This window comes from Alteromonas sp. I10 (assembly GCF_003201515.1).
Lineage (GTDB): Bacteria > Pseudomonadota > Gammaproteobacteria > Enterobacterales > Alteromonadaceae > Alteromonas > Alteromonas macleodii.
In genome coordinates this window covers 173,015-288,357 of the sequence record NZ_QJJN01000005.1, presented here as the reverse complement: position 1 = coordinate 288,357, position 115,343 = coordinate 173,015, and the positions used below count along the sequence as shown (strand labels likewise).

General features: G+C 45.2%; 96 protein-coding genes (2 of these 96 running past the window's edge). 55 read left to right on the top strand and 41 right to left on the bottom strand.

The features are described from left to right. A protein-coding gene (prmA, locus tag BZA03_RS12260) for a 50S ribosomal protein L11 methyltransferase (RefSeq protein WP_014977763.1) crosses the window boundary here: on the bottom strand, positions 1–281 show its start. It extends 598 nt beyond the left edge of the window; only the first 281 of its 879 coding nucleotides appear in the window; the start codon lies at positions 279–281; its stop codon lies beyond the left edge, outside the window. Between the two features lie 291 nt (positions 282–572). Here prmA and BZA03_RS12255 point away from each other — a divergent pair, with 291 nt between their 5' ends. Both BZA03_RS12255 and BZA03_RS12250 read left to right on the top strand, forming a co-directional pair. Continuing rightward, positions 573–1,334, top strand: coding sequence for an ABC transporter substrate-binding protein (locus BZA03_RS12255; RefSeq protein ID WP_110288932.1), 762 nt, complete (start codon positions 573–575; stop codon positions 1,332–1,334). 129 nt (positions 1,335–1,463) lie between these two features. Continuing rightward, the gene (locus BZA03_RS12250) at positions 1,464–3,083 is read left to right on the top strand and encodes an amidase (RefSeq protein ID WP_110288931.1); all 1,620 of its coding nucleotides are present in this window, start codon (positions 1,464–1,466) and stop codon (positions 3,081–3,083) included. A gap of 98 nt (positions 3,084–3,181) precedes the next feature. On the opposite strand, the gene BZA03_RS12245 is transcribed toward BZA03_RS12250, so the two are convergent. From BZA03_RS12245 to BZA03_RS12235, 3 genes are all read right to left on the bottom strand, one after another. Next, positions 3,182–3,475: a high-potential iron-sulfur protein gene (locus BZA03_RS12245; RefSeq protein ID WP_014951285.1), complete on the bottom strand. Its 294-nt coding sequence runs from the start codon at positions 3,473–3,475 to the stop codon at positions 3,182–3,184. 222 nt (positions 3,476–3,697) lie between these two features. Continuing rightward, complete coding sequence (locus tag BZA03_RS12240) at positions 3,698–4,327, bottom strand: flavin reductase family protein (protein ID WP_110288930.1); 630 nt, start codon at positions 4,325–4,327, stop codon at positions 3,698–3,700. Beyond that, complete coding sequence (locus BZA03_RS12235; protein WP_014951283.1) at positions 4,320–4,511, bottom strand: CPXCG motif-containing cysteine-rich protein; 192 nt, start codon at positions 4,509–4,511, stop codon at positions 4,320–4,322. Before BZA03_RS12235 ends, BZA03_RS12240 begins: the two co-directional genes overlap by 8 nt. Before the next feature lie 186 nt (positions 4,512–4,697). On the opposite strand from BZA03_RS12235, the gene BZA03_RS12230 reads away from it, so the two are divergent. From BZA03_RS12230 to BZA03_RS12220, 3 genes are all read left to right on the top strand, one after another. Then, complete coding sequence (locus BZA03_RS12230) at positions 4,698–4,985, top strand: hypothetical protein (RefSeq protein ID WP_230598863.1); 288 nt, start codon at positions 4,698–4,700, stop codon at positions 4,983–4,985. A 117-nt stretch (positions 4,986–5,102) separates the two neighbouring features. Next, positions 5,103–7,238 carry an exonuclease domain-containing protein gene (locus tag BZA03_RS12225; protein WP_110288929.1) on the top strand — a complete coding sequence of 712 codons (2,136 nt, stop codon included), beginning with the start codon at positions 5,103–5,105 and terminating at the stop codon, positions 7,236–7,238. Positions 7,239–7,340: 102 nt separating this feature from the next. Continuing rightward, on the top strand, positions 7,341–7,604 hold the full coding sequence (locus BZA03_RS12220) for a TIGR03643 family protein (RefSeq protein ID WP_110288928.1): 264 nt from the start codon (positions 7,341–7,343) through the stop codon (positions 7,602–7,604). A 52-nt stretch (positions 7,605–7,656) separates the two neighbouring features. Here BZA03_RS12220 and BZA03_RS12215 read toward each other — a convergent pair whose 3' ends face one another. The 8 genes from BZA03_RS12215 to cutA all read right to left on the bottom strand — a co-directional run bounded on the left by BZA03_RS12215 (position 7,657) and on the right by cutA (position 15,451). Continuing rightward, complete coding sequence (locus BZA03_RS12215; protein WP_110288927.1) at positions 7,657–8,097, bottom strand: hypothetical protein; 441 nt, start codon at positions 8,095–8,097, stop codon at positions 7,657–7,659. Positions 8,098–8,347: 250 nt separating this feature from the next. Further along, positions 8,348–9,292 (bottom strand): hypothetical protein, encoded by a 945-nt coding sequence (locus BZA03_RS12210; protein WP_110288953.1) that lies wholly within the window; start codon positions 9,290–9,292, stop codon positions 8,348–8,350. A gap of 388 nt (positions 9,293–9,680) precedes the next feature. Next, complete coding sequence (accC, locus tag BZA03_RS12205) at positions 9,681–11,024, bottom strand: acetyl-CoA carboxylase biotin carboxylase subunit (protein ID WP_039228980.1); 1,344 nt, start codon at positions 11,022–11,024, stop codon at positions 9,681–9,683. Between the two features lie 14 nt (positions 11,025–11,038). Next, the gene (gene accB, locus BZA03_RS12200; RefSeq protein ID WP_014951276.1) at positions 11,039–11,503 is read right to left on the bottom strand and encodes an acetyl-CoA carboxylase biotin carboxyl carrier protein; all 465 of its coding nucleotides are present in this window, start codon (positions 11,501–11,503) and stop codon (positions 11,039–11,041) included. A gap of 14 nt (positions 11,504–11,517) precedes the next feature. Then, the gene (aroQ, locus tag BZA03_RS12195; protein ID WP_014951275.1) at positions 11,518–11,958 is read right to left on the bottom strand and encodes a type II 3-dehydroquinate dehydratase; all 441 of its coding nucleotides are present in this window, start codon (positions 11,956–11,958) and stop codon (positions 11,518–11,520) included. 303 nt (positions 11,959–12,261) lie between these two features. Continuing rightward, positions 12,262–13,071: a M23 family metallopeptidase gene (locus BZA03_RS12190; RefSeq protein ID WP_110288926.1), complete on the bottom strand. Its 810-nt coding sequence runs from the start codon at positions 13,069–13,071 to the stop codon at positions 12,262–12,264. Between the two features lie 115 nt (positions 13,072–13,186). Further along, on the bottom strand, positions 13,187–15,073 hold the full coding sequence (locus BZA03_RS12185; RefSeq protein WP_110288952.1) for a protein-disulfide reductase DsbD: 1,887 nt from the start codon (positions 15,071–15,073) through the stop codon (positions 13,187–13,189). A gap of 63 nt (positions 15,074–15,136) precedes the next feature. Further along, positions 15,137–15,451 (bottom strand): divalent-cation tolerance protein CutA, encoded by a 315-nt coding sequence (gene cutA / locus BZA03_RS12180; RefSeq protein WP_110288925.1) that lies wholly within the window; start codon positions 15,449–15,451, stop codon positions 15,137–15,139. 214 nt (positions 15,452–15,665) lie between these two features. Between cutA and BZA03_RS12175 the strand changes: the two genes are divergently transcribed. The 3 genes from BZA03_RS12175 to groL all read left to right on the top strand — a co-directional run bounded on the left by BZA03_RS12175 (position 15,666) and on the right by groL (position 18,436). Continuing rightward, positions 15,666–16,190: an FxsA family protein gene (locus BZA03_RS12175; RefSeq protein ID WP_110288924.1), complete on the top strand. Its 525-nt coding sequence runs from the start codon at positions 15,666–15,668 to the stop codon at positions 16,188–16,190. A 277-nt stretch (positions 16,191–16,467) separates the two neighbouring features. Then, positions 16,468–16,758 (top strand): co-chaperone GroES, encoded by a 291-nt coding sequence (locus BZA03_RS12170; RefSeq protein WP_012520088.1) that lies wholly within the window; start codon positions 16,468–16,470, stop codon positions 16,756–16,758. 40 nt (positions 16,759–16,798) lie between these two features. Further along, positions 16,799–18,436 carry a chaperonin GroEL gene (gene groL, locus BZA03_RS12165; protein ID WP_014951270.1) on the top strand — a complete coding sequence of 546 codons (1,638 nt, stop codon included), beginning with the start codon at positions 16,799–16,801 and terminating at the stop codon, positions 18,434–18,436. Between the two features lie 89 nt (positions 18,437–18,525). Here the strand turns inward: groL and BZA03_RS12160 are convergent, their stop codons facing one another. The 5 genes from BZA03_RS12160 to BZA03_RS12140 all read right to left on the bottom strand — a co-directional run bounded on the left by BZA03_RS12160 (position 18,526) and on the right by BZA03_RS12140 (position 31,876). Further along, the gene (locus BZA03_RS12160) at positions 18,526–20,349 is read right to left on the bottom strand and encodes a DUF885 family protein (protein ID WP_110288923.1); all 1,824 of its coding nucleotides are present in this window, start codon (positions 20,347–20,349) and stop codon (positions 18,526–18,528) included. A 144-nt stretch (positions 20,350–20,493) separates the two neighbouring features. Next, on the bottom strand, positions 20,494–26,631 hold the full coding sequence (locus BZA03_RS12155; RefSeq protein ID WP_110288922.1) for a pectinesterase family protein: 6,138 nt from the start codon (positions 26,629–26,631) through the stop codon (positions 20,494–20,496). 98 nt (positions 26,632–26,729) lie between these two features. Then, complete coding sequence (locus tag BZA03_RS12150) at positions 26,730–29,663, bottom strand: TonB-dependent receptor (protein ID WP_039229007.1); 2,934 nt, start codon at positions 29,661–29,663, stop codon at positions 26,730–26,732. Between the two features lie 147 nt (positions 29,664–29,810). Beyond that, positions 29,811–31,133 carry a polysaccharide lyase family 1 protein gene (locus tag BZA03_RS12145; RefSeq protein WP_110288921.1) on the bottom strand — a complete coding sequence of 441 codons (1,323 nt, stop codon included), beginning with the start codon at positions 31,131–31,133 and terminating at the stop codon, positions 29,811–29,813. Further along, entirely contained in the window at positions 31,133–31,876 is a 744-nt protein-coding gene (locus BZA03_RS12140) for an IclR family transcriptional regulator (protein ID WP_258364634.1), read from the bottom strand. Before BZA03_RS12140 ends, BZA03_RS12145 begins: the two co-directional genes overlap by 1 nt. Positions 31,877–32,392: 516 nt before the next feature. On the opposite strand from BZA03_RS12140, the gene BZA03_RS12135 reads away from it, so the two are divergent. The 6 genes from BZA03_RS12135 (at position 32,393) to cyoE (ending at position 37,962) form a co-directional block, all read left to right on the top strand. Beyond that, positions 32,393–32,800 carry a hypothetical protein gene (locus BZA03_RS12135; RefSeq protein ID WP_014951265.1) on the top strand — a complete coding sequence of 136 codons (408 nt, stop codon included), beginning with the start codon at positions 32,393–32,395 and terminating at the stop codon, positions 32,798–32,800. A 150-nt stretch (positions 32,801–32,950) separates the two neighbouring features. Next, positions 32,951–33,892 carry a ubiquinol oxidase subunit II gene (gene cyoA, locus BZA03_RS12130; protein WP_014951264.1) on the top strand — a complete coding sequence of 314 codons (942 nt, stop codon included), beginning with the start codon at positions 32,951–32,953 and terminating at the stop codon, positions 33,890–33,892. Between the two features lie 2 nt (positions 33,893–33,894). Further along, the gene (gene cyoB, locus BZA03_RS12125; RefSeq protein ID WP_075177206.1) at positions 33,895–35,883 is read left to right on the top strand and encodes a cytochrome o ubiquinol oxidase subunit I; all 1,989 of its coding nucleotides are present in this window, start codon (positions 33,895–33,897) and stop codon (positions 35,881–35,883) included. Beyond that, complete coding sequence (gene cyoC, locus BZA03_RS12120) at positions 35,880–36,497, top strand: cytochrome o ubiquinol oxidase subunit III (RefSeq protein WP_014977735.1); 618 nt, start codon at positions 35,880–35,882, stop codon at positions 36,495–36,497. The genes cyoB and cyoC overlap by 4 nt, the downstream gene beginning before the upstream one ends. Then, the gene (gene cyoD, locus BZA03_RS12115) at positions 36,497–36,868 is read left to right on the top strand and encodes a cytochrome o ubiquinol oxidase subunit IV (protein ID WP_012520077.1); all 372 of its coding nucleotides are present in this window, start codon (positions 36,497–36,499) and stop codon (positions 36,866–36,868) included. The genes cyoC and cyoD overlap by 1 nt, the downstream gene beginning before the upstream one ends. 197 nt (positions 36,869–37,065) lie before the next feature. Beyond that, positions 37,066–37,962, top strand: a complete 897-nt coding sequence (gene cyoE / locus BZA03_RS12110; RefSeq protein WP_110288919.1) for a heme o synthase — start codon at positions 37,066–37,068, stop codon at positions 37,960–37,962. Between the two features lie 84 nt (positions 37,963–38,046). Here cyoE and BZA03_RS12105 read toward each other — a convergent pair whose 3' ends face one another. Next, positions 38,047–38,559 carry a YgjV family protein gene (locus BZA03_RS12105; protein WP_110288918.1) on the bottom strand — a complete coding sequence of 171 codons (513 nt, stop codon included), beginning with the start codon at positions 38,557–38,559 and terminating at the stop codon, positions 38,047–38,049. Between the two features lie 185 nt (positions 38,560–38,744). On the opposite strand from BZA03_RS12105, the gene ppiC reads away from it, so the two are divergent. Continuing rightward, positions 38,745–39,026 (top strand): peptidylprolyl isomerase PpiC, encoded by a 282-nt coding sequence (ppiC, locus tag BZA03_RS12100; protein WP_012520075.1) that lies wholly within the window; start codon positions 38,745–38,747, stop codon positions 39,024–39,026. A 92-nt stretch (positions 39,027–39,118) separates the two neighbouring features. Here ppiC and BZA03_RS12095 read toward each other — a convergent pair whose 3' ends face one another. From BZA03_RS12095 to BZA03_RS12085, 3 genes are all read right to left on the bottom strand, one after another. Beyond that, positions 39,119–39,865, bottom strand: a complete 747-nt coding sequence (locus tag BZA03_RS12095; RefSeq protein ID WP_110288917.1) for a hypothetical protein — start codon at positions 39,863–39,865, stop codon at positions 39,119–39,121. A gap of 176 nt (positions 39,866–40,041) precedes the next feature. Further along, positions 40,042–41,148 (bottom strand): FecR family protein, encoded by a 1,107-nt coding sequence (locus tag BZA03_RS12090; RefSeq protein WP_110288916.1) that lies wholly within the window; start codon positions 41,146–41,148, stop codon positions 40,042–40,044. After that, positions 41,141–41,731, bottom strand: coding sequence for a sigma-70 family RNA polymerase sigma factor (locus BZA03_RS12085; RefSeq protein WP_039229032.1), 591 nt, complete (start codon positions 41,729–41,731; stop codon positions 41,141–41,143). Before BZA03_RS12085 ends, BZA03_RS12090 begins: the two co-directional genes overlap by 8 nt. Before the next feature lie 210 nt (positions 41,732–41,941). On the opposite strand from BZA03_RS12085, the gene BZA03_RS12080 reads away from it, so the two are divergent. Continuing rightward, positions 41,942–45,106: a TonB-dependent receptor gene (locus BZA03_RS12080; RefSeq protein ID WP_258364633.1), complete on the top strand. Its 3,165-nt coding sequence runs from the start codon at positions 41,942–41,944 to the stop codon at positions 45,104–45,106. Positions 45,107–45,141: 35 nt separating this feature from the next. On the opposite strand, the gene BZA03_RS12075 is transcribed toward BZA03_RS12080, so the two are convergent. After that, positions 45,142–45,324 carry a DUF6435 family protein gene (locus tag BZA03_RS12075; RefSeq protein ID WP_039229326.1) on the bottom strand — a complete coding sequence of 61 codons (183 nt, stop codon included), beginning with the start codon at positions 45,322–45,324 and terminating at the stop codon, positions 45,142–45,144. Positions 45,325–45,488: 164 nt separating this feature from the next. After that, complete coding sequence (locus tag BZA03_RS12070) at positions 45,489–47,816, bottom strand: TonB-dependent hemoglobin/transferrin/lactoferrin family receptor (RefSeq protein WP_110288914.1); 2,328 nt, start codon at positions 47,814–47,816, stop codon at positions 45,489–45,491. A gap of 225 nt (positions 47,817–48,041) precedes the next feature. Here BZA03_RS12070 and BZA03_RS12065 point away from each other — a divergent pair, with 225 nt between their 5' ends. Genes BZA03_RS12065 through BZA03_RS12055 form a run of 3 tightly spaced genes read left to right on the top strand, consistent with a single transcriptional unit; the run spans position 48,042 to position 51,200 of the window. Continuing rightward, complete coding sequence (locus BZA03_RS12065; protein WP_110288913.1) at positions 48,042–48,836, top strand: DUF4198 domain-containing protein; 795 nt, start codon at positions 48,042–48,044, stop codon at positions 48,834–48,836. Between the two features lie 25 nt (positions 48,837–48,861). After that, the gene (locus tag BZA03_RS12060) at positions 48,862–49,761 is read left to right on the top strand and encodes a calcium-binding protein (protein ID WP_110288912.1); all 900 of its coding nucleotides are present in this window, start codon (positions 48,862–48,864) and stop codon (positions 49,759–49,761) included. Beyond that, on the top strand, positions 49,761–51,200 hold the full coding sequence (locus tag BZA03_RS12055; RefSeq protein ID WP_110288911.1) for a DUF2271 domain-containing protein: 1,440 nt from the start codon (positions 49,761–49,763) through the stop codon (positions 51,198–51,200). Before BZA03_RS12060 ends, BZA03_RS12055 begins: the two co-directional genes overlap by 1 nt. A 104-nt stretch (positions 51,201–51,304) precedes the next feature. Here the strand turns inward: BZA03_RS12055 and BZA03_RS12050 are convergent, their stop codons facing one another. The 4 genes from BZA03_RS12050 to BZA03_RS12035 all read right to left on the bottom strand — a co-directional run bounded on the left by BZA03_RS12050 (position 51,305) and on the right by BZA03_RS12035 (position 57,320). Continuing rightward, a complete protein-coding gene (locus tag BZA03_RS12050) occupies positions 51,305–52,012 on the bottom strand; it encodes a DUF6445 family protein (RefSeq protein ID WP_110288910.1) in 708 nt (235 codons plus the stop codon). Continuing rightward, positions 51,991–52,734 (bottom strand): SapC family protein, encoded by a 744-nt coding sequence (locus BZA03_RS12045; RefSeq protein WP_110288909.1) that lies wholly within the window; start codon positions 52,732–52,734, stop codon positions 51,991–51,993. The genes BZA03_RS12050 and BZA03_RS12045 overlap by 22 nt, the downstream gene beginning before the upstream one ends. Before the next feature lie 26 nt (positions 52,735–52,760). Further along, positions 52,761–54,329, bottom strand: a complete 1,569-nt coding sequence (locus BZA03_RS12040; protein WP_110288908.1) for a tryptophan halogenase family protein — start codon at positions 54,327–54,329, stop codon at positions 52,761–52,763. 84 nt (positions 54,330–54,413) lie between these two features. Then, entirely contained in the window at positions 54,414–57,320 is a 2,907-nt protein-coding gene (locus BZA03_RS12035) for a TonB-dependent receptor (RefSeq protein ID WP_014951247.1), read from the bottom strand. 541 nt (positions 57,321–57,861) lie between these two features. Here BZA03_RS12035 and BZA03_RS12030 point away from each other — a divergent pair. The 5 genes from BZA03_RS12030 to speA all read left to right on the top strand — a co-directional run bounded on the left by BZA03_RS12030 (position 57,862) and on the right by speA (position 63,381). Continuing rightward, complete coding sequence (locus tag BZA03_RS12030) at positions 57,862–59,019, top strand: NAD(P) transhydrogenase subunit alpha (RefSeq protein WP_110288907.1); 1,158 nt, start codon at positions 57,862–57,864, stop codon at positions 59,017–59,019. Between the two features lie 2 nt (positions 59,020–59,021). Beyond that, positions 59,022–59,303 carry an NAD(P) transhydrogenase subunit alpha gene (locus BZA03_RS12025; RefSeq protein ID WP_014951245.1) on the top strand — a complete coding sequence of 94 codons (282 nt, stop codon included), beginning with the start codon at positions 59,022–59,024 and terminating at the stop codon, positions 59,301–59,303. 11 nt (positions 59,304–59,314) lie between these two features. Beyond that, positions 59,315–60,703: an NAD(P)(+) transhydrogenase (Re/Si-specific) subunit beta gene (locus BZA03_RS12020; protein ID WP_014951244.1), complete on the top strand. Its 1,389-nt coding sequence runs from the start codon at positions 59,315–59,317 to the stop codon at positions 60,701–60,703. A gap of 186 nt (positions 60,704–60,889) precedes the next feature. Next, entirely contained in the window at positions 60,890–61,312 is a 423-nt protein-coding gene (locus tag BZA03_RS12015) for a hypothetical protein (protein ID WP_014951243.1), read from the top strand. Positions 61,313–61,470: 158 nt separating this feature from the next. Next, positions 61,471–63,381: a biosynthetic arginine decarboxylase gene (gene speA, locus BZA03_RS12010; RefSeq protein WP_014951242.1), complete on the top strand. Its 1,911-nt coding sequence runs from the start codon at positions 61,471–61,473 to the stop codon at positions 63,379–63,381. Between the two features lie 43 nt (positions 63,382–63,424). Here the strand turns inward: speA and BZA03_RS12005 are convergent, their stop codons facing one another. After that, positions 63,425–64,573, bottom strand: coding sequence for a serine hydrolase (locus BZA03_RS12005; protein ID WP_039229068.1), 1,149 nt, complete (start codon positions 64,571–64,573; stop codon positions 63,425–63,427). Positions 64,574–64,872: 299 nt separating this feature from the next. Here BZA03_RS12005 and BZA03_RS12000 point away from each other — a divergent pair, with 299 nt between their 5' ends. The 3 genes from BZA03_RS12000 to BZA03_RS11990 are packed head-to-tail and all read left to right on the top strand — an operon-like array spanning position 64,873 to position 67,796. Next, on the top strand, positions 64,873–66,315 hold the full coding sequence (locus tag BZA03_RS12000; protein ID WP_110288906.1) for a DNA-3-methyladenine glycosylase 2 family protein: 1,443 nt from the start codon (positions 64,873–64,875) through the stop codon (positions 66,313–66,315). Positions 66,316–66,329: 14 nt separating this feature from the next. Beyond that, positions 66,330–66,878 (top strand): methylated-DNA--[protein]-cysteine S-methyltransferase, encoded by a 549-nt coding sequence (locus BZA03_RS11995; RefSeq protein WP_110288905.1) that lies wholly within the window; start codon positions 66,330–66,332, stop codon positions 66,876–66,878. Positions 66,879–66,911: 33 nt separating this feature from the next. Beyond that, complete coding sequence (locus BZA03_RS11990; RefSeq protein ID WP_110288904.1) at positions 66,912–67,796, top strand: DMT family transporter; 885 nt, start codon at positions 66,912–66,914, stop codon at positions 67,794–67,796. Positions 67,797–67,813: 17 nt separating this feature from the next. On the opposite strand, the gene BZA03_RS11985 is transcribed toward BZA03_RS11990, so the two are convergent. Continuing rightward, positions 67,814–69,235 (bottom strand): sensor domain-containing diguanylate cyclase, encoded by a 1,422-nt coding sequence (locus BZA03_RS11985; RefSeq protein ID WP_110288903.1) that lies wholly within the window; start codon positions 69,233–69,235, stop codon positions 67,814–67,816. A 237-nt stretch (positions 69,236–69,472) separates the two neighbouring features. Between BZA03_RS11985 and glmU the strand changes: the two genes are divergently transcribed. The 5 genes from glmU to BZA03_RS11960 all read left to right on the top strand — a co-directional run bounded on the left by glmU (position 69,473) and on the right by BZA03_RS11960 (position 76,124). Next, on the top strand, positions 69,473–70,831 hold the full coding sequence (gene glmU / locus BZA03_RS11980; RefSeq protein WP_110288902.1) for a bifunctional UDP-N-acetylglucosamine diphosphorylase/glucosamine-1-phosphate N-acetyltransferase GlmU: 1,359 nt from the start codon (positions 69,473–69,475) through the stop codon (positions 70,829–70,831). 289 nt (positions 70,832–71,120) lie between these two features. Next, complete coding sequence (locus BZA03_RS11975; protein ID WP_110288901.1) at positions 71,121–72,161, top strand: Gfo/Idh/MocA family oxidoreductase; 1,041 nt, start codon at positions 71,121–71,123, stop codon at positions 72,159–72,161. Between the two features lie 197 nt (positions 72,162–72,358). Next, entirely contained in the window at positions 72,359–73,171 is an 813-nt protein-coding gene (locus BZA03_RS11970) for a DeoR/GlpR family DNA-binding transcription regulator (RefSeq protein WP_110288951.1), read from the top strand. A 2-nt stretch (positions 73,172–73,173) separates the two neighbouring features. Further along, complete coding sequence (gene glmS, locus BZA03_RS11965) at positions 73,174–75,006, top strand: glutamine--fructose-6-phosphate transaminase (isomerizing) (RefSeq protein ID WP_014951234.1); 1,833 nt, start codon at positions 73,174–73,176, stop codon at positions 75,004–75,006. 158 nt (positions 75,007–75,164) lie between these two features. Beyond that, the gene (locus tag BZA03_RS11960; protein WP_110288900.1) at positions 75,165–76,124 is read left to right on the top strand and encodes a bacteriophage abortive infection AbiH family protein; all 960 of its coding nucleotides are present in this window, start codon (positions 75,165–75,167) and stop codon (positions 76,122–76,124) included. A 19-nt stretch (positions 76,125–76,143) separates the two neighbouring features. On the opposite strand, the gene BZA03_RS20595 is transcribed toward BZA03_RS11960, so the two are convergent. Together BZA03_RS20595 and BZA03_RS11950 are read right to left on the bottom strand one after the other, a co-directional pair. After that, complete coding sequence (locus tag BZA03_RS20595; protein ID WP_110288899.1) at positions 76,144–78,945, bottom strand: dsDNA nuclease domain-containing protein; 2,802 nt, start codon at positions 78,943–78,945, stop codon at positions 76,144–76,146. Positions 78,946–78,980: 35 nt separating this feature from the next. After that, positions 78,981–79,484: a DUF3732 domain-containing protein gene (locus BZA03_RS11950; protein ID WP_341462761.1), complete on the bottom strand. Its 504-nt coding sequence runs from the start codon at positions 79,482–79,484 to the stop codon at positions 78,981–78,983. A 46-nt stretch (positions 79,485–79,530) separates the two neighbouring features. On the opposite strand from BZA03_RS11950, the gene BZA03_RS11945 reads away from it, so the two are divergent. The 7 genes from BZA03_RS11945 (at position 79,531) to BZA03_RS11910 (ending at position 87,236) form a co-directional block, all read left to right on the top strand. Further along, positions 79,531–80,034, top strand: coding sequence for a hypothetical protein (locus BZA03_RS11945; RefSeq protein ID WP_110288898.1), 504 nt, complete (start codon positions 79,531–79,533; stop codon positions 80,032–80,034). A gap of 405 nt (positions 80,035–80,439) precedes the next feature. Continuing rightward, on the top strand, positions 80,440–80,892 hold the full coding sequence (locus BZA03_RS11940) for a Panacea domain-containing protein (protein WP_110288897.1): 453 nt from the start codon (positions 80,440–80,442) through the stop codon (positions 80,890–80,892). Between the two features lie 5 nt (positions 80,893–80,897). Further along, entirely contained in the window at positions 80,898–81,344 is a 447-nt protein-coding gene (locus tag BZA03_RS20500) for a hypothetical protein (RefSeq protein WP_220018913.1), read from the top strand. A gap of 632 nt (positions 81,345–81,976) precedes the next feature. Further along, entirely contained in the window at positions 81,977–82,963 is a 987-nt protein-coding gene (locus tag BZA03_RS11925) for an LLM class flavin-dependent oxidoreductase (RefSeq protein WP_110288895.1), read from the top strand. 124 nt (positions 82,964–83,087) lie between these two features. After that, entirely contained in the window at positions 83,088–84,110 is a 1,023-nt protein-coding gene (locus BZA03_RS11920; protein WP_014951202.1) for an ABC transporter substrate-binding protein, read from the top strand. 19 nt (positions 84,111–84,129) lie between these two features. Continuing rightward, entirely contained in the window at positions 84,130–86,055 is a 1,926-nt protein-coding gene (locus BZA03_RS11915; protein ID WP_110288894.1) for an ATP-binding protein, read from the top strand. A 104-nt stretch (positions 86,056–86,159) separates the two neighbouring features. Further along, the gene (locus tag BZA03_RS11910; RefSeq protein WP_110288893.1) at positions 86,160–87,236 is read left to right on the top strand and encodes a diguanylate cyclase; all 1,077 of its coding nucleotides are present in this window, start codon (positions 86,160–86,162) and stop codon (positions 87,234–87,236) included. A gap of 23 nt (positions 87,237–87,259) precedes the next feature. Here BZA03_RS11910 and BZA03_RS11905 read toward each other — a convergent pair whose 3' ends face one another. Continuing rightward, complete coding sequence (locus tag BZA03_RS11905) at positions 87,260–88,258, bottom strand: NADP-dependent oxidoreductase (protein WP_039221630.1); 999 nt, start codon at positions 88,256–88,258, stop codon at positions 87,260–87,262. A 387-nt stretch (positions 88,259–88,645) separates the two neighbouring features. Between BZA03_RS11905 and BZA03_RS11900 the strand changes: the two genes are divergently transcribed. After that, a complete protein-coding gene (locus BZA03_RS11900; RefSeq protein WP_110288949.1) occupies positions 88,646–90,004 on the top strand; it encodes an OmpP1/FadL family transporter in 1,359 nt (452 codons plus the stop codon). Between the two features lie 127 nt (positions 90,005–90,131). On the opposite strand, the gene BZA03_RS11895 is transcribed toward BZA03_RS11900, so the two are convergent. Next, positions 90,132–91,016: a LysR family transcriptional regulator gene (locus tag BZA03_RS11895; protein WP_014951197.1), complete on the bottom strand. Its 885-nt coding sequence runs from the start codon at positions 91,014–91,016 to the stop codon at positions 90,132–90,134. A 314-nt stretch (positions 91,017–91,330) separates the two neighbouring features. Between BZA03_RS11895 and BZA03_RS11890 the strand changes: the two genes are divergently transcribed. Further along, positions 91,331–92,341, top strand: coding sequence for a 5'-methylthioadenosine/S-adenosylhomocysteine nucleosidase (locus BZA03_RS11890; RefSeq protein ID WP_110288892.1), 1,011 nt, complete (start codon positions 91,331–91,333; stop codon positions 92,339–92,341). A 194-nt stretch (positions 92,342–92,535) separates the two neighbouring features. On the opposite strand, the gene BZA03_RS11885 is transcribed toward BZA03_RS11890, so the two are convergent. Continuing rightward, positions 92,536–92,979, bottom strand: coding sequence for a DUF2721 domain-containing protein (locus tag BZA03_RS11885; RefSeq protein ID WP_014951195.1), 444 nt, complete (start codon positions 92,977–92,979; stop codon positions 92,536–92,538). Positions 92,980–93,297: 318 nt separating this feature from the next. Between BZA03_RS11885 and BZA03_RS11880 the strand changes: the two genes are divergently transcribed. Both BZA03_RS11880 and BZA03_RS11875 read left to right on the top strand, forming a co-directional pair. Then, positions 93,298–95,367 (top strand): TonB-dependent receptor, encoded by a 2,070-nt coding sequence (locus BZA03_RS11880; protein WP_110288891.1) that lies wholly within the window; start codon positions 93,298–93,300, stop codon positions 95,365–95,367. A gap of 185 nt (positions 95,368–95,552) precedes the next feature. Further along, positions 95,553–96,845 carry an NAD(P)/FAD-dependent oxidoreductase gene (locus BZA03_RS11875; protein WP_014951193.1) on the top strand — a complete coding sequence of 431 codons (1,293 nt, stop codon included), beginning with the start codon at positions 95,553–95,555 and terminating at the stop codon, positions 96,843–96,845. A gap of 76 nt (positions 96,846–96,921) precedes the next feature. On the opposite strand, the gene BZA03_RS11870 is transcribed toward BZA03_RS11875, so the two are convergent. Next, entirely contained in the window at positions 96,922–97,488 is a 567-nt protein-coding gene (locus tag BZA03_RS11870; RefSeq protein ID WP_014951192.1) for a YceI family protein, read from the bottom strand. Between the two features lie 22 nt (positions 97,489–97,510). Next, entirely contained in the window at positions 97,511–98,038 is a 528-nt protein-coding gene (locus BZA03_RS11865) for a cytochrome b (protein WP_110288890.1), read from the bottom strand. 460 nt (positions 98,039–98,498) lie between these two features. On the opposite strand from BZA03_RS11865, the gene BZA03_RS11860 reads away from it, so the two are divergent. The 4 genes from BZA03_RS11860 (at position 98,499) to BZA03_RS11845 (ending at position 100,424) form a co-directional block, all read left to right on the top strand. Then, entirely contained in the window at positions 98,499–98,732 is a 234-nt protein-coding gene (locus tag BZA03_RS11860; RefSeq protein WP_014977718.1) for a hypothetical protein, read from the top strand. Positions 98,733–98,775: 43 nt separating this feature from the next. After that, positions 98,776–99,339, top strand: coding sequence for a CBS domain-containing protein (locus BZA03_RS11855; RefSeq protein WP_014951189.1), 564 nt, complete (start codon positions 98,776–98,778; stop codon positions 99,337–99,339). Between the two features lie 130 nt (positions 99,340–99,469). After that, the gene (locus BZA03_RS11850; RefSeq protein ID WP_110288889.1) at positions 99,470–99,916 is read left to right on the top strand and encodes a hypothetical protein; all 447 of its coding nucleotides are present in this window, start codon (positions 99,470–99,472) and stop codon (positions 99,914–99,916) included. Between the two features lie 73 nt (positions 99,917–99,989). Then, a complete protein-coding gene (locus BZA03_RS11845; protein ID WP_101566306.1) occupies positions 99,990–100,424 on the top strand; it encodes a hypothetical protein in 435 nt (144 codons plus the stop codon). 9 nt (positions 100,425–100,433) lie between these two features. Here BZA03_RS11845 and BZA03_RS11840 read toward each other — a convergent pair whose 3' ends face one another. Further along, a complete protein-coding gene (locus BZA03_RS11840) occupies positions 100,434–101,363 on the bottom strand; it encodes an alpha/beta fold hydrolase (protein ID WP_110288888.1) in 930 nt (309 codons plus the stop codon). 146 nt (positions 101,364–101,509) lie between these two features. Here BZA03_RS11840 and arfB point away from each other — a divergent pair, with 146 nt between their 5' ends. From arfB to BZA03_RS11820, 4 genes are all read left to right on the top strand, one after another. Further along, complete coding sequence (arfB, locus tag BZA03_RS11835) at positions 101,510–101,926, top strand: alternative ribosome rescue aminoacyl-tRNA hydrolase ArfB (RefSeq protein ID WP_110288887.1); 417 nt, start codon at positions 101,510–101,512, stop codon at positions 101,924–101,926. Positions 101,927–102,052: 126 nt separating this feature from the next. After that, a complete protein-coding gene (locus BZA03_RS11830; RefSeq protein ID WP_039229119.1) occupies positions 102,053–102,730 on the top strand; it encodes a hypothetical protein in 678 nt (225 codons plus the stop codon). A 123-nt stretch (positions 102,731–102,853) separates the two neighbouring features. After that, positions 102,854–103,855 carry a hypothetical protein gene (locus BZA03_RS11825; protein WP_110288886.1) on the top strand — a complete coding sequence of 334 codons (1,002 nt, stop codon included), beginning with the start codon at positions 102,854–102,856 and terminating at the stop codon, positions 103,853–103,855. Between the two features lie 249 nt (positions 103,856–104,104). Then, complete coding sequence (locus BZA03_RS11820) at positions 104,105–105,124, top strand: outer membrane beta-barrel protein (RefSeq protein ID WP_110288885.1); 1,020 nt, start codon at positions 104,105–104,107, stop codon at positions 105,122–105,124. Positions 105,125–105,165: 41 nt separating this feature from the next. Here BZA03_RS11820 and BZA03_RS11815 read toward each other — a convergent pair whose 3' ends face one another. Next, entirely contained in the window at positions 105,166–106,542 is a 1,377-nt protein-coding gene (locus BZA03_RS11815) for a S8 family serine peptidase (protein ID WP_075177241.1), read from the bottom strand. A 351-nt stretch (positions 106,543–106,893) separates the two neighbouring features. On the opposite strand from BZA03_RS11815, the gene BZA03_RS11810 reads away from it, so the two are divergent. Genes BZA03_RS11810 through BZA03_RS11800 form a run of 3 tightly spaced genes read left to right on the top strand, consistent with a single transcriptional unit; the run spans position 106,894 to position 108,753 of the window. After that, complete coding sequence (locus BZA03_RS11810) at positions 106,894–107,391, top strand: RNA polymerase sigma factor (RefSeq protein ID WP_039229337.1); 498 nt, start codon at positions 106,894–106,896, stop codon at positions 107,389–107,391. Beyond that, entirely contained in the window at positions 107,388–108,242 is an 855-nt protein-coding gene (locus BZA03_RS11805; protein WP_110288884.1) for a DVU3141 family protein, read from the top strand. Before BZA03_RS11810 ends, BZA03_RS11805 begins: the two co-directional genes overlap by 4 nt. Then, positions 108,232–108,753: a hypothetical protein gene (locus BZA03_RS11800; RefSeq protein WP_014977712.1), complete on the top strand. Its 522-nt coding sequence runs from the start codon at positions 108,232–108,234 to the stop codon at positions 108,751–108,753. Before BZA03_RS11805 ends, BZA03_RS11800 begins: the two co-directional genes overlap by 11 nt. A gap of 157 nt (positions 108,754–108,910) precedes the next feature. On the opposite strand, the gene BZA03_RS11795 is transcribed toward BZA03_RS11800, so the two are convergent. From BZA03_RS11795 to BZA03_RS11785, 3 genes are all read right to left on the bottom strand, one after another. Beyond that, on the bottom strand, positions 108,911–109,102 hold the full coding sequence (locus BZA03_RS11795; RefSeq protein ID WP_014951177.1) for a CsbD family protein: 192 nt from the start codon (positions 109,100–109,102) through the stop codon (positions 108,911–108,913). Positions 109,103–109,303: 201 nt separating this feature from the next. Beyond that, the gene (locus BZA03_RS11790; protein ID WP_110288883.1) at positions 109,304–110,077 is read right to left on the bottom strand and encodes a siderophore-interacting protein; all 774 of its coding nucleotides are present in this window, start codon (positions 110,075–110,077) and stop codon (positions 109,304–109,306) included. 489 nt (positions 110,078–110,566) lie between these two features. Beyond that, entirely contained in the window at positions 110,567–111,730 is a 1,164-nt protein-coding gene (locus BZA03_RS11785) for an MFS transporter (RefSeq protein WP_207198635.1), read from the bottom strand. A 1,089-nt stretch (positions 111,731–112,819) separates the two neighbouring features. Between BZA03_RS11785 and BZA03_RS11780 the strand changes: the two genes are divergently transcribed. After that, positions 112,820–115,343 carry the 5' portion of an RND family transporter gene (locus BZA03_RS11780; RefSeq protein WP_110288882.1) on the top strand. Its footprint extends 80 nt past the window's final position, so the window shows 2,524 of its 2,604 coding nt (coding positions 1–2,524); the start codon lies at positions 112,820–112,822; the stop codon falls past the right edge of the window.

Genomic DNA, 115,343 nt, shown 5'->3' with positions numbered 1-115,343 from the left:
TCTTTGTCTTCAAGTGGCTCAAGCTTATATTTAAAATCAGGGCCTAAGACTTTGGCTTTACCCAAGCGCTGAAGGATGCCTTTCATATCGGCATCAGCTTCAAATAAGCCGACGACTTGTGTATCGGGCCACAGTAACACTTCACCCGGCTTGGGCTCGTACATAGGGGTGTCTTTCGCATCCACATAGGTCACTGCTTGTGAGCCGTTGGCCGTCAGCATGTCGCCTATTGATTCTGCATGTTCAGAGGAGGTATTAATTCGAAGTTGTAGCCAAGCCATAGTTATCGTTCATTGAGACCTTTGCGCATTATTGTACCTTTGCTTGGCAGTAAACAAAATGCAGGCAAGCGAAAAGCTTTCAGTAAATGAGAACGCGATGCTTACAGAGGCATGATCAAATCTAACCACTTTGGTTTTCAACAGGCTCTCAAGTACCCAATAAAACTTGGCTGCTCAATTGATTACGTAAGCCTCGAGAAAAACTAACCTTTTGTCGACTGGTGAAATTCTAATATAAGTTTATATTATGAGAAGGGTATCGTTTAATTTATAGTCTGGTTCATCTGTTGTATGCGCGCACTTTTATCTGCTGTTTGTTTACTGTGTTTTATCATACCGCTTAGCGCGAAAGAGCTAGATGTGGTTGTAGGCTGGAACAAGCCTCCATACGTTATTTCACAAGAACACACCGGCTTTGAAGTTGACTTGGTGCGGGCGATCCTTGCTGAAATGGGATATGGATTGTCGCCTATTTATGTTCCTTTCGGGCGTACGGCAAGGTTATTAAAAGATGACGCCGTTGACATTGGACTTACCCTTAATCCTGCACACACGGTCGATCAAAGCATTTTATCTGAGCCATATATTATCTATCAGAACGTCGTGGTAACACGGGCAGACAGAGAACTGACGATAGACAGTATCGACGATTTGAAAGGTAAAAGCGTCATTGCTTTTCAAACCGCTCAATCGGTATTAGGTGAGGACTTTGGGCGAACTCTCGCATCGCAAACTACCTATATAGAAATGGCACGACAAGATCGTCAAGTGGACATGCTGATGCGCGGCAGCGTCGATGTTGCCATTCTCGATAGAAATATTTTCAACTACTTCAAATCTGCAAACAGTGCTTATGCCGAAGACGCAACCGTCTTTCATGAGCTTTTTCCTATATCGCCTTACAGTGCTGCAATCCCCAACCCAGCGCTAAGAGCCAAGTTCAACGCCACCCTTCGGTTATTTATTGAAGATGGGCGGTATCAGTTACTGCTTGATGAATATAAGCTCGATAACCTCCTTCATAAGCTTCCCGTAGCGGAAACGGCAAAATAATTCTTAGACAGTGAACTATTTCTGATTCAACGTATAAGAAACTAACATTACGTTACCTTCTATTGCCGTTAAACGCTGCATAATAAGAAGGAGTAACAGGCGCTAGGATCATACGTTAAGGAAAGGTTTATGTTGAAACAGGTTTTTTTGCTGGCCGTAGTCGTGCTATGCACTGCATGCGTGTCTCAAGCAAATCATACAGATAAGATTGAGCAATGGTTAGATAAGCCTGCTCACGTTCAGGCGCAAGCTATTGCGAGTGGCGACACGACATCTGCTGAGCTCGTTAGCGGTTATCTTGCGCGAATCGAACGACTAGATGAAAAGGTAAATAGCGTCTTAGCGTTGAATCCTAACGCGCTGACCGAAGCGAAGGCCATCGATAAACGACTAGCGAATGGCGAGACGCTTGGCCCTCTGGCAGGTATTCCCGTGCTGCTTAAAGATAATATAGAAAGTAAAGAGATGCCCACCACAGCGGGCTCAATGGCGCTTATTACTAATGACACTGGTCGCGATGCGCCTATCGTAGAAAAACTGAAAGCGGCAGGGGCAATTATTTTGGGTAAAACCAATTTGTCTGAATGGGCAAACTTTCGCTCTGAATCCTCTATCAGCGGCTGGAGTGCAGTTGGCGGGCTTACCCGAAATCCCCATATGCTATCAAGAAGTGCTTGTGGCTCGTCATCGGGCTCGGGCGCTGCCATGTCACTTCGCCTCGCGTCACTTGCCGTGGGCACCGAAACCAATGGCTCTATTATTTGTCCGGCATCCATAAACGGGGTAGTCGGCTTTAAACCAACCGTGGGCTTGCTTTCCAGAACTCACATAGTGCCTATTTCTTTCAGCCAGGACACCGCAGGACCAATGACGTCTAACGTTCAAGACGCCTGGCTGATGACGGCAATCATGGCGGGCCCTGATGCAAGCGACAACGCGACACTAGACGCTGAGTCTCACCGCCCTTCTATGCCAACATCGTCAATGCTGGCTACAGATTTAAAAGGCAAGCGTATTGGTGTGGTTAGGTACCGCCAGGGCGATAACCCTCATGTACTGGCTGTTTATGAAAAGGCGTTGAACCAGCTTAAAGCATCGGGCGCGACGCTGGTGGACATCAGTGACTTCTCTCAGCCAGATTCATTTTGGGCCGACTCCTATAATGTTCTGCTGAGCGAGTTCCATCATAGTATTAACGAATACTTGTCGGGGTCGCCGGCAGAACTCCCTGCAAGGAACTTGTCTGAGCTTATCGATTTCAATAACAAAACAGAGCGCGAGTTAGCGCTATTCAATCAAGACATTTTCGAAAAATCGCTCGCGTCGGCAGCCATTGACAGCGAAAAGTATCAAAATGCACTGCGCCTTATTCAAGACACGGCGGGCAAAAATGGTATTGATACGTTGTTAGCAAAGCACAATGTTGATGTACTAGTTGCGCCCTCAAACAGCCCTTCTTTTTTAATAGACGGCGTATATGGTGACCATTCGCCTGTCGGTTTCATCGGTATCGGGTATTTGGCCGCAATTGCAGGATATCCGCATCTCACAGTGCCCGCTGGACAGGTGAAAGATCTTCCTGTGGGGATTAGCTTTATTGGTGGAAAGTGGCAAGACGAAAGCGTGTTGAAAATAGGTAGAGTCTTTGAAGCAAAACACGGCTTCTTCATTAAGCCTGGCCTTCTGCCTACACGTTTTGACAACCCAGCGCTAAAAGGTATCGAAGACGGAATTGACGTAGTTCGCTAGCGGGAAATGAGGATACATAATCGTATTTCGCCTCAACAGAAACGAAAAAAGCCCTTGGTTTAACTCAAGGGCTTTTGAACGTCTTTTCTTTCGATTGGTTAGCCAGGCTTTTTCACCCAAGCGCTACACCAGCCATCAGCGTTAACAAGCTTATTAGGGAAAATGTTACAAGGGCGGTGTTGTTCGCCATCGGCGCCCTGCACGTACATGCAGTTTGCGCATTTTGCACCTTCAACAGTTGACGACGGTGTGTAGTTCAGTGCTTTTGCAGTAGGGTCATCAGCACTCAATTGTTCTTGAGCCTGAGCACGTAACGCTACACCACCTAATGTAAGACCGATAACCGTCGAGCCAGAAAGCTTTAAAAAGTCACGGCGATTTACAGATTTCATAACATTCTCCTTAAGAGATAGAAACGATAATGATTCTTTTTTATTCAGTGCCTTAAACGCAAAAACCTGCCCAAAGAGGCAGGTTTTGTTTCATGTTTAAATACTATCTCTTTTTGAAAAAAGATCGAACGAAATGTCGCACTTTCGCTTGATCCAGATTAAATAAACTTCAGAGTTACAATCTTAAGTATTGAATATAAGACCGCTGGACAGTTTATTAGTTCACTTCACGGTTAACTTTACATCGGGCTTTGCATATGCAAATTGCGCAATTCGTTGTGTGCTGTGGTAGCTGTCTAGGCCTGAGATACAGGCCGTTTGCGCTTGCTCTATATCTGCATAGCCGTCTGAATCTATTATTTGCTCAGGAACGTAGAGCTCCTGGATTTCGCCGATAACCATTTCGGTTTCATTAAGCAAAGTAAAATGCTGTGCTACTTTTAAGCCCATTTTAATTTCACTTTCTTTGACATACGGCGCACTGAAGGACTCACTGAGCTGCGCGGTTAACCCAACGGCTTCAAATTCACTTTCATCTGGCGCATAGCGGGCTGATGTTTGGTGGGCTTTGTCGACCCAGTCAACAGACACGTGATTTAGCGAATAAAAGCCCTGCTGTTTTATATTGCTTAACGTATCTCGCGTGACGGTATGAGGACGCATGATCATGCCAATGAGAGGCGGGTTTGCACCGACATGAACAATAGAGCTCACTATAGCCAAATTGTTTGTAACGCCGTTTGTTGTACCCACCAAAGTCGCCGATTTAAAACCAGACAAACTATTAATTAGGTTTGCGCGGTAGCGCTGTGCAAGGGCGTCTATATCACCGCGGGTAAACTGCTTAGTCATTCTCTCTTTCTGCCTCTATCTGAATGTCATCACCGTGCTGATAAGCAGTAAGCTCAATGGGCTGACAACACACTTGGCAGTCGAGCACCTGTACTTGGCCAACATCGTTAATTTCATCTATTTCAACATCATTTGGGGCCATACAGTAAGGACAGGAAAAGCTCATGGAACGAGTTAAACTCATATTTAAATGCCTTTGTAATCACTAATGCTATTTGTTACGTAATGCAAAGACGAGTGGATTTTCTTTTAGACACGCCCCTTGTATCTGATTTTAAGAGAAAAGGGCAAGACTGCCATTTGACGCTTATGAGTAATCAGAAAACTGGGTGCACAAACAATAGATGTGATAGACGAAAAAGGTGACCTTGTGGCAAATAAAGTTGGTCAATGCCCGTGCTGTAATAGAGAAACTCGCCTTACTTACCATCATCTTATTCCGCGAAAAATGCACAGGCGTACCTATTTTAAAAAGCACTTTAGCAAAGCGGAGCTTCAGGACGGCATTTACATTTGCAGACAATGTCACAGCGGTATACATCGATTTTATGATGAGATGACGTTGGCCAAACACTACTTCAATTTGCAGCGTTTATTGGCAGATGCGCAGCTTTCTTCGTTCTTTCATTGGGTGTCTAAACAGCGCGTACGCGTGTAAAAGTACACGCTGTGCACTATTAGCAGCAGATGTGATACCCAATCGCGGAGGATTTAATTTGATTCGCGTGGCTGTATAAATATACACTATTGGTGTTTTCATAGCCAAAGATACCTCATGCGAAAAGATTTACCGCCACGTTATTACCTTACACACTTTCACGAGTTCCTTGGGTTCTTTGAGGGTGCTAGCAGGGCGCTTCTAAGTGACGAAGCCACTGACTTTGTTAGGCGTTTTAAAGCGTTAGACGATGACAAACAGTGTATTGTTGTGCGCGCTGCAAATCGCAAGTACGCAGTGATTGACAGGACGCAGTTCAATTATAGCGAAATCGCTGTGCCACAAGAGCAAATAGATTGGCTTACCGACAACGGCTGGTTTGGTGACCTTACCCACGCTTCGCTTAATGACATCGCAGGTGTCTTGACCAAGAATGCTCTGCTTGAGCTACTTGCTGAATACGGCAGTATTCAGGGGCTCGCATCTCTCACCAAGCCTAAACTCGTGACGTTGCTTAATGAACATATCGAAGCTAGAGGCTGGCCAGAGCGCTTTTCGCTAGATAACTACTTAGTGTGCTTGTTCGACGATGCACTTCGCTATTTGCTGTTTATCTATTTTGGTAACACCAAAAGCCGTCTAAATCAGTTTTCTATGCGCGATTTAGGCGTAATGAGAACCCGTTCTGATTCCGTAACGGATACGGCGCGTTTTGAAACTAAAAGCGACGCCCAAGCTTCATGGTTTTACGCTAACCATTACAGCCAGTTAGCTTTTTATAACGATGATATGTTGCTTGCCATTGCCGAAGGTGAACTGCCCATTACAGAAGGTGTGTCGGCCTGTTTTTATCGCGACCAGTTTCTCTATGCATTAGGCCTAAAAGTACTGATGTTTGATAGAGCGAAAGGGCTAGAAGTATTGAAAGCGGCGCAAAGCGATAAGGCAAAAGAAAAGTGGTTAAGAGAGAGCTACAAGGACGGAAATGAAAATAGTGTTAAACAGACCCTTGAAGAGATAATTGATAATCCGCAATCGGATACGCTGTTAGCATTTGCAGAAGATTTCTATGCCCGTAAATACCACAAAAAACGCACCAGCACGGTTACCGACATGCTTCGCAATGCTAGCCGTACACTGGATATTGACGTAAGCCAAAACCAACAGGTTGAGCGTGGTGTGCTGGCGCATTATGCAAGGCGCGGCATTGAAGGCTGGCGCACGGAAAACCGATTATGGCGCAGTTTGTTCGGCCTTACCTTTTGGAAGCAACTTTACGAAGAAGACACGCTGGTTACGGAGTTTGATCGCAGACCGTTATCGCTTAAACAGAATAACTTTTACGCTAAGTTTGAACACAGTATTGAAGCGTTGTTACAGGCGCTTGATAGCAAAGAAAAACTGCGTTTTCACATTCACAAAATGGCCACGATGCACTATGGCAAAGTTAATAGCCTGTTTATGTGGTCTAGTCATTTGCTTACGCCTATAGAAGCGCTAATTGAGCATGGTTCGCTAGATTCGATTTATGCTTTACTTCGCATGATGTGCAAAGACTTTGAGAGCCTCCGAGATGGCTTCCCCGATATCATGGTATTTGACGGCGCACTTCGCTTTGAAGAAATCAAAGCGCCTGGCGATCAGCTTCGCCGAAATCAGCTGGTTTCAATTCAACGTTTGCAGCAAGCTGGATTTGACGTTGCGGTAACAACAGTGAAATGGATACGCGACCCAGCACAGCCTTATGTTGTGGTAGATATAGAGACCACTGGAGGAAACAGCAGCTACAACCGGATTACCGAAATAGGTATGGTAAAACTTGTTGGTGGGAAAGAGGTAGACAGGTTTCAAACCCTGTTAAATCCGCAGCGCCGCATTCCTAGCAACATTACCCGCCTTACTGGAATTTCGGATGACATGGTGGCAGATGCTCCGCTTTTTGCTGAAGTAGCGGAACACGTGGCAAATTTCACCGAAGACGCTGTGTTCGTTGCTCACAACGTAAACTTTGACTACGGGTTCATCAAGCAAGAGTTTGCAAGACTAGAGCAAAGTTTCAGGCGACCCAAAATGTGTACCGTTCGCGAAATGCGTCGCACCTATCCTGGGCTGCCTTCTTACTCGCTGGCAAACTTAACAAAGCATTTTCACATAGAAATGGAGCAGCATCACCGCGCGCTGAGCGATGCGAAGGCCGCCGCCGAGTTGTTGAAGCTAGCGTTTGAAAAAGACGATGAGCAAGTGAGCGTTTAAGTCGGCCACTAATTGTTTGGAACTTTAGCGTAGTTGAACTGAACAAAATGAGCCGAAAATAAGTATGTAGTGGGGTTAAACACGCATATTGAGATGTAAGAAATGGCATTAACTGAAGAACAAGAATCACGGGTAATTGAAATGGCGTGGGAAGACCGTACGCCTTTCGAGGCAATAGAGCGTTTATACGGGCTGCCTGAAAAAGATGTGATAAAGCTTATGCGTAAAAATCTCAAACCGAAAACCTTCAAGAACTGGCGAGAGCGCGTGTCGGGTAGAAAAACCAAACATGCCAGCCTGCGCCCTGAAGGTGTGGACAGAGGATACTGCCCCTCTCAGTACAAATTTAAAGGCGCTAATAAGTAGCGTGTAGAAGCCTTTCCTATAGAAGCGGAACTGCCTTACGTTGTAGCTGCCTTTATTTTTTGGGAGGCGAAATAGTAGTAATCGGCAAAAGAAACGCAGTTAACTGCTGACGCATGGGGGTAGGAAAAACGATCGTGTTTTCTGATTGCAAAATACTCTTCGCGTGTTGAACCTGACGCAATAGATTTTGATAGGTGTCGTTATTTTGCTGAATCGCTTCTACCTTGTTCATTACAAGCTCAATGAACTCTGCAGGAGAAACGTCTGCATGTTGTTTGATCTCAAACGCCAGTGCCTTTAGCACGTAGGCTTCCCACTCCTTTCTATAACTGTCTTTCAGCCGTTCCGGGTAAAGCGTTAAGTCAGATATATCTTGCGCTAAGTCTACGATATCGAGAGGATCATCAAAAAGGACGCGAAACGCAAGCACCGCTTCATCGGAGAGTCGGGAAATGGGAAGTTTTTCTTTGAACTGAGCGTAACGGCTGGGCACAAGAACACCTTCAAATTACGATTATTAGAGTTAAACAGTACGAGCTTTAGCGCTTCATTAAACTAAAGTTTAATAAACTCAACTTTAAGTTTAAAGCTCAAGAGATTAAAAATACGTAATCTGCGGCAATTGAACTCACAATGGCGACAAGCCGTAACTTATTATGCACTGTTAAAGTGTGTACGCGTTCTTGCTGTTTGGCCCATCGTTTGATGGGCCTTTTTTATGTGGAGTAGGCGCTTCGTTTCATTCAACCATCGAAGGAGAGTTTTACTCCTGCCAGTAATCGACTGACGCTATCTACCACATCAGCTCTTATAAACCATTCAACATCATGCTTCTCCGATAGCACGCCACTAAATTCCAGAGAGCCGCCGTGACCTGTTCCTAGAAAGTCTTCAATTAATTCAGCGCGCTCACCAAAACTACTGTCTATATAGGAATAGTAAGCAAAATATTCGATAGGATATGATGTGTTAAAAGCGCTTGCAGCGAATTCACCGCTGGTGCCCACTACAACTTTCGCAGCACTTTCATCAGTACGCTGCACTAATTCAATGAACGCGGTATCTTGTTCATTAATACGTAATCGATATTCTGCCCGGGCAAACGTACCGTTCAGCATTCTTTCAAAACTGGCTTCGTAGCTATGTCGTTGTCCCATCTTGGCCGAATATTCAATTTCGAAATACTCATCCTCTCCGCCAAAATTAAAGGCTTCAGATGCTTCAGCATTTGCAAGTTGACCAACGACTATTTCAATGGCGGTGTCGTTTTGCAATTGCCTCACATGACGTACCCCCGTTATCCAACCATCTTTCGACAAGCCGGTGGAAGAAACACGCCCTTTGTAAGTTGGAATAACACCTAACTCAGTTTTCCCCGAATCGGTTTCATGCCTTAAGTACAGACGCCTTGCGTAGAGATAATCAGTGTTGTCGCTGCCGAATGTATTGTGACTTGATGAAAAGTCATCGCCAGTCACCACAAAGCTGTTTACTGACCACGCAGAAGTGATGGCAAGAGAGGGATAGTAACGCAGTCGATATTGTTCGCGGCTCGGGCGGTTGGAACGATTATCGTAACGAACCTGAATATCTAGCTTCTGTGAGAAGGTGGGCGCTATTTGTTCTGCCTGCGCGTTAGTTCCTGCAATGGCTATCAGCGGTAAAATAAACAAAAAAGGATTTCGCACCTGTTTAACCCTAAACAACATGATTAAGTAGTTTATACATTAAATCTAATTACTTAGCGCAACGAATAGCGGTTTAAGGAAAAAAATACAAAAAAAGCCGGCAGGGATGCCGGCAATAAGTGGAGTGGGACTCCAATGAGGGTAAAACACACAAAAGCATTAAAACTCAGGGAGATGTCTTAAAACTTGTATGCAGTATAGAACCAAGTTTTAAATAGGAAAATCGTTAAAAATTGATTGTAGTAATCGGAAAATTAGAATGTGCTGAATAGCGAATAGCGAATAGCGAATAGCGAATAGCGAATAGCGAATAGCGAATAGCGAATAGCGAATAGCGAAGAAAGAAAATTGGGCTACACAAAAAACAGCGTGTAGCCCAAAGGGGGGATTAGGCTAAACCTAGCTTCTTCTCTAGGTAGTGGATGTTGGTTCCACCCGCGAAGAAGTTTTCATCGGCCATAATGGCACGCTGAAGAGGGATATTCGTTTTAATTCCTTCAACCACAATCTCTTCAAGGGCGTGGCGCATACGAGCAATCGCTTCGTCGCGGCTTTCACCGTAAGTGATAAGCTTGCCTATCATTGAATCGTAGTAAGGAGGTACGTGGTAGCCCGCGTAAATATGCGACTCCCAACGAATACCTAAACCACCTGGCGCATGGAACATATCGATAGGACCAGGGCTAGGAATAAAGGTTTGTGGATCTTCTGCGTTAATTCGACATTCAATAGCGTGGCCACGAATTTGAATTTGCGACTGATCAATTGACAGTGGCTGACCGGCTGCAATGCGAAGCTGCTCTTTAATAAGGTCAACGCCTGTGATCATTTCAGATACAGGGTGCTCTACCTGAATACGGGTATTCATTTCAATGAAATAGAATTCACCGTTTTCATATAGGAACTCGAAAGTACCTGCTCCGCGGTAGCCAATTTCAATACAGGCTTTGCGGCAGCGATCGCCAATCTTGGTGCGCATTTGCTCAGAAATACCCGGTGCAGGCGCTTCTTCAACCACTTTTTGGTGGCGACGTTGCATTGAACAGTCACGCTCACCTAAGTGAATGGCGTTACCTTGGCCATCGGCTAATACCTGAATTTCAACGTGACGTGGGTTCTCAAGGAATTTTTCCATGTAAACCGTTGAGTTACCGAATGCAGCGCCAGCTTCCGCTTGCGTTGTTTCAATGGCTTTAATCAACTCAGCTTCGCTGCGCACCACGCGCATACCACGACCACCGCCGCCGCCCGCAGCTTTTACGATGATTGGGTAACCAATGCGCTTAGCAATGGCTTTGTTGCGCTCTACGTCGTCAGTTAGCGGGCCGTCAGAACCGGGTACACACGGTACGCCTGCTTTTTTCATGGCGTTGATAGCAGAAACTTTGTCACCCATAAGGTTGATAGTTTCAGCTTTAGGGCCAATGAAAATAAAGCCGCTTTTTTCTACCGCTTCAGCAAAGTCTGCGTTTTCCGCTAGGAAACCGTAACCTGGGTGAATAGCAATAGAGTTAGTGACTTCTGCAGCAGCAATAATGCGAGGAATGTTCAGGTAGCTTTCGGTTGCTGATGCTTTACCAATACAAATTGATTCGTCAGCCAGCAACACGTGCTTCAAGTTTTTATCCGCAGTAGAGTGCACTGCTACGGTTTTGATGCCTAGTTCTTTACAGGCTCTCAAAATACGCAGGGCAATCTCACCACGGTTAGCAATAAGTACTTTATCTAGCATAGTTAAGCACTCGCTTATTCAATAATGAACATTGGCTGGTCAAATTCTACAGGGTCTTGGTTTTCAACCAAGATTGCCTTAACCACACCGGCTTTATCTGCTTCAATTTGGTTCATCATCTTCATCGCTTCAACGATACAAAGCGTGTCGCCAACTTTCACTTGCTGACCCACTTCTGCAAATGCTTTTGCCGTTGGTGAAGATGCACGGTAGAACGTACCTACCATTGGAGACTTAACAACGTGACCTTCTGGCTGAGCTGGCTCTGCTGGTGCTTCAGAAGCAGTGGTAGCGGCCGCCGCTGGAGCAGGTGCCATTTGCGGTGCAGCAGGAGCTGCAAAGCTGTAGTTCATTGGCGCTTGAACACCCGTTGGGCCACGGTGGATGCGTACAGACTCTTCGCCTTCAGTGATCTCTAGCTCGGCAATGCCAGATTCTTCCACTAGTTCGATGAGTTTTTTAATCTTTCTAATATCCATGTTCTGTCTCTGCTTTATTTATGCGATTTCGGTAAGTTGATTGCTGCAGTTAGCGCGAGCGAGTAGCCCATGGCACCAAGGCCAACAATGACGCCAGCTGCAACATCAGAAAAATAGGAATGATGACGAAACGGTTCACGGGCGTGAACGTTCGACAAATGCACTTCAATAAACGGGATATTGACACTTAATAATGCATCGCGAAGGGCGACGCTGGTGTGCGTGAAGGCAGCAGGATTAATAATAATGGCATCAACAGTACCCATAGCAGCGTGCACGCGATCAATCAGTTCAAACTCAGCGTTTGACTGAAAATGCGTTAAGGTCACGTTGCTTGACGCAGCCTGCGCCTGCAAATCATCTACGATGTCTTGCAAGGTTTGTGTGCCGTATTTGTCGGGTTCTCTTTGGCCTAACATATTCAGGTTAGGGCCGTTCAATAACAAAATATTCATCTAGTTTGCTGCTATCTTCGGGAAAAAGTCACGGTTATTGCCATTTCAACAAACTTTTGTGACAGTTGCACGAAAAAAAGCCAATAAATTTGCTCGTTGATTGTGTTAAATGCTGATTATAGTGATAGATAAAGATTTCGCAGCAAAATACTGGTCTAATCAGGTGTTTTCGGCGCAAAGTTTATTGGAAAGTTTGCTTATTTGCTGCCTGTGAAACCGCAGCATGCTGCACTCTCAGAAGGCGTTAGTGGGGGATGAGATGGCAGTTTTAACGAAAAGTATCAGTATGTATTGCTATAAATGCTAAGGCGAGGCCTTAGTTAGGGCGCTGTCGAAGGAAAAGGGGACACTTACGTACTTACCATGGAATTTGGCTACATATATGCCAAAGTGAAGGTGGGGTAAGGAAGAAAACCCCGTATTGCCGGTATAACCGATAAGCTGCCCGAGTTCCACGACTTGCCCTCTTGTCACAGCAACACCTTTATATTTCAGGTGGTAGTATTCGCCGGTGGTTCCGTCGCTATGAAGAATAACAACGTAGTTAGCGTATTTTGCAAACTTCGGCGTTGGCCCGCCTTTCGTGCCGTCATCTTTCGTGTCGATCACTACGCCTTCCCGGGCGGCTAAAATAGGTGTACCTACAGGCGCGGCAAAATCGAGAGCATACCTTGACGCACCAGAATGACTAAAATTGCCGTTAAAGCCTTGAACAATACGGTATTTGCTAGCTGGCTGTAGCGGTGGCAGATACGTATAGGCGTTGTCGTGTATCGCGTCTACGCGCCCCACCGTCCATTTAACGCGCATAGATGCCCAGAATGCGTCGGCATTTTTTACTACGCCAAGGGGCACTTGGTCATTGGTATCTAAAAATGCGTTAACGTGGGCTTTCGATTTAAGCTCCCCATTGCCTGTGGGAATGTCTTGCATAACATTGGAATACAGAGTTAGCGCTACGGGCAATTCTACTTTTCTCTGTACTGAGACTAAATAAAGAGAAGAAGACGAAGGCGTAAGTTCAAAACAAAAGCGTTTGTTATCAAAGCACCCCGTGGTTTTCGCTGTTACTGATAGGGAAAAAGTGAGCGAAATAAATAAGAAGGCCAGCATTGAATCCAACCTTCTTTTCTGAACCCCGTTTCTACCCAAGATAAAGAGAGCAGCGCTTCGCACTGCTCGCCATACTCGCCATATGAGAAGAGGAAAGTCCTGGAATCGACGCGCCTTAGTCCAAGCGACCACTTTGACCGTCATTAGTGTTAGACCCATTGTTAAGCCACTCGTTTACGTGACCGGCAAAGGCGTCTGCTTTCATAAACCCGGTGACACGAGCTTTGGTTAGCTCGTCGCCGTTTTCGTCAAAGAACAAAATGGTAGGCAGACCTAGCACAGTAAAGGTGTCAAAAATCTCCTGACGTTCTGGTGTGTTATCGGTAAGGTCCATTTGCATCCATACCGTATTACTAAGTGCAGATACCACTTTCTCGTCAGGGAAGGTGTACTTTTCAAATTCCTTACAGGCTACGCACCAGTCGGCGTACAAATCGACCATTACGGTTTTACCTTGTGCGTTAGCCGCCGCTATTTTATTACGTAAGTCTGCCAAGTCTCGCGCAACAACAAAGTCTGGATGCCCTGCGTGGACACCATCAGAGTGCTCGCCCCAAAGTCCGGTGTTGAGACCTGCTTGATAGGTAAGGCCAGCACTTCCCATAATGCCTATTGCAACCACAACAGCACGTACAAGCTTCATCAGTGAGTTTTTGCTGGCGCGATTGAGTACCCAGTAGTAACCGAACAAACCGAAGCCAAGCAATCCCCATAGGAAGCCAGTGGCAGGGCTATTATATAAACGCTCAATAAACACAATGGCCACGGCAAGCATCATGAAGCCAAAGGTAACCTTAACCACATTCATCCAGTTACCTGCTTTAGGTAGGAGTTTTCCACCTGTCATGCCGAACAGAATAAGTGGAACGCCCATACCTATGCTTAACAAGTAAAGCGAAACAAAACCTAGCGTCATATCGCCAGTTTGAGCGATGAATAGCAATATGCCGGTTAGCGGCGCAGTAGTGCAGGGTGAAGCGATAAGACCAGACAATACACCCATAATAAACACCCCTGCAAAGCTGCCGGGTGTTTGATTGTTACTCATGTGAGTGAGCTTTTCTTGATACTTTGCTGGCAGCTGAATTTCAAAGCCACCAAACAGAGCAACGGCCAGCGCCACAAATAGCACAATGAATACGCCCAGCACCACAGGGTGTTGAAGCGCAGCTTGAAACTGCGCTCCGGCTACAGCAACCACTAATCCAAGCAGCGAGTAGGTAATCGCCATACCTTGAACGTAAACAAAGGTTAGCCAGAATGAATGCGATGCGGTTTTAGGTTTGCCCTGACCAATCACAATGCCCGACACTATGGGGTACATGGGGAACACGCAAGGGGTAAAAGCTAAGCCTACGCCTAGTGCAAAAAATAGAGCTAAAGTGAGAACAAGGTTATCTTTATCAATTAGCCTTTGCGCTAAATCGAACTGCTCGCTTTGCGAAGAGGTTGCTGAGTTATTTGGTTCTGAGGCCGTATCTGTTTCAGCAACTGCACTGCTTCCCACTTCATTTAAATACACGACTTTCACTGTGGGCGGGTAGCAAAGCCCTGCGTCAGCACAGCCTTGATAGCGAATTTTTACTACGCCGTCACTGAGTGCTGACTCAATGGGTAAGGTAATAGATACGCCGTTATAAAACACTTCAGACTCGCCAAAAAACTCATCCTGAATCATTATCCCATTTGGGTACTCAGGCTCGCCAATTTCGGCTTGTTTCGCCACAAACTTAAACTGCTTTAGATACAGATAATAGCCTTCCGCAATATCGAAACTTACCGTAAGCGCGTCGCCTTTTTGGTTAAAATCGAACGCAAACGCTTGGTCTACATCTAAAAACTGGGGTTCATCCACGAACGGATCGTCAAAGGCATTGGGCACCTGAGCCAAGACGAACGTGCTTAATAACGTCATTAAACAAAATGCTGAAAGTACATAAGCGCTAAAGCGACGAAACAGTGAAGCTGATGCAGTGCCTGATGGAAAAGGAGGTAAAGTCATAAAGTTACAGTTCATTTTTATCTATTTTGCGTTGTCGTTATTTTTATTAGAATTACGTTTTAACTAGCGCTGTAGCGTGGTTTGTAACCACTGACCGTAAGCGCTGCTAGCCTCAGCATTAAGTTCTAACCATTCAGGGACATCGTACGGATGTAGTTCGCTTACTCTATCGAAGGCCTGTAAAACGTGTTGTGTGTTCGTTTTAATAAGCAGTTGGCATTCTGCGTCGGTTTCCACCTTCCCCTGCCACTCATAAACGGACTCTATACTCTTGATTATGTTGACGCAGGCGGCAAGCTTTTCTTCAACAAGCGTGCTGGCAATTAACTGCGCTGTCTTTTCATCGGGCGTGGTGCACAATACAAGCTTAATTGTCATGAACTTTTCCTACTTTATTTCGCGCCTGTTACTTTGCTAATGGGTCGATATGTAATTGACCTGAAAAGTCGCACTATTCTTTCATAGCTACAGTATATCACGGTCGTTATCGGTCGCTTTAAGTGGCTATTTAAGCGAAAGGGTGGGCACCTTTTCTTGTTATTACGTACAAAGACCCTATAACAGGTTATGAATACATGAAAGAGGAAGCATTTTGCGGGTTTTATTTATACTGTTTGCCCTATTACCTATTTTCGAGATTGCGCTGCTGATAAATGTGGGCAGCGTGATCGGTGGTTGGAATACCGTTGGCTTGGTACTTCTTTCTGCCTTTATTGGTGCTTACTTTGTTAAACGCGAAGGCGTGAGTACACTGCAAACTGCACAAGAAAAAATGCAGCGAAATGAAGTGCCAGGAAAAGAACTAGTTGAAGGCTTGATGCTGGTGGTTGCGGGTATTTTACTTGTGACGCCAGGCTTTATTACCGATATTTTCGGTTTCCTTTTAGCAATGCCGGGCTCACGTCACTTCTTTGCTGCTCAGGTCAGTAAGCACATGAAAATGCGTGTTGTCGCTCCGGGTATGGGGCCGGGAACTGCAGGCTTCGGACAGGGTCGGTCACCGTTTGGGCAAAGTCCTTTCGCGCAGCGTCCACGTTCACATAATAGCGATGGTGATGTGTTTGAAGGTGAGTACACCGATCACACCACCAACGATTCAGATAAGCGCTTAAAATAGCGAGCCCCAACGCCCTCTCCGTCAGGTTATGAGCGCCGTTTACCGCGATAAACGGCGTTTACTTGCCTAGTAAAAAGAAGTATTTAGCGAAAAAACCAAATTTTTTACATTTTTTTGCTTAAAAACCCTTGAAGTTATCTGGGTACTACCCCATCTATCCGTGCAGAAACGATTTTAACTGCTCAGCAATGAGCAACCTTAAACACACGGCATTTAGATTGTCTGAATGTCGATAATTACATTCATTTGAATAGTGGAATTTTCAGGAGACTTGAAAATGGCAATTCGTCCTTTACACGACCGCGTAATCCTTAAGCGCGCAGAGCAAGAAAGCAAATCTGCAGGCGGTATCGTTCTGACTGGTTCTGCAGCAGAAAAATCTACACGCGGCGAAGTAATCGCAGTAGGTAACGGTCGCATTCTTGAGAACGGCGAAGTTAAAGCGCTAGACGTTAAAGTAGGCGACACCGTTATTTTCAACGACGGTTACGGCGTTAAAACAGAAAAGCTGGATGGTGAAGAAGTACTAATCCTAAGCGAAAGCGACATTCTAGCGATTGTTGAGTAATTACAACTAACGTTAAAACGAATTTTAGAGGAATTTAATCATGGCAGCTAAAGAAGTACGTTTTGGTGATGACGCTCGCAGCAAAATGCTAAAAGGCGTAAACACACTAGCTAACGCAGTTAAAGTAACACTAGGTCCAAAAGGCCGTAACGTTGTTCTAGACAAGTCTTTCGGTGCACCTACTATCACTAAAGATGGTGTGTCTGTAGCGAAAGAAATCGAGCTTGAAGACAAGTTCGAGAACATGGGCGCGCAGATGGTAAAAGAAGTTGCGTCTAAAGCGAATGACGAAGCAGGTGACGGTACAACTACTGCTACTGTACTTGCTCAAGCAATCGTTACTGAAGGTCTTAAGAGCGTTGCAGCGGGTATGAACCCAATGGATCTTAAGCGCGGTATCGACAAAGCGGTTGCGGCAGCAGTTGAAGAGCTTAAAGCTCTGTCTACTGACTGTGCAGACAGCAAGTCTATCGCTCAAGTAGGTACTATCTCTGCAAACTCTGATTCAGAAGTTGGCGACATCATTGCTCAGGCAATGGAAAAAGTAGGTAAAGAAGGTGTTATCACTGTAGAAGAAGGTCAGGCACTTCAAAACGAACTAGACGTTGTTGAAGGTATGCAGTTCGACCGCGGTTACCTATCTCCATACTTCATCAACAACCAAGAAAACGGTACTGTTGAGCTAGACAACCCGTTCATCCTATTGGTTGATAAGAAGATTTCTAACATCCGCGAACTACTTCCTACCCTTGAAGGCGTAGCGAAAGCGGGTAAGCCGCTAATGATCATCGCTGAAGATGTTGAAGGCGAAGCGCTTGCTACACTAGTAGTTAACAACATGCGCGGTATTGTTAAAGTTGCAGCGGTTAAAGCACCAGGTTTCGGTGACCGTCGTAAAGCAATGCTTCAAGACATCGCTATCTTAACTGGCGGTACAGTAATCTCTGAAGAGATTGGTCTAGACCTTGAAAAAGTGCAGCTTGAAGACCTAGGTACTGCTAAGCGCGTAGTTATCAACAAAGACAACACAACTGTTGTTGACGGTAACGGCGACCAAGAAGCGATTGAAGGCCGTTGTGCTCAAATCAAAGGCCAAATTGAAGACTCTACGTCAGACTACGACAAAGAGAAGCTTCAAGAGCGTCTAGCTAAGCTTTCTGGCGGTGTTGCAGTAATTAAAGTTGGTGCAGCAACTGAAGTTGAAATGAAAGAGAAGAAAGACCGCGTAGAAGATGCACTTCATGCAACTCGCGCAGCGGTTGAAGAAGGTGTGGTACCTGGTGGTGGTGTAGCACTAGTTCGCGCAGCAGCCAAACTTGCTGACCTTACTGGCGACAACGACGACCAAACCGTAGGTATTAAGCTTGCACTACGTGCAATGGAAGCGCCTCTACGTCAAATCTCTATCAACTCAGGTGCAGAAGCATCTGTAGTAGTTAACGAAGTGAAGAATGGCGAAGGTAACTACGGTTACAACGCAGGTAACGACACTTACGGCGACATGCTAGAGATGGGTATCCTTGACCCAACTAAAGTAACGCGCTCTGCACTACAGTTCGCATCTTCAATTGCTTCACTAATGATCACAACTGAAGCAATGGTAGCTGAACTACCTAAAGAAGACGCACCAGCAATGCCTGATATGGGCGGAATGGGCGGAATGGGCGGCATGATGTAATCATCCCCCAAGCTTAACGCTTAAAAGAAAGGCGCTGCTCATAGAGCAGCGCCTTTTTTGTTTGTGTGACAAACCTAGAGCGTAACAGGCTATGCGCCCTGTTTTTCTGCAATATACTCGTCCACCAATTCTTCAAGAATGGCAAGTGGCACCGCACCGTTTTTAAGTACCACGTCATGGAAATCGCGTAAGTCGAACTTATCGCCTAATTCTTGTTTCGTTTTCTCACGAATTTCTAAAATCTTAATCATGCCCACTTTGTAAGAGGTGGCCTGACCCGGCATAACAACATAGCGCTCAATTTCAGATGTAACGTCGCTAAGCGCCATACCTGTGTTGCGTACCATATAGTCAATTGCCTCTTCACGGGTCCAACGTTTATCGTGAATACCCGTATCTACCACTAAGCGTACTGCTCTGAATAGTTCAGCTTGAAGGCGCCCCAAGTTATCTAGAGGTTTATCTTGAAAGCCCATCTCCCATGCTAAGTATTCTGAATACAAAGCCCAGCCCTCGGTGTAGGCAGTAAAAGGCGACATTTTGCGAATAAAGGGCATGCCTTCCAGTTCCATCGCCAAGGCTACCTGGAAATGATGTCCCGGAATGCCTTCGTGATAGGCCAATGTACGCATACTGTACTTAGGTGTTGCTTTAATATCATACAAGTTGGCATAAAATCGTCCCGGACGAGAGCCATCAATAGCGGGCTGCTGGTAGTAGGCGCCAGGTGCAGTTTTCTCTTTAAACTCCGGAATACGTACCACTTCCATGCCGGCCTCAGGGCGAATTCTAAATACATCACTTATACCTGCATCAATCTCATCAAGTATGGTTTGGTAATCTTTTAGAATTTGCTCGCGGCCTTCATCACTGTCTTCGTAATAGTGAGAAGGATCGGCGGCTAACGCGTCCATCGCGCTAGAGAAGCCCTGAGTTACGTCGTAGCCTTCACCAGCAAGAATAGTCAACATTTCGTCCTGAATTCTTGCTACCTCTTTTAAGCCTAGGTTGTGAATTTCATCGGCAGTCATGTCGGTGGTAGTGAAAAAACGCAGCGCATTGGCGTACACTTTGTCGCCGTCAGGTAAATGCCAGTAGCCGTGGTCATTGCCAGCTTTGGCTTGAAGCGTGGTGAAGTAATCTATAAATAGCTGGTAGGCGCGGTCAACGTCATCACCTATGACTGTTTGAGCTTCAGCTAAAAATGCGTCTTGCTGTTCCGCAGAGATTTCTTCAGCCTTAGACATCTTTTCTTTCAGTGAGCTGTAAAGAATATTCTCTTCTATTGGCGAAGATATAAAGCCATTCATTTCATCTAGTACGCGGTCTATCACGAAGCGCGGAGGGATAATGCCTTTTTCTTCACGAAGCTTAAGCCCTTCAAGTACTTGCGCGAATTTCTCGTCTACGGCACGCAAACGGCTTAAATAGTTCTCTACGTCGGTAGCATCATTAACCTGATGCTGACCTTCCATAAAGCTTGGAAACCCGTTTTGTACACCGAAAAGCTGGTTTACTGGGTAGCTGTGATACTGAAACGGCTCGTTACTAATGAGATAATCAAGCAAGTACAGCGTGATTTCTTTTGAAAGCTGCTCATCGTCGTTTAAATCTTCGTCGTCATACGCTAAAACTTTTTCTCGTATATCATGGGCTTTTACAAACAAGGCTTCATTTTTTTCTTGGCTAACGTCATCAAGCTCGGCGTTGTGGCCTTTAATGCCCATTGATTCTAAAAAACCGAGAGAGGTTAAGGTTTCAGGACTATCAAAAGCTACTTTCACCATTTCTCGGTTAAGTAGGTTATTAAAGTAAAAAGGTTTATCCGCATACCACTCGTGCGCAGCAAAAGTACCGCCTGCCAATACAATTACCAGTAAACCAGTACCAATCCATTTAAAAAATCGTTTCATCGTTATTATTGTCCGAATTTTATCCAACGTTTACGTTAACGGAAAAACTTAATAAAAGTAAATGGTAATTATGAACCCGGTTTAAAAAGAAAGGCGCTGCTCATAGAGCAGCGCCTTTTTTGTTTGTGCTAACTCTTTTGGGAGTTAGTTTAACGGAGGAATGTCATCGGCATTCTGGTTGATCTTACCTACGCCCGAGTAGTTGATAACTCGCTGCTTAACCACGTCGGCATCATCTAGTACGTAGTCGTACGGCACTTCGTAGCTGGATGTTGGCGTGGCATCAGGTCCTGCTACAACGTCACCATCAGCTGGCGTTGTCCAAGTTACGCCTTCGCCAAACAGGTTGCCTGACGTGTTCCAATATCCAATAACGTCTGAGTAGAAAGAAACAATTGGGTTTTGCGTGTTCTCAAACACATTGTTTTCTACCTGTAGCTCTGCACCAATTCTTGAATTGATTGCCGTAGAGGATATCTGATTGTAATAGTTGTTATACAAGTGACCGTGACCGTAGCGGAATAACGGTAAACGTGACTCGATATTCTCAAAGCGGTTGTGGTGGAAGGTAATTAAACGCTCGGTATTATCACTGTCTACATCATTCTCAGTGTGGCCGTGTAACGAGGCTTTCCAATGATCATGAAGGTAGTTGTAAGAGATAGTGATGTTTTTCGCGCCGCGTTTACTATCTACTAACCCGTCGTAGAAATCCTTGTCCACAGACAATGTGCTGTAAAGCTCATTGTGGTCAATCCAAATGTTGCTGGTGGTAGAGCCGTCGTTATCACCTTCAATAGAGATAGCGTCTTTACCATCAGTAAGCACGTGGTGGATTTTCAGGTTTTGAATAATCACGTTATTTGCACGTCGAATTAAGATGCCAATGCCGTCGAATTCGCCCCTGTCTGCAACCCCGATAATTGACACATCGTTCATGTCTTTTATTTCAATCGGTGAGCCCGTACCGCCATTGTTTGCGTCGGTAATGGTGCCATCTACATAAACCGTCACTGGGGTGTTGCTGTTCGCTGCGCTATCTAGTGCCGCTTGCAGGTCTGCGCCGTTATCTACGGTGACTACTGTACCGCCAGCACCGCCGGTTAATGCATAGTTGTATTGCGCAAAACCGTACGCATCAAGCGTTGGAGCAGGTGCTACATTCGGTAAGTTAGGCTCGCTTGGCACCCAGCCTTCGCCGTTATTAAAGTGAGAGAATATTGCCGTTCTGCTGGTAAGTTCAGTCACTTCGCTGTCGGTAAGAATGTGGGCAAACTGACGGCTTGAAAGATCAAGCGGGTTACCCTGCATATCCATGCTGCCGTATTCACGCCATCCAGCTGCTGCGGTTGCAGGGCTAGGGTTTGGGGCAGGTTGGTCGCGTACTCCTTCACCCGCCCAGCCGATAGTGGCAATGTGGGTGTCGAAACGGTTATTAATAAGCGTAATATTGTCGAAGTAGCTCGCGCTGCCGCCACTTCTTGCAATATACGTAGAGTCGTCGAGTACACCGTTACCAATAGGGCCTGTGCCATTGGTGAAGCTGCTGTTTAAGAAGATAAACCCTTTATAAGAAATATCAGGTACGCGAGCTTGTAGAATGTAGCCGCCCGCTGTGTCTTCGTCAGGGTTACCATTTTTAGAGTCGCCAATGGTGCGAATTTCGCTGTTTTCAAACAGTGCGGTATTTACGTAACCCCAAATGAAATCAACGTTGCCGGCAATCAATGAGTTGTAGAACCAACTAAAGCCTTTTAACAGCAGCGTATCTTGTTCACTCACAAAGTTCATATCAACGGCAGTTAGACGACCTGAATCACTGTTAAAGTAAATCGTCTCAGCTTGGTTAGAGTAGTCGTTGCTTCTGATGTGTGAGTTTTTCAAAGTGAAGTTCGTTAGCGTCAGGTTATCTACGCCTTCCACTAAAAATACGCTTCTTCCGCCTGATGGCGTGCCCGCCGCAGGTGCTTCGCTCTTGCCGCTACCGCTGTTAAAGCTTTCAAAGTTATCGTAGTACACCACGGTATTGTCTCGGCTCTCGCCTTGAAGCGTGACATTGTTGTTACCGCGAAGGAACAGCATTTCCTGATACTCGCCGTCACGAATCGTAATGCGAGATGGCGTATCGCTGCTTACGTTTTGCATCACGTAATTAAGCGCACCTTGCACCGTGCGGAAATCCGCTTCGCCGTCATCATCTACGGTAACATTCGCGCCAGAAGGTGCAGCGGCTCTTGTTGCAAAGCGCCAGTTCGCACTCTTGCCAATACCACTAAAGCTTTCACCATTTAGCGTTGCGCCGGTTACCGCACCATCGCTAATGGCTACGTAATACGACTGACCATATTGAAGGGCATTTGTATGAGGCTTAATCACTAATTTGTTGCCTACAACTGACGCTGGGCGGTAAGCCACTTTGCGCTGTCTGTCTTGGCCTTCAAAGCCAATAAAGTCTTCATCAGCTGCAATATTGATAACGTCTACCAGGGTGTCGTCTGCCGCATTGTAAATGCGCACTTCACCGCTACTTCCTAAGGTGGGTTCGCTGTCGAAGGTTAACGAGAGTAGGGTATCGGTATACGCATTGTTATTGCCCGAATACGGTGTGGTGTCTGGGAATAAGTCGCCATAGGTGGCGGTAGGCATGGTAAAGCCTTCGCCAACATTAACGGTAATGTGTTTGCTTAATGTAGGGTCAGAGCCAGAGGTACAAGTTACCATTGCACTTCCGGCAGCGCGAGGGGTAATAGTAACTTGTGGGCCTTGCTGCTCTACGCTGACCACACTCGCATCACTGCTGGTTACGGTAAACGTGTCTTCAGTTATACCGTCGTTTTGTACTGCGGTAACGTAAACGAACAACGGATCGCTACTGGTGGTGGTTTCCCACTTTGTTTCTTTGAAATCCAGAGTAAGTTGAACTGGTTTAACAGCGGGGTCACCCACTTTTAAATCGTCCAGCTCGAACGAGCGGTTATTAGTGAAAAGGCCAATCAGTCCCGCTGCACTATAGGTTGTATCTTCTGCTGTACCCATGTTCTCGCCGTCTAAATAAACGGTGAGTTTCTCGTTTTCCATTTCAAAACGTACGCGGTACCACGTGCCGTCTGTACCGTCTTTTTCACCCAGTACAATAGGTGACTTAGCTTGGACAGGGCGAGAAATACTACCTTCGGTACTTACCGCTACTTCCACTTGTGTACTGCTTGACGAGTTTTGTACATTCAAACCTCCGCCGTACCAGTTTCCAGCGCTATCATAACGACCTAGAAGGAAGATCTGTTTGTTTCGCGTGGTGCTGTTTTGTCTTGGACGAATGCGCGCTTCAACAAAGTAATTTCCATTTTCTGGCAGGTTGCTAAGCACCGACTCTTTAACCAAGAAAATTTCGCCACCTTCACCGCCAGCGGTGTAGCGCATCACTTTGTTGCCGTCGTCTTCTACAACATCAAACGTGCCTTGTGGGCCGTTTGAGCCCGCGTCGTCTGAAATAAGTGTGAAGTTATCTAAAGAGCCCGATGCAAAGTCGTCACAGAAGTAAAGCTGTGGTTCATTTTCACAGCTAAACTTGCTGTCATCTGGCGCTTCACCCACATACGATATAACAAAGTTATCGATAACCACTTTGCTGCCACTTTCAGTACGAAGCTGCAGGAACGAGGTGGGTGTACCAATAAATCCATCGATAGTTAGGCGTTGCCCTGGCACAAGGTTATTAACCAGTTCACTGTAGAATTTAGAGTCGCCACCATGTATCGATTTGCTGCTACTGCTGGTGTTGTTATCTACATATATCTGGAAGTTGTTGTCGCCTTCACTGTCTTCAACGGCAATGATGTCCATACTAATGGTATATTCACGGCTTAAATCTAATATACCCGTGGTTACAGTGTCATCAGCGGTTGTGTCTGTATCAGGGGTACTGTTGCCCATGGTAAAGCGTGCGCTGTCGATAGCTAGTTGGCCTTCGGAGATCACTAAACCTGAGCCGCCGCCCGTTACGCTATAAAACGGCGTGGCACCACCATCAGTTGATTTGTATTCAGGGCTGAAGAAGGTGTCAGCGTCTGTTTCAAACGTCTCCTCTAACAGGGTGTTTTCATCAATATATTCAATGCGAATATTGTCGATGACCACAATAGAGCCACTTTCCGTTCTAAATTGAAGGTACGAGTTAGGCGTTGCTATCTGTCCTTCTACTGTCATGGTGGTTCCCGGTACTAAATCGAGCACAGGCTCATTAAAGAAACGAGAATCTGAACCTAGGTGTGAGTTGGCGCTGCCAGAAGTATTGTTATCCACGTAAATCTGGAATTTGTTGTCGCCTTCGGAATCTTCAGCAGAAATGACATCAAAGATAACATTGTAAGGACGGCTCAAATCCAGTGCACCGGTTGATGATGTATCGTCAGACGAGCTTTGGGTATCAGGTTCAGTATTACCAAGGGTGAAGCGTCCGCCGTCAAGCTGAATACCAGTGTCAATTTGCGTTACCGAGCCACCGGTAATGGTAAACATGGCGACTTGCTCACCCGCTGCATTTTCAATCGCGGCAAAGTTTGTCGAGAAAATATCCTCGCTTTCGCCTGCAAAGGTATAGGAAAGCGGCAGCGGTACACTTGGAATAACTTCGGGCTCTTCAGGTTCGGTAGGCTCAGGCTCAACCGGAGGCACTGGGTCAACTGCGTCAGCTACCGTTTCAATTTTTAAGTTATCGATAGTGATAGTGGCACTCGAATCTGTGCGCAATTGGAAGAAGCTATTAGTTACCGAGCTGTCGAGAATTTTCGCGTCAGGTGCACTAGGATCGCCGCCACCAATATCGTCACCTGGCTCATAAGTATAGGTAAATTGCGTGCCGGGTACCATTGTGCCGTCCGCTAACCCTTCGCTTACAAACTTAGAAGCAGCACCGTGTACAGAGTTATCTTGACCTGTGGTGTTGTTATCTACATAAAGGCTGAACGTACCGCCGCCATTATGAGAAATAACGTCGAAGCTAATGGTAAAACCTTCGCTAAGGTTATAAATACCCATGCCTACCGTATCTGATGCCGACGTATTGGCTCCTGGGTTGGCTGCAGCATTACCTATGCTGAATCGATCGCCTTCAAGGGTAAGTTGACCTGTGGTGGCGTCGACTAGCGGGCTGCCACCCGTTACATAATAAAGCGCACCGGCGTCTGGCTCTTCACTTAAACGCTTGTACGACGATGAGAAAAACGTATCGGTGTCGGTATCGAAATTCTCTTCAAGCGCAGCCTGGATGGAATTCGCTGCTTCCTCTAGCTTTGCCAGTTCAACATCTGCTTGTTCCTGGGTAAAAGCAAACAGGTAGTTTTGCGGGTCTTCGCTGGCAAGACAGCTTTCAACATGCAGCACTAACGGCATAGACTGAGCGTTATCTGGGGATACCACGCACAGGCTGTATACCTCGTTAACCGTGTTGAAAGCACGGGAAATAAGATACTCAGTTTGCTCACCATAGCTAAGGGCTATGACTTTTCGTCCAAAAGAGAATTCATAGTTACCCGTTGTGCTTTCCTCACCGTGCACTCTTACGAATGTACCTGACAAATTCGTTTCGTCGTCTGGCGTAAAGGTGTAAGTGGCTTGCGATACATTTCTGCCTTCCAGTGTTGGTGCGTAAATGTCGCCTGTGAAGCGGGTTACATCAAAGGTGTTAGGGAAGAGCGTGCCTAATTCGGCTTCAAGGTAATTTACGAAATGGCTGATAGCCTGTGCTTTATCCACAAGCGTAGCACTGGCTCCGCCAGCAGAACCAAGCCACACCTCTACATCGGCTGCAAAATCTGCATCAGATTGATTAAAGAAGTCTTCAATGGTTTGCCCTTCGTCTAGCGTAGCTACCGCCACATCGCCAGCACTGGCGCTTAGCGATATACCGTTACTTGGGTCGCCATCGGTATCAAGAGATTGTAAAAGTCGAAGCGTGTTTACGACCGACTGGTTAAAAGGGTTGTCAGTTGCGAACAGGTCAAGAGGAGAGATAACGCTTGATGCCGGTGTTTCTGGAAACGTCAGCTGACCTATGCTGAAAGCGAGCTGCTCTCCTCTGAAGTAAGAGTATTCACCCTGCGCATTAGTGGTACCGTTTTCCACAGAAGCAGAGGAATAATTGATTCCTTCAACGGGGCTATCTACAAATACGCCAGTAAGTGCTGGGTCGGGGGGGAGGGTTACATTGGTAGAGCTTTTCTCGCCACAGGCGGCAACGAGAATAACGCCGCCCATAAGGGCAGCAATTTTCGTGAGTTTCATGGTACTCAATCTCCATATTTTACTGGGCGTACTACCGCACTACATGTCCGCTCCAGCTTTATTATGTGGAAAAGGCCGGGTTTCCCCGGCGCAGACAATTAGTAGAACTTAATGTTTACACCCAGCTGGTAGCTGCGGCCGTATTCTTCTTTTTGGTACAGAATGTTGCCGCCGCTTAACGCGTTACCTTGGAAGTAGCGAAGGTCAGACTCCTCGGTAAGGTTGATGGCGTCAAAGTACAATTGTGCGTACTCAGTAATGTCGTACTGAAGTTTAAAGTCTAAGCTTTTAACCGAATCTTGATATTGGTCGCCCCAAATCTTGCAGCCTTTCGGGTCGTTAAGATCGGCAGTAATTGGGCAAGAGCCAATTTGTTCAAGAACTTCAGAACGCACGTTACCAATTAAGCGAGCTGAGAACGTTTCGCTCTCCCAACCAAATACAAGATTAAAGGTGGTATCAGCTTGGTCGGGCAGTGCCACTTTGCCTTGACGAATACTGCTATCCAGCGTGGCTTCACTATCTAGGATGGTGGCATTACTTTGAATGAATAGACCATTTTCAAAGTACTGGTTGTAGCTAAGCTCTAACCCGATAACCGAGGCTTTGTTGCCGTTAACGGTAATGTTTATCTCGTTAAGATATAAATCTTGCGGAATAACAAACTCAGTCACCTGGTTTACCGGAAGCGTTAGCGGCAGGTCATTAAGCGCCATGCCAATTCCGTTTACATCTACGATAAAGTTGTCGATGTCTTTATAGAAAACTGCCGCTTCCATAAAGAGGTTTTCGCTTGGATACCAGCCAATTGACGCATCGTAGTTAATAGATGTCATTGCAACGAGGTTAGGGTTACCCACATCTAGTGCATTATCAGAACCCAACACATACTGGCTTAACTGTTGAAGCGATGCGCCACCTTGACTGTCATCACAATCGTCAGAACCCGGAGGACAAAGCTCAATATCGCTGTCAAACACAGCAAATGCACGGGCTTGTTTAAACGACGGGCGAGTAAAACTCGTCCATGCTGCGGCACGCACTAAGAAGTTTTCACTCGGTTCCCATTTAATGTGTGCACTAGGGAAAAACTCACTGTATTTAATAGACGCTTCTGGAAGAGGGATAGCAATATCCAATGCACCAGCGCCTGCGCCATTAAACTCAAAGTCATCGTTTTCTAAAGACAAAAAGCCGGTAGAAGAGAACTCGGTTTGTGTCCAGCGAACGCCGGTTGTTAGTGTGGCATCTGCGCCTAATGGCAACTCTGCCATTGCGTATACAGCCTGCGTATCTTCGGTAATGCTGTAGTCGCCCTTAGTGCTTTCGATCGACACTTCGCCATTTGTGGCAGGCTCAACCGTTTGACGAGTGGCATCAACAATTTGGTCGACAACTGCGCGGCTTTCAAACGGCAGCTGGAATGCACTGTTTGAAGGTATTTGGGTGTCATAGTCGGCAAGGGTAGAGTTAACTGCGGCAATACATGCATCGTCGCTACAGTCGCCGGCAGAAGGGTCGAAACTCCACCGGTCCTTGTCACGCACGTGATCGCGCTCGCTCACCTGCACACCAAATTTAATGGTGTTTAACCAGTCATTAAAAATGTCGGTTCGCAAGTTAAGGTTTACTGTCTTAATTTCATCAATTCGCGTTCCGCCCTCTAAAAACAGGTTATCGAATTGATAATTTGAAAGATCAGAACCATCGCCACTCCCCGACGTTCCAAAAATACTGTTTTCCGGGTCGTAGGTTAGGCCTGCGATTTCAGCAGCTTCCTGTGGGCTTAAAATGCGGGCGTTAATGTTGTCGCGACCGCCTTGACCATAAACAATCAGGTCTCGTTCACGAAACTGAACGCGGCGGTCACCAGTGGAGTCTTCTTCAGAGCGAGATTGAGCGTATTCGTAGTCAAACACGAAGCGTTCAGCAATACGGTTTTCGCCCCCTAAGCTGAACGTTATGGTTTTGTTCTTACTTTCTTGTAGGAAATGCTGGTGGAATACGTCTATATCGCTAAGAATGAACTCTTTCGTAGCACCGTTTACGTATACAATTTCGTCGTTTCCGACAGAGCCTGCATCTTGAAAATCGTAAAATTCTCGCTGTGCGCGATCATCATCTTCAAACTGAGTGAACGTGCCTTTGGCATAATAGTAAGCGTCTGCAGAGGGCTTGTATTCGAGGTTTAGTGCTGCTGCTTGACGAGTTCTTCCTGCAATTTCGCGACGAACTTCTAACTGAGAAGGCGCTAGAATTTCGTCACCCTGGGCAATTTCTTCTTCTGTTTTACCCAAGTCGGCGGTGTAAAACTTCATTTCGTTGGTGCTGTGGTGGCGCGTTTCGTCTATCTGGGTTTTGCGGTCTTCGTGAGAGATGGCAAAGCCAATACCAAAGGTGTTGTCGAGGAAAAACTGGGTGCCGTCTAAGCTAAATTTCGGAGAGTGCTTTTCGCGCGCTTCTGAATATGCGTCTTGAACACGCATTTTTAATGTATTTTTGCCGCGATCGAAAGCTGAAATTGCTTTAACGTTGACTGTACCGCCAATGGAATTTAGGTTTTGGTCTGGGGTGAGTGTTTTCAGCACTTCAATGGTACCGAGAAGGTCAGCAGGAAGTGCGTCTAATCCCACTTTCCGTTCTTCGCCTGCACCAGACATTTGTGCGCCGTTCATATTTATGGATACGAAGCCGGGTCCTAAGCCCCGTACGGTGACAAACTTACCTTCGCCTTCAGAGCGCTGTAGCGTAACACCCGGCAGTCGTCGAAGGGACTCCGCCACGTTCTGATCAACAAAATTGCCTAAATCATCGGTAGAAATAACAGAGCTAAAGCCGCTTTTCATGCGTTCTAAGTCACGCGCTTTAAGGTCTGCCTGTTTAACACCCTTTACTTCAACTACTTCAATTTCGCTAGGGGTCTCATTTGTTTCAGTTTGCTCGGTATTTTCCTGAGCGGGTGCAGTTTGCGCCATGCTGGAAAACGCCGTGGACACGGCTAGAGCGAGGGCTGTCCATTGAAACACTTTCATGTTTTGAACTCCTAAATTCCAAAATCGACATAGCTGTAGTATTTGTATTTTGCTATGCCACCGGTGGCAGTATTGATCTTGTCAGATAGGAATGCACTAATATTTAACGTTTATTTCACAAATTATTAATATATGAATATTTAGTGATCACAGTGTTGGGATTCCTGCGAGTACCCGCCATGAGTTTTCTTCATGAAAAGTAAGAGAGGGCGCGGGGTTGGCAGTAAAGTAGCTGCTGTAAATTGACCAGTCAACCACATCTAATTCACTATCAATTATCCCATTTTTGCTTGTGTACTGATTGCTTTGTATTTGCTTAAGTATGCGCGAGTCTACAGGGTCTAGATCTTTACCGGTGCGGGTGAGATTAGCACCTACGTCTTGGTTTTCAATCAAGCTTGTCCATGTTTGCTGTGCAGTAAGTTGCGCATCGCCTAATTTATCTATTTCATTCTGATGAAAAGGCGACGTTGAAAGAGAACGAGTGATTACGTCTTTTTCTTTCTTTGAACCGGTTTTGGCGCTCTTAACATCTATGCCTTTACTGTTGTCCTCAGACATGTCGCTATAGCCCTTCATCACGTTTTCAGCAACATACAGTCGAGTGAGTGATTCCTTATCGTCCCATAATTGGAAAAACCATCGCTTTTTCGTAGCGGGGCCTGGGGCATAAATATTCCCAACCAGATTTGCGGTGCCGTTTTCGCCGCCATAAGCTGAGTTTTTTTGCCAGTTGGCAATAACGTTATTTTTGATATCAACGAATTCTTGCTGCTGTGGGTAAGGCGGGTTCAGTCGCCATCCGTTAATGCGCGGGTTTCTACTGGTATGATTGGCCAATATATTGCGCAAAAAGCTAGCATTACTGCCACCCCAAATGCCGCCATAGCCATGGCTACCTTTGTGATGACCCGCGTTGTTTAAACTCTCTGATAGTATGCTGTATTGCAGTGTAAAGCGTTGGTTATTGTAGAAAGAGCCTACCTCGTCTTTTGACCAACTTAGCGAACAATGATCGATAATGACATCAGTGGTATTTCTAACGGTTACTGCATCGCCTTCTTCACTGTCTTTCCCCGGCCTAAAGCGCATGTGTCGAATAATGACCTGATTAGCTTCAACGCTTGTTGATGCGCCAGAAATTACAATTCCGTGGGGAGATGTCTGTCCTGCAATGGTGACGTTGCCATGTTTTATTTCTAACTCCTTTTCTAGCGCGATCACGCCAGACACATTAAAGACAATCAGTCTGGGATAGTCTTGCGCAATAGCCCATCGCAATGTTCCCTCTTGTGGGCTTTTGGCATTATCAGACAAAGAGCTAACAACTAACACTTTTCCTTGGTTTCCACCTTGCGTGTATTTTCCGAACCCCAGCGCGCCTTCAAACGCCAATGATTGTGCGTGACAGTTAGACAAGGCGAGAAACGCGACGAAAGCGACAATCAGTTGAATTGGAATATGTTTCATTACTGCATGTCCTGCTCGTAAGGGTGGGCACCGGTGGTTGGAAGGCGGGCGATGTCTTTGAGTTTAGCGCTCCATGCTTGGAGTACCTTAACGTCGTGGATCATACCCTCTAGTTCTATTGCTAAAATTGATACAAGCTCTCCATCTCGCATGAAGACTGGCACGGCAACAAGCGTTACGTTGCGCGGTGCGAAGTGGCTGACGGCATAGCCTCTGGTACAAGTTGTTGCTCGTAGTTTCGCGGCTTGTTGTTCATCAAAGTTTGCGGGGTGTGTGCTGTCGTTCATGTTTTGATACTTGGGATGGTAGGCCAACATGACATGACCCGCAGCAGATTCAAATAAGGGCAGTTTTGTCCCTGGCCTTATTGTTGTTATTTGCTTTTCTCTGGCATCTAAAACGTCAATAACAAACGCGCAGTAGTCGCCTAATGTACAGATAATTGCGCTAGCGTTGGTTGTAGCTATAAGTTTCGAAAGCGCAGGTGCAGTGATTCTCTGAACGTATCTGCTGCGCGAGTTAGCGGCGCTAATTTCGTAAATGCGTGTGCCATAGAAGTATTTTGTACCACGCTTTTCAACTACCCGTTCGCTGGTTAATGTTCTAAGTAACCTAAATACTGATGTGCGGGGAAGTTTAAGCGCTGACTCAATTTCAGAGGCGCTTAACCCCGAGCGAGACTCGGCGATGGCTTGACATAGCTGCAGCGCCTGCATAACACTGGGAATAACATACCTTTCCATCTTTTTGCGGTCCCGAAATCAAGATAATACTGCTCGATATTAACACGAATTAAACAAAATGCTACCGGTGGCATTTTAAATTATTGATGATTTTTAAATCAATTACATTGAGAAAAGAGAGAAAACTGTCGTGCAACTCATCGCATCTATAAGAAGGTTAACGCTTTATCAACCGCGTCCGGTAAGCGGTTTAATTTTGTATATTTAAAACAAAAAATTAACATGTGTAGGTGCTGCCGAGGTGCAAGTTGAAGACTCAGCGAGCGAAAAAGTGAATGAATGCGTGACATCTATGCTAAGGGCGACGATAAATCTGTGGAAGCAGAGTCTTACCTTTTGAATGTTAATAAAATAGTCATTTGTGTCTGGTGCTTTAATTACGAGGTCTTTTTAGCCCGTCGATAGGTGGCTTGTACTTGTCCTTATTTGAGATTACTCTGCCACGCCTGCTTTCTCATTCTCATTTGAAGCAGCGTTAAACTTAGAGCATTGTTCTTGTAAGGCATTACATTCTATATGGCACCACGTTCTTTCGTTTTCTTAGACGAACTGAATTCTTCGATTAGACCCGCAATAAACTACACCAGTGGTGTAGGCGCTATGCTGTGGTTGGCTAATCTGGTGTTACTGCTGAACATTGCGCTAGTTATCAGTGGTACCTTGGCTGACTCGGCAGAATTTGTCAGTGCGTTTAATGAAAGTTTGGTTGTAGAGCCTTTTTTCATTGCGCTGGCCAATCACACGCTTTCGCAATTTATTGTTCCCACTATTGCATTAGTGTTAGTTGGTCTCTTGGTAAAAGCCACGGCTATAGCAAAGGCGCAAATAACAAAACAGCGCCGACCTATTCCTTACCTTTGCCCTACATTCCCCCAGCCTTTTGTTCAGACGGTTGGCAGTAGAGCGCCCCCACTTTTTAGTTAAACGTCTCCGATTTGATTATCTAACGCCGAAAGCGTTGCGCAGTATGTGTGACAAAGCTTTACCGGTTTGTTTTTCGATGCTGTAACGCTGCCATTCTCTATTAAGCGGCCCAGTCATCGCCGTTTAACTTGTGGGTTATAGGAACTTGTTTTGTCTATTCGTAACCTTTTTACTTTAATTGTTGCTGGTGCAGGGCTGACGTTGGCCGGTTGCAGCGGTGGCGTGCTTGACCCTAAAGGGCAAGTGGGTATGGATGAAAAGAATCTGATTATTCTTTGCACCATCCTAATGCTGATTGTTGTTGTTCCCGTTATTTTTCTTACGCTTTACTTTGCGTGGAAGTATCGCGCTAGTCGCGATTTCGAAATTTATACCCCTAAATGGGCACATTCGACCAAAATAGAAGCGGTGGTGTGGTCCATTCCAATTCTCATTGTCGTGTCGTTGAGTGTGATCACCTGGCGCTCTACTCACGCACTCGACCCTTATGCACCGCTAGAAGGTCAAGGAGAGCATCTTACTGTCGAAGTAGTCTCGCTCAACTGGAAGTGGCTGTTTATTTATCCTGAACAAGGTATCGCAACGGTCAATGAATTGGTGTTTCCAGCCAATAAACCCGTTGCGTTTAAGATTACTTCTGAAAGCACCATGAATTCGTTTTTTATTCCTCAGCTAGGAAGCCAGATTTATTCCATGGCGGGAATGGAAACCAAGCTTCATCTTATTGCCGACGAGCCAGGTACGTACAAAGGCATTTCTTCAAATTACAGCGGTGCGGGATTCACTGGAATGAAGTTTAACGCTATTGCCACACCTACCGAGGATGACTTCGAGGCGTGGGTTGCCAGCGTTAAGCAGTCGCAAACATCGTTAACGTCAGGTGCCTACGAGCAGCTTGCTGAGCCAAGCGAAAACAATCCGGTGACCTATTTCAGCAAAGTCGATGACGGTTTATTTCATAACATTGTTATGAAATACATGAAAGATCACGGCTCCATGGATTTCTACAACAAGCCGGAAAATGCCGCCATGGGCGAACATCACGCCATGCCTGAAATGCAACACAGCCATCACCAAGAGGATGCACAATAACCATGTCTTTATTAGGTAAATTATCTATTGAGGCCGTGCCCTATCACGAGCCGATTATTATGGTGACACTTGCTGTTGTGGCAGTGGTGGGTGTGGTCATAGCCATGCTTATCACCAAGCACAAACAGTGGGGAACCCTATGGTTTGATTGGATAACGTCTGTCGACCACAAACGTCTTGGTATTATGTACATTGTGTTGGCTATGATCATGCTGCTGCGTGGCTTCGCCGACGCCATTATGATGCGTACTCAGCTTGCAATGGCAACCAATGGTGCGCCCGGGTATCTACCGCCAGAGCACTACGACCAAATCTTCACAGCCCATGGCGTTATCATGATTATCTTCATGGCGATGCCGTTTATGATTGGGTTGATGAATATCATTTTGCCACTACAAATTGGTGCTCGCGATGTGGCGTTTCCATTTTTAAATAACTTAAGTTTTTGGCTGACCGCAGGTGGCGCAATTCTAGTAAATGTGTCTTTGGGGTTAGGCGAATTCGCAAAAACAGGGTGGGTTGCTTATCCGCCGCTAGCCGGGTTGGAGTTTAGTCCCGGGGTTGGCGTCGACTATTATATATGGGCCCTGCAGATATCCGGGCTCGGTACGCTGCTAACCGCCGTAAACTTCTTAGTTACCGTGTTTAAAATGCGTGCGCCCGGCATGAAGTTAATGCAAATGCCTATTTTCACATGGACCTGTACGTGGGCAAACATTCTGATTGCTGCTTCGTTCCCTATTCTTACGGCTGTGCTAGCAATGCTAACCCTAGACCGCTACATGGACTTCCACTTCTTCACGAATGAAGCCGGCGGTAACTCAATGATGTATATCAACCTGTTCTGGGCGTGGGGACACCCTGAGGTTTATATTCTGGTACTGCCTGCATTTGGTATTTTTTCAGAAGTTATATCTACGTTTACCGCTAAGCGCCTGTTTGGCTACAAGTCGATGGTGTATGCGTCGGGTGCCATTGCCATTCTTGGTTTCATTGTTTGGCTGCACCACTTCTTTACCATGGGGTCGAGCGCCAATGTGAATGCCTTCTTCGGCATTATGACCATGGTTATTGCCGTACCCACGGGCGTGAAACTGTTTAACTGGCTATTCACCATGTATCGCGGTCGCTTAATATTGAGTGTGCCTGTACTGTGGACGTTAGGCTTTATGGTGACCTTCACTATTGGCGGCATGACAGGGGTGTTACTTGCTATTCCAGGTGCTGACTACGTACTTCATAATAGCTTGTTTCTCATTGCGCACTTTCACAACACCATTATTGGTGGTGCGGTATTTGGCTATCTGGCTGGCTTTGCATTTTGGTTCCCGAAAGCCATGGGCTTTAAGCTTGACGAAAGAACCGGAAAAGCAGCCTTTTGGTGCTGGCAAATTGGTTTCCTTTTGGCGTTCATGCCCCTATATGTGCTTGGCTTTTTGGGTATGACACGCCGCTTAAATCACACCGACAATCCTGACTGGAATATCTGGTTATACATTGCTGCATTTGGTGCGTTTGTTATAGCAATTGGTATTTTCTTCCAGCTACTTCAGCTGTTTGTAAGCTTCAAAAACAAAGAGAAGCTTAACGATACAACGGGCGATCCGTGGAATGGTCACACGCTAGAGTGGTCAACGGCGTCACCGCCTCAATTTTACAATTTTGCCAAGATTCCTCACATCAAAGACATTGATGCATGGACGGATATGAAGGAGCGCGGCGAGTCGTATCAACGCCCTGAAAAATACACACCTATTCATATGCCAAAAAATACTTCAGCCGGAGTTTTCATGAGCATGAGCTTTACCCTAATGGGCTTTGCGCTTATCTGGCATATTTGGTGGCTTGCTGTTGTCGGTTTAGTGGCAGGAATAGGAGTATTTATTAAGCGTTGCTATACCTCGGATGTTGATTACTACGTGCAGGTAGATGAGGTTGAACGAGTTGAAGCTACGCACTTAAGTGCCAATACAGTGGGAGGTCGCTCATGAGTACTATTGCAACATCAAGCGCCGCATCAATGCCGCATGAACACGCACACGAAGAACATCATGAAAACAACACCGTGTTTGGTTTCTGGTTGTATTTAATGACCGACTGTTTGTTGTTTGCTTCTTTCTTTGCCACCTATGCCGTGCTGTTTATGAATACGGCGGGCGGTGTGTCTGGCAAAGATATTTTCGAGCTCAACTTTGTTGCAGTTGAAACAGCCGCTCTGCTTTTAAGCAGCATTACCTTTGGCTTTGCCATGATATGTGCTCACCGACAAAACAAGTCAGGCGCCCTTGCTTGGCTGGCAGTGACATGGGCACTGGGTGCGTGTTTTATTGGTATGGAAGTGTACGAATTTCACCACCTTATTGAGCATGGCAACGGGCCGCAGCAAAGTGCGTTTCTAACGGCGTTTTTCTCGTTAGTGGGACTGCACGGACTGCACGTTACAGCGGGCCTTATTTGGATGACAATCATGTTTATTGAAGTAACCCGCCGAGGTTTAGGTGAGCAAACCGTTACTCGACTTAGTTGCTTAAGTCTGTTTTGGCACTTCCTCGATATCGTATGGATATGTGTATTTACCGTAGTGTATTTAATGGGGGCAATGTAATGGCGTTACACGATGCAAAATTAGCTTCAAATACGGACGGTCACGCTTCATCGACCCACAATAGTGATGACGCACATGGCGATGTGAAGTCTTATATTATTGGCTTCATTCTATCTGTGGTACTTACCGCTATTCCGTTCACTCTAGTGATGAATGGCGACCTATCTAAAGTTACCACGATTTGGAGCGTGGTAACTTTGGGCTTGGTTCAAATTTGGGTGCACCTTAAATACTTTTTGCACCTTAACTTTGTTACTGAAGAAGGCAGAGCCAATACGTTTTCATTCTTATTCAGTGCGCTTATTATTTTCATGGTGGTTGGGTTATCCGTTTGGATCATCTACGAATCAAACGCCATGATGATGTATTAGCAAATCTCTGTATATGCGTGGTCTAGCCTGACGATCATGTCAGGCTTTTCAATGTGTTTACTTCATCGCGGTCAGTACGTTAAGCCCTCATGTTTCGCCCTTCTATTGGTGCAACCTATTTTGGGGGCAACATTGGGGCTTCTCAGTACACCTTGATACGTGTCTAAATGGGCGCGTTCTAAATTTGGATTTTACCCATGACCTCTACTTATAAACGTTACCTCTCAGTCACCAAGCCCGGCATTATTATGGGCAATGCTATTTCGGTAACGGGCGGTTTCTTGCTCGCGTCCCGTGGCGATATAGATTATTGGCTATTGCTCGCAACGCTCATCGGTTTATCGCTGGTGGTGGCTTCAGGTTGTGTCATCAATAACTGCATTGACCGAGATATCGACGGCAAAATGCAGCGCACGGCTAGCCGGGTTACGGTAACAGGCGAGTTGCCATTGCTTACTGCGATGTTGCAAGGTGCTGTGCTGGGTATTGCAGGGTTTGGCTTGTTAGCGCTTTACACCAACCTTACTGCCGTATTTTTTGCCGCTTTTGGCTACGTCATTTATGTGGGTGTTTACAGCCTGTATATGAAGCGAAATTCTGTGTATGGCACCTTCGTTGGCAGTTTGTCGGGGGCCGTTCCGCCCGTAGTCGGTTATTGCGCCGCGAGCGGTCAGTTTGATATGGCTGCAGCTATTTTGCTGGGTATGTTCAGCATTTGGCAAATGCCCCATTCTTATGCCATCGCTATCTTTAGATATAACGACTATAAGGCGGCTGGCATTCCAGTATTGCCTGTATCGCAAGGTATCGCGAAAGCAAAACGCCATATTGTTCTTCATATTGCGTTATTTGCTTTAGTTGTAATGCTGCTTCCACTTAGCGGTTATACGGGGATTGGCTTTTTAACAGTAGCTTTCGCAACAAGCCTTTGGTGGCTGTTGATGGCGCTGCGCGGATACAGACCCGACATCAACGTAGAAGGCTGGGCAAAACGTGTTTTTGGTTTCTCCATTGTGAATATAACGCTGTTATCCGTCGCTATGTCATTGGACTATCATACGTCAGTAACGAGTCTGTTTGCGCTCTCGTTCTAATTGACGTGTTTCGACTCACTCGGCGAGGTTGGCTTGGGGGCTTCCAATGCAGTGTGCGTATAGCAACGCATTCACTTTGGGCAATCAGGCCTGACCGAGTGCTTTTTGCCCTCTGTACAAGCGAATAATAGTGAAACTATTAACTGCCAGTAGCGTAGCTTCAAGCAGGGTGCCGCCAATAGAGCCGACAATAACATTGTTGGTTAGCCAACATATAGCGCCGCACAAAAACGCTAAACGCATGCGTATTCCCGACAAACAAAACAAGGCATAAGTGCCTATACACGTGCCCAAAATAGGGAATAAATCGTACCAAACCTCGGCCAAATACAGCCCGGCTGCTAGCGATATCAATATAAACAGGTAGGCGACACTTCGGGAGCGAGTTTTAATTGAAATGCCTGTTCTGACCACTGAAAGCAAGGCACTTAAGCATGCAGTAACGGCACCAAGTAGCGCAAAATGCAAGGCGTGATTTAAATTCATCACCACCATCATTATTCGTAGGTGCTGATCATCACGCTGATAAAAGCACAAAATGCCAAGCGCAAAACTCAACATTCCTATCGCTTGGGCCAAGTCGAATTCTGGTAACAAAAGGGAAGGCTCGTCAATGATTGATAAAGGTTAACGATACGCAGTTTTTAAACAGCAGAGTAGCCTTTACATCGCTTTTTTAGCCCAACACATCACATTGACTAATGGCAGGCGGGTTGTTCACTAGGGTATACTTAGCGTGCACGATATTATTCTTAAACCGCGAGACAAATTAGGTCCTTTCCATGGCAACGGCATCCGCACTTCACATTTTGGTTAAAACAGAGAAAGAAGCGCTTTCTATTTTAGAGCAGCTTAAAAAGGGTAAGGATTTTGCGACGTTAGCAAAGCGTCATTCTAAATGTCCGTCGGGCAAGCGTGGCGGCGATCTTGGTGAATTTCGCCGAGGCCAAATGGTAAAAGCCTTCGACGATGTGGTATTTAAAAAAGACGTGCTAAAAGTACACGGGCCGGTGAAGACCCGTTTCGGCTACCACCTTATTAAAACGCTTTATCGTAGTAATTAAAACCAGAGCCTTTTAAAACCAAAGCCGCTAAAGCCGAAGTAAGCCCGATCCATTCAACAAGCGTTTAAAGTATGTCCTAGCTAATTACCTTGTTAATTGCCCGGCTCCCACTTTTCACCGCATACTGAATTTTTGGTAAATATGGCGTACGGGCTGTTGGTGTCGTGCAGTGAATTGCGTAGCGCTGCGCCGTGATCTACCGTAATAAAAGCTGTGTTAGAGGCCTTACCTTGTTCATCCAGCATAAAGTAGTCGCTGGAGTAGCTTGTTAGCATCATGCGATTGTCGTAACCCATATCGCTTAAGCGAACCCGGGTAATGGCTTTAAATTTAGCATCGGGGTTAGAAAGGCCTACGATTTTCTTAAAAAAGTAGCCTTTATCAGACTGCAGCTGGGAAAAACCATTTAACGTGTTTATCAGGGTTTTTAAATCTATTGCTTCGCGCTGCAGCATGAAGTCGTGCTGGATGGCATTGCCATCTTTTCTAAGGCTGTCTTTCGACGGTGCTTTACCAGCAGTATAGGCCTGCTCTGCTTCCATTGAAGAAAGGTGCGCTTGCCCTTCCTCTGTATAGTGAATCAGTGCGCTCGTATTCATGTTTACGTAGTAGTCGCTGATCCCCGCAGGTACCACTTCAAATAGCATAACATCTGGGGTTACGGCGCCTCGCTCTTCGGGCGTTTGAGGGCCTTTAGCCACGCACTTGTCAGAGATGAAATAATAATATTGGCCAGCTTCAATGGCGAAAGCTGTATTAGATAGCACCGCGCAGGTGGTCAGAAGTAGTAGCCTGGACGTGAGCTGCTTAATTGCCGTTAAAGCACTGCCTATTTGCATATCAAAGACGCCTTATTGTTTGATGCATTTATCTATCATACCAATGCATGCCGACTGGTATAAGGCGTCATTGTAAGGGGGAGTGGGTAAAAGCGCGAGTTAAGCTTTAGAACGCGCTTTGTGTTTAGTTTGTAGCTCAATAATGCTAAGTAAGAACTTATGAGCCAAACCCACTGTTAACGGGGGCGAAGAACAATAGTGTCGCTAGAGTAGTCTGTAGATATCTGTAAATTGTCGGCAAGGGCGGCAATAAGCGCGTCTACATCATTGGTGTTGAATAGCCCTGCTACTTGCATGTTAGCAAGCGCAGCATCACCTAAAACGAGCGTTTTATCCGTATATCGGCTTACTTCTTCAATCACGTCAATTAATGGCTCGCCGCGAAATACAATCTTGCCCTCACGCCAGCTTAAATCATTCGCGATATCTTCATCTGACACGGTCTCAACGGTGCTGTTAGGCAAAGATAAAAGTGATTTTTCACCTTGAACTAACGTCAATGGCTGAGCCTGCGGTTTAATAATTGGATCAATAATGCTTTCGCCATTCGCTTTGTTAAGTGTATAACTGGCGACTTCTACCACGCCTTCGGTAACTACCAGTTCAAGGTCGCCGCGGTGATATTGCACATTAAAAGCAGTACCAACCGCCTGTATTGCTTTACCAGCTGCAAGTACATTGAGCGGGCGGGATTTGTCTTTCGCCACTTCGATATGAAGCTCACCTTTGACAAGCTGAATAATCCGTGAGGTTTCAGTAAAAACGATGTTCACTTGAGAGTTGGTATTAAGCCATAGTGTACTGCCGTCCTCTAAGCTAATGCTCTTGTGCTCGCCCGGTTTGGTCGAGGCTTGTAACGAGTAGCTTGCCATTTGTGAAACAGGTTCGGTTTGGTTAGACGGCGAGAATAAATTTATCCCCTGATAACTTAACAGCCCGACCATTAAAAACGAGGCAGCAATGGCCAGCGGGCGCTTCCAAGTCACGGTGTTGTTTGCTTTGTGTTTGACGCTAGGCTCAGGTGTATGAGGTACGATCTCAGCCAGTTCGCTAAGCACCGACATCTTGTCCCACAAGGCTACCACTTCGAGGAAGGTGTCTCGATGCAATGGCGTTGCAAGCCATTTTTTTAGCGCTTGTGTTTCATTGTCATCAAGCCCTTCGTCGAGTTTCACTAGCCATTCGCTAGCGGCATCAAGCACACGCTCATCGCTATTAAACTGTACAACGTTACTATTGGTGTCTGACTTAGCGTTTTTTGTTTCGTTTGTTGAACTATTCATGGGCGTCTCTCTTTACATCCGCCGTACTGTGTTGCCCACCACTTTGATAAGCATTCGGCCGTGTATGCGACGTCGTTTGTCGTCGCATAAACAAAGTGCATCTTTTTATCCCTTCAGCAATATGCTTTTCCACGGTTTTTTCGCTTATCTCTAATTCTTGGGCAATCTCTTTAAGAGAGTAGCCATACACTTTCTTCAATACAAATGCGCGCCTGCATTGCTTGGGAAGGGCGCGCACTGCGTCACAAAACAACTTAAACTCTTGCTGGGTGGCGTTGTTGTGAAATGTTTCATCTTCAACACCGCTAATTGCGCTTTCCAACGCTGCCGCAACCTCTACGCTGTCGTCTACCATGCGTGTTTCTGCACGCTTCAAGTGATCGTAGGCCAAGTTTTTTGCGGTTTTAAACAAAAACGACTTGGGCTCTTTAATATGCTCGGTAGATTTCGCCTGACACAAGCGAACATACGTATCCTGCAGTATGTCATCTACTTCTTTAGGCGGCACAAGGCGCGATAGCATTTTGGCCATCGAGCCGCGCGCCGACATATAGGCATTATGTATGGCTGTTTCTATGGGCATATTGTTATTTTTTATCGTTGTTACTTACTAAGACGACAGCCACGCTATTTTCCCCCAGTATTTTCAACATTATCGCTCAAAAATTAAATTTGTTAATGGGTTGTATATAATGCGACGCTAGTTTAAAACAACACCAACAATAACGTGTAGGGTGACGCATATGCATCACACACTTTAATAATCAATAATAACAATAGCGTAAAACCGAATATGCCTGTGGCAAGTGAACCATTCGACACAATAATCATGCTGCCTTTTAAGCCTAAAGCTTTAACGGTTGCACTGTGCATGATGTCGTTCGGCGCAAGTCACACTGTTATTGCGCAGTCAGTGCTGCCCCACCAACAAGCAGAAGTGATTACACAGAATACATCGCCAGTCTCCGCAATAGATTTCGCTATTCCTGCACAAAGTGCAGACGAGGCAATCATCGCGTTTGCCAATCAAGCCGAGCTGACCGTAGTCTTTCCCTTCAATAAAGTCAGGCATATTTTTGCAAATGAAGTAAGTGGTAACTATACCCCGCAAGTAGCAATAGAAAAGCTTTTGGCTGGTACAGGCCTGAGTGCTGATATTGTCGATAACACCCGAATAAAAATAGTGCCTGCTAGCGATAGTGATGAAAACAATCACTTGCTTGGTCGTCTTTTTAACGCCATTACCGCACAAGACGATAGCTTGGTGACCGTACCGGATGAGCAAGGTAGTTACGACATTGAATACATTGAAGTAAGGGGCTTGCGAGCGCGTGTTGCTCAATCGGTGGGGATCAAACGCAACGCGAACGTCATCATTGATACTATTCAGTCGGTGGATATGGGCAAGTTTCCCGATCAAAACCTCGCAGAAGCGCTGCAGCGTGTGTCTGGCGTATCTATCGACCGCGCAGAAGGTGAAGGTCAACTTGTTACAGTGAGGGGGTTTGGGCCGGAATTTAATCGGGTGTTATTAAACGGCAGGCCTATGGCAACCGATAAGCTCGGGCGCGAATTCAGCTTTGATACGCTGGCCTCTGAGATTGTCAGTAGTGTAACCGTGCACAAACAAAGCCAGGCGACTATGCAGTCAGGTGGCATCGGCGCTACGATCGATGTTCACACCGCTAAACCTCTTTCTTTCAAGGGAATGCGGGCGGCTGGCAGCATCAAAATGCAGTACGATACTAACTCGCAACAATATGCGCCTTCTACCTCTGCTATGTTCAGCAACACTTATTTGAACAACTCGTTTGGCATTCTAGCCTCTTTTACTCAACACAAGCGTCAAGCGCGACTAGAAGAAGCGCAAATTGATGGTTGGTTGGTAAATACTAACGTACCTGAAAGTGAGCTATCTGATGACGTTTCTACGCTATATGTGCCCAGGAATTACGATCAAAGAGTGCGCTTTGACGATAGAACACGTACGGGGTCTGCGCTCGTTTTACAATATCGACCTAATAACAAGCTCGAGCTTACGGCTGATTATCTGGGGTCAACATTTGATGTTGAAACCTCGGCAACCTCAATGGGACATTGGTTTACATCGAGTAACCTTGAAGATGTTACGGTGGATGAAAACGGCACGGCGGTGGCTTTTTCACAAAATAGCGGGCATGCCACCGACTTTCACGCGCGCACATTTAACCGTTCATCGACCTCGAGAAGCTTCGGTTTTGCAGCGAACTACATCGCAAGCGATAGCGTAATTGTTGATGCTGATCTGTCTTACTCAATGGCTAATGTCGATGACAACAATGGAGAGGGGAATTCTCTCTCGCTTATCGGTTATCTAAATCGCTCTTCATTCGATCATCGTCAGTCGAATATATTGCCCGCAATATCAGGCTTTGAACAAGCCAACCCCCGTCAAGTTAACGCTTTGGGGGAGCCGGTTGGCGTGTCCCGTTACTTAGATCCAGCCAACGGCCGTTCCCACGTGATGTTGCGCAGAGGGTGGAGTATTGATGACGATATAGGGCAAGCAAAAATCAATGTAAGTGTGCTTGGGGATGAAAACTGGTTTAGCAAAATTGACGTTGGTGGAGCATTAACTCAGCGCGAAAAAGCCAACGAAAGAAGAGACAACGAAGCAGACGCAAGACACTGCAGTTTTTGCGGCTATTTTGATGCACCAGATATTCCCGATAGCTTCCAAACCATATTTGACGCAGGCGACGATTTTCTAGGCTCAATTAGTGGGCATGAGAACATACCTCATCAGTGGCTGCGCCACGACGGTGATACATTATTCCGTTACTTAGAAAACGCTGGGGATGTCAGTCTAGCCGCTGAAACACGGGGAAGCTCTTTCGCTGTTAAAGAAACAGTGTATGCGGGGTATATTCAAACCGCTATTGAGAAGGACTACGCGCCTTGGTTTATCGATGTGCATGCAGGGCTACGTGCTGAGTACACTGACGTAAAGGTAAGCGGTGTCGATGAGCAGTTATCGGCGTTAGTTATTTTAGACCAAACCGAACTGGGGCAAGAGTTTGGCGCCTCGGTAAATATTGATAAATCGTCAAGCTACACCAATCTTTTACCCAGCGTGAGCGTTAAAGCCAGCTGGTTAGATAGTTGGGTATTTCGCGCGGCTTATAATCACAGTATCACCCGCCCAACCTTAGAACAGATGGCACCAGGTGTAACTTACACCACCACGCGACAAGGTGGCGACCTGCGGGCGCGTATCGGAAACGCACAGCTATTGCCCTTTGAGGCAAAAAACATTGATTTGGCCATTGAGCATTACTACCAGGAAAATAGCTATATATCGGCAGGTTACTTTAGAAAAACGGTAGATAATTTCATTGTTAATGAAAGCAGTACACAAACCTTTAATAACGTGACTGACCCTAGCACCGGCACAGATCCAAATGCGGTTGACGATGCTGATGCGTTAGCACGATTTTCCGTAATATCTCCCAGCAACGGCGAGTCTGCAACGGTTGAAGGGGTCGAGATAGCAGTGCAGCATTTATTTGGCGAATCAGGGTGGGGAGTTCAGGCCAATGCGAGCTTTGTAGACAGCAACGCTGAATTAGACACCGCCAATATCCGTTCAACGTTCGCACTTACAGGGTTGTCGGGTGCCAAAAACATGGTGCTGTTTTATGAAAAAAATGCGCTGCAATGGCGGGTGGCCTGGAACCAGCGAGAAGGGTTCTTGCAATCGCTGAACCAAACCCAAAGCACCGAGCCTACCTTTGTTAGCCCCTACAAGCAGTGGGATATGAGCCTTTCATACCAATTTAGCCCGAGGGTTTCTGTATTTTTTGAAGGTATCAATATTACTAACGAAACCGTTCATAAGCGCGGCCGATTCAGCAATCATCTCTTGCTTGTGCAAGACGCGGGGGCGCGCTACGCCTTGGGTGTAAACGTCACGTACTAGTATACGGTCACACGCAATGTGCAAGCGCCTAGCATTTATGTTCCTTGTGTGTTCTTCTCCAGTGTTTCTATTTCTTTCCACAGTTTTTCTGATTGGGCGGTAAGCAATGAATAAGTCTTTATGTCACCGTTTCTTTGCGCGTGCATGGCTTTTTCAAGAAGGGCGTCATACTGCTTTCGCATTTTTTTGGTTGGATTGCTTTTAAAAAGTCCAAACATAGTGAAAGTCCTAAAAAGAGAGATAGCGAGAAAACGTTTGAACAGGAACTTTCGATCACCCATTTTCGTGAACAAACTTTCATAAACATTCATGGGAGAATACTTGAGTGAATAGCAGGCCACTTGGCTAAGTTGAGCTAAGTATGGCCTGCACTTTGGTTACATTAGAACTGGTAAGTGACGTAGGCACTAATACTTCTGCCTGGCTCTGAGTAGCGCTGGTATCCATTACCGCTCACACCGCCAAAGAAACCACCAGTACCGTCTCTTACGCTATTAAGTACTTCCCAGCGGTAGTACTCTTTGTCTGTAAGGTTGTAGATCGCCGTGGTAAAGCGCAGGTTTTCAGTAATGTCGTAGTAGGCGAGCAGGTCGAAAACAGCATAGCCTGCAGGCGTATGCGATGGACCTGCGCCGTTGTTCAACGAGGTGTAGCTAAGTTGAGTACTTTCTTCTACCCCTTTACTCAAAATTGCGACAAGTTCTGCGCCCCAATCACCTTTATCAGATACGTAGCCTAGTCCAACTGTTGCGGTATCTGGCGATACGGTTTCTAAGTCGTCCCCCGCATTGTTAAAAGCAGACGCGGTGTCGTAGGTACCGTCCAATGCAGTATAGGCAAAACGACCTGATACATTATCGGTAAAATGGTAATTGGCCGTAACTTCAAAACCGTCAACAGTCAGTTCGCCCGTATTTTGTGGCTGCGTGAATACATCATCAGTATTGACTACGGTTTCACAACCGAAGCGACCGCACTGCACGGTAGTTACTTCAGTGCCATAAGGCGTTGAATAAGTCTCGTCTTGAATCATGTTAGTGTATTCAGTTCTAAACACCGACACGCTGACATTTCCGTTCTCGAAATCACCAATATAGGTGAGTTCAAAGTTAGTCGATTCTTGAGCATCGAGTTCACTGTTGGCAATGCGATCAAGGTCAATAAACGTGTTACCAGTTATGATATCGGTGACTTCATCGCCTGAGTTTGTACCAAAATACAAGCTTTGGAGCGTAGGCGCTTGGTAGCCCTGAGCAATTCGAGCATTTATAGAGTGGCCTTTTACGAATTCGTAGGTAGCACCAATCTCTCCTACCACCGCACTAAATTCGCTGTCTGTGATACTTAATCCAGTGGGATCTGAAAATGTGCTGTCTACAGTAGGCGTATATTCCGTAGAATCGTAGCGAAGTCCAAGGTTTACGCTTAATTGCTCGCTCAGTTCAACCGTGTCAGCTAGGTAGGCTGTAATTAACGTTTTTTCGGTTTCTGGAACAAAGCTTTGGTCGCGAATAGGGTAGCCGTCTAATATAGGCGAGTCCGCGGTTTGTCCAGCGAACCTGCGGTCGAACATCACCGCTTCTGCGTCCACCTGTTGATAACTAAAGCCATAAATAATCTCATGGTTAAATTCTCCGGTGATTGATTTGGCTAAATCAACATTGAAACTCAATGAGTCCTGGCTGAAATTGCGGTCCTCGGTACGCAATATAGCGTCGCCGTCTGCACTGCCGTAAAGAAAGCTGGTTACACCCGATGAAAACAGCTCTTGATAGTTCAATGTCACATCTATGCTGTCAGCAAACGCTAGGCCTAGGTTTTCGTTGTTAAAGAAAAGCCCAATTCGCTCGCGGTTATTTTCATCCGCTGAGGTGAAGTCAAAATAAGAGTCACTTTGGCGAGAAAGAGGTACGCCGTTCGTTTCTCTGTCCGTTTTTTCGTAAACAAAGCCTAGTTGCTGGTGCTCGGAAAAGTTATAAGCAAGTTTAAGTAAAACTGCATCGACTTGATTATCCATCGGGTCAGCCTGACCACGTGCTGAGCCAGAGATATCCTCACCATGGCTGTGGGCTTCTGTTTCGCTACTGTCGCGCATTGTGTATTGCAATAGCGAGTCGAAGTTACCCGTTCTGTTAGCGACGGTGCCGTGTACTAGCCATTCGTCAGAGCGTGCATCAAAACCGGTTTTCAACTTAACGCCTGTAGCATCACCTGTGGCAGGTAAAAAGTCGCTCGCTTCATTGGTCACGTAGGTAACTGAGCCTGCAAGGGAGCCTGGTCCTTGCGCGACAGCGCTTGGGCCTTTAGTGATATTGACGGCTTTTACGTGTTCCAATTCAATTTCGCCGCGGCTCGATCCATACATTCCATAAGCGGCGAATGAGCTTGGGTTTAGCGTTTCGCCTTGACCGACGCCATCTACAGTTACTGCTACGGCGTCTCCTTCCAAGCCGCGAATGTTGAAGCCATCGTTACCGAAACGGTTACCCGTATCATTAGTTTGTACTCCTGGGATATAGCGAGCGGTATCTTCAATATTTGTAATTGAGCGCTTTGACAGAGTTTGTGCATCCAGCACGGTTTCGACAGTCGTTGTCAGGGTTTCTTCACTTTTGGCCTTTGTAACTGCCAATTCTGATTGTTGAGCTAGGGCAGGAAGTGTTAGCGCACAGCCAAGCGAAATAGCTACCGTTGAGCGTTTAAATTTCATTGTTCTTTTCCAATTTTTAATAAAAGTGCAAATAATTAGTATTTCGTATCAACGCTAAGCCTCCTGTTTGCGTCGGTTGATATCATTTTTATTTTTCTTAAATCGCGCCTGTCAAAGCGATTTCTTGACACTTCGTGCGTCAAAAATCGATCGTAATACTATTGATAACTATTATCATTTGCAATAGTATGATTTCACTTTTACACAACTAGAAAATAAAAAACCATGAAAAAACACACGCTCATCAGTTTACCCTTGCTTATTGCAAGCTGCTTCAGTGGCGCTGCTCTAGCCCACGTGGCTTACCTAAAACCGCTTCAGTTTGAACCGGTTAGAGGCGGTAAAGTCACGCTGGATGCATCTTTTGCAGAACAATTTTTTGTACCAGAAGCGGCAATTACGAATGCATCGTTTGAAGTGGTAACCCCTAGCGGCAAGCTAGTGAGTGTGGAGAAGGTTGTCGATCTGTCTACCCGTAATGTTCTTGAGCACACTTTAGAGGAAGAAGGGACTTACCAGTTTTCAACCGGAAAACGCATGGGGGCAATTTTTCGCGTGTATGAAAAGGACGGTGAGCGTGGCTCTATGCGAGGTAATGAAAAGCCTCTACCTGAAGGTGCGATACTAAAAGAGCACTTTCAATCAGTTACGTTTGCAACGACGTACGTAACGAAGAAAGGGCCAAGTGAACAGGCGTTAGCGCCAAGAAATGACGGCTTAGAGATCGTGGCAGTTAATCACCCTAACAGTTTGTTTGCCAACGAGAGTTTTAATTTCAAAGTTCTGTTTAACGGTAAGCCTGTTACCGATCATGAAGTCTCGGTGTACCAAGGAAAAGATCAGTTCGCCGAAGAATCTGATGTAGAAAAAATAACGACAAATGCTAAAGGGCAAGCATCATTCACTCCTTCAGCACAAGATGTCTATTTGATGCAAGTAAGACTGCGTACCGATGCGCCTGAGGGTGCAGACGTGCCTACCTATAGTTACACCACCACACTTTCGTTCGAAGCCTACTAATTAACAAGGGTACAAGGAGATAATTATGTTTAAAACAGTAAGTTTAGCCGTTGTATCTGCGCTTTGTATTAGCGCTTCGGCAGTAGCTGCACCACATAGCGCCAGCGGCATTATATTGACCTATGACTTAAACAAAGACGAGTCACTTCCATTAGAAGAGTTCGTTGATGCCAGACGTGCTCGCTTCAATGCGTCTGATACCAACAAAGACGGTGTACTTGATGAAAGTGAATATGTTTATGAGTGGGAAGGCAAAGTAGAAAAACGGTTAGCTGAAGACAGAAAAGCATCGGTAAAACAAACTCACATACGTTTCCATGCTGTTGACAGCAACGATGACGAGTTCATTACTATTGATGAAGTCAATGCGGTGGGTGAGCGAAGTTTCTCGCGTATGGACAGTGATAATGATGGTGTTGTTGCACTGGGCGACCCTGAGCCAGCACCCCGTCGCTCGGCGTCAGAGGAAAAAGATGACAAACCTGAGCTAGTACAGCGCCCTATGTTGCGCATGCCGACCAGTCACAATATTGAAGGCTTTGTCACCTTATACGACCAAAACGGTGACGAAAAGGTAACAAAAGAAGAGTTTCACGCCGTTCGCAAAGCGCAATTCCAGCGTACAGACGAAAACAGTGATGACAAGCTTACAGAGCAAGAATACGTGCTTGAGTTTGAAGACAGGCTGGATGTACAGATCGAGAAGACCCATGAAGGGCAAATTAAACAAACTTACGTTCGCTTTGAAGTTCTTGATACAGACGAGAATGGCAAAATGACATTTTCAGAGTACATGGTGTCTGGGTTTAATGCCTTTCATCGCTACGACACTAATGGTGATGGCTACTTAACGTTAGCTGATCCAGCGCCTGCGCCACGTCAGCAGGAGCAAAGTGACACCACCACTGCACAAGTCAGCGAATAATGGTTGGGCGTTTCCTTTTATATCTGGCGGTATTTACCGCCAGCTATGCTGTTAAGGCCGAGTTGTATGTGTTTCCTGCACCATCACCAGAAGCAACCTCCCACACGCTTAACACAGAAATAACCCTGTACGAAGAGCAGACACTTAGCGCCATTGAGCAAAAGAATATTGATCTACTGATTAAAGACACCTATCAAACGCTAGATAAATCAAACGCAACGAGTGCGCTTAGCGAAATTAATCAACGTTACGAAGGTACACTTCCGGCGTGGCTGTACAGTGCCATTAAGCGGTGCGAGGATTGGTTTAATCGGACTGAGGGTAACATAAGCTGCCGCAACGGTGCGCTTTATGACTATTGGGCCGAATATGTTCAAGGTAAGCATGACCTTTCACGTCGCGAAGTGAGACGTCTTGCTCGTGTGGCGCGCATTGCTGATGTCAATTTTAATGACGATAACAGCGTGGCATTCGCGTCACCTATCCAGTGGGATTTATCCGAGTTCACAGCTTCTCTTGCCGTAGATCGTATTGCTAACTACCTGACATCAATTAATATTCGTTCTTACCACATTAGCGCGCAAGGGCTAGAAACCCACGCGTCGAACCAAGGTTTTAGTTGGCAGGGGACCGTGGCGCAAGAGGCTGTAATTCAAAATGGCCGCGCAACGGACGCTGTTAGTAATCCAAGCACCATCGCATACATCAGGCCGTGGCAACGCCCAGTACTTTCTACTTCAAAGCTGGCGTCTTTAGAAAAGGGCGTGTTAAGCCACAGTGACGGTTGGCCTAGCGCCAAGTTTCAAGCCATATCAGTGGCGGATAACGCATTTGAAGCCATGTTGTTAGCACACTTTTCGGCAACCAAAACAGCGCAGCAAGCCATGGAGTTAGTTAACGCGAACCCATCACTAGCGCTGAAGTTAATTGATGAAAATGGCAGGGTATTTACCAGCAACACCTATACAGCTCGCACGTCGGGTAAAAACAAGGCTGAAAAAAATGGCCACGCCATCTCAATTGATATCACCTTACCGCTATTTGACATTGCAGATTATCGCGGTCCTTACGTAAGCGTGTGGATAAGCGACGAAAAGAACCGGCTAGTAAAAAGCTTGGCGCTTCGCGGCACTAGCGAAAGATGGCTAGGCGAGCTGCGCACATGGTGGCGAAGAGTGGGTCGGAAAAATGAAGGTTTAGTCGATGGGTTTGCCGGGGCTACAAAGAAAAACGCGCCCTTGCACATAGAGTGGGATGGACTGGATGATTTTGGACAAAGCGCAAACTCTTCGTCGTTAATACTTCACGTTGAAGTGGCTAGAGAACACGGCGGTCGAAGCTATGAGAAAATTCCATTTACCTTTGATAGCCTGACTTCACCAATAACCGTAACGGGCACGGATGAAATCGCGTCTATTACACTTTCACTAATGAACTAGGCGTCAATCTTAAAATTGCAGTAAAGTAACGAGCACTACCAAAGGCAGCTATCGCAAATCGCTATCTGAAGTTTTCATAGCCCTCATTATTAGGGCTGAGCGTTTTACCCTTTAAACGTGATACTGGCGTTTGCGGTTAGCCTGCCTTCTTTCACATCAACAGAATCCGAAATATCGTTAGGTAAACAGCCGCTGTGCAGCAAGTTGGCTGGATACAACACGGCGCGATTAAACATAGGCTCAATGCGGGCGATTTGGATGAACATGGCGGTATCACCGTTTATGTACGCTTTAGGTGGTAACCCTACGCTGGTGGCTTGACGTTTTAAGGTTTTAAAATAGCCTTCGTATTGCGCTGCATTAACCCGCTCTAACCCCGTTTCAATATGTCGATAGAATGCAGTACCGCCCAAAGGTGCGCTAAACAGATAGTGCACCAATGCCCATTCATTATCCTTCTGCGTATCGATGTGCGGAATACATTGAATGGGCGATAAACTTTTCGGCGCTTGATTGGCTATGGAAAGTTGCACTAGGGGTATTTGAAGCGGCTTTTCCACGCCAAAATCTTGTAGCCCATTATGCGAAGCAAGTTGGCTAAACAGCAGCGGAAGCGAGGTATGTAGGTGTTCGACATACTCCTGGGGCGGGTGACTTCTCACCCCCGGATAAAAGTCGCCATCTCGTTTTGTAAACGGGTGGTGTTGAGCAATTGTTTCTACCAAACTCAGCGGGTCTGGTATGAAACCATCGATAACAACAATCGGTGTGGCTTGCTCACCAACCTTAATCAATTTGTAGTTTGAAACCATGCGTCTGCGTTTTTATTCGCCTTGTTCTTTTTGTCGATAAGGGCATAGATTTGTGCGTTTGACGCTATGAGCGTGTAAATGCTTTGCAGCATGTGTTGTGCATGCAAATCAGCAATCGCGTCAGCACTAAGCGCCGCTAGCTTATCTTCATCAATGGTATATAACCCTGTTATAGACGTTTTGCTTTCGTTTTCAAAGGTAATATCTAGGGTGAATGGTGTGATAAGATTGTGCTGTTGCAGCGCGGCAATAAAACGTTGATTTTGCGTTTCACCGTCAAGAAGCTGAGCAAGGATCTGCTGCTTTTCTAACAGGTAGTTACTGGGCTCTCCCGTGTTATCAAAAAGCGGTGTGCCTTTTTCTTCGCTTACTGAAGCGTTATCCATATCAATGCACAGCACCCGGTTGCTGCTGTCAGCGCTTTGCGCTTCCGTTCCTACATAAAAAGGCAGGCGTTCAAACTGTGCGGGAATATAAACCGCATCCCATTCACCTTGTTGCCAAAATAGGTTTTCTTTTTCTTCAAAACCTAATAAGGCAGATAAGCCAAATTGTCCTGAGTCGTCAAACTTGGTGATCACCACGGGATAATGCACCACTAGCTTGTTTAGCTCAGAGACCACCACAGGAACAAGGTGCTGATTGGCACTGAGTGACAATGCATTGTCGGTTACTTTCAAATCTGCATGTTGTTTATTATTAATGGCAACCATGTGAGTCATACGTAGGCCCTGCTTATTGATTTACGTTAAACGGCCTGCAGGCCGAATTGGTGAATTTTATTAATAAGTTCGCGATGTTTAGGCAGTTTCTCCACCGCCATGCCGCGAGCTTTTCTGTTCTGCATCAACTGTTGCTTAGCAAAGTCGGCGTTCACCCATTGCTGATGTGCGCCTAAATCTGAGGTAAACCCCATACCGTACAGGACATACTGATAGCTTGCCGCGGGGAATACCTCGTTGTTGCTGGTAAAGTCTTTGTCACTAGGTGGGTGGTATTGCCACAGTGCGAGTAATTCTTTTAATGAATCCGGAATAGTATGACTATCGCGATTGTCCCGCCAAAATGCGCTGTCTTCTCGCTTACTCAACATGTAATGCAGCTTTAAGAAGTCGATAATTCGCTGCCAACGGTAAGAAAAGGTGTCATTAAAGCGCTTCGCCACAATATCCATTACGGCTCGATTTGCTGGCAACTGTTCGGCGATCATTGAGGCAGACAGCTCCACCAGTACAAGCGCTGAGGCTTCTAACGGCTCTAGAAAGCCCGCCGCTAGCCCAACAGCCACGCAGTTATTTTGCCAAAAGCGCTGCCTGTGTCCGCTTTGAATAGTAATGTCTTTTACGTTTATCCCATCTATGCCGTTTAACGTGCTGGTTTGGCGAACGTATGTGTCTAAGCGAGCATAGGCGTCATCTTTACTCTGATGCCTACTGGAATAGACGTGGCCTACACCTCGGCGTGACTGCAAACCGATATCCCAAATCCAACCGGCGTCTTGTGCGGTGGAGATAGTGTGGGATGCAATAGGACTTTGCGGGGTGTCATAAGGCACGTGTACTGCTAATGCTCGGTCGATAAAAAGTACATCGTCACAGGGAATAAACGGCACCTTGTAGTGTTCGCCGAGCAGCATAGATTTAAAGCCGGTACAGTCAACAAAGAGGTCGCCTTCTACTTTTACCCCTTGCTCGGTATGAAGGGCTTTGATATCGCCGTTATTGCTGCTTTCGATGCGGTTAACGTCGGCCAGCACATGGTGTACACCTAGTTTTTCAGTGCAGTGTTTGGTTAAAAAGGCGGTAAATTTTCCTGCATCTAGGTGATAAGCATAGTTTGCGGTGCCTGCAAACTCTGCGTGGCGTATGCTTTTAGGTGCACATCCTGCTTCGCATATCGATTCCTGAACACATACTGCATGGGAAAAAGACTCGTTTAATTCTGGTGCTACAGTCTGCCAGTAAGGACCTAAATTTGTTTGCGAAAACCCTTGGGGCAGCATGAGAGGGTGGTAGTAAAAATCGTGCTCTTCACCAGTGGTCCACTTAGCAAACTTTGCTCCTTGCTTGAATGTGGCGTCGCATTCTTTGATGAAAGTGGTTTCGCTAATACCCAATGCAATTAGTGTTGAGCGCATGGTTGGCCAGGTGCCTTCGCCCACGCCAATAATAGGCACATTGGGGCTTTCTATTAAGGTTACTTTAATGTCTTTGCGGGTAGCGCATTGATGTTGCGCTGCAATACGACCAGCCGTTAGCCACCCTGCGCTACCGCCACCAACTACTACAATGTGCGTTATGGGAGTTGCTGTTGTCATACTGATTTCCTGAATAAAAACTGTGGCTACCAAATGGTAGCCACGAATGTGGGACCAACAAATGCCGGCCCCAATTACGCGAAACTAAAAGTTTCCGCGCACACCGAAGGCCCAACGTCTGCCGCTGTCTTCAACCAACAGCAAGTGATTAGAGAAGCGACCGCGTTTATGTACAAACTCTTCTGTAAGGTTAATACCTTCAAAGAAGATTTCTACATTGTCTGTCACGCTGTAGCTACCGCTAATGTCAAGCTGTTGATAAGACTCAACAATGGTTGGGCCGTCACCCTGCCCTTGTGTTAACGACTGAACGAACTCATCACGCCAGTTATAGGCAAGACGAATTTGATAATCGTCAGTTTCATAAAATGCCACCAAGTTGTAAGAATCGCTTAACCCGGTTAGTGCAAATACCTGATTAATATCGAATGGATCGAGTTCGGCGTCACTGTCAACGATAGTTCCGTTGGCAAGCACCCCAAAGCCATTATCGAAAGTGTGCTGAAGCGCAAGCTCGAAGCCGTCTACCGTTGCGTCTTCACCGTTATTTGGCAGAGTATTGGTAAACACAGCAACGTCGTCACCCGCATCTGGGGCGCTAGCGTTAGTGCCTGTAGAAGGGTCGGTTAGCAAGCTGCCGTCAGCAAGCTCGAAGGTTTTGTCTTCTTGGCTATTAACAATAAAGTTCGATACCAACTTTCTGAAGTAACCAATTGATGCATAACTTGCTTCGTCATAGTAATACTCTAGCGACAAGTCTAAGTTGTCCGATTTGAATGGCTCTAGTGCAGGGTTACCACTGGTAGACGTTAAATCACCACCTTGGCGGGTGGTTGTAATTACTGTCACCGGCGACATGCTGTTAAGCGTAGGACGAGTAATAGTTGAACTCGCCGCAAAGCGCGCAATTAAGTCGTCGGTAATTTCCAAACGTACGCTGAAGTTAGGTAATAGCACGTCGTAATCAGACTCAGTGGCAATACTCTGCGCATCACCAAAACCAGCCAGCATTTCGGTCTGATCCAGAATCGTTAAGCCCGTTATTGGCGCTTGCGTTCCGTTAACCGTCACATCCGTCATTTCATAACGCACACCAGCGGTTGCGCTTAAGAACATGTCTGCAACTTCGCCTTCAAAGTCGAATTCCATATAGGTAGAGATAATATCTTCTTCAACTTCAAAGCTGTTGTTACGGCGCACCGCATCAAAACTAATCGAATCACCATTTACGCTTTGATAGTAAGATTCTAAAAACGCAAAGTTGGCTTCGCCATCGTGGGCAAGCCAAGAGGTGGGCATGCGACCGCTACCACTTACGTCAGAAAGAAAATCGCTGCCTGCGTCAAAAACGTATTGGCTGCCTGCTGGGATCTCAGGCAAGTCTGGGTAACCACAGTAAGTACAGTGAATACCTACACCTTCATTGTCCCAACGGGTAAGTGATTTGGTTTCGGTGCTGTACTGTGCGCCAAAGCGAATTTCAGTTAGGCCGCTGCCATCGGTTACGTATTCGCCGTCAAAGCGCAGCTGGCTCACTTCATCTTCTACCGCCCAGCCTCGACGCAGCATTACGTGAGCTCGGCTGTTAGCTTCATCAAGATGATTGCTCACACCATCAGGTGTCAGCGCAGGGTTGTATATAGGGAATCCGTCAGGACCAGTAACAATCGCGCCATCTAGTTCTTGTTGTCCGCTATAAATATTGTCATTAGGCGAAGCGAACATGCTGGCAACTGGTAAAATGTTGTCATCTACTTGGAATCGTACGCGGTTGGCATAACCAATAAGTGAAAGCTGATCGCCGCCACCATTATTGGCTTCGCGTTCGGCTTCTGAATGACTTAAATCAAACGATAAATTCAGATTATCAGAGTACTGGTAATCAAAGTTAAGGCCTATGGCATAGGTATCAGTTAAACGGTCGAACGTTTTGGCGTGCATATCGGTCGCCAAACCTACCTCTTGGTATAAATCGACAATAGTACCGTTTGCATCAACCGTTGGGCTGCGGCGATTGCCGTTTTCATCAAACAGGCTGCCGTCATCACCTACACCCTGAATGTTAGGCGCGGTAAACCAGTGGCCGTACGACGTTGCTTCAGACTCTACGTCAAAATCTGAATACAGTGCGTCAGCAGTTACTACCAGTTTGTCGTTAGGTGCATATTGGAATACAAGATTAGCGTTTGTTCGGGTACGCTCTTCAAAGGTCACTTTGTGATCGTAGTTTCGCGGTGAAAATACATTGCCTGTCCAAGCGTCGCCTGACTGCGTAACAGGGTTTGGCACGCCAACGTTCTCTAGCCAACCGTCCATCTGAGCCTGGTTTAAGCGAGTCTCACGCTCTTGGTGTGAAACGGCAAGTAATACACCGAAGGTGTCGTCATTGAACGTGTTGCTAATAAGACCAGAAAATTGCGGCGTAGTTTCTTCGCTATTTTCGTCGTACACGCCTTTTACCGAGCCCGCCATTTTAAAACCGTTTAATGCGAACGGGCGCGCGGTATTAATATTAATGGTAGAGCCTACACCACCAGACTGCATTGTGGCCGTTGACGTTTTATGCACATCAAGGCTGCTTACTAACTCAGAAGCAATCGTGTCGAAACTGAACGCACGCGAATCGTTTTCAGACGCCATTTGACGGCCATTTACCAACACGGTGTTAAACTGTGGTCCAAAACCACGTACGGTAATTAGCTGGCCTTCACCGCCTGAACGGTCGATAGATACGCCGGTAATACGCTGTAGTGATTCAGCTAAGTTGGTATCGGGAAAATCACCGATGTCTTCTGCGCTAATGGCGTCGACTACGCCAGCAGAGCTGCGTTTAACATCCATCGATTTTGCAACCGATGAGCGGATACCACTTACCTCAATCACTTCTACGTCTTTATTGGGTTGCGCGTCTTGGGCAAATGCACTATTCGCAGAAATAGCCGACGCTAAAACTGCTGCCACTGAGCATGCAAGCTTGGTTTTCCTATACATGATGGTGTGTGTCCTAATCGTTAATTTTAATGCGCCTTATGGTGTGCACCCCACTTGGCTTTCTCTCACAGCATTTCGCTGTTAATTCATCAAGACGACACGGTTTGTAAAATCCCCCAAATTTATTTAACAATTTTTTAAATTAATTGAGTCACCTTATTTAAAAGGGGTGATTTCTTCGACATCGATTAGCGTAATCCACCTTTACGTGTGTTTAAAAAACGCACAATTATTAATGTATTCACAGAATAAATGCTTCTTTATCTACTTCATTTATCACCTGTATGCCATTTCTATATAAATATTAGTTATGACTCGTAAGTAAATGATACTAGTGATGTATGCCCATATAGCGTAGCTTTGCCGCAGTTTCGCTTGAAAAATAAGCGGAATAAGGGGTGCTATTCGAAGCAAAATAAATACAGAAATTGCATGTTCTGTTTTTGATTTAGCTAGAGAATGCTAGGCATAAGTGAATAAAATGGCTTAGTACTGTTTAAAGGGTGTCATTCTCGGATAGCCGGAATGTGAGGAGAAGCGTGTGAAAATCATAATATTGAATGAGTCAAAAGCGCCAGATCCGCTAAATAATGTGGAGAAGCGATGTGCGGCTACACCTAGTAGTGCACAGCGTCTGGTGAAAAAAGGGGCGACCTTACTGCTTGAAGCAGGAGCAGGCGTACACTCAGGGTATTCAGATAAAGAATACAAAGATGTAGGCGTAACTGTCATCGATGATGTGAATGATGCATTATCAACAGCAGATATGCTCGTGGCGGTGAACAAACCCACCGATGCACAGCTAGCGTTGATGAAAAAAGGGGCCATTGTGGTAGGCCATCTCGACCCTTTCTTTCAGCAATCGCTTGTTGAGTCTATTGCAGAAAAGGGGCTAACCGCTATTTCTGTAGAGATGATCCCTCGTTCTTCTCGTGCACAAAAAATGGACGCATTGAGCTCGCAAGCGAGTCTTGCGGGTTACGTAATGGTGATGCAGGCGGCGAATCAGTTGCCATCAATATTACCTATGATGATGACTCCGTCAGGAACAATAAAACCAGCAAAGGTATTTATTATTGGAGCTGGCGTAGCGGGTCTTCAAGCTATAGCAACCGCGAAACGCTTAGGCGCAAACGTACTTGCTTATGACACCCGCCCTGTGGTGGCTGAGCAAGTAGAATCGCTAGGTGGCAAATTCCTTAAGATCGACATTGGGGAAACAGGCCAAACGAAGGACGGTTATGCAAAAGAACTGACCGATGAACAAAAAGCGAAGCAGCAAGAAGCGCAACGCGACGCGATTGCCGACTCTGACATTGTTATTACGACAGCGCAGTTATTTGGTCGCAAACCACCAGTGCTCATATCAAAAGATACATTAGCACTCATGAAGCCGGGCAGTGTGGTTGTAGATATGGCCGCAACATCAGGTGGTAATGTTGAAGGTTCGGTTGCTGGCGAAACCGTTGAAGTTAACGGTGTAAAGGTAATTGGTAATGGTTACTGGAGCCAGTATGTGGCTAAAGCCGCCACCGACATGTACGCCAATAACATCTACAACCTTGTGGATGAGTTCTTCGACGATGAAACCAAAACCTTTAGGCTGAATTTAGAAGACGACATTCTGGCCGGCTGTGTTATTACCCACGACGGTAGCATCACCAACGACATGCTTAACAACGCATACAAAGGAGCCTAATCATGGAAATCATTTACCTACTTTTCATCGTGCTACTGGCTGCTTTTTTGGGTTTTGAGTTAATTCGAAAAGTCCCAGCAACCTTACATACACCCTTAATGTCAGGCTCTAACGCGATATCGGGTATTACGTTAGTGGGAGCATTGGTAGCCTCGGGTAGTGACAACAACTTGCTAACGACCATTCTTGGTACCGCAGCGGTGGCGCTGGCCAGCATCAACGTGGTGGGTGGTTATCTCGTTACTGATCGCATGCTTGGCATGTTCAAGAAAAAAGATAAATAAGGAGTACGCAAGTGAGTGATATCGTAACCGTAATAAACCTTGCGTACGTAGTAGCTGCGGCACTATTTATACTAGGACTTAAGTTACTTAGCCATCCAGATACCGCGAAAAAAGGTAACTTTATTTCTGCCATTGGTATGCTGGTTGCTGTCGTCGTCACCCTGCTTGACCAGCAGATTATTAGCTATCATTACATCCTGCTAGGTTTTGTTATTGGTGGCGCCTTTGGTGCATGGAAAGCTAAGACCGTTGAAATGACGGCAATGCCAGAAATGGTGTCGTTATTTAATGGCTTTGGTGGCGCAGCGTCATTGCTTCTGGGTTGGGCAACATTAGCCGGAATGAGCCTAATTACTCTTAAAACTGAAAGTGCGTTTACTTTTATTACCCTGTTTTTCACAATTTTAGTTGGGGGCATTACGTTCTCTGGCTCGGTGGTAGCCTGGGGTAAGTTGTCAGGAAAAATGAGCTCTAAAGCCGTTATTTTCACAGGGCTTCGCGAGCTAAGCATCTTGCATCTAATTGGCATGGTGGTGATTGGTTATTTCTTTACTACCGACCCAAGCAACCCACTTTGGATATACTGTGCTATTGCGTTGTCACTAAGCTTCGGCTTGTGGGCTACCATTTCAATTGGTGGTGCAGATATGCCGGTGGTTATTGCGCTGTTAAATAGTTACTCAGGTGTAGCAGCGTCGGCGGCAGGTCTTGCTACAGGCAACACAATATTGATTGTTACCGGCTTATTAGTAGGCGCGTCAGGCTTAATTCTTACCAATATTATGTGTAAGGCCATGAACCGTTCATTGATGAATGTGTTGTTGTCTGGCTTTGCCAAGCCAGTCGAGGCCGGCGAAAAAATAGAAGGCGAGATTAAAGTACTGTCGGCGCAAGATGCATTTTATGTATTAGAAGCAGCGCAAGCAGTACTGGTGGTGCCTGGTTATGGTATGGCGGTTGCGCAAGCGCAGCATGCGGTACGTGAACTTCAGTCGTTGCTAGAGGAAAATGGCTGTACGGTTGACTACGCCATTCACGCTGTAGCGGGGCGTATGCCGGGCCACATGAACGTGTTATTGGCAGAAGCTGACGTGCCTTATGACCAACTATACGAGATGGATGACGTTAACCCTCGTATGGAAAACTATGACGTGGTTATTGTTATCGGTGCAAACGATGTAGTTAACCCAGCAGCCAAAGAGATGAAAGGCAGCCCTATTTACGGAATGCCAGTTATCGAAGCACACCGTGCGAAAACGGTCTTTGTACTTAAGCGTTCTGCGAATGCCGGTTTTGCCGGTGTAGACAACCCGCTGTTTTTCAAAGACAACACGCGCATGGTTCTGGGTGACGCTAAAGACACTATTAACAGCATTATTCGCGAGTTCGGAGACGACTAATACAGCGTATCTCTTTGAGACATCTTCTAAAAAGGCCTGTTTAAAACACAGGCCTTTTTATCGGGTATTAAACTTAATTATAAAGTACTCAACTATAGTTGTAGTTGATGCTTATCAGCTCTAGTATGTGAATGCCATAGATGTTGAGTTAGCTATTCATATAGTCGCATAGAGATGTACGAGTAAATGTCTACGACCCCTTTTCATATTGAGCCGTTTAGAAATTGTATTTTGGTCACGCTTCGCGGTAAGTGGGATATGTCCACGAACATTCAGTACCTTGCTAAGCTTTCTGATTGCTTGAAAACCCGTAAAGGCAGACCCTTTCACTTATTTGTAGACATGCGTAGTTGGCAAATCCCCAATTCTGATACCTTCAATCAAATAAAAGCGCCCATTAAGTTAGATAGGCGAAGTCAGCTCAGCGAGACATGGCTGGAAGATGAAGCAACAGATGCTGATCACATTGCAGAGAAGTTTTTTAGCGCGCCATCAATTAAACTGGGATTTGAACTTGAACGTACTCAAAGCATCTCAGAGTTTATAACCCATTGTGAAGAAAAAGCAGATAACGTCGTTTTAGATTATGTTCGAACTTGGATAGGCTAAAAAAGCCCGCGTTCGATAAACAAAATTCGTCGCGACAATAGATATTTTATATCGCAACAACTATCGCGTTCAGTCTTACGTTGACTATAATACGCTGCTTATTTTCGCACTTTCTATGCTAGGTATTGGCCTAGCCCACTTACAAATAGGTGAATAAATTGTCAGATTGGAGCATCGAAGAAGCGGAGCGCGTCTATGGCGTGTCTCAATGGGGTGGCGGCTATTTTCAAATTGGTGAAAACGGCAACGTCCATATTACCCCTGTTCCTGAAGATCCTAGCATTCGAATCGACTTTAATTCGGTAATTGAAGATATCCGCAAAGAAGGCGTACAGTTTCCTGTTGTTGTGCGCTTCCACGATATTCTGCGCTCGCAAGTTGCGGGCTTGAACAAAGCATTTAGAAGCTCCATCGAAGAAGCCGAATACCAAGGCCAGTACCAAGGTGTGTATCCGGTAAAAGTAAACCAAATGCGCGAAGTCGTTGAGGAAATCGTCGATGCGGGCAAGCCATTTAACTATGGCTTAGAAGCGGGGTCAAAAGCCGAGCTTCTGACTGTGCTTGCCATGAATACCAACGAAGAGTCGCTGACTATCCTAAATGGTTATAAAGACGACGAAGTTATGCGTCTTGCGCTGTTAGGAAGAAAGCTGGGTCGCCGCGTTGTGGTAGTAGTTGAAAAATACACCGAGCTTCTTCTTCTGGTAAAAATAGCCAAAGAGCTGGATATCGATCCTATCATTGGTGTGCGCTCAAAAATGACGGTGAAAGGTCGTGGTAAGTGGGAAAGCTCTGGTGGTGAACGTGCGAAATTTGGTTTAACCATTACTGAGATCATTAACGCAGCCCGCTACCTTGAAGAGCAAGGCATGGCGCACTGCTTAAAGCTGCTGCATTTCCATATTGGTAGCCAATTAACAGACATTCGTGCGGTTAAAGAAGCGGTAACCGAAGGCGCGCGTATATACGCAGACCTTCACAAAATGGGCTTCGAGCTAGATTATGTTGATGTAGGTGGTGGCCTTGGTATCGACTACGACGGCAGTAATTCAACTAATGAATCGTCGCGTAACTACAGCATGCAGGAGTATGTGGCTGACGTTGTCTATGGCATGAAGGAAATGTGCGACCTTGAAGGCGTACCGCATCCGCATCTGGTTAGTGAAAGTGGACGTGCAATCACTGCGCATCACAGCTGTGTTATCACGGAAATTGTGGGCGAAATTAAGTCGAATGCGTCGCAAATGGATACATCAGCAAAAGCGGGTGAACACTTCTTCCTTAAGAATATGCGCGAACTTGCAGACACGTTTGATGAACAAACGAACATGCATGAAATTTACAACGATGCGTCGCAGTATAAAGAGCAAGCGCTAGATGCATTTAAATTACGCGTGTTGTCACTTGAAGAGCTGGGCAAAATCGAAACGCTGTACTGGCAAATTATGGGTCGCTTACAGCAGTGGTATCGCAACGAAGAATATGTTCCAGAAGAGCTTCAAGAGCTAGATTACAGTTTGTCGTCTCAGTACCTTTGTAACTTCTCTGTATTCCAGTCGGCTGCTGATACATGGGCCATCGACCAGCTGCTGCCGGTAGTGCCTCTTATTCGTATGAATGAAGAGCCAACGGTTAATTGCTCGCTAGTGGATATTACCTGTGATAGCGACGGTAAAATTGATCAGTTCACTATTGGCCGTGAAATTACTGACGTACTGCCAATGCACCCACTTAAGAAAGATGAGCCGTACTACATTGGTTTGTTCTTAACGGGCGCTTATCAAGACGTTATGGGCGACATGCACAACTTGTTTGGTCGCTTAAATGAAGTGCATATTTACAGCTATGACGACGATCCTGAAGACTTTTACATTGAAGAAGTGGTGAAGGGTTCATCGGTAGAAGATGTTCTTAACGTTATGCAGTATAACCCGCGCGCAATGGCATCAGACGTAAAACGCATGATAGACAAGCAAGTGTGGGACGGAAAATTGAACCCTCGTGAAGGGGTTCGCTGGACTGATTTTTACGAAAACTGTTTGGCAGGTTATACCTATCTAAAACAGTAGCGTTTAATATCTGAATGAAAGTACCGAAAAGCCGATGCCGATATTACTTATCTGCGTCGGCTTTTTTCAAGTAACGCTTCCAAAACTCGGCTGTCGTTGAATTAATCATATTCGACTCTGCATTCATCAGCATCACATAGCCAACTTTGTGTTCAGGCAAAAACGCCACGTCAGCACGATAGCCTTTTACCCAACCCCCATGATAGTTAAGCTGTAATCCATTTAAGTCGTAAATACGCCAACCCAAACCATAGTGAGCATCGTCAATCATGCCGCGCCAACCTCTGCGGTAGGTTTCGCGCTTCGTTTTCACGCGCTCTGTAGTGACATAGTCCACCATTTCATCGGATATGACCGTGGGGAACTCGCCTAGCAGCGCTTGCAGATAAATCGTCATATCTGAAATGCTAGCGTTAACGCCAGCAGCTGGAGAGAACCGGTAGTAGTTGCTTTCTACCTTTCCTTCGCGCCATTTATTTCTGGCGATAGCAATATGAGGTTGAGCCCATGATTCTGATGCAAGCAATCCGCCTTTTCCAACACTGGCTGTTTTCATACCTAGTGGTGCAAACAGGTTGGCCTGAAGCTGTCGTGAGTAAGAGGTATTATTGTTGCTGAAGTAGTATTCCAGCGCACCAAAGAGTGCATTTTGATAGGTATAGCATTCACCCGGCGCACACAGTGGTTCAAGCTCGCCCAGGGATTTAAGCACGCGCTCCAGCGAGTAGTCAGCTTCAATAAGGTTGTCGTAAGCGTTGGGCATAAAGCCACTAGATTGGCCAACGATATGTTGCAGTTGCAGCGCATTCATTCCTTTGCCTTTAAAAGGAATGTCGGGTAATAAGGTGGTTATCGGTGTTTCCCAGCTAAGCTGGTTTTTTTCTACAAGTTTAGCTGACAACAACGCAGTAAAGGTTTTTGAAACAGAAGCTAACCTGAATACTGTGTTCTCTGTAACTTTCTCTCCGCCGCGTTTGCGGGTACTTCCATATACGTAAACCCTTGGCGCTTTGCCCTGTTCATAAAACACAAACGCATAACCAGGCACGTTGTATTTTGAGGCTTCCTTTTGAACGTAACTAGCATAGTCATCAAGCCAATCCGCAAAAGCGCTTTGTGTAATGACCATTAGCATCGCTATCAGCCAAATTTTAGACAGGCGCAGCTTGAAGGTGCGCAAAGAGTTCAGCATACAGTCAGCTCGTTAAGCCTGTGGTTTTCTGATACATCCATCAGGCGCTCATTATTATTATCGCATTATTATGCGTTTAGCTGCTCCAATGATCAAATGTCGCTAATTATGCTCACTATCTCTTCAATGATTTGATTTATTCTAGCGGTAAGCGAACCGTTGTAAGAATATGCAAGAAAGGAAGAAAAGTTCGACTAGCAAGGTTTGTAATTATTGAGTTCTGATTTTGTCGCACCAACAGGGCCAATGCACGATACACTAGATAAAGGTGATAAACGACAGGTGGGAAGCGCATTCTAATGCCAGACAATCTTTTTGTCTCAGACATGAGGGCTTCAGAAAACTCAACAACTGCTGAGTCAGTGCTTTCAAAAGCAAGGCTTAGCAGAGATCCGCGCTTTGACGGACGATTTTTTGTGGCAGTAAAAACAACCGGTATTTTCTGTAGGCCAATCTGTCCAGCGCGACTTCCTAAAGAAGAGAATGTGACTTACTTTCAACACGCCACACAGGCAATGGCACATGGTTATCGTCCATGTTTTCGCTGCAGGCCTGACAGTGCGCCTCGTTCAGCGGCGTGGAAAGGCGTGGGCGCAACGATTAACCGAGCGTTGTCGCTGCTATCTGTTATTCCCATTGAGCGCGTTGCGGATATTGCTATGCGGTTGGGTATTAGTGAGCGTTACCTTAATAAGTTGGTCGTCAATGCTGTGGGCATACCGCCTAAGCAGTTTCAAAATATGCAGCGCACTTTGTTTGCAAAGCAGCTTATTCAACAAACTCATTTATCTATGACAGATATCGCAATTACGGCAGGCTATCAATCACTGAGACAACTGCAGCGGGCCATAGAGCAATATTGCGCTACGTCTCCTACCCAGCTTAGAAAAAAAGAGCCGGTTCAACAAAAGGCTATCTCTTTATTTCTTTCTTATCGGCCGCCGTACAATTGGCCTTATGTACGAGATTTCTTGGCAACTCGCGCTATTGAGGGCATGGAACGAGTAACGAACGAGAGCTATGAACGATACTTTTCATGCAATGAAAGTTTAGGCTTTTTTAAAGCCATTCACGACGAGGCGCGCCACGGATTCAAACTTCTCATCGACATGTCTGAATTAGGTCGTCTTCATACGATAATTGAAAATATAAAGCAGGTACTAGATCTTCACGCTGACCCGCTTTTAATTGAACAAAGCCTATTGCAGTCTGGGTTACCGCCGAGCAAGTTAACGCCTGGGCTACGCCTTCCCAGTGCATGGAGCGTATTTGAAAGCGGCTGCCGGGCGATTGTAGGCCAGCAAGTTAGTGTAAAAGCGGCTATTGGCCAGGTGACTTTACTGGTACATCAGCTGGGCGAAACGGTATCTGATGCGCTCCCGTCAAACGGTCTTGAATCTATAACGAGTGAACGCTACAGCTTTCCCTCGCCTGAAAGTGTGGCCGAAAACAGTCTTGAATTCTTACGTATGCCACAGGCGAGAAAAGAGGCTGTACGTCACTTTGCTCGTTTATTCATAAACGGTAACATGCCAAGCCATGAAGACATACTCGCCATTAAAGGCGTGGGGCCGTGGACGCTCGACTATTTAAAAATGCGGGGGGAGAGAAACCCTGATATTTACCTTGGCGGTGATTTAATCGTTCGTAAAATGGCGCAGCAGTACCCCATAGCGCCTGAAAAAGCGGCACCTTGGCGCAGCTATTTAACCCTTCAATTGTGGCAGTTAAGCAATCAGTAAAGAGAGTCGTAAGTATGAAATATACAGATTTCGTGAACAGCATACAGGGGCTTGTTAAAGTTGAAGCCACTGATGAAGGCATAACGGCTATCGAGTTCGTGAGTGCCGCTGAATCAGATAATACGGCCAACGCGAAGCAGGGTGGTATAGGCAGAGAAACTGCAGCGCAAGAAAGCGTGCTAAGCAACGACTTTCATTCGCAAAAAAACGCCATCACCGAAGCAGCGTGCAGTCAGTTACAAGCATACTTTGACGGTACGTTACGCGAGTTTGACCTACCGCTTTGCCCTAAAGGTACGGCGTTTCAGAATCAGGTGTGGGATGCTTTGCAGCACGTTAAATACGGCGAAACCGCTAGCTATTTAGATATCGCAAAAGCCATTGGCAACCCAAAAGCTGTCCGCGCCGTGGGTATGGCAAATGGTCGTAACCCTATTGCTATTGTTGTACCTTGCCATCGTATAATCGGAAGTAATAAAACCCTAACGGGCTACGCAGGTGGTTTACCGCGTAAGCAGTATTTACTTAATTTAGAAGGAGCCCAAGGGGTGCTGGGGCTATAAAAGAATGGGTGATAAGAAAATGGTGATAAAAGAATGGCAATAAGAGACATTATCTCGCTGCTGGTGTTAGCCGGTATCTGGGGCGGTTCATTTATTTTCATGCGTGTTGCCGCACCAGAATTTGGCATTTATGTATTAGTAGCCATTCGTACCGTGCTTGCTACAGCGGTATTGCTACCATTGCTGTTAATACGGGGGCCGGTAAAAGACATAAAACGCCACTGGTTGGCCATTGCGCTGGTGGGCATGGCTAATACGGCGGTTCCATTTGTTCTTTTTAATTACAGCAGTCTGCATTTAGAGGCAGGAGTTAATGCCATTCTAAATGCCACAGCTCCCATGTTCGGCGCTATTGTTGCCTGGCTGTGGTTAGGTGACAAACTAACGAAATCTGCAGTAGCTGGGTTGTTTGTTGGCTTTGTTGGCGTAACTGTTATTAGTCAGCAAAAGCTCGGCGAGGGAGATATTAGCTTTCTTCCCATTCTCACTGCGCTTTTAGCCACAACAGGTTATGGCATTGCCGCGTGTATGATGAAGAAATGGCTGCAGGGGGTTAAACCCTTAGTTGTTGCAACAGGTAGCCAGGCCATGGCCAGCGTGATGCTAGCGCCGTTTGCACTTGCAACCTTGCCAGATGCCATGCCAAGCGTGAATGCATGGATAAATGCAGTTGCACTCGCGGTTGGCGGGACGGGAATAGCGTATATTCTATATTTCAAACTGATTGCCGATATCGGCCCGGCAAAGGCTATTACGGTAGCCTACTTAGTACCATTGTTTGGCATTATTTGGGGTGTATTGTTCTTGCAAGAGCACTTATCAATTCAAACCATTGTGGGTGGTTTAATGATTCTTTTCGGAGTGGCACTAACCACAGGCGTTCTCAAGCGAAAACGCCTTAAGGTTAAACCCGCTTAAGATACGGCTGATAGACGCTAGTCTATCAGCTGCATTCTTACTAAATTGCTGCCGTCGCGCTTCGCTTGATAAAGCGCATCTTCCGCGTGCGCTGTTACTTCGTGCATAGCGCGTGGGGACGCGGTGTAAGATATACCAATAGACGCCGTAATAAGCAGTTCAGGTAACTCTTGTAGCGGCGGTAAGGTCGCAATACCGTGGCGAAGGTTTTGCGCCATATCAAATGCTACATGTGGGCCAGTATGCGGCAGTAAAATAATGAATTCGGCGCTGCTCCATCTGCCCAGAACGTCTTGCTCGCGCAAGTGCTCAGCCAAATATGCCACAACTTTATCTAACAAGTCGTCGCCGGTGTTTCTGCCGTGGGCGTCGACAATGTCAGAAAAATCATCAACACTTATTAGCATCACACTTAATGACTTATGTTCAGCTAGCAAGGTTTTGTAAATAAGCTGCAGGTTCTCTTTTTCTGGCAGACGATTAGTGTGTCGAACAACTAAATCGGGCTGCATGTCCTTTCTGAAGTAGTACAGCAAATTGTAGATAAGTAAAAACAGCGAAAATACAACAACCAGTAAAGTAACCACGCTGAAGATAAATGCCTGTGAAATTTCTGCCTGACGCTCTTCAAGAGGGCTGAGTAAGAACACCGTCCAGCCAAATTGATTTAGCTTTACTTCGGCAATAAGGAAATCGTTCTGATCGATAGTAACTAGTTTGTTATTGAGCGCTTGCTCGTTTTGAATAGTCAACGGAAGACTGGCGTACCACGGAAGTTCAGACAAATTAGTGAACTCAGAGTAAGACGCGATAAGGTTAGGGTCGGAAGACAACATAATGTCACCTTCACCGTCTACAAATAGAAAATCGTAGCCGTACTCTTGCTTGTAGGTATCAAATACCTCGATAAAGCTACGCAAGCTTTTGCCAACACCAAAGAAGCCTAAGAAGCGGCCATCTTCATCGTGAATTTTTATATCAATATAAAAATGGGTATCTTCCCATTTACCGATATCTGCTACGGCATCGGTAGGGGAGTCCTTGAACTTGAAATACCAGCTTACTTCCCCTTCAATAAGGTTAATAATGCTGCCATCTGAATTATATTGTTTTCTATCTGCCTCGCTGGCAATAAAGAAAGATAACCCGAACTCATTTTCAAGACGATCCAGTGTCTTAAAAACAGCCTCTTGATCAATCGTTTCTCCATCCATCAAGTCTACCAGTTCCGTAGAGTGCCCCAAGGCTTCAGAGATATGTAATGGTTTGAGAAGTTGCTCCACAATAAGCGATATCGCGGGCGAAAGTGACTGTTGTTGCGCTCGACTCTGCTCGGCAACAATCTTGGAAATACTAAAGTGCACCAGTGTAACGATAGCGACAACCACTACCGCAAACAACACTAAAATGCTTCTATGCAGTGTTCTAAATGTGTTCACAGACTACGCATGCTCCCTTGCCTGACTGAACTTTACCTATAATTGTAAGTATACCTGTTGCAATATTGAACTACTAGGTGACTATCATTAACTTTAGACTAAATAACAATGAAGGAAAACACCTAGTTTTCGCACTCTGCAAATAGCTTTTTATCACGAATGAACCGCTGACATATGCTATTCCCTTGGTTACACTATGCTCCGATTTTCATTCTCTTTGCGAAATAAAGGAATTATATGGCTTTCTCAGTGGTTGTTTTAGCGGCGGGTAAAGGTACTCGTATGAAATCGTCGTTGCCCAAGGTGTTACACAAAGTAGGTGGTGTGCCTATGGTGCAGCGAATTATCAACACAGTAAAATCACTGGGTGCTGACAATATTCATTTGGTCTACGGTCATGGCGGCGACCAACTAAAGGCAACGGTTGTTGAAGACAATCTAAACTGGTGCTTACAGGCCGAACAGTTAGGTACAGGCCACGCTGTTCAGCAAGCGGCACCTCATATTAAAGACAATGAAGACGTGCTTGTTCTGGTTGGCGACGCGCCACTTATTCGCGAAGAGACACTAAGTGCGTTAAAAGCTGTGAAGGAAAGCTGTGATTTAGCACTGCTCACTGTAAATCTAGACGACCCCACAGGCATGGGCCGTATTATTCGTGAGAATGACAACATTACCGCGATAGTTGAGCACAAAGACGCCACTGATGCCCAGCGTGAAATTAAAGAAATTAACACCGGTATGATGATGATGTCTGGTGCTGATCTTAAGCGCTGGTTGGGCGAGTTAAGCAATGATAACGCGCAAGGTGAGTATTACCTTACCGACGTTATTGCCATGGCAGCGGCCGAAGGCAAGCGAATTCAGTCAGCACAGCCACAGTCTGCGGTAGAAGTGGAAGGCGTTAATAATCGTTTGCAGTTAGCTAACCTGGAGCGCGCGCTTCAGCGTCGCCAAGCCGAGGAGCTAATGACCAATGGCGTGACCTTGCTGGATCCTGCTCGTTTTGACTTACGCGGCCAGCTTGAAACCGGAAACGACGTAATTATCGACGTTAACGTTATTGTTGAAGGTAAGGTGACACTTGGTAGCAACGTCGACATTGGTGCAAACTGTATTCTGCGCAACTGTACTATTGCCGATAACGCTGTAATCGAAGCTAATTCTATTGTTGAAGAAGCCAGTGTAGGTGAAGCCTGTACGGTCGGGCCTTTCGCTCGACTACGCCCTGGTGCAGTAATGCAGAAAAATGCCAAAGTGGGTAACTTCGTGGAAATGAAGAAGGCTATTTTAGGCGAGGGCGCCAAAGCGAATCACTTAACCTACCTAGGCGATGCAGAAGTGGGGGCCAAAGCGAACATTGGCGCAGGCACAATTACCTGTAACTACGACGGTGTGAACAAGTCCAAAACTGTCATCGGCGACAATGCCTTTATCGGCTCAAACTCGTCGCTTGTCGCGCCTGTAAACATTGGCAAAGGGGCTACTGTAGGTGCTGGTTCCGTGATCACGTCAACCGTAGACGAAGACGCGCTAGCCGTTGCCCGCGGTAAGCAGCGCAATATTCCAAATTGGCCGCGCCCGACCAAAAAATAAAGACGTACCCTAATTAAAGCTCGCTAACGGGTTACATGATGAGATAGGGCTGGCAAACACAAATAGTGATTAGCTAGCCCAGTTTCTTCTTCAGTCCCATCAAACTATCGCCCAGTCAGAAAGATGACAAAATCAGAGGGCTTAAATTAACGTCTACTGTGTCGCTGTAAACGCAACTCATTCAGCTATCTGTCTTCTAAATAATGAACTATCTAAGGTTTCCCCTATCTATCATTACTGATAGTGTGTGTTTACTTACTTCTTAATTCTCGTTACACAAGGATATGCGATGATATCTACACTTCTGGTTGGCTTTGGATTTTCCGCCACAACCTTTCATTTGCCATTTCTAAATTATCTACCGCAGTTCTCTGTCGATGTGGTTATCTCTTCAAAACCTGATGTGGTTAACGCAGTTTTACCCCATGCTGAAGTGTATGGCTCGTTGGAAGAAGCGCTTAAAATTCACGATGTAGATTTGGTGGTTATTACAACCCCAAATCACCTTCATGGGCCACAGGCGAAACTGGCATTAGAGCACAGCTGTCACGTATTGGTAGAAAAGCCATTTACATTAGATAGTGAAGAAGCAGAAGCTTTAGTAGAGCTTGCACATTCTCAAAATAAACAGCTTTGTGTTTATCACAACAGACGTTTTGATGGCGATTTTCTTACGATTAAGCAGCTAATTAACGATGGAAAACTTGGCGACATTAAACGTTTGGAAAGCCGCTTCGATCGATTTCGCCCAGTACCACGAGACAGATGGCGTGAAAATGCAGGGCCAGGAAGCGGTATCTTCTGGGATTTAGGTCCCCACTTAATCGACCAGGCGCTACAGCTTTTCGGCGAGCCGGAAAAAGTGTCGGCAAGCATACAGGCCTTGCGTGAAAATGGGCAGTCAGATGACACGTTCGATGTAACACTTCACTATGTTGATAAAGTTGTAAAGCTAGGTAGTTCAGCTTTTCAGGCAGGAGCAACATTGCGCTACGACTTGCAAGGCACAAAAGGCAGCTTTCGAAAGTTCTATTTAGATCCGCAAGAAGATCAATTGCGTGCAGAGCTATCCTTTGATGATGAACACTGGGCGATTACAAAAGACAACGAGCATGGCGTGCTAGCTGTGGTCAATGAAAGCGGCCAGCTAGTTGAAGAGACGGTGACAACATTGAAGGGTGAATATCTCACGTTTTTCAATCGGCTTGCTCACGCTATTGAAGACGGTAAATTCTCGCCGGCTGACGCGAGTACGGTCGTACCTGTTATCAAAGTCATTGAGCTAGCCATAAAAGCGAGTGCTCAAAAGAAATCGCTGGCGTTTAATTAAACAATTATCTTGATCGTTGTTTCAATTTAACTTACGATGCTTTCACTTTAAAACTAATAACTTTCGTTTTGAAAGTTATGATTGAATGTTGAAGATGTGTTTGCGGACTGTTTTGCAGACGTTTCATGGCTTGTTCTCAATTGGAACAACGCGTACAGGAAGGTTTAGCGAGAAGGCGGCAAGAGCATGAGGTTATATTGAAAAGTAGTAAATCAGTTGAACAGCGCCGCCAGCAGATAGTGGCGTGGGTGAAAGAGCATGGTCAATCACAAGTTGAAGATTTGGCCGTGCGTTTTGCTACGTCTGAAGTCACCATTAGAAAAGATCTCGCAGCCCTTTCGCAGCAAGGTTTACTGATTCGACAGTTTGGTGGCGCAGTACCTGTACCATCATCTACCAACTCAAATGCTGGGCCATCTCAGTTTATTACCAATGACCCTTTCACAAATTCAACTGCTAGCCCAGCAATTAACGCTATAGGCCAACTTGCAGCGAGCTTGGTCAAACCGGGCAATAAGCTCGTTATAGACTGCGGGTCTACCACCGCATCCATCTTACCCCATTTATCACATATCGATGATTTAGTGGTAATGACCAACACGTTATCAACTGCCAATTACCTTACTCAAAGTGAAAAAGAGCCGACGGTGTTAATGGTAGGGGGCACATGGGATGCCCAATCTCAGTCGTTTCAAGGCGCGATGGCTGAACAGTTGGTTAGTGCCTATAGTTTTGACATTGCGTTTATTGGTGCCGCGGGCATAGATGTCACCAGAGGCACCACCACTTTTAACGAGCTTATTGGTGTAACCCGCGCCATGGCTGTGGCGGCGAGTAAGGTGGTTATAGTAGCCAGTTCAAAGAAATTAACGCATAAAATGCCTAACCTAGAGCTAAGCTGGAAAAACATTTCTGTTTTGATCACTGATGAAGGCATTAGTGAACAAGACAAACTTAATATTGAAAATCAGGGCGTGACAGTACTTATTGCAGCGCCAAGTGGAGAATAATCATGTGTGGAATAGTTGGCGCTGTAGCTGAGCGTAACGTAGTTGAAATCCTATTAGAAGGTTTAAAAAGGCTAGAGTATCGCGGCTATGATTCAGCTGGCGTAGCGCTACTGCAAGGCGACGGCACGCTTACGCGTATTCGCCGTACAGGCAAAGTACAAGAGCTTGCTGATGCGGTTGCAGAAGGTGAAGCTTTGGGCACAACTGGAATTGCTCATACCCGTTGGGCAACGCACGGTGGTGTGACTGAAGCGAATGCGCACCCACACTTTTCAACTGAACGTGTAGCTGTTGTTCACAACGGTATTATTGAAAACTATGTTAACTTAAAAGCACAGTTAAAAGAGCAGGGCTATACCTTTACCAGCGACACCGACACAGAAACCATTGCCCACACCGTACACGAAGAGCTTAAGTCAGGTAAGACTTTACTAGACGCTGTACAAAGTGCCGTTAAAACCTTCCACGGTGCGTATGGCACCGTCATCATGGATAAAGAAGATCCTAGTCGCGTAGTGGTTGCACGTTCGGGCAGCCCGCTTGTAATTGGTTTAGGCCTTGGCGAGAACTTCATTGCGTCAGATCAAATGGCATTATTGCCAGTGACACGCCGCTTTATCTTTTTAGAAGAAGGCGATGTGGCAGAGATTACTCGTCGCGATGTTAAAATCTTCGACAAAGACGGCAATGCCGTTGAACGCGAAGTGATTGAGTCGAATATCGAGCACGACGCGGGTGACAAAGCGGGTTACCGCCACTACATGCTCAAGGAAATTCACGAGCAGCCAACCGTTGTGCGTAATGCGCTTAAAGATCGTATTGACGAAAACGGACTTACCGCTGACATATTTGGTAAAGGTGCTGACGAGATATTCAAAAAAGTACAGCATGTACAAATTATTGCCTGTGGTACCAGCTACCATGCGGGTATGACGGCGCGCTATTGGCTAGAACAATATGCAAATGTGTCTTGCAACGTAGAAATTGCATCGGAGTTTCGTTACCGCAAGTCAGTAGTGCACCCGAACAGCCTGCTTATTACTATCTCTCAATCAGGTGAGACAGCCGATACGTTAGCTGCCCTTCGCTTGGCAAAAGAGCTGGGCTATATGTCTAGTTTGACTATCTGTAACGTTCAGGGTTCGTCATTAGTACGCGAGTCAGACCTTGCATTTATGACCCGCGCTGGCGCGGAAATTGGCGTTGCGTCTACCAAAGCTTTCACTACTCAGCTCACTGCGTTCTTAATGCTTACCCTAGCACTGGGCAAAGAAAACGGCATGACAGACGCTGACAGCAAAGCTATTGTCTCTGCGCTTCATAGTCTACCTGCAAAGCTTGAAGAGACCTTAGCGATAACTGGTGGCATTGAAGATTTAGCTGAAGAATTTGCAGATAAGAACCACAGCTTGTTCCTAGGTCGTGGCGACCAATATCCTATTGCCATGGAAGGGGCGCTAAAGCTTAAAGAGATTTCTTATATTCATGCGGAAGCGTATGCGTCTGGTGAATTGAAACACGGCCCACTTGCGCTTATTGATGACGAAATGCCCGTTATTGTGGTTGCACCGAACAACGAACTCCTCGAGAAGCTAAAGTCGAACGTTGAAGAAGTACGTGCCCGTGGCGGCATCATGTATGTATTTGCGGATAAAGATGCGGCGTTTGAAGGTGATGAAACCATGCGCGTTATCAACGTACCGCACTGCGACGAACCAATCGCACCTATCATTTATACCTTGCCACTACAGCTTTTGAGCTACTACGTAGCGCTAATTAAGGGCACCGACGTTGACCAGCCGCGTAACTTGGCGAAGTCGGTTACGGTGGAATAAAGCACACTGCTGAAGCACTTATTCTGTCACATACAAACTAAGTTGGAAAGTTATTAACAAGGATGGAAAGTGACAAACAAAGTTGGAAAGTGGATGTGAATTTTGCAGGCTGAACTATTAGCTTGGCCTGCATTAACTAAATCTTATGGAAAAGAGTTATGAAGTTATATGTAATTGGGAATGGTTTTGACTTGCATCATGGACTCAATACTTCGTATAGCTCGTTTGGGTTGTTTCTAAAAAAGCATTATTCCGATGTATATGAATTACTTTTAGAACATTATGGTTTCGAGGACATTAATTCAGAAAATCAATCAGTTATTAGAGATCTTCTTTGGTCTGATTTCGAACATAGTCTGTCATTATTGGATACACAAACAGTTTTAGATGCATATACTGATTATCTTGCTAATCCAAGTTCTGACGATTTTAGAGATCGAGACTGGGGAGCGTTTCAAATTGAAATGGAGTTTGTTCTTGAGAAGTTAACGGCGACTTTATTCAGCGCGTTTAAAGAGTTCATTCTTTCTGTTGAATTCCCTAAACTTGATCAACTGAAAGAAATAAAACTAAATAAAAAAGCAAGATACCTAACATTTAACTATACAGATACCCTATCACGATACTATTCGATTTCAGATGAGAATGTATTGTTTATACATGGAAAAGTTGATGGACGTGTAGATGAATTAGTGCTTGGACATGGGGTTAATCCTGATAGTTTTATAGAAAAACCAGAGTCTCCGCCCGAAGGTTTATTCTCTGAGAATTTAGAAGCTTGGTATGAACACATGTCGGATCAATTTGATTATTCATATGAGCTTGGTAAAGAAACTATCAATCGATACTTCAATGAAACTTTTAAGTGCACGGAATCAATAATATCGAGTAATGCTATGTTTTTCAGAAACCTGAAAAACATAGACGAAGTAATAGTAATTGGTCATTCGTTAGCAGATGTTGACATGCCTTACTTTAAACATTTAGCTAATTCGACTAAGCACTCTACTAACTGGACGGTGACATTCCACGATGAAAGTGATCGAAATACGCACTTTAGTAAGTTAACAAACTTAGGTATTAAAAATATTTCAGTAGTTAGAATGAGTGCTTTGTAGTTTGACAAAAATATTCGTATTAAATTACACCATGACACTTTTTATATTTTAAGCCAGAGCCACAAGGGCATTGTTCGTTTCTTCCAACTTTACCAAATGACTTTTTGCTTTCTTCCAGTTGTGCGATTTGGGCTAGATGTGAAATCAAGTCAGTCTGGTTTTCTATTTCGGTGCGCTGTTCGCGGCTTAACCCCTGGATATATGGATTCAGATTTTTAATTTCTGAAGCTGCATCATTATGTAATCCGCAATAAGCGAGAATGACAGCATATTGACTTCTCACCTGCACCATCCTGTTTATCAAACCCGCTTGATTTATAACAGGTAAAATATGTTGCTCAATTACCTCTTTAGCTCCTTCATAATCTTTCCTCGCAACAAATTCATCAGCCAAATCTTGCCCGACTCGAACCATGGAGTCTGGAGCCATTGTCATATTGTAGAATTTCATAGCATGAATGCGCGTAAATGAGGTATTTTCATCAAGCTCATCTAAAATCCGAGCGTAAAGCTCCAATGCATCTGCTAGGTGTTTGATATGCTCTTGTACATTTTCAGGTCGATTGATAATCGTCCATAAGACATCTGAATTTTTGCCAAGAACGTCTTTAGGGGTAATGCCCAAAATATCATAATACTCTCCAACGACTTGATGGCATATCTGCTTGGCTTTTCTGTATTTTTTGAGCTTCCATAACGCATTAGCATAGTTATAGTTGAATATTCGTTTGTGCTCAGCATCAGGAAGTTTCGTCGAATACTCTTCTTTCAGTCGCTCAACCTCTTGAGCCTTACCATTTTCGGCTGCAAGTAATATTTTTTTCATGCCAAAAGCTACGTGCTCACGATAACTAAACTCATTTTGTGCAATCAGATGTTCCATCGCTTCAAGTCTTGGTGGAGCGTCTTGAAAATGACCTTCCCTAAAAGCAGAGAACACTAATCCATCCAGAGCCCAAAACTTATGTTCTGCCCCTAAAACATCGGAGTTCAGAGCCGATTCTATACTCGCCAAAATATCTGTATTGATACCCATCTCATAAAACAACTCTTCACCTGATATTGAGATAAGTGCCATAACGTCATTTAGTTTAATAAAAACCTGGATCAGCAATGCAAATCTAGAAGTGTCACGATCTTTATGTAAACTTGAGATAATAAGATCTTTTAAAGTGATTAAACTTGTTTGTATCACCTCCTCATCTAACAGGTTTAAATGAATTAATCCCAGAGCTCTCAGAGAGTCATGCACTTTCAGCGTTTTATTCCCAAAAGCCTCTACAGCTCCTGTGGCTCTCATTTTCTTAAGATATATGACAGCTTTATTTGTTGGTATATTTAGCGAGTGGCTGAGCAATGTAACTATTTCATCCGTGCTTAATCCAACGTCAGCCAAGCTAAATATTGCAAATGAATCTTGAATGACTTTATCTAAGCCTTGATAAATCCGTGAGAGAATAATTTCTTGTGCAGTTTCTGTGCTGCATTTTTGTTGTGTTAAGTCTGCACACAGCGTATCAATATTGTTTTCGTATTCTGTAGAAGCTAAATTTGCAGCGCTTTGAACATAAAGTGGAAGGCCTCCAGTATAGTTTTTTAAATTTTCAAAATCTTGAGGAGTCCCGTATCCTCCCAGCATATTAACTACAGCCGCTATAGAATCAATATCCCAGCCCTTAAGTGTTTCTCTATTTATACCCATAAGAGATTCTAATTCTCTAACGCTTTCATTCGGCTGACATAGGAGTATAAAGTGAATCGATTTAGTTGAGTTAAATAAGTTTCTGATAGTTTCAGCAGGGATACGGTGTGAGTTATCTATAACGAGAAGTATATTGGTCCCCTGTTGCGTAATATATGTGTCAAAGGTCCTTAAAGCATCGTAGCCACTCACACCTGGAAGAAGTATTTTTCTAAATCCATCATTGTCTGAACCTGCGAATTTCGCAGCAAGTTCACGTACCAAAGTACTAGCGAGTGCAGGTGCAGGTATATCGCCAGTGTCATAGTAAGCACAAAGCTGTGAGCTATGGAGAGCTGCTTGTGCTGCCCACGCAGTTTTTCCGGAACCGGATAAGCCACAAATAATACGTATTCGTTCATTGGATATGAGAGTTGGCTCACACATTTGAGCCACGTAATTTTCTGGCGGCTCAGGAAAGTCTTGTAATTGAATCAGTAATTGCTCAAATAACTTAGGTAAGTTCTTAGTTTGGAATACATGTGACATGTCCTGCGAATCGCCTGTGGCTGCTAGCTGCACAAGTCCCGCCAATTTCCAGATAAGTGAGTCAGGTGACAACAATGAAAAATTCAATTTTTGGGCTTGCGTAGTGCACCACTTTGCAGCTTCAGAGAGTGACTCCCACGCTGGGGGGAGAGCAGGATCGCAACTAGAAGACGCTTTTGGTGAGATAAATTTAATATCACCAGGAAATAGTTTGTTATTGATGTTTTTTTGAAGTTGCGGACTAGGCTCTTGATTAGCTATTAATACAAATAATGCTTCTCCTTTTCTATTTCCATCAGTATGCTCCTTACGTAGTATGTCAAAGCGTTCTATAGCCCCAGAGACATCGCTAGGGATTATCGGCTTAGAACGAGTTTTCACTTGTATGTATATTCGTTTCTTTTTACTTAAAAGCTCTATGTCTTCATCTAATTCAACTATTGTTGACTCTATGTTTGCTTCTTGAGCTAATAATAAACAACCAACAGTATATAAATGTTGATACAAGAAACCTCTATGTACTGCCTCAATTCGAGTTAGCTGAGCTTCATCAAGAACATCGAACGAGTGTTCACTTTTTTTATCAAGCATATGAACTATATTTCCGATCTAAAGTAATGAAACAGTTAACTGACAGGATCAATTAAGCCTCTTTTACGCCAACGGTTTCCATTGACTAAGGATTCAAATTTAACTCCATTTGATAGCTCTAAATTGTCCGCATGATCGGTAACAATAATTTGCGGGCTAAAGCCATTGCTTGATTCAAGTTCATTACAATAGATAGATAGCTGACTAAAAAGGTTCTCAACCGCCTTAATATCTTCATCTACGGGACGCTCCTTCTCAGTTCTTTGCTTGGCTTCCGTGCTTTTTTGCTCATCAAAGGTATCAGCGTTATCACGTGTGAAGTTAGGAAAGTAAACTTGGGTTGGCTGATCTAGGAATAATAAAGAAGGTATCGCACACTTGCTTCCTAATTCAGCAAAATATTTATGTAATGCTAAAAATAATGTTACATGGCAGTAAAGCCAGTTTGCACCACTGCCCATTGAACGTAGGTAAATCTTTTCGCCTTCAGGCGTTAAATGATAAAGGTCAAAAGTCTCAAATGAAAAATGGAGGTTGATTTACTTGGCTGTCATAGGCGAACGTTAAATTCATCGTAGGTTAGATATGAAACATCAAAAAACTCAGCGTGAAAACCCATTTAAAAAAGCGCAGCTTAGGAGTCCTGGTGTTGATAGAACTGCATCAAGGGGTAGAAGCATTAAGAAGCTACAAAATATTGACCAGATTTCATTCAATGAGATGCCTGAAAATGACGTTAAATATAAGCGACTAGATGTTGATGCATTAGTAATTACTCCAGAAAATATTGATGTGCAAATGAATCGTGGTTTCGTCAATGTCCCTGAAGAAAAAGAAGCATTGCACCCTGCACGGTATTTTGAGGAATTGTATTTGTCTAAATCAACAGCAAAGGGGGCGAGTATTCAAGACGTCATAGGTGATCTAGGTATATCTAATGAACATTTTGACAATTTTTTGAATGAGAAAGTGAGTGTTGATATAGGTTTCGCAAAGAGCCTGGAGCAAGTCACAGGTATGCCATTCGATTTCTGGTTACGTACTCAAAACAAGTTTGATGATTCGAATAAAGTTCACAGCATAAAGTGAATTATTTCAGATGAGGTCTGACGGTCAGTTACGAGCGAAGAGCAGTTGTTGACCTTATCGTTCATGTTTATCTTTGATTTTCCAAAGCAGACACTTAATCTTGTAACTAACTGTGTTTTGAACAGCGTTAATATAAGAGCTTACATATTCAAGAAAGCGACCTAATCGAATTTTTTGTCCTGGCAAAAAACAAGTAAAAGTTGTTTTTATTAATACTATTAATAATTTAGATGGTTTGTTAAAACTGTTGAATTTAGAAAAATGAGCGACAGTGTGGTAGAAAAACGCGCGATTTTCTCGCTATAAACATATATGCCTCAAGAGGAACATTTTGTTTGCATACCAAAAATATAGTGAAAATTATCTATACTGGGGTAGAATGCTTGGCTAAAAGTTGGAGGGTGTATGATTAGTGCAAACCAAGTGGCTGATTTTTTCCTTGCTTTTGCTAAAGAGCATGGCGACTACATCAGCCAATTAAAATTACAAAAAATGGTTTATTACGCGGATGCGTGGTTCTTAGTTAATAATGGTTCTCCGTTGGTTTCTGAAGAGTTTGAAGCATGGGTTCACGGTCCTGTAGTTCGAACTCTATATCATCGTTTTAAAGATTATCGTTGGAATCCAATTCTTGAGGACGTTGAATTTCCAGATCTAGAAGAAGCACATGCTGAGCATTTGGCTGAAATTTATGATGTTTTTGGCAAGTATAGTGGTTATGAGCTTGAGCAGATGACGCATGATGAGCAGCCGTGGATTGAAGCTCGTGGTGCTTGTGAGCCAGACGAAGCTTGTGAAAATGTGATCAATAAAGACACTATGCGCAAGTTTTACACGGAAGTAGCTGAAGAGGCTTAAGTATATTGGCGAATAAAAAGCATAAGCCTAAAGCTCGTCAGCCCAGCAATTCAAAAGGTGGTAAAGTAAAGGCTGCACCACTAAAAAATGAGGAAGGTGCAATGATTTTTTCATTTAAGCACCTCCAGCTAGAGCATCCTAAAGGCAAGTTTTGCATCAAAGCGAAAGATGGCGACTATATTTTCAAAGTGCTTTCTAGGCTTAAAGATGTATCGCAACAGAAAGCTAGTGACTTGCGTCAATCTGGTGGCAAATCTCTCCGTGCTCATAGTATAGATTGGTCCTCAACTAGCGAGAAAGATGGCTTTTCTCATTTAAATGAGCAGCTTCAGTCGGTAACTCCTTACCAGTTTCAATTTAGTGCTAATGAGTATGGGCGTATTCACGGTTTCTTCATTGAAAACGTATTCTATGCTGTTTGGTTAGACCCTGAGCATCAGCTCTATCCGTAAGCACGCATAAATAAAGCATTTAAAATAGATTCCCAACGCTTGGTATTTTCAGCTTCTCGTTGGGTTTTGTGTTTATCGCGTAATGATCTAGGTGTGGTGGTTGCGTTGGCCACACCTTTGCTAGGAGACAGGAGCTCTTCACAGGTATGCCATTCGATTTCTGGTTACTTGCTCAATACTAATTTGATAACTTTAAAATGCGCTCAAATTCGACAGAGTAAACTCACTTTCCATCTTTGTTTTCACACAGGTTTAGCCTTATTGAGAAAGGGAGAAACTCTACTTTCCAACCTTGTTTGAATGCCCTCCAAAAAGATCCGCTGATTTTTAAAGGAAAGTGATTAGCCCCCACTTTCCGACTTAGTTAATCGATGACATATTCGTGCTCACAAACAAAGCCTGCGGCTGACAAAAGCGCAGGCTTTTTTATTTTCAATAGGCGAGTATTGGCTGCTAATTAAGTGGCTTTCCTGCAAGCCCATGACTCACTATTATTTCACTTCTCTTTCCACCACTCTCACTTTATCGATAAACCTTCTCCATCCGTCTTACTTTGTCAGGTAAGGCAGTTGTAAAACGAGGAGTAAGGTCATACCTATAAGTCATACCAAGTTTCAACATTGCGAGGCAACATGGCTATCCCATACTCACTGCTAGATTTAGCGCCAATATCTGAAGGGTTTGGCGTAAAAGACGCGTTAAACAATTCAAAGTTAATGGCTGTGGAAGCTGAGCGCTGTGGCTATGAACGTGTGTGGTTAGCCGAGCATCACGGCATGCATGGTGTTGCCAGTTCTGCCACCTCAGTAGTGTTAACGCACATTGCTAACGCCACCGCTACCATTAAAGTTGGTGCGGGCGGTATTATGCTGCCTAACCATGCACCTTTGGTCATTGCTGAACAGTTTGGCACCTTGGCTGAATTATTTCCCAATCGCATAGAGCTTGGACTTGGCCGTGCACCAGGTACTGATATGGCAACCGCACGCGCGCTTCGTCGTAATCTGCAAAGCGATGTGGACAGCTACCCAGAAGATATTCAAGAACTTCAGCACTACTTGGGTACACCGCAAGACGGGCAGCCGATTGTTGCAGTACCTGGGGCGAATACACACGTCCCCCTGTGGTTGCTTGGCTCTAGCTTATACAGTGCCCAAGTGGCGGCAAAAATGGGGCTGCCATATTCGTTCGCCTCGCATTTTGCGCCCGATGCGCTATTCGATGCGCTTCATGTGTACCGCAATATGTTCAAACCGTCGCCTCAGTTATCAGCGCCAAAAGCGATGGCCGGTGTAATGGTGGTGATTGCTGAAACCGATGAAGAGGCTGAACTCCTATTCACGTCAGTGAAGCAGCAATTTATGAACATGCGACGTGGTCTTAATAGGCCTTTCGCTAAGCCTATGCCTAACTTTGAAGAATATTGTACGGCGACTGACGAAGCAATGTTATCGAATGTATTGAGGTATGCGTTGGTAGGTTCGAAAGAGACGGTGCAAAACAAGCTAGCTCAGTTTGTTGAAGCGACGGGGGTTGATGAAGTTATCGTGTCGATGCCGATATACGATATAGAGGCGCGCCTGTTTAGTGTTAACGCATTTGCGGAAATCGCATCTTAGTTTTAAGAAAGCTATTCCCAGTATTGAATATTTGGTTATAACTTCCACTATGAATGACCTTCGAATAACTTTATGATACGTCTATATGTGCGTATTTTCAGTTAGTTGTGTTAGGTTCACAGTCATGACAAAGGTCTGGTTTTCCCTTCTTTTAGCTTTATCATCTTTGATGTGGGGCGCTAGTGCTGCTTTTGCGAAAGAAACCCTGGACCTAATTGTTCTTGAAACACTGCCTGTTCCCATTGTCGCTGATTCGCGGGCCGAGTTCGAAAAGGAACTTGCGCGGATTATGCCCGATCACGAGATTAACGTAACATCGTATAACGCCGAAGGCTCTGAAGTTCGTGCTAAGGAGATACTTACCGAGCTTGCACAAAACCCAGCGCCTGACCTTATTGTATCGGTGGCGACCCTTGCCACCAGAGCGCTGAATGCTTCTGAAGAGTTTGTTGATGTACCTAAGCTGTTTATGGCGGTCTCAGCACCGGTTGAAGAAGGAATAGTTTCTGCTATTGGTGCGGTTAGTGAACGCAACATGACGGGCGAGTCCCACGTGCTAGACGCAAAGGTAAAGCTAGATATGTTAGAGGGCGTGCTCAGAGCGTCTAAGCCCTCATCGCTTTTTACCATCGGTCTAGTCCATTCTACATACCCATCGTCAAGTAACTTGGTTAATCAACTTCTGGCACTGAATGGTGACTACGAAAACATAAATCTTGTTGCTGTTAGTACACCGTATATAGAAGGCGATGATGGACTGGTTGAAATGACTGATAGCATCATCAACAGCTTGCAGCAAAAAACAAACGAGCTGGATGGTTACTGGCTTTCATCTGGGCCGCTCGCGGAATCGAATGGCTTAGTAACAAAGGTAAAAGAAGCTACGGGACTGCTTCCTTTATTCGCAGAAAGCATTTCCTCTGTGAAAGAAGGTGCGCTTCTTGGCGTAGTATCTGAGCCAGCGAGTATTGGCAAATCAGCTGCAAGAAAAGCCAAGCTAATTCTTGAGAAAAAATCGGCGAGGGACATTCCCGTTGATAAAATGGATACGTACACTGTAGCGGTAAATGTGTCTACAGCAATCAAACTGCAGTTGCCCATTCCTTCAAATTACTTGAAGCTGTCGAAAAAACATGTGTATCAATAAGGCCTAATTAGAAGTAAGTATGCGGATTAAATCGAAACTGCTGGTTATCTACATTCCAATTTTATTAATTGGTATGGCACTTACTGGGTATTGGGCTTATTTGACGGCGTACGATTCAGTACGCGAAAGAGAATATCAGCTCCTCACTCAGACGCTTACATTAAACGTTTTAGAGATCATTGACGAAAGACGTGAACTGCTTATTGAGTCGGGCCTAGAGAATGTGCCTGTGTTTCGCGAGGCCTATCAAAAGGAAGTGTTTGAAGAGCTAAAGTCGTTGCAGCAAGCCACCGACCGCCACTTTGCGATCAGTGACAAGAGTGCCGATACTGTGGTGTTTAGTACGATGGAGCACACTGTGGTTCCTAATGTCGAAGATGCGACAATCGCAACCATTGCCAGTCGTAAGGTCGCCTTTGGTGAGTCGAATATTAACGATGCTGACGTGTTATTTGCGTGTGCGGAATTTGCGCCATGGAATTGGAAAGTTACCGTATTACAGCCTGCTGACGCACTGCAATCTTCCCTATCTACTATTGCGTGGCTAACGTCATTAGTGACGCTATTTGCTGTCGTTATTGTCAGTTTGCTTATGGGAAGAGTCACACAGGTGTTTGTTGTTTCTCCTATCGAAAAAATAAAATCAGCAGCAAGTCGCATTGCGGTTGACCATAAGAAGGTCAGTATAGACTTACAGCAAAACGACGAGTTAGGTAGTTTAGCGCGAGACGTTGAGGCAATGTCTGGTGAAATAGAGCAATACGTTGCTCAAGCTCAGCAAGCAAACCGCGCAAAAACGGATTTTCTTGCAGTAATGAGTCACGAAATTCGCACCCCACTGAACGGTATTCAGGGATTAGCAACGCTACTTCTTGATACGCAACTGTCCGACAAACAGCATCAGTATGCCAGCGATTTGAAATCATCGGCGTCTATTCTAGCGACCGTTATCAACGATGTTCTGGATCTCTCAAAAATTGAATCAGGTATGTCAGAAGTTGACGTTACAGAGTTCGATCTTGACGCAATGCTGAATGACCTTATTACGCTACTGGGTACCAATGCTAGCGCCAATAGTACGCGTTTGGTTTACAAAAGTAAGAACATGGAATCGGTGGCAGTAACCAGTGATATTACGAAGTTACGCCAGATAATCATTAACTTGGTGAGTAATGCAATTAAGTTTACTCATAAGGGCACGGTGACTATTTCCGCCAAACTCAAACAGCCTTCACAGGATACCGTGAGCGAGAACCATTTGGTAATTGCGGTTAAAGATACCGGTATTGGTATTGAGCCAGACAGACTCGAGCATATTTTTGATAAGTTTACGCAGTCCGATTCATCAATTACGCGTAAATACGGTGGCACTGGGCTAGGTCTTGCTATTGCAAAGCAGCTTGCACAAATATTAGGTGGTGATATTAAGGTGGTGAGCAAAGTAGGTGAAGGTTCATGTTTCACCGTTACAGCTAAGGTGCAGAGTCGTCGCGTGGTGGAGTCGTCGGCCGATTCGGATTCCGCGCGACAAGCAGAGCGCGCTAGCTTACCAGAAGGTATTAAAGTTCTGTTGGCTGAAGATAATGCCATTAATGCTGTGGTAGCACAGGCACTCTTAGAACAGCTGAAATGTGATGTTGAGCACGTTGATAATGGACTGAAAGCCGCTGCACGAGTAGAAGAGGGCGGTATTGATGTTGTTTTCATGGATGTGCACATGCCAGTGATGGACGGCATTGAAGCGACAAAACGCATTCGAAAGCTTGATGGAGAGCTTAGCAAAATCCCTGTTATAGGGCTTACCGCCGAAGCATTCAAAGAGCGGCACGTGTCATTTAAAGAAGCAGGGATGGACGACATCGTTACCAAACCAGTCACCGTTGAGGCACTGCAAGAAAGTTTGTCGAAACTGGCGCTTAATCAAGAAGTCACTGATAATAGTTAAAGTGATGCAGCTTCAGTAATTTGAAGTTGTAAGAGCCCGTGGGTGATTTCGCCATGGGCTAATATATAGATGCTTTAACAGTAACTTATTGCTTAAGGTGGCGTGTGCAAATCAATAAACCCCGCGAGCTACTTCGGCTGAGAATTGCGCTGATCATTGGTGCTGTACTTGTGCTTGCCTTTATGGCTGCTGACTTGATGCTACTACCAAGCAGCATGTACGAGCTGTACATATTCGATCGCTTACTTCTTCAATTCCCTATTATACTCGTCGTTGTTGTACTCTCCTTCTGGCGCAGGTTCATTCAGCATCGAGCCTACATTTTCGCAGGGTTACTTATTGCGCTTTCTTACAGCAACTACTGGTTAATATGGGTTTGCTGGGAAGAGCACAGCTTCATTTTCCCCTACGAGGGCACCATTTTATATGCTTTCTTCTGTGTGTTTGCGCTGGGTATTGCCTTTAAATTAGCGCTAGCAGCCAACGTCATCAACATTCTGGGTTTCTTGGGGTTAATGTGGGTTGCGCCGGTTTATGGTGACAGAGTTCCAATTTCAATGGCATTTGTATCTGGGTCTTTGTTTATTTGTGTCTATGCCCGTTATCGGTTAGATCGCAGCGTACGCATGTTAAAAGAAACCAATGACAGGCTACTTAAACTTAGCAAATTTGACCCCTTATCTGATTTATTGAATCGGCGTGCGTTACGAGAGCAGAGTGAAAAACTGTTGGCGTTGAGTAAGCGTCATAAAGTGTCGATGGCCGTGATGATGCTCGACTTAGATGATTTTAAAAAATACAACGACTGTTTTGGTCATCAGCAGGGTGATGAAGCCATAAAAATACAAGCCCGCATTATGAAGCAGGTCTTTAAGCGAGAGACAGACATATTAGGTCGGTACGGTGGCGAAGAGTTTATTGTTGTATTGAGCGACATTCAGAAAGAACAAGTTGAGAAGCACTGTGATGCACTCTTGAATAAGTGGACAGAAGCAGCATTAGAACATGCTCAAGATGCAAAGCATCCTTTAATGAGTTGTTCCATTGGTGTGGTGTTTGCGAAGTCGGCCGAGAACATGTCAATCGATTGCCTTATTGACGAAGCAGATAAAGCACTTTACGAAGCAAAAGAAAAAGGTAAAGCCCAGTTTGTATTAAATCAGGCGCAGTGCTTAGACTAACACTGCGCTTTTTCACGATTGGCTTACAGCTTCACAATCATCTTGCCGGTGTTCTTGCCTTCAAACAACATATTTAGGCCCTTCTCGGCGTTCTCTAAGCCTTCCACAGTGTGTGCACGGTACTTGATTTTACCTTGTTGAACATAAGGCGAAAGCTTTTGCAGTAGTTGTGGAATTTCACCCCAGTGATCAGGCATAGCAAAACCGCGAATGTTAATTCGTTTTTTAATCAGCGGGATCCAGTTCGGGCCCGGTGACGGCTTTTCAGACTGGTAATCGGCAATCATTCCACATACCACAATTCGGCCATGGGCATTCATTCTGTTAAAAATGTGCTGCTGAATAGGACCGCCCGTATTTTCAAAGAAGACGTCTATTTTATTTGGTGTTAGTTCGGCTAACTTTTCTTCTAAATTGTCGGTTTTGTAGTTTATAGCCCCATCAAACCCAAGCTCGTTAACAATCCAATCGGCTTTGTCTTCGCTTCCTACTACGCCAATTACACGCAGCCCGTCTGCTTTAGCAAGCTGACCTACAATTGAGCCTACAGAACCTGCTGCACCCGTAACAATAAGTGTCTCACCTTCTTTGGGCTCGCCAAAGTTATATAAACCTGTTGTGGCCGTTAGGCCTGGTAGTGCAAAAACACAAAGAGCCATTTCCTCAGTAATGCCAGGCTGAAGTTTGTTAAAACCAGAACCGTCACTGAGCACATATTCACTCCAGCCAGTCATTCCCATAACTTTGTCGCCAACCGAAAAATTAGGGTTGTTAGACTCAACCACTTCGCCCACACCGCTTGAGCGCATTACATCGCCAAGCTCCACAGGTGGAATATAGCTCTCTCTGTCTTCACTCATCCAACCTAACATCGCAGGGTCTAAAGACATGTGAGTTTGCTTTATCAAAATTTGACCGTCTTTAGGCGTGGGAATTTCGAGCTCTTTGCTTTCAAATAAATGTGGCCCAATTTTTCTGTCATGGGGGCGATTAACGAGTGTAATAGCTTTGTATGTTGACATGGTGTCCTCCTGTTACAAGCACAAATGGTCGACGTCTTATCGAATGTAAAAGCGCGTCGCTAAACACGGTTGCATCTGCGCTGTTTAAAATAGGGTGGGGGTTATAGACATAAACACAACCTATAACACAGCTTGTTTATAAATTTGATTGAAACCTTTTTGCATTTCCAATAGGTGTTAGTGATAGTTAATTAAAATGGCGTTAACAAGATTGAGATCTTTCGTTAACGCCGTTTTATCAAAGTTGCTTATAAATGCGTCGAAGTTGTAGCTATAAATGTAAAAAATGCGATAAAAGTGCGTAAATGGCGTTTACTTGCATTGAACAAAAGTACTCAGATCCGTAGAATGCCCGATGCAATTTTCCCCTTTTACAATGAGTATCTTATGAAGCAACAGTTTTCTTTACGTGCCTCAGTTTGCTTAGCGCTTGCTACCTTAGCCTCTTCTTCTGCGCTGGCAGCTGGTTTCCAAGTTAATGAACACAGTGCAAACGGTCTAGGCCGTGCCATGGCTGGTCAAGCAGCTAAGCCAGAGAATGCCTCCATTTTAGCAACTAACCCTGCAGCGATTGGTGTATTTAAAGAAGCTGAGTTCAGTGCATCAGTAAGCTTTATCGATCCGAACGTAGATATCGATGGTGATGTTAGCTATGCGTTAGGCGAAGCCCCAGTTGGCCAACCTAGGCCAGCAGCAGAAGACAACATTGCAGATACTGCTTTTGTTCCAGGATTCTTTTATGTAAGCCCAATTAATGAAAAGCTATCTGCTGGTGTAGGTGTATTCACAACCTACGGTCTTCGTTCAGATTACTCTGATGATTTTGGTGCGCTGCATTTTGCTGACACAGCTGAAGTAAAAACGGTAACCCTAAACCCTGCTGTATCTTATAAAGTAAATAAGCAGCTTATGGTAGGTTTTGGTTTAAACATCACTTACGCTGAAGCTGAAATTGGTTCTGGTGTATCAAACACGCTAGCGGGCACTGTTGCAGGCCTAGCGGCAACAGCAGAAGCATTAGGTATTACATTGCCTACGCTTACTCCTGGCAATTCACTGTTTAGCATGGAAGGTGACGATTGGGGCTATGGTTGGAACGCCGGTATTTTCTGGCAACCAACTGATATGACTAATGTTGCGCTTTCATACCGTGCAGAAACGAAACTAGAACTAGAAGGCGCGGTATCTTCAGAGACGCCAGTGTTTCCTATCAACTTAAACCAGCCTGGTAGTCTAGATTTGAACCTTGCTGCGATTACAGAGCTAGCGATTGATCAAAAAATTGACAATCAGTGGTCTGTACAAGCAAGTGTTACTTTCACTGACTGGAGTACGTTTGAGAAGCTTGAAGCTAACCTAGAAGACGGCATCGATTTCCTAATTAAAGAAGAGAATTTCGACGACTCATGGCGTGCAGCGCTTGGTGTAACTTACATCCTAAACGATGAAATTACCCTTCGTGCTGGCTATGCTTATGATGACGGTGTGGTATCGGTAGAAAACCGCTCACTTAGTATCCCAGATACAGATCGTCATTGGTTCTCTGGTGGTATGACTTACACGGTTAGCGAAGATACATCAATTGACGTGGCTTACGTATTCATTGATGGCCGTGAAGCGAATATCGACAAAGATAGAACGATTCTAAGCAATGTTCTTCCTGGTACTGACTTTACTACTAACTTCTCTGGCACACAGTCAGCTACTGCGCACATTCTAAGTGTTCAAATGAACACTCGCTTCTAATTTCTAAGAAGCCAAGTCAAATAAGAAAGGCAGCGTATTTACGCTGCCTTTTTGGTAATGACCTTTGCACACTGGTATAACGTCGCATTTTTTATGTGCGATGGGGTTCTTGTGCGCTGTTTAACGACTAAATTTGCGCAAATAAATCTTGAAGACATGTAATTGCTGCGCCGATTTTTGCAGGCATTAGCTCCCTTTTCGGTGTGACCGCATAAACCGTATAATCTGGTAACTCCCAGTCAGTGAAGAGCTGCTTCATTTCACCAGACTTCAATAGATGTCTCACTTCTGGTTCGGGAAGAACCGCATAGCCAACACTATCTTGGGTAAGCTTAATCAACGTCTGCATTGAGTTGACATCAATGCGTTGTGTATCCAATTCATACTCGCCTTCGCTTTCGTGCTTCATGACGTATTCTTCAATATGTCTGTGAGCAATGTATGTATGCGCGTTAAGCGCTTCAGGTGAAGTCAGAGTTTCGTTTGCAAGTGGATGGTCTGCAGAGACACATAAAATGCGCTTCCAGGTCGCGAGTACCAAACTGCTGAAATTTGTATCTGAGACTGGGGCGAAGCAAAGAACAAGATCGGCACTAGAAGCAATAATGTCTTTAGGCTCGTCAGTTACGGTTAAAGAAATAGTTATTTTAGGAAATTCTTCACAAAGCTTTTTCAGTGGCTCGCTTAACAGTCCTCCGCCAAAACCCTCCGGCGCGATGATGTTTATTTTACCTGTGGGATCATCCTGCAGACTTTCAATTTTTTGCTGGGCAAGTTCTGCGGTTTGCAGCATTTGCTTACTGGTTTCGTAATAGATGCGCCCTGCTTCCGTTAGGCTCAAGCTTCGGGTATTTCGGTTAAAAAGGCTAAGGCCGATATCGTGTTCTAGCTTTCTTAACTGCTGACTAATAGCAGAGACAGTCATGTGCAGCTCTCTCGCAGCTACACTCATGCTACCGCTATCTGTTACTGCAACAAAAACCTGAAGAGAGCGAAGTAATTTAGTATTCATGGCGCTTAGTTAATCCTTTTTATTGGCCGCAGTATTTTGACTGTTCATTTGTAGCAAATTAACGACGGAAATAGTCGAATTCTACCGTATTTTAACGTTGATGAACGCTTTTGAAGCAGGTCTTTACGCAATGCTTACATTGGAAAGTTATGCATTCTCTTCGCATTTGTAGCTAAAAGTAATTTTGGAGCTCGCCTTGTTTTAAAGATGTTTTCTTTATGTTTTTAAATGGTAAATTATTGAAATCCAGCGTTTCTTTGCCCGATTAAAGTGCTAGTTTAATTATTCACTAACTATGCAGCTGAGAATCACGAATGAAACAGTTTACTTTGATGATTATTGTTCTGCTCTCCACCTCGTGGATGGGCGGTTGTACTTCAACTAAAACGTCCGATGCCTCTTCATACGGGCCCGCCGCGTTCTCACAGCCTGCGTTTACTGCTGTTACCGTAGCCTACGCTCCCGAAATGCAGGGTATCCTTAATCGTATTGAGCAAGATCCCAATGCATCCATTCACACAACCACAACCATCAAAGGCGTTACGTATCGCCTAGGTATCTATCACGACGAGCCAATATTAATATTCGCTACTGGAATGAGCATTGCAAACGCTGCTATGACTATGCAGATGGCGTTGGATTACTTTCCGGTTAAGCAAGTGGTTTACATGGGGATTGCGGGAGCGGTTAACCCAAAATGGCGACCGGGTGACGTCATTGTTCCGGCGCGTTGGTACTACCATGATGAGAGTGTGTACACCAATGAAGATCCGAATGCTCCGGGGGAATACATACTGCCTGAATATTATGCAAAGTTCATTGAAGAGCAAGATGAACGCCGCGCTAAAGATCCTCACACACCAAAATATAAGCCCTTTCACTTCATTCATCCTGACGAAGTGCTTATTGTGAAAGAGGGGATGGATAAACCACAAGACACCGCCTATTTCAGCGCGACACCGCGTCTTTTAACTGCGGCGAAACAAGCAATGAGCACTATGCCAACGCAGCGCGTGCTTGGAGAGCGGGATGCCGAGCTCTTTGTAGGCGGAAATGGTATTACCGGGTCTGTCTTTATGGACAATCGCGAGTATCGAAAGTGGACAAGAGACGTGTTCAATGCCGAAGTAACTGAGATGGAGTCAGCCGCAATAGGTCAAGTATGTACCGTTAACGACGTTGACTGGATTATTGTTCGAGCTATTAGTGATTTGGCTGGCGGTCAAGAAGGCGTTAACGTAGAGAACAAGTACGACCAAGAAGTGTCGCGAATTGGCGCTAACGTTCTGTTTTCTGTATTAGATACACTCGCTGAGGACGAGTAGTCGATAGTATGGCAAACATTGAGACAACGTTGCTTCTTTGCATATGAATGTTAGTTTCAAAACTAAGACAATCGCGACAGCCTAAAAATAAGTAGGCGGATAGAGAAGGTAAACATTACGCGCTATCCGCCTTTTTGGTGTGTCGCTGATGGGATCAATTGAACGCCAGCGAGTAAGCCGTTGTCGATACGTGGCTAACGAATGGTTCTGACCATATTTATGGTATTTGTCGCAAGTTTTACTTCAACCAGAAAAACAATGAGCGCACTGATTAGAAACATCATAGCCAGTATGAACAATACGATGACTGGTGTTTTTAAATCGACAACCCATAGCGACCCAGAAAACAGCGCCATAATGACGGTACACACCATTAGTCCAGCGGCGACACACAGCCCAATCGCCCAGTTAATCACTTTTACCCTGCGCCATAGCACCTTAATTTCTTTCTTTGAGCGATCGACAATATGCGGGTCTGAAAGGGTATGAATCTGTCTTTCTGCCACCCTCACCCTGTCGGATATTCGGCCCAGCCGAGACGACATAACATTGAGGAAGCCCGCAATACCGGTAAGTAAAAATACGGGGGCAACAGCGAATTCGATAAGCTGTGAAAGACTAGGAATAAGTGTGTCCAATGGTTCCTCCAGCGAACAAAGTTTGGTGTTCTTACTTCAGGCAAAGAGTGGTTAACCCATTGCTGCAATCTACTAACGTACTGCCAGTCTATACGCGTTAGATACACGTAAATTAGAAATAGTGTATAAAACTAAGACTTGTGTTGTGACAGTAAAGTCTGCGAACTGCAAAGTCTACGCCAACGCTTAAATCAGAGATATGACGTAATTGTCAAAATGCCGCAACAGTTTAGCGAGTTTTAACCCATTCTTGCCTAAATTAACGATACACTAGCATCAGTTGCTAAAAAAAACATTTTGTCATCATAAGGATAGATAATGCGCTTTGCCCCAAGCTTTCCTCTGTCGTTGCTAGCTGTGTCTCTGCTATCGCATGCAGCCATCGCTCAACAAACCAATGAAATAGAAAGAATTGAGACCACGTCTTCTCGTATACAGGGAAATATGAATGCTTCCGGTTATGCAGTGTCGTCTATTTCAGAAGAAACGCTTTCGCTGCTTTCATTTCAACATATCCAAGAGTCGCTGAATTACATTGCGGGTGCCGGCGTACAGCGAGGCAATGGGCAAGAGTATTTACCTGCCCTTCGTTCGCCAGTGTTAACCGGCGCTGGCGCGTGCGGCGGAATTTTAGCAGCAGAAGACGGTATTGCGTTGCGCGCAGCAGGTTTTTGCAATATTAATGAGCTGTTTGAAGCACACGGTGAAATTGCACAGCGTATTGACGTGATAAAAGGCCCTGCGTCAGCGCTTTATGGCTCTAATGCGATACATGGTGTGATTAATGTGATTACCCCTGACACAACCCAAGGCGACGGAGAGCTTAGCGTTGATTACGGGTCTTATGGGTTTCATCGCGTAAAGCTTAAAGAAGGGAAAGACTTTGGTCACAGTGGCGTGGGTATCGCCGCCAGTGTTACCAGAGATACAGGATATCGAAATGAAGAGGGCGTTGACCAAGAGAAAGTCTCGCTTCGCCACAGGCTAGAGTGGGATAGCTCGGTTATCACGAGCGGCCTTACCTATACCCATTTAGACCAAGAAACTGCCGGCTACATCGAAGGGTTTGAAAGCTACAAAAATACACAAATAGCCAAAAGCAACCCAAACCCCGAAGCCTTTCGAAAAGCAGAAAGTTTTAGGCTATGGAGCAAGTTCGATACGAGCTTTAGCGGTGGTCATGCACTGTCGATTACACCTTACTTACGCAACCAGGACATGCGTTTTAGAATGCATTTTCTTCCAGGCAAACCCCTTGAAACGAATGCCCAAAAAGGCGTTGGTGTGCTGTCTCAGTTCAATTACGTCATTAATGACAGCCTAAGTGCAGATATAGGATTAGACGTAGAATACACAGAAGGTGAATTAACCCAGTCACAAGACAGCGCCACAGAAGGGTCTGCCTTTTTGGTTGAAACCATTCCTGTAGGAAAGCACTATAATTATGATGTAGATGCCACGCTATTTGCGCCTTTCTTTACCTTCAATTGGCAAGCTGAGCGTTGGGCTATTTCTGTCGGCGGGCGCTTTGAGTCTATGCAATACGACTACACCAACAATATGAATGTTGGTCGTGTTCGCGAGGATGGCACGCAGTGCGGTTTTGGCGGCTGCAGATATTCCAGACCAGCAGACAGCGAAAATGATTTTGATAACTTTAGTCCGAAGCTTTCACTTCGTTATCAACTTAACCCTCAAACCCAGTTATTTGGCGGCATCGCAAGAGGCTATCGCGCGCCTCAGGCAACAGAGCTGTATCGTTTGCAGCGTGCACAAACTGTTACTGATCTTGACTCGGTAACGGCCGATAATATCGAGATGGGCGTTACAGGTACACTATTTGACGGCAGCTATACGCTTAGCCTTTACAGCCTACAAAAAGATAATGTGATTTACCGCGACAGCGACTTTTTCAACGTAAGCAACGGCGAAACGTGGCATAGAGGCGTAGAGCTTACTTTTGACCAACCGTTAAGCGATGTACTGCGCTTAGATTTTGCTGGTACATACGCAAGGCATACCTACGAGCACAGTCAGCTCTCAGGTGAACAAGACATTAAAGGTAATGATATTGATACTGCGCCAAAGCTTCAGTTTAACGCTCGTTTAAGCTTTGAGATGTCGAGCAAGGTACAAACGCAGCTAGAGTGGCAGCATGTTTCGAGCTATTTCACCGACGCTGAAAATCTCAACGAGTACGAGGGGCATGACTTGGTACATGCGCGTGTACGCTACAGCGTGAACGAAGACGTTACATTGTATGCGCGGGTTAACAACGTATTTGATACGGACTACGCTGAACGCGCAGACTTTACTAGCTTCACAGGCCCTCGATATTTTCCTGGGCGGCCTCGAAACTTCATGATAACGGCATCGTTCACGTTATAGCTTCAAATAAGCAGCCGTAATAGATAATTATTAATCTTGAAAATACAGACTATTGCCGTGATTTGCTTGTACCCCAGCGGCATCAGGCGTAGTCTGTAGGCATCAGCATGGGTCTCAGTCACGCCATGTATAGCGCTTGGAAAGGTCAGGCGACATACGTGGAATGATTGTTAATAGGTATACCCATGCAAAAAATAGTAATTGTTGGTGGCGGTGCTGGTGGTCTTGAATTAGCCAGTCGCTTAAGCCGCACCCTCGGGAGAAAGAAACAAGCCGAAATTACCCTCGTCGACCGCAGTCGAACCCATATCTGGAAGCCGCTATTACACGAAGTGGCCGCCGGTGTAATTGATAAGCATTCAGACGGTGTGGACTACGCCATCCACGCTGCAGCTCACCACTACCGCTTTCAATTAGGTGAAATGTGCTCGCTTAACGCGCAAGCGCAAACCATAACCTTGTCGCCTTTAATTGACGAAGAAGGGACTCAGGTTTTACCTGAACGCGAGATTCATTATGACCAGTTAGTGCTGGCGGTTGGCAGCGTAAGTAACGACTTTGGCACACCTGGCGTTGCTGAGCATTGCTACTTTCTTGACTCGTTAAAGCAAGCTGAACGTTTTCACAGAGCGCTTCTTAATCAGCTAATCCGCATCAATCAGCAAGAAGATAAAGACGCCAGAATTGATGTCGCTATTGTCGGGGCAGGAGCAACAGGTACTGAGCTAGCCGCTCAACTTCACCATGTGGCGAATTTGTCCAAGGCGTACGGAATGCCAGACATGTCAGCTTCTCGTCTTAAGATTACGATCGTAGAAGCGGGAGAGCGTATATTGCCTGCGCTACCTGAGCGTATAGCAAACTCTGCAAGAAAAGCGCTGCATAAGTTGGGCGTAGACATTAAAGAGCAAACTATGGTGGCAGAAGCCGACGCGAAAGGGCTGATCACAAAAGACGGTGGTCGGATTGACGCTGATTTAATGGTGTGGGCTGCGGGGGTGAAAGCACCGGACTTCATAACAAAGCTTGCGCTTTTTGAAACGAACAGAGCCAATCAAATTCTTGTTGATAAGCAGCTTCGCAGTTCATCTCATAAGAATATTTGGGTGCTAGGCGATTGCTGCGGTTTCCAGCAGGAAAATGGGAAGTGGGTGCCGCCTCGAGCGCAGTCTGCCCACCAAATGGCGGATATTGTTGCGCATAATATAACGTCGTTATTTAATCAAAAAGACACGAAAGATTTTACTTACAAGGACTATGGATCCTTGGTTCACTTAAGTAAATACAGCACTGTTGGAAGCTTAATGGGATCACTGTCAAACAGCAGTATGTTCATTGAAGGGCGTCTAGCTAAGTTGGTTTACGTTTCTTTGTATAATATGCACCAGTTTGCAGTACACGGAAAAATTAAAGGTGCTCTAAAGCTCCTTGTGAAGAAGTTAAGTCAGGCCATCAGCCCTAAGCTGAAGCTTCACTAACCACATGTAAAAAAAGCCCCATGTTTGGGGCTTTCTTAAATCATAAATTTAGTTCGCTGGGACTACATGTAAATAGCTATTGTTTCACGCCTTCAACGTGAAGCTCTAATTCTACCGTTTGCGACGCTGGGCCTAAATCATAGTCGATGCCATAATCTTTAAGTGCAATCGTCGTTGTGCCCATAAAGCCTGCACGATAGCCGCCCCATGGGTCTTTGCCTTCGCCAATCTTTTTGGCTTCAATTGTAATAGGCTTTGTTACACCATGAAGCGTGAAGTCACCCATTACATCCATCATGCCATTGCCTTTATCGACAATTTTTGTGCTGACAAACTTCGCCTCTGGAAAGTCGTCAACGTTTAAGAAATCGTCGCTCTTAAGGTGCTTGTCACGCTCTGCGTGGTTTGAGTCGATACTGTCGGTATCGATAGTCACCATAATTTTTGCTGCACTAGGTGCTGCGTCGTCGTAACTAAAAGTACCTTTAAAATCGTTGAAGCGACCAGTAAGCCACGAGTAGCCCAAGTGTTGAATTTTAAAGTTGATAGACGCGTGGGCGCCTTTGCTATCAATCACATAATCTGCGGCGTTAGCGGTGCTTAAAGACAGCGCAGCGGCCAAGGCAAGTGTTAACTTCTTCATCATTTCTCCTTTTTCCTCAATATCATCGAAGCCGTAACATCTGCTTCAGTGTGTCATCGTTACTAATAAATTGGTGTTTCAGTGCAGCCAGCGCGTGAATGATTGCCAATACAATCACTGACCACGCAATATAAAAATGGGCCTCTCCTGCAATGTCTTCTTGATTTTCAAAGAACTCGCCCATTGCAGGTACAGAAAACCAATTAAATACGTCGATGCTTCTTCCATCGGCCGTTGAAATTAAATAGCCGCTCGCGAATAGCATGATAATCAAGGTGTACAGAAGCCCATGACCTATGCGACTTAACCTTTTTTCTAACGGGGTGCCATGTGACGGCGGCCGTGAAGTAACAACGCGCGTGACTAAGCGAATAACAGTGATGGCAAGCAAAATTAATCCAACACTCTTGTGCCAATGCGGTGCCGTCTTATACCAGTCGCTGTAATATGTGAGGTCGACCATCCACAGCCCTGAAGCAAACATGCCGACAATGGCAATGGCAGATATCCAATGCAAAATAACTATAGGTCTGGACCATCTTGGTTTCATATCACTCCCGTTATTACTTACTTGCAATCAGGTTGTTTAGACCTTCAGTTAATGCGTTATCTCAACCGCTAGATGACCGCTGAAAAAACACCTCATGCATCAATTGAATCTAGTGTATTTCTAATTACGTTGGCTAAACATCACATTTAATGGGAGTGTTCGTTCTTGTTTTTAGAACGAATGTACAGCAAACAACCCACCAAACCTGAGTCGCGACACGATTAGTTTTCGAAGATGCGTCGTTTAATGGTCGATAAAATGCGCTAAACACCTCTATTAAACGCGCTAAATACTCTTATAGTTTAAATAGGCAGTAACAAAAGTGGCTGCTTTGCTTCAATGTTGTTTAGTTCAGTAGAGGTTGTACGCTTTGCGCGTTTCGTACGTTTTGTTGGCCGTTATTCTGCCAGCGTTATTTTCATCACTAGTATCCGTCTCCGTATTGGGAGAGGGAAGAAGTGTGCAAAATATTGCGGGGCAGTCGAACAGTGCAAATACGCTCTCAACCCTCATTAGCGAATGGGAAAGCTCCGCTTTTGAAGTATCTGATGACGACATTGATGATGGCATTTCGTTTGTCGACATCACCAGCGGCTTGGAAAAATACCGGTTTTCGGCTGGTAAAACGATTGATGCAAAAGCCTTTACTAGGCAGCGCGATAACATCATTCGAGGGCCACCTTCTTTCACTTAATCATTAAAAAACTGAATTTTTTATTTTTGATTAGGAGAAAGGTATGCACGCCTTAAATCTATATAAAACCGAAGCTATCGATACATTGGCATGGCCGGTTGTTGAAAACACCATTACTGTAAAATCATCTGCTATGGCGGTCTTCACTGACTTTAAGCAGCACTTACCACACGTTATTGATGCTCGAACTCCAGCGACGAAAATAGAGTCGATTATGCGTCAGTCTCATGTTCGTATGATGCTGGTGGTAAACAGTGAGAACCGTTTCATTGGTATTGTGACCAGTCACGATGTCGGTGAACAGCAAATCATTCAGCGTGTGAGCGAGCTTAAGATTAAGCGAGAAGAGCTCACTGTTCATGATTTCATGCGTCCTAAAACCTCGCTCATGTCGTTCGATTTCAGTGAGCTAATACGTTCATCAGTGGGCGACGTGATAGAAACACTCAAAGACTACGGGCAGCACCATTGCCTTGTCATGGACAGAGACAGCCATGAAATTCGTGGCGTAATCAGCGTAAGTGACATTGCTAGAGAGCTGCGTTTGCCGCTTGATATACAGGGCCGCCCTACGTTTGCTGAGCTTATCAACATTCTTGCCGCTTAATTTTCAATTTTCTCAATACTGAACCATACTTTGACTACGTGTTGTTTCAAAACAACACGTAGTCAAAGGCATATATCGCCTTAACGGTATTTGCTAGCTTAATATTTTATCGAAGTAGTTAGGTGGTTATATGCAGTATGCTCATGGCGAATTTATTATTACACGCTGTGGTGATGCGGTGCTAACGCGAGCTTATGGGCCGTGGAACAGAGAGTGTGTAAATAGCTTTGCCAGTGAGTATCGCACGCTTTCCGAGTGCTTACATGGGAAAGCTTGGTGCGATATTGTTAGTGTCGTTGGCGAATCACTACTCATTCCTGATGCTGAAGCGCTGCTTCACGAACGTGTGGCTTCGGTAAATCCCATAGGCCTCACTCATGTGGCATTAGTGATGGGAGAGTCAAGCGTTCGAACAACCACGCAGGCGCAACTTAAACGCGTGTATCGCGATACCAATATTGATTATATTTTTGTGGATTCCATAGAAGATGCTGTTGATTGGTTGTCTTCAAAAGGGTTTTCCGTCGATAAAGATGGCATCGATTTGCATCGTGAGAAAGTAGCAATGAAGCTGTAGATAAAACTTGGTACGCATTTCGCAACGTTTCATAACATCTGTATAACATTGTTCGATGAAACGAGGCGATATTATGAATAGATCACTATTTCCTACCAGCGTTGTTACGAAAGCCTTCACTTGGGCATACCAGGAACTCGGTTTAAATATCAAGCAAGCTTCTGAAATATTGGGTATTTCTCCATCTTCTTTGGCGCAGACTACGCTACTTGGGTTTGAGAGTGGCACATCAGAGTACAGAAAGCAACTCGCTTTTATTCGTATGTATCATTTACTCATTTCATTGTCAGATGGGGACAGTGAGCAAATGAAGGCGTGGTTTAGCAGTTACAATATAACGCTGGGCGCGACCCCTTTTGAAATGTGCAAAGCGTATGACGGCATTGAGAGAGTCGCCGATCAGCTTCGCAAACTGAAGCAGTCGACTTGTGGTCGAGAGCGCACACTCGCCGTTGTTGAGTTTTCTCATAAAGATCACGTTGAAAAGGCAGGTGCAAGGCTTCACTAAGTCACTTACTTAAGCGCTTTCGTCAATCGATATTATAAAGTCGGCGCACGCTTGCACCTGAGTAACGGGGATCATGTGGCCAGCGCCAGAAATAATTTTGTGTACCGCACTTCCTATTGCCTTTGTTACCGCGCTGATGTGCTCATCGGGCCTCAAGATAGTATCTTTTTCACCATACAATACTCCAACAGGGCATTGAATCTCTTCATAACGAGTTTGCTGACGGTGCAGACTGCCCTGCGCAGATACTGTATCTCTGCTACCTTCATAAAAGCTTCGAGAGTGAAGCGCTAATAAACCACCGCCTTCAGTTGAAAAGGACGGGGGGACAGGTTCGGGGTGAAAAATTTGTGCGACTTGTTTTCTACCTAACTTTGCACGCAGTGGACTGGCAATGGTTTTTGCAACACTGCTGCGTACCCATTCATTGGGTATGTAAAGCACCGAAAGAGGCCCGGCACCACCTTTTAGTGGTGTAGTTAACGGACATAGAAGCGAAACCGATTTTATTTTGTCAGGTGCATCGATTGCCATCCTCAGTGCAATTCCTCCTCCCATTGAATGCCCAGCGATGCTCGCACTACCTATTCCCTCTTTTTGCATCCACTCGAGTATCATTTTACTTTGCTGCTCGAAGCTGGCGGATGTGTTTTTGTAGCGGCTCGAAAATCCGCTGCCTGGACGATCAACGGTATAGACCGTGTAGCGGGAAGCGAGGGTTTTTGCTAATTCGCTAAAATTGTTACTATTGCCAAGTAAACCATGAATCAGCACAAGCGTCGGACCGTTTCCTTGCTTTTGCCAGTGAATAATTCCACCATCAACAGGCGTAAGTTTTCCTGATGGTGTGAATGAAGCTTCGATATTGCTGTCCATTTTGGCGGTAAACCAAATAAGCGCTACAAAGATACAAATAATAATGAGCAATGCGATGATCATGTTTTATGTCCAAAATAAGGATAAAAAACAACCTATCGGTTAACGCAAAAATGGTCAAGTAAGCAGTAGTGATAGTGACTTATAGATGCAGGGCCGCTAGTGCTGCAACGTTAACGTGGTTACGCCATGACGTATTAGGATTTGAGATGGAATTAATAATAACCCCTTCTATCGCGATAGATGAAAGCGAAGCTGAATTGCAAGCTATTCGAGCACAAGGTAGCGGTGGGCAGAATGTGAACAAAGTAAGTAGCGCCATACATTTACGCTTCGACATAAATGGATCATCGCTGCCTGAAAAGCTGAAAGAAAAGCTACTTCAGCTTAAAGATAGTCGCGTAACCAACGAGGGTGTTTTTGTGCTTAAAGCGCAAAATTATCGAACGCAAGAACAAAACAGAGAAGATGCGCTAGCGCGACTTGTTGCGTGGATAAAGGCTGCGACAATTGAACAAAAACCGCGCATAAAAACAAAGGTGAGCTGTGCGGCAAAAGCACGTCGTGTAGATGTAAAAAAACAACAAGGTGCTAAAAAATCTATGCGTAAGAAAGTGGAATTTTAAACAAAACTAATCTAAAGTATAAAGCCTTATAGATGTCATTTCGCAAGACAACGGAAAATTCTTACAATAATAAATGAATGTGTCTTGTGCTTATGCTAATTATTGGAACTTAGGGAAGCATACAAAGTGACGCGTTCGAACGTTATTCCTATGGTGCTATTTGCAGCCATAGTGGTTTCGCTTGGGATTAATACACCGCAAGCCGCAAACGAGATTATTGCTCGTTTGTTCAACAAATCTATTTCTAATACTGAACTACAGCCCTCACAGGCTGATGTTGACCGTTTTCAGTCTATTTTAACTGACAAGTCTGAGAAAGAAGTACGAGCTATTTTAGCTCAGCGTGCACTTGGTAATAAAATTACCGAGTCTGTTCTTTCAGATTTTGCCGATAAAAATGCGATAGAGCCAAATGAAAGCGAAATTCAATCTGCGTATTCTGTAATAAAATTATGGACCGTTGATTTGGACAGCGATGGCGCCTATCAAGATGAAGAGCTAGAGCGTTACCGTTTGGCAATGGCGGAAGGCATGGCAAAAAGCTGGAAAGTATCGAAAGCCCTTTACGAAGCGTACGGCGGAGATGTGGTTTTTCAACAGGATAACCCGTTAACACCGGTAGGAGCTTATCAAAAACTGTTTGAACAGTATCGCGAAAAGGGTGAGTTTGTTATTTACGACCCTGCTTTCAAAGCTGCGTTTTGGAGTTCAGTTAAAATGAAATATGCCAAAACTTACGACCCAGATAATATAGATTTTTCACTTCCCTGGTGGGAAAAGAGCATGACTGCTTCAGAAAAATAGTTCGAAAAGCCCTGTTTTTACAGGGCTTTTTTAATTTTTTTAAAAAAATCAAACTCAGTGCGGAATAAAAACTTTTCTCTAATCGTTATCTCAGTGTCCTTTATGAAAAACGGAGATAACCGGATGAAAAAGTTAAACACTGCAATTGCACTAGCGTTAGGTATCGCATCAACGTCGGCCTTTGCTCAAGAAGCCACGTTCTCTGCTAACACATCAGCTAATGCGTCGACTTCTGCATCGCTTTCACTAACAAGCGGTGCAACTACACAGTCTGCAAATCAGGTTAATACGCAGACTTCTGCCGAAGGCGAAGCATCTACGCAGAGCCAAATCTCCACCGAGAGCTCAGCCGATGAACAATTATCAGCAAACCAAACAAGCAACGATCTATCTGCCGATCAGGGAGTGAGTCAAGTTTCTGCAACATCAGATATGGCGAACTCGATAACTTCGCCAGTGGCAAGCGCACTGACAAGTAGTGTGTCTGGGTCATTATCTGTACTGTCATCAGCGTCTGGAAATGCAGAACAAGTCGATGGAGCGGAGAGTGAAGCAGAAAGTACAGCGCAGACAGCGCCAAGCTTGGCATTGAACCAAATCGGTTCACTAGCAAACAATGGCGCGGAAAATACCGCAGGAGGTTCACTAACTGGCAGTGTAAGTGGTGCACTAAACAATACTGCAGAAACAGCAGCAGGCAGTACCTTATCGAACACGGCTGACAGCACGGCTGCAGGCACCATCGAAAGTGCGGTAAACGGCGGCGTAGCCAATACAGCAGCCAGCACCGTAGCAAGCTCAGTGACCAGCTCTGTAACCGGAACGGTTGGCACCGCTGTTGAAGGAACGATTACTGACACGGTAGGAAATACGGTAGAGGGCACGGTAGAAGGCACGGTAGCAAGTACAGTGGATAGCTCTGTAGATGGCGCAGTTTCAAATACAGTCGAGCAAACTGTGTCAGCAACAGTCGCAAATACGGTAGAAGGCACGGTAGCAAATACGGTGGATAGCACCGTAGCAAGCACCGTAAATAATACCGTGGAAAGTTCGGTTGAAAGCGCCGTAACAAGCACTGTAAACGACAACGTAGCTTCAAGTATTTCAGGTGCGCTTGGTCTTTAATATAAAGGCCTAAACCACTAGGTGGGCGTAGAGCAACCTTGAGCTAGCACGTTAAATAGCCACCTTAAAGTCTGAGTGCGGCTTGTCTAAATAGAAAGGCAAGCCGCTATTTAAGGTCTAGGCTGCAGGTGCGAACACATTGCCTCGCTATCGTGCATTCCTTAAAGCGAGCACCTCAAGTCAAATCTCACGTCTCTCCATCAAAAAAGAAATCGCAAAGTTTCACTTTCTCTGTGGTAGGTAACAACAATGAATACGCAAATACTTCAACACTCATCAACAACAAACAACCTTATTCGTGGCGGCCGCAAACGCCTATCGCTGTCCGTTGCAGCTGTTCTACTCAGTAGTAGCGCTGCATATGCGGACTCTGGCAGTCACTCGCACAATGATGAAGATGCGAATCATACGAACGCAAAACACCAAACGATTTCATTCTCAGGGTCTGGCTATTTAGGGTACCGCTCTGATAGCAATGTGAGCGTTAGCGAGCTCGATACGAATTCAGATGTGGCCGACGGCGCAGTACAGTCAGAAGCTCAGCTAAAGGTGCTGGTGAAGCCCACAGCGAAATGGGAAAATGTACTGTCGGTAAGTCAGGCGAATACCAACTATCAAACGCTAAGCGAGTTCGATCTTGGCCTTACCACACTGTCCGCTAGCACCAGCTATGCGTTTGACTTCGCCAAACTAGGAGCGCACTACTATCACGCTAGCGCTGAGCTAGACGGGCGTGACTTCCTCACCTATCAACAATCTGGATTATCAGTCGGAAAATTGTTGGGGCAGCGCACTTACTTGCGTGTTAGTAGCGACCTTATCGATAAACAATTCGAGAACACGCCTGAAGGTGCGCCAATTCGAGATAGTGAAGCAGCTGCTGTGCGCAGTGACCTATTTTACTTCTTCGAAGGGGAAGACTTCTTCCAAATCGCACTTAAGTATCAAAATGAAGTTGCCCAAAATAATGTGTTCGATTACACCGGCATTGGAATGGATCTAGCGTACACCTATCCTCTAGCGGTATTTAGTAAACCCTTGAAGCTTACGGTTGCCTATCAATTAGATGTAAGAGATTACGCCTCAGAACAAGATGGAGGTATAGGCAGGGAAGACGACAGACACGTTGTTGAGATGAGTGCCGATTACGCCATTCACAACAATATTGATATTAAACTGTCTACGCAATATGGAGACTTTGCTTCTAGTGTCGATGGCGCTAATTATCAAGAAACCATTGCTGAGTTAGGCATTAACGTTCATTTTTAGTGGGCGTTAATATAAATTCTATAATGAACAGCACGCTTAATTTAAGGCAGCACACCAAAACCGAATACGCTGTCTCGTCCGGGAGCCCCTGCATCTAAAGCTAGCTGCTGAAGTTTCAACAAGGCAGCGTTCCTTTCTTGTTTTTCGCGCAAAAAGCATGCATACAAAGCGGTGGCGCGCGGTGAAGCCATAGAGGTTCCCGTTTGCCTGATCGTTTTTCCATTAGGATGTGCGGCATCTACCGACACGCCAAACGCAGCAAAATCGACGTAATCCCCTTGGTTTGCCCACCTATAAATTACATTAGATTTATCAACGGCGGTAATGCCCAATGTTTCTGTATAAGCCGCGGGGTACAAGGGTAAAGAGGCTGGTCCCTCGTTGCCCACCGCAGCAATGATTTGAATACCGCTCTTATCCAATTGATTTATGACCCGCGCTAAAATAGGGTTGTCGGGACCTGCAAGGCTCATGTTTATGGCGTCTACCTGCTGTGATGCAAGATAGTTTAAACCTTCAATTAACGACATTAGCGTAGCGCCTTGGCTAACGCTATTACGCGAATAAAACACACTGGCGTTAAATACCTGGCTAGACTTCGGCAACGACGCCGCCAATAGGCTGGCTACTGCGGTACCGTGGTCTGACGAAAAGGCAACGTCAGTTTCGCTGTCCGCATTGCCATCTTGCTCCTGATTTCGATCTTGATTATGACCAACAATAAAAGACGCTTGCGTTAGATTAACGTGTGAGAGCAGTGGGTGATTGGACGCTACATGAGTATCAACCATTCCAATGCGCAGTGGGGTTGGACAGGTTTCCAGCTTTTCACTGCTTATCTCTTGAAAAGACCCGTTCGAAGTGGGCTTGGTCTGTGATAAATAAATATGATTTCGACCAATTTGAGACTGCAAATTATGGGGCAAACTGTTGCGAATAGACGACACATCATCCTCATCTCCTGTGACTTTAACTTTAAAAAGCCACTGAGAAAGCGCGGGCAAAAACTGAGCTTTTTGTATTTCAATATTGGCACCTTGAAAATGTACTTTGTCGGCTTCTTCCCCTAGGAATAGCCACTCCTTTTCGACAGCCAGAAAGCCATTTTCAACCGTTACTTCATTAACAACTACCTGGCCTGAAGTCGATAAAATAGTGGTTGCTGCAGGAGCGATAAATTGGGGGGCAGGAATGTCGCCTAGTACGCCCGACGCCACTGTTGATAAGTCTCTGGCGCCTTCGATAGATGATTGCGCTTTTCGTCTTGCTTCCTCGCGAATGGCGTTTAGGTCGGAGGAGGTTCGATCAATTATCGGACGCACGGGAGACACCACTTGATTCAATGTTCCTGCTAGTTGGGCTTGTGATGTTGGTGCCGCAATCAAACTCAAAATCGCCACAATGAGTGTGTACTTCATTTTACTACCTTTACGTTAACGTTGGGGCAGAACGGTGCCTAAAGAAGGAATGGCATAAATTGTGCCATAGCCTCTATTAGAAGCCTGTGGTCCATTGTGCAAAAACGTTGTTCTAAATGTGCGCTAAAGGCGAACAGGCATTTACCACTACCTTACAGTGTAGTGACGATTAGACAGAAGAAAAATTCCAATGCGACCCTTTAGACTGTTAAACATTCGCTTTGTCTAGATGGCTCACAGACCGCTGCAATACAGTGCAGTAAAAAAATAGTTCTTAGAACGTGGAATAAAAACAAAAGTGGCTCGTTATCAGGGTAGAGATAACGGGAAACCTCACAAAGGTACATGAAAATGAAAGATGAGTTGACTGAACTCGTCCCGTCATTGCGAAAGTTTGCATATTCGTTGACGGGTAACATGCATGATGCTGATGATTTACTTCAGAACACGCTTGAACGGCTATTGAGTAAACCGCTTCCTGAGCAAGTTACATTAATGGCTTGGGCATTTAGAGTGTGCCGCAACTGTTGGATAGACGAATACAGAGCGAAGAAAGTTAGAACCAATGCGACTGATGCCCTTTCCTATGAAGCGCAATCGGCGAATAGCTGTAACGACATAGATGACGCTATAACGCAGACAATTACGCTTAAACAAGTCTCAAGCGCTATGGATGAGTTACCCTGTGAGCAAAGAGAAACCCTTTCTTTGGTTGCTGTACAAGGGATGAGTTACGCGGATGCTTCTGAAGTGTTGCAGGTACCGACGGGCACTATTATGAGCCGTCTTGCCAGAGCGAGAGCAAAAATATCAAACTTACTAAATGGTCAAAACGAGGTGCTATCGTGATCTTAACTGACGAAAAACTCTCAGCATTTTTAGATGGAGAGTTAGATACCGCTGAGATGGATCTGGTTCGTGAAGCGATAGCGCACGATGTTACCGTTTCTGACCGACTCGCCGCACTTGCAGAAGTGGATAGAGTTGTGAAAGTTGCTGCAGAAAAAGCGACAGCAGTGGCGCTGCCTAAAGAAATCGTGGCACTTTTGAGTGATGAAAAACCGTTAAGCCAGGCAAGCGGCGTACAGGCATCTGATGCAAGCTTAGCCAGCGTAAGCGCTGCAAATCAAAGCTCCGTAAATCAAAGCTCTGCGGAAAACGTTAAGCCGTTTCCAAAGAAAGCGAATTCAACTAATAGTGCGCCACATAAACAAACGAAGTGGAAGGGGCCTTTTGCAATAGCTGCGAGTGTGGCGGTATTAGCGGGCTTAGTGTTCTTTAATCAACAGGGCGCTGAAACAACGCAGCCTTCTCATTGGGCGAGAGTATCATCGGTACTCGACAGTAATCTAACTGGCGAAGCAACAACCTTTGATTCAGGCGTGACGGTTACGCCACAGTTGTCTTTCGTAAATACGGAGTTTAACTACTGTAGACAGGCTGAAGTCTCATCGAAAGATGAACTAAATGTAATGATTGCTTGTAAAGATAAGCAAGGTGCGTGGCAGCTTGCCGCTAGCAAATTGGACGAGCTAGGTGAGCATGCAGGTCAATATCAAACCGCCACTAGCGCTAAAGTAATGGAAGAAGAGTTAGACAAAATGATGGCGTCTGCGCCATTAAACCGAGAGCAAGAGAAAAACGCAATTGAAGCAACTTGGCTAGCTGACAAGGCCGAAGGAGTAAATGATGAAAACTAAAATTATGTTAGTACTTGCGGTATTAATTATGGCGGGCTGCGCCAGTCAACCCGATTATAGACAGGCCAAAAAAGGCGGCTTTGGCTACACGGAAAGTAAGTTGAGTGATACCCAATATCGCGTGCATTTCAAAGCGAAGGGGTCTGATAAAGGCAAGGCGATGGATTACGCCATGCTCCGTGCTGCCGAACTCACGTTATTAGAAGGTTACGACTGGTTTGTAGTGACTGACCGAGAGACCTTAGTAGATAAGGAGACCGTGCAAACCACACCTACCGCAGGCTTTAGCCAGCGATATGCACGGGTTACCGAGTGCGGTGTGCTCACTTGCAGAACGTCCTACCACCCTACTACCCAATTCGAAACCGGTGTGTTTGTAGGGGGCTCTCAGCAAAGTGAGATCGAAAGTATCTTGAGTATTGAGATAGGCAAAGGTACGCGTCCAACGTCGGCAACGAGCTTTGACGCAAGAGAAGTTCGCGATAACTTACAGCCTAAGACGGAAGAGTGATAAAAAATCAAAGGGCATAACCTCCCTTGACTACGACACAAATAAAAAGGGCCGCTGCATTATGCAGCGGCCCTTTTAGTAGCAGTAAAGATTAACAACATAGTGATACCAGATTGTTATACTGCCAGTGTCTTAATTCATATATTGGAGACGGCGATTAATTAAAATAACCATCGACCTCTTTTTCAGCTTCGTCACGGCTTTTGCCATAAGCTTGTTGAATCTTACCTACTAGTTCTTCACGTCGACCGTCAATTACATCTAGGTCGTCATCGGTAAGTTTGCCCCACTTTTGCTGCACCTTACCTTTCATTTCTTTCCAATTACCTTCAATACGATCACTGTTCATAACTTGCTCTCCTTATCCAAACAATTGGTTGAAAAAACTGGCGGAATAATTGGCCAGTTATTTTCTTAGCAGCAAATGCTGTTCCATTGTGTAGGTGCATGAAAGTATTGAATTTGTTGTTTATGAAAATTCTGCCGTACAGTTGTTTTTTATGCAGAATTTACAAGTTCTTGCAAAGCCTACAGGAAGCATAGTCATCAACTAGGCCAATGTTTTAGCATACGCTTCACTGTCCTGCCTTTTTTCTATTTTATGTTGATCTTCGCTGCGGCCTTTCTTCCAGTAGCTGCTAATATAAATATTCTCGTGCGCCACGGATTTTTCGTCCTTGAGCCATGTCCGAATCGCCCGCATATCAGAAAATTCACACGCCACCCAAACTGTGGGATTTCCGTCGAGCCAAGGTAACTGGTCGAGGCGGGAAGGTAAAGATTGCTCATGTTCCCATATCACCGTTACTCCTTCGGGCTTTTTAAGTGTAACCGCATCCTTTTCGTCTTCAATTTTAATCACGGCGTAGCCTTTGGTTTGTACAGGAAGCTCGGCGAGGTGATTTCTAATACTAGGAAGCGCTGTCATGTCGCCAGCCAACAATATCCAATCATATTGCTCGCTGAGTCCCTTACTAGAACCAGGCCCTGCGAGCGTGATGATGTCGCCAGGCTTTGTACTTGTCGCCCATGCCGACGCAGGGCCAGTTTTACCACCATCGGCATGGATAACCATATCCAGAACCATTTCAGGCTTCTCTGCGTCAAAGTGCGCAACCGTATAGGTGCGCATTGCCACTTGGCTCGTATCTGTGGGGCGTTTCAGCGGGTTTCCTTCTAGGTCGAACATAAGTTTAATGTACGCACCTGCAGTAACCGAGGGAAAGGTAAGAAGGTCTTCCCCACTGAGGTGTACACGCTGCATATTTGGGGTAATTCGGACTGATTGGGTGACAATAGCTCTGCGAGGTTGCGGTTTAGACATTAGCTTACTCCTGTGATCTTGAGTAGCTATTCTATTTGGAAATAATTCTCATTTCCATTTCTAAAGGTGAAATGATCAGGATTGTTTAGTTCTATTTTTTAGATTAACTGACCGGTCTTGAGAGAAACTAATACAAATAAAATAGATAGGTGTACGTTGGATTAGCACTATAACAATAAGCGAGGAATACGCACTGGAAAAGGAAAGATTAGAGCAAAAGAAAAGGGGCTAAAAAGCCCCTTAAAAAACCACAACATAACTTGGAAAACACATTTACACACCACAAAGACGCACACTCAACGACTTCATGTATAAGTTAAGATAGCCTAATTATAAAAAGGTTCCGCTTTTTTAAAAATAAAAGGTAAAAAAATAAATACCTTTGAAATAGGCGTATTCCTGTCACCTGTCAGGCTGGCATTAATTCGCTAAGGCCTGTTTAGCTTTGATGACGAATTGGGCCAAATGTATAGCAACGGTTAACAGGCCCTAGCCAACGTGTCTTATTCTTCGCAATGTTATGTAGACGACGCACGTGGTTGCTGCGATGAGCGCTGACGCTATAGCGAACGGAAGCGCGATGTCCAGTTGGTAAATGAAAGCTGCCAGTGGTGGACCTATTACGTAGCCCATGGCAGTAGTCGCTGTAATTAACCCAGTGATAGTGGCTTGTTGAGAGGGGGCGCAGTAGGTCGTTGCTGCAGCTGCCAAAGATGGGTAGGCCATTCCCATACCTAAACCCATTAATGTCATGGCCGCATAAAGCATAAATAACGAATGTTGAAGAAAGAGCAGCAAGTAGGCTAAGCCCAATAGCGGAAGCGCGATAGTTATCATCGCTTCTTTGCTTATTCGGCCTTTTTGTACCCACCCAAATTGGGCTGTAAGAGACGCGGCTGCACTGACCATCATCGCGAAACCCACTTGCCGAGCAGCGTCTACGGGTGAATAGTCGTAAAAATCGATAAAAAAGAAACCCAGTGATTGCTGCATCATCGCCATTGCGCAAAATACACAAATACATGCAGCGACGAATACATAAGGTACTTTGCTAGGCGCTTGGTTATTGTCGCTAGTCTGCTGAGCGTTTTTTTGCTGAGACAAAGGCGGCAGAACAGGTAGCTTAAAATATACCAATGTAAGCGCCAGCAAGGTTAGCAAAACGATGCTGTACAACGGTGCTAATAAGCCAAAACCGACTAAAAGCCCAGCGTAGGCGGGCCCCACAATTTGCCCTACGTTGCTTGCAGAGGTGACTTTGCTGATTGCACTTACTCGACTTTGGGGCGTACTGATGGCGACGGCGTAACCTACCGCAGAAGGCGGAGTTGCAGACATAATGGTTGATTGCAGACTTCGGCTTATCAACAATGCCAAAAACAAATTGGTGCCGCTTATAATGCCAGAAAATCCTGCCATCCATGCACTAGCGAAGGCAAATGTGCCCAAGCTATAACCCGACAGACCAACCATTAAAATACGTTTAAAGCCCGCACGCTTAGCGACTTTGCTCCACACATTCGTACCGAACGCAAAGATAAGTGCAGAGCTAGACATAATAGTGGCAATGTGGAATTCAGAAAGGTTCGCCTGTCGCCCCATAGAAGGGAGTGTGGTAAGCATTACGCTTTGGCCAACAGACGTAGCGAGCAACGCACAAAAAAGAACTCTAAAAACGATAGTAGATGCAGACGGCGAAAGCACGCAGGTAGCCCTTTTGTTAGGCGATAAAGAATCAACGCAATTTTATCACAAATGAAGATAAAAAAATGCCCGCCAAAGGCGGGCCAAAATCAGAGGTATGTAAAGGCCGGGATGGGCCTTTGAGGGGAGAGGGTAGTCGTCGGATGACAACTCACTAATAACATCGACGACATTACCAGTGTCCTCACTATGGTCTCGCTGAAGCAACACACACGTACATTCAACGAATCCAAATTGGGTCAACAATCCCTTGCTGCACGAGACATCACTGTCGGTGCTTGCGATGTAGGTACTCAGAGCTTGTTTGCAATCCTTATGAAACAAGTGCCTTGCATCCTGCGAGTTTAATTAGGTTGTCTTTTACCTAACCTCATCATCGACCAGCAATTTAACGAATCTTCTACAGGCATCCATTAGCTACAATACTGACACATCCGTTTTTCCTTGGTGACACACTCCATGCACTTCCCATGTCGTCACCTTCAGTATTTGTCATCTACGCAATTTGGCCTCTCCGTCGCTAAAGCTATCCTAGCTACAAACTGCGTTCTGTATTTATCCGTTAGTCTAATGTATGCGTGATCTGTGCCAAACCTTAAATTCAATTTAGAATAATTTTAATTTACTGATTTTTAAAGATTATTTTTATTTTTGGACAGCGGGTAGCTCGTATTTGAAAAACTAAGGTTGAGTAGGTATGTAGTTTTTTCTCGGTGGTGTGTAGCGTTTTACAAACACTTTTCTTTTCTCTGTGTTACTCGTCGCATTGCTCTTGATCTTTTCTAAAAATACATTAGATTATTTATATATTAGAATAATCTAATTTAATACTGTGTCCCATAAACGCTGTGGCCCATAAATGTACCCATTGTTTTTGCTAACGCAGGTAGGCGTTGTGAAATGTTCTGCAGATCAAAGGTCATGGTTTGTGAAAGTGGAGCGCCACTCAACACACCAAGGAAACACAGTGGATGGAGTTAACCCAGTCGTATCACGATTAGAGGGAATCAATGTATTTCCTAGTAGGAGTTCATAGCTATGTTCACGGCAGTTATTGAAAAATTACTGTTCCTATCTACCCAGAAAGGTAAGTGGGTTTATGCCGCTTTACTGTTGGCTGTTGTCTTTTGCGCTTATCAAATGCGGCTAATTACGATAGACACCGACCCAGAGAATATGCTTGAAGCCAATCATCCTGCTCGCGTTTTTCATAACGATGTGAAGCATACTTTTGCTATGCACGACGCGATAGTGGTGGGGGTTATAGCATCACCGGCCAATGACACAGCCACTCATAATGCTGCTTTAAGTACCAATAAAGGCATCTACACACCAAACAACCTGCAAGCAATAGACGTTGTTACCCAGCAAATATTAAACACTGAGGGGGTTATTGCTAGAGATGTCATGTCGTTCTCAACAGTGGACAATATTACTCAAGGTGACGACGGTGAGCTTAAGTTCTCTTGGATGATGTCACAAGCCCCATCATCGCAAGAGGAAGCAGATTACATTGCCAATGCTATTGCACGCCTTCCAATGTTACAGGGGAGCCTGGCTTCCTCATCACACAATGCTGCGGCTATCTATGTGCCCATTAAAGATAAAAATGAGAGCTTCCGTATTGCGGAAGATATTCGTGCATATATTGGCGCGAATACAACAAACGAAACATTGCAGTGGCACATAACAGGACTCCCTGTTGCTGAAGATCAATTCGGCGTTGAAATGTTTATTCAAATGGCAATTTCAGCGCCAGCTGCGGGACTAATGATTTTTATCCTCCTCTTTATCTTTTTCCGCAATTTTACGCTGATTACCGCCCCGATGGTGGTGGCAATGGCAACGGTAATTATCACAATGGGGGCGCTAATCGGCTTAGGTTTCACTGTGCACATCATGTCATCCATGATTGCCATATTTTTGATGCCTATCGCTGTTGTTGACTCGGTGCATATATTGTCTGAGTTTTCAGACCGCTATAAACCAGGTCAAAAGGCCGATGAAGTGATTACCACAGTGGTTGAACACCTATTTCAGCCGATGCTGTTTACGTCGCTGACCTCTGCGGCAGGGTTCTATTCACTTATGCTAACTCCCATTCCACCCGTACAGATTTTCGGTGCTTTCATTGGGTCAGGTATTCTGTTGGCTTTCGCTATTACGCTTACCTTTATTCCAGCTTATATATCAAGAATGTCGCCAGAGGCGCTCGCAAAATTGCAGTCTGCACTGCACGCCGATGCCAATTCCTCATCAATGAAAACAACATACTTACAGCGATTTGTGTACGGTATTCGCACCTTGGCGCTAAATTATAAAGGGGCATTACTCGTTGCGTTTATGGTGATTTCAGCGGTATCAGTGTGGGGTATTTTCCAAATACAAATTAACGATAATCCTGTGCGCTGGTTTAAAGAAAATCATGAAATTCGCGTAGCCGATAAGGCGCTTAATAAGGAGTTTGCGGGTACGTATAACGCGTACATTGTTATTGAAGATACCCGCAAGCTGAAAAGTGCAGGTGAAATACTGCTAAGTGCAGAGTTGCCCCCTTCATTAGATGAATGGCGTGAAACAACCCTCGATACACTAAACAATGAAAATGCCGGCAATAATTTTGAAACTCTCGCATTTGCCGTCGATGATGCATTATTCGGTGATCTTGATAGCGACGAATATGACGCTTTAAATCGATTGCTTTCAAGCATTGATGAAATTAAAGGCACAAGCAAAACGTTTCAACAGCCCGATAATGTAGCGCTGCTTTCAGACCTGCAAAATTACCTAAGCACTCAAACGCTGGTGGGTAAAACTCAGTCCCTCAGTGATGTGATTAAAGTGGTTAACCGAGAGCTGCATTCGGGCAATGACAGCGACTACGTGTTACCTAATACTCAGCCGGCGATAGCACAGACGCTCTTGCAATATCAGTCCTCTCATAGGCCTCAAGACTTGTGGCATTTCGTGACACCAGACTATCGTAAAACCTTGGTGTGGCTACAACTATCCAGTGGTGACAACCAAGATATGACAAAGGTAATTGAGTTAGTCGAATACTACTTCGCTCAACACCCACTGCCTGATGGCCTGACATATCAATGGGCAGGTAAGGCATACCTAAATGTGGTGTGGCAGAACAACATGGTTGCAGGCATGTTAGACAGCTTACTTAGCGCCTTCATTATTGTTTTTGTGATGATGGTATTGCTGCTGCGCTCACTGATATTCGGTGTATTAGCCATGCTGCCCCTTACCATAACTATCACCTTTATTTACGGTGCTATTGGCATTGTAGGTAAAGATTACGATATGCCTATTGCCGTGCTCTCAGCCCTGACATTGGGTTTGTCGGTAGACTTTGCCATTCACTTTCTGGCTAGAGCCAAAGAGATTTACAAGCAAACGGGTAACGTGAGTAAAACGTTTGATGCCATGTTTGAAGAGCCTGCTAGCGCTATTACTCGTAATGCGCTGGTCATCGCGCTTGGCTTTACGCCGCTGCTTTTAGCACCACTTGTGCCTTACATCACCGTGGGCATTTTTCTGGCAAGTATCATGT

What these genes read in the sequence shown, in the direction of transcription:
- BZA03_RS12255 (WP_110288932.1), top strand. Translation starts at nt 573, where the DNA reads ATGCGCGCACTTTTATCTGCTGTTTGTTTACTGTGTTTTATCATACCG.
- BZA03_RS12090 (WP_110288916.1), bottom strand. Translation starts at nt 41,148, where the DNA reads ATGAATAGTTCAACAAACGAAACAAAAAACGCTAAGTCAGACACCAAT.
- BZA03_RS11880 (WP_110288891.1), top strand. Translation starts at nt 93,298, where the DNA reads ATGCGCTTTGCCCCAAGCTTTCCTCTGTCGTTGCTAGCTGTGTCTCTG.
- BZA03_RS11995 (WP_110288905.1), top strand. Translation starts at nt 66,330, where the DNA reads ATGAAATATACAGATTTCGTGAACAGCATACAGGGGCTTGTTAAAGTT.
- BZA03_RS11895 (WP_014951197.1), bottom strand. Translation starts at nt 91,016, where the DNA reads ATGAATACTAAATTACTTCGCTCTCTTCAGGTTTTTGTTGCAGTAACA.
- cyoC (WP_014977735.1), top strand. Translation starts at nt 35,880, where the DNA reads ATGAGTACTATTGCAACATCAAGCGCCGCATCAATGCCGCATGAACAC.
- BZA03_RS11800 (WP_014977712.1), top strand. Translation starts at nt 108,232, where the DNA reads ATGAAAACTAAAATTATGTTAGTACTTGCGGTATTAATTATGGCGGGC.
- BZA03_RS12085 (WP_039229032.1), bottom strand. Translation starts at nt 41,731, where the DNA reads ATGCCCATAGAAACAGCCATACATAATGCCTATATGTCGGCGCGCGGC.
- BZA03_RS11855 (WP_014951189.1), top strand. Translation starts at nt 98,776, where the DNA reads ATGCACGCCTTAAATCTATATAAAACCGAAGCTATCGATACATTGGCA.
- BZA03_RS11905 (WP_039221630.1), bottom strand. Translation starts at nt 88,258, where the DNA reads ATGTCAACATACAAAGCTATTACACTCGTTAATCGCCCCCATGACAGA.
- BZA03_RS12050 (WP_110288910.1), bottom strand. Translation starts at nt 52,012, where the DNA reads ATGGTTTCAAACTACAAATTGATTAAGGTTGGTGAGCAAGCCACACCG.
- BZA03_RS12135 (WP_014951265.1), top strand. Translation starts at nt 32,393, where the DNA reads ATGGCACCACGTTCTTTCGTTTTCTTAGACGAACTGAATTCTTCGATT.
- BZA03_RS12005 (WP_039229068.1), bottom strand. Translation starts at nt 64,573, where the DNA reads ATGCTGAACTCTTTGCGCACCTTCAAGCTGCGCCTGTCTAAAATTTGG.
- BZA03_RS11960 (WP_110288900.1), top strand. Translation starts at nt 75,165, where the DNA reads ATGAAGTTATATGTAATTGGGAATGGTTTTGACTTGCATCATGGACTC.
- BZA03_RS12250 (WP_110288931.1), top strand. Translation starts at nt 1,464, where the DNA reads ATGTTGAAACAGGTTTTTTTGCTGGCCGTAGTCGTGCTATGCACTGCA.
- BZA03_RS12040 (WP_110288908.1), bottom strand. Translation starts at nt 54,329, where the DNA reads ATGACAACAGCAACTCCCATAACGCACATTGTAGTAGTTGGTGGCGGT.
- BZA03_RS12225 (WP_110288929.1), top strand. Translation starts at nt 5,103, where the DNA reads ATGCGAAAAGATTTACCGCCACGTTATTACCTTACACACTTTCACGAG.
- BZA03_RS12025 (WP_014951245.1), top strand. Translation starts at nt 59,022, where the DNA reads ATGGAAATCATTTACCTACTTTTCATCGTGCTACTGGCTGCTTTTTTG.
- arfB (WP_110288887.1), top strand. Translation starts at nt 101,510, where the DNA reads ATGGAATTAATAATAACCCCTTCTATCGCGATAGATGAAAGCGAAGCT.
- BZA03_RS11940 (WP_110288897.1), top strand. Translation starts at nt 80,440, where the DNA reads ATGATTAGTGCAAACCAAGTGGCTGATTTTTTCCTTGCTTTTGCTAAA.
- BZA03_RS11850 (WP_110288889.1), top strand. Translation starts at nt 99,470, where the DNA reads ATGCAGTATGCTCATGGCGAATTTATTATTACACGCTGTGGTGATGCG.
- BZA03_RS11825 (WP_110288886.1), top strand. Translation starts at nt 102,854, where the DNA reads ATGAAAAAGTTAAACACTGCAATTGCACTAGCGTTAGGTATCGCATCA.
- BZA03_RS20595 (WP_110288899.1), bottom strand. Translation starts at nt 78,945, where the DNA reads ATGCTTGATAAAAAAAGTGAACACTCGTTCGATGTTCTTGATGAAGCT.
- BZA03_RS11795 (WP_014951177.1), bottom strand. Translation starts at nt 109,102, where the DNA reads ATGAACAGTGATCGTATTGAAGGTAATTGGAAAGAAATGAAAGGTAAG.
- BZA03_RS12245 (WP_014951285.1), bottom strand. Translation starts at nt 3,475, where the DNA reads ATGAAATCTGTAAATCGCCGTGACTTTTTAAAGCTTTCTGGCTCGACG.
- BZA03_RS12055 (WP_110288911.1), top strand. Translation starts at nt 49,761, where the DNA reads ATGGTTGGGCGTTTCCTTTTATATCTGGCGGTATTTACCGCCAGCTAT.
- cutA (WP_110288925.1), bottom strand. Translation starts at nt 15,451, where the DNA reads ATGACAATTAAGCTTGTATTGTGCACCACGCCCGATGAAAAGACAGCG.
- BZA03_RS12150 (WP_039229007.1), bottom strand. Translation starts at nt 29,663, where the DNA reads ATGAAAGTGTTTCAATGGACAGCCCTCGCTCTAGCCGTGTCCACGGCG.
- BZA03_RS12015 (WP_014951243.1), top strand. Translation starts at nt 60,890, where the DNA reads ATGTCTACGACCCCTTTTCATATTGAGCCGTTTAGAAATTGTATTTTG.
- BZA03_RS11875 (WP_014951193.1), top strand. Translation starts at nt 95,553, where the DNA reads ATGCAAAAAATAGTAATTGTTGGTGGCGGTGCTGGTGGTCTTGAATTA.
- BZA03_RS12140 (WP_258364634.1), bottom strand. Translation starts at nt 31,876, where the DNA reads ATGGAAAGGTATGTTATTCCCAGTGTTATGCAGGCGCTGCAGCTATGT.
- BZA03_RS11945 (WP_110288898.1), top strand. Translation starts at nt 79,531, where the DNA reads ATGAAACATCAAAAAACTCAGCGTGAAAACCCATTTAAAAAAGCGCAG.
- BZA03_RS12080 (WP_258364633.1), top strand. Translation starts at nt 41,942, where the DNA reads ATGCCTGTGGCAAGTGAACCATTCGACACAATAATCATGCTGCCTTTT.
- BZA03_RS12065 (WP_110288913.1), top strand. Translation starts at nt 48,042, where the DNA reads ATGAAAAAACACACGCTCATCAGTTTACCCTTGCTTATTGCAAGCTGC.
- BZA03_RS11915 (WP_110288894.1), top strand. Translation starts at nt 84,130, where the DNA reads ATGCGGATTAAATCGAAACTGCTGGTTATCTACATTCCAATTTTATTA.
- BZA03_RS12035 (WP_014951247.1), bottom strand. Translation starts at nt 57,320, where the DNA reads ATGTATAGGAAAACCAAGCTTGCATGCTCAGTGGCAGCAGTTTTAGCG.
- cyoE (WP_110288919.1), top strand. Translation starts at nt 37,066, where the DNA reads ATGACCTCTACTTATAAACGTTACCTCTCAGTCACCAAGCCCGGCATT.
- BZA03_RS11925 (WP_110288895.1), top strand. Translation starts at nt 81,977, where the DNA reads ATGGCTATCCCATACTCACTGCTAGATTTAGCGCCAATATCTGAAGGG.
- BZA03_RS12095 (WP_110288917.1), bottom strand. Translation starts at nt 39,865, where the DNA reads ATGCAAATAGGCAGTGCTTTAACGGCAATTAAGCAGCTCACGTCCAGG.
- BZA03_RS11790 (WP_110288883.1), bottom strand. Translation starts at nt 110,077, where the DNA reads ATGTCTAAACCGCAACCTCGCAGAGCTATTGTCACCCAATCAGTCCGA.
- BZA03_RS11845 (WP_101566306.1), top strand. Translation starts at nt 99,990, where the DNA reads ATGAATAGATCACTATTTCCTACCAGCGTTGTTACGAAAGCCTTCACT.
- BZA03_RS11975 (WP_110288901.1), top strand. Translation starts at nt 71,121, where the DNA reads ATGATATCTACACTTCTGGTTGGCTTTGGATTTTCCGCCACAACCTTT.
- cyoB (WP_075177206.1), top strand. Translation starts at nt 33,895, where the DNA reads ATGTCTTTATTAGGTAAATTATCTATTGAGGCCGTGCCCTATCACGAG.
- groL (WP_014951270.1), top strand. Translation starts at nt 16,799, where the DNA reads ATGGCAGCTAAAGAAGTACGTTTTGGTGATGACGCTCGCAGCAAAATG.
- BZA03_RS11920 (WP_014951202.1), top strand. Translation starts at nt 83,088, where the DNA reads ATGACAAAGGTCTGGTTTTCCCTTCTTTTAGCTTTATCATCTTTGATG.
- BZA03_RS12240 (WP_110288930.1), bottom strand. Translation starts at nt 4,327, where the DNA reads ATGACTAAGCAGTTTACCCGCGGTGATATAGACGCCCTTGCACAGCGC.
- BZA03_RS11865 (WP_110288890.1), bottom strand. Translation starts at nt 98,038, where the DNA reads ATGAAACCAAGATGGTCCAGACCTATAGTTATTTTGCATTGGATATCT.
- BZA03_RS12220 (WP_110288928.1), top strand. Translation starts at nt 7,341, where the DNA reads ATGGCATTAACTGAAGAACAAGAATCACGGGTAATTGAAATGGCGTGG.
- BZA03_RS12070 (WP_110288914.1), bottom strand. Translation starts at nt 47,816, where the DNA reads ATGAAATTTAAACGCTCAACGGTAGCTATTTCGCTTGGCTGTGCGCTA.
- BZA03_RS11900 (WP_110288949.1), top strand. Translation starts at nt 88,646, where the DNA reads ATGAAGCAACAGTTTTCTTTACGTGCCTCAGTTTGCTTAGCGCTTGCT.
- BZA03_RS12045 (WP_110288909.1), bottom strand. Translation starts at nt 52,734, where the DNA reads ATGACTCACATGGTTGCCATTAATAATAAACAACATGCAGATTTGAAA.
- BZA03_RS12235 (WP_014951283.1), bottom strand. Translation starts at nt 4,511, where the DNA reads ATGAGTTTAACTCGTTCCATGAGCTTTTCCTGTCCTTACTGTATGGCC.
- BZA03_RS11840 (WP_110288888.1), bottom strand. Translation starts at nt 101,363, where the DNA reads ATGATCATCGCATTGCTCATTATTATTTGTATCTTTGTAGCGCTTATT.
- BZA03_RS11820 (WP_110288885.1), top strand. Translation starts at nt 104,105, where the DNA reads ATGAATACGCAAATACTTCAACACTCATCAACAACAAACAACCTTATT.
- BZA03_RS12075 (WP_039229326.1), bottom strand. Translation starts at nt 45,324, where the DNA reads ATGTTTGGACTTTTTAAAAGCAATCCAACCAAAAAAATGCGAAAGCAG.
- BZA03_RS12160 (WP_110288923.1), bottom strand. Translation starts at nt 20,349, where the DNA reads ATGAAACGATTTTTTAAATGGATTGGTACTGGTTTACTGGTAATTGTA.
- glmU (WP_110288902.1), top strand. Translation starts at nt 69,473, where the DNA reads ATGGCTTTCTCAGTGGTTGTTTTAGCGGCGGGTAAAGGTACTCGTATG.
- accC (WP_039228980.1), bottom strand. Translation starts at nt 11,024, where the DNA reads ATGCTAGATAAAGTACTTATTGCTAACCGTGGTGAGATTGCCCTGCGT.
- BZA03_RS12170 (WP_012520088.1), top strand. Translation starts at nt 16,468, where the DNA reads ATGGCAATTCGTCCTTTACACGACCGCGTAATCCTTAAGCGCGCAGAG.
- BZA03_RS12155 (WP_110288922.1), bottom strand. Translation starts at nt 26,631, where the DNA reads ATGAAACTCACGAAAATTGCTGCCCTTATGGGCGGCGTTATTCTCGTT.
- BZA03_RS12190 (WP_110288926.1), bottom strand. Translation starts at nt 13,071, where the DNA reads ATGCTGGCCTTCTTATTTATTTCGCTCACTTTTTCCCTATCAGTAACA.
- BZA03_RS11810 (WP_039229337.1), top strand. Translation starts at nt 106,894, where the DNA reads ATGAAAGATGAGTTGACTGAACTCGTCCCGTCATTGCGAAAGTTTGCA.
- accB (WP_014951276.1), bottom strand. Translation starts at nt 11,503, where the DNA reads ATGGATATTAGAAAGATTAAAAAACTCATCGAACTAGTGGAAGAATCT.
- BZA03_RS11990 (WP_110288904.1), top strand. Translation starts at nt 66,912, where the DNA reads ATGGCAATAAGAGACATTATCTCGCTGCTGGTGTTAGCCGGTATCTGG.
- BZA03_RS12185 (WP_110288952.1), bottom strand. Translation starts at nt 15,073, where the DNA reads ATGACTTTACCTCCTTTTCCATCAGGCACTGCATCAGCTTCACTGTTT.
- BZA03_RS11890 (WP_110288892.1), top strand. Translation starts at nt 91,331, where the DNA reads ATGAAACAGTTTACTTTGATGATTATTGTTCTGCTCTCCACCTCGTGG.
- cyoD (WP_012520077.1), top strand. Translation starts at nt 36,497, where the DNA reads ATGGCGTTACACGATGCAAAATTAGCTTCAAATACGGACGGTCACGCT.
- BZA03_RS12000 (WP_110288906.1), top strand. Translation starts at nt 64,873, where the DNA reads ATGCCAGACAATCTTTTTGTCTCAGACATGAGGGCTTCAGAAAACTCA.
- aroQ (WP_014951275.1), bottom strand. Translation starts at nt 11,958, where the DNA reads ATGAATATTTTGTTATTGAACGGCCCTAACCTGAATATGTTAGGCCAA.
- BZA03_RS11870 (WP_014951192.1), bottom strand. Translation starts at nt 97,488, where the DNA reads ATGAAGAAGTTAACACTTGCCTTGGCCGCTGCGCTGTCTTTAAGCACC.
- ppiC (WP_012520075.1), top strand. Translation starts at nt 38,745, where the DNA reads ATGGCAACGGCATCCGCACTTCACATTTTGGTTAAAACAGAGAAAGAA.
- BZA03_RS11815 (WP_075177241.1), bottom strand. Translation starts at nt 106,542, where the DNA reads ATGAAGTACACACTCATTGTGGCGATTTTGAGTTTGATTGCGGCACCA.
- BZA03_RS12060 (WP_110288912.1), top strand. Translation starts at nt 48,862, where the DNA reads ATGTTTAAAACAGTAAGTTTAGCCGTTGTATCTGCGCTTTGTATTAGC.
- glmS (WP_014951234.1), top strand. Translation starts at nt 73,174, where the DNA reads ATGTGTGGAATAGTTGGCGCTGTAGCTGAGCGTAACGTAGTTGAAATC.
- BZA03_RS12145 (WP_110288921.1), bottom strand. Translation starts at nt 31,133, where the DNA reads ATGAAACATATTCCAATTCAACTGATTGTCGCTTTCGTCGCGTTTCTC.